Genomic DNA, 114,175 nt, shown 5'->3' on the forward strand with positions numbered 1-114,175 from the left:
GCGCGGGCGCCGGCTTCGTCGAGGAGCTCGATCTCGGTGCCGTCCACCGCCACACGCCCGCCGATCTCGGCCACGCGCTCGTGCAGCAACTCGGGCAGCTTCACCTCGAGGTCGAAGAGCCGGGGCCGCGCCTGGTTGCCGATGCGCAGCATGTCGGCGAAGCCCACGGGCACCAATAGCAGGACACGCTCGCCCTTGCGCTCCAGCAGGGCGTTGGTCGCGACGGTCGTGCCCATCTTCACGGCCTCGACCACCCCCTCGGGCAGGGCCGCGCCCGGCGCCAGGCCGAGCATCTGGCGAATGCCCGCCACGGCTGCGTCCTTGTAGCGCTCCGGATTTTCCGAGAGCAGCTTGGCGGTGGAGACCGAGCCATCGGGATGCCGCGCCACGACGTCCGTGAAGGTGCCGCCGCGGTCGATCCAGAACTGCCAGGTCCCAATGGTCATACAGAAGACTCCTCGCGCCCTTGTCGCTTTGCAGGCCCGGGGCGTGGCGCGCAAGGGGTTCGACGTGTTACCTCGGTCGGGAGACGAGAGGATCGGTATTGGGCTTCTGGGGCAAGATCATCGGCGGCGTCGCGGGCTTCGCGACCGGCGGTCCGGTCGGCGCGGTGATGGGCGCCATGGCCGGCCATGCGGCCGACAATGCCGCGCGCCTGGGCCCCAACGCCGCCAACATGGCCGCGATGCTGGGCTCGCGCGAGCAGCTCTTCGCCATCTCGGTCGTCGTGCTCTCGGCCAAGCTCGCCAAGTGCGACGGCCCGGTGGTGCGCGCCGAGATCGACGCCTTCAAGCGGATGTTCCGCATCCCGCCGCAGAACATGAAGGACGTGGCCGAGCTCTTCGACGAGGCGCGGAAGACCTCCAAGGAGTTCGAGGCCTTCGCCGACCGCCTGGGCGAGGCCTTCGCCGCCGACCGGCACATGCTGGAGGACGTGCTGGGCGCGCTCTTCGAGATCGCCCGCGCCGACGGCCCTCTCACGCGGGGCGAGGTGCGCTTCCTGCAGCGCGTGCAGGTGGGCTTCCGGCTGGAGGCCCAGGAATGGGAGCGCGCCCGCGACGGCCATGCCCGGCCCGGCGCCCGCGCCGGCGACATGCCCGGCGTGGACGCCTATGCGGTGCTCGGCCTGCCGAAGGACGCCACGGACACGCAGGTCCGCGCTGCCTGGCGCAAGCTGATGCGCGAGAACCATCCGGACGCCATGGCCTCCCGCGGGGCGCCGCAGGACCTGATCCAGCGGGCGACCGGCAAGGTGGCCGAGATCAACTCCGCCTGGGACCGCATCAAGCGCGAGCGCAAGCTTTGAGCCGCCACCGGACCGAGCGCGAGCCCCAGCCTTGAGCCTGCGGATCACGGAGCTTCCCTCTCCGAATGTCGGCCCGCGGCCGGAGGGGGCCGTCATCGACACCCTCCTGCTGCACTATACGGGCATGACCTCCGGCGCCGAGGCGATCGCCCGGCTGCGCGACCCCGAGGCCGTGGTCTCCTCCCACTACGTGGTGGAAGAGGACGGCCAGGTCTTCCGCCTGGTGCCCGAGGGCCTGCGGGCCCGGCATGCCGGCATCTCCTTCTGGCGCGGGCGCGAGGCGCTGAACGACGTCTCGGTGGGCATCGAGATCGTCAATCCGGGCCACGAATGGGGCTACCGCCACTTCCCGGCGCTGCAGATGGCCGCCGTCGCGGATCTCTGCCTGGAGATCCTGGGCCGCCATCCCATCCCGGCGCGCAACGTGATCGGCCACAGCGACGTGGCGCCCGACCGCAAGCAGGATCCGGGCGAGCTCTTCGACTGGCAGGGCCTGGCGCGGAACGGCATCGGCCTCTGGCCCGCCCAGGACGGCCCGGCCGAGGGCGATCCGCGCGAACTGCTCGGCCGCATCGGCTACCGCACCGACCTGGAGCTGCCTGTGCTCATCACCGCCTTCCAGCGCCACTGGCGGCCGGAGCGCGTGGACGGCGTGGCGGATGCCGGCACGCTGGCGCGGATGCGGGGCCTGCTCGCCGCCATCGGCTAGCCGCAACACGCCCGCCAGATCATCGCGCCAAGGCCGAATCCGACCGCACAGCGGGCGGCGCCGCTCTCACGCGGCGAAGGCAAGGCGGCGGAGCCGCCGCCCGCCGTCTTAGGGGAAAATGATGCCGGGCGGCCTGTAAGCCGGGTTCTGTCTTGGCCCGAAGACCATGGACGACCATTCCTCTGGGACCCGCGTTGCCGCGGGCCTCGCGCGGCCAACCCGGAGGACGGGGCGGAAATGCCCCTGCTTGCGCTGCCCTCCCTATTCGGCCTTGCTCCCGGTGGGGTTTGCCGTGCCGCCGCCATTGCTGGAAGCGCGGTGGGCTCTTACCCCACCGTTTCACCCTTGCCATGCGCGCCGAGGCGGTCATGGCGGTCTGTTCTCTGTGGCACTTTCCCTAGGCTCTCGCCCGCCGGCCATTGGCCGGCACCGTATTTCCGTGGAGCCCGGACTTTCCTCCAGCCCAACGATCGCTCGCCAGGCCAGCGGCCGTCCAGCCGCCCGACACCGCGCGATACCTGCTCCGGCCATTGGAATGGGTCAAGCGGCATTCTGTGCTATAAATGCCACAGACGCCACCCAACACGCACCCCCCTGAAGGTCAGGTTTTAATTTTCTCGCATAAATCTTTGAAAAAATTACCGAAGACCCTCAAGACCCCACCCAGACCAGAGTCGTTATCCCTTGATCGCCCACGTTCTCCCATCTAAAACCACTTTCAGCCCAGGACAGATGGACACGCTCGGGGGGGCGAGCCGTTTGGAAAGGGCTGGTCGGGCGAGCCGGCAAGGTTCCGGGGGGGACTTTGCCGGCCGCTGCTCCCGCCCAGAGCGGAGCAGCCGGCACTCCCCCTGTGGCGCATTGAGCAGGGGCATCCGACAGAACGATGACCCAATTCCGGGGCAAGTTCATCAACGGGCTGGACAAGAAGGGGCGATGCAGCGTCCCGGCTCTGTTTCGCACCCGTCTTGCCGGAGAGGCCCTCGTCCTGCGCCGTTCCACGCGCCATCCCTGCATCGAGGCCTGGCCCGCTTCCGCCTTCGACGCCGCGCTCGGCTCCAAGAGCCCGCTCGATGAGCCCGACGAAGACGAGGACTTCAAGGCCTATGCGCTCTATTCCGACACCGTCGAAGTCTCGCCCGATCCGGACGGCCGCATGATCCTGGCTGCCGACCTCATCAAGTTCGCGGGCCTGACCGATAGCGTCGCCTTCCTCGGCCGGATGGAATGCATCGAGATCTGGGAGCCGGCGGCCGCCGAGGCCCAGATCGAGAAGGCCCGCCAGGCGCTCGCCGAGAAGGCGCGTGCCCGCGCCGCCGCGGCCTCGAACGGGGCGTCGGTCTGATGACGCATATCCCCGTCCTCCTCGACGAAGTGCTGGAACACCTGGCCCCCCGGTCGGGCGAGGTCCTGCTCGACGGCACCTTCGGCGGTGGCGGCTATGCCCGCGCCATCCTCGAGGCCGCCCCCTGCACCCTCTGGGCCATGGACCGCGACCCCGAGGCGATCGCCCGCGGCGCCGAGCTGGCGGCTGCCCATCCGGGCCGGCTGCACCTCATCGAGGGCCGGTTCGGCGACATGCTCGCCCATCTCTCCGAGGCCGGTGTCGCCGCGCTCGACGGGGTGGTGCTGGATCTCGGCGTCTCCAGCTTCCAGATCGACACGCCCGAGCGCGGCTTCTCCTTCCGATTCGACGGCCCGCTCGACATGCGCATGGGCCGCACGGGCCCGAGCGCCGCCGACCTCGTGAACACCCTGGCCGAGGCCGAACTGGCCGACCTTCTCTGGGAGTTCGGCGAGGAACGGCACTCCCGCCGAGTCGCCCGCTCCATCGTGCGCGAGCGCGCCGAGGCGCCCTTCGAGACGACCCTGCGCCTCGCCGAGGTGATCCGCCGCTCCGTTCCCCGCGATCCCTCGGGCATCCACGGCGCCACCCGCAGCTTCCAGGCCCTGCGCATCCGCGTGAACGACGAGCTCGGCGAGATCGAGCGCGCGCTCGATCAGGCGCTCGGCCTGCTGGCGCCCGGCGGCCGAATCGTTGTCGTATCGTTCCATTCCTTGGAGGATCGGATCGTGAAGCGCGCCTTCCAGCGGGCGGCCGGGCGCACCCCCGGCGCCTCGCGCCACGATCCCGTCGCCCTTCTCGCGCCGCGCGCCGAGACCGATTTCGTCCTGCTCACCCCGCGTTCCGTCCGTCCGGGCACCGCCGAGGCCGCCGCCAATCCCCGTGCCCGATCGGCCCACCTCCGCGCCCTGCTCCGCAAGCCTGAAAGCCGCGCCGCATGATCCATCCGCTGACCATCGTCACCTTCGCGGCCTTCCTCGGCGCCGGCCTCTACGTCTTCCAGACCAAGGAGGAGGTGGCGAAGCTCGACCGTGAGCTGCGCGATGTGACCCGCCAGATCGAGGGCGAAAGGTCGCGGACGCAGACGCTCTCGGCCGAATGGGCGCGACTGAACGACCAGGATCGCCTGCGCAGCATGGTCGCCTCCCACCTGCGCGACATGCAGCCCATGGAGCCCTCGCAGTTCCAGCGCTTCGACGACGCGCAGCGCCGCATGCCGCAGATCGCGGCCTTCGTGCCGGAACCGACGGGCTTCCGCCGCCGGTCGGACGCGCCTTCCGCCCCGGGCGAGGTGCTGGTCTTCACCGCCGCGTCGATGCTGGCCGAGGCCGAGCCGCGCCGGGCCACGCCGGTCCGCGCCGTGGCCGCCGCCCCGGTCGTGGCAGCCCCGGTCGTCGCCGCTGCGACGCCGCCGCCCGCGCCCGCCGCAGCACCCGCGCCCGTGGCTGCCGCCCCTGCTCCTGCACCGGTTGTAGCGGCCGCGCCCGTCGTTCACGCGCCGGCTCCCGTCGCTGCCCCGGCGCCCCGCGCCCTGGCCGCCGCACGCTCCGAGGCCGCCGCGCTGCCGCCCATCGCCGGCCCCGCCAGCGCGCCCTCCCGCCCGGCCGCGGCCGAGGTGGCCGTCGCCGCGCCGCGACCCGCCCTTCCGCCGATCGCCGCGCGCGTCGCCGATGCCGCGCCGGCCCCGCGCCCCGTGACCCGCGCCCGCGCCGAGGCCGCCAGGCCGCCGCAGCTCGCCCAGGCGCCCGTCGCCGCGGCCCCCGCCCCGCTGCGCACCGCGATGCATGTGCAGCCCGCGCCCGCTCCCGCCGCCGGCTCGCTGCTCGGCGGAGGCCTGAGCCTGCCGCCCCCGGTGCCCTTCGCCCGATGAGCGACCTGCGCCCCCCTTCGCCGGACGCGCGGCCCGTCGGGTTTGACGGCCTTCCGCTGCGCGATCCCGCTCCGCCGCCGAGCGCGACCTATCCGCGGGAGAGCGCCTCGCGCGCCCTCGTGCGGGCGAGCGCGACCGAGGCGGCGCAGATGCGGCGGATCCGGGCGCGCCTCACCCTGGCTTCCGTCGGCTTCGGCGTGCTGTTCCTGGCCGTCGCGGCCAAGCTCACCGACGCGACCGTGCTCTCGCCCGCCGCCTCGCGCATCGCCCAGGCGCCGCGCCTGCCGCCGCCGGAGCCGCCCGTTAGCCGCGCCGCCATCACCGACCGCAACGGCGAGATCCTGGCCGTCACCGTGCGCGGCACGGCGCTCTATGCGCGCCCCGGCGAGATCGACAACCCGGCCCAGGTCGCCGACCGGCTGATCCGCATCCTGCCGCATCTCGACCGCGCGCGGCTGATCCCGCGCCTCAGCCCGCCGCGGCAATTCGCCTATATCGACCGCTTCATCACGCCGCGGCAGCAGCAGGCCATCAACGACCTCGGCATCCTCGGCCTCTATTTCGAGACGGCCGAGCGCCGCACCTATCCGCGCGGCCGCGACGCCGCCCATGTGCTGGGCGCCGTGGACGTGGACGGCGAAGGCATCGCCGGCGTCGAGAAGTGGTACGACGAGCGCCTGCGCGTGAGCCCCGCCTCGCTGCGCCTCTCCATCGACATCCGCATCCAGCGCGAGCTGCGCGAGGCGCTGGACTTCGCGATCGAACGCTTCAGCGCCATCGGCGGCTCGGCCATCCTGATGGACGTGAACACGGCCGAGGTGCTGGGCATGGTCAGCCTGCCCGACTTCGCCGCCTCCGACCTCGCGACCGCGCCGGCCGAGCAGCGCTTCAACCGCGCGGTGACGGGCAATTACGAGCCGGGCTCGACCTTCAAGCTCTTCACCGCCGCCATGGCGCTCGATTCCGGCAACGTGACGCTGAGCTCGGGCTATGACGCCACGCGCCCGATCCGCATCGGCCGCTTCCAGATCAACGACTTCCACGGCAAGCACCGCTGGCTGAGCGTGCCCGAGATCATCGCCTACTCGTCGAACCTCGGCAGCGCGCATATGGCCATGGCGCAGGGCATCACCCGCCACCGCGAGTTCCTGGGCCGGCTGGGCCTGACCTCGCGCCTGGGCGTGGAGCTGGCCGAGGCCGCGACGCCGATCGTCCCCTCCGCCCGGCGGTGGCGCGACATCAACACCATGACCATCGGCTTCGGCCAGGGCATCTCCGTCACGCCGCTCCATATCGTCACCGGCGTCTCGGCGCTCGCGAATGGCGGCATCCTGCGGCAGCCGACCGTGCTCGCCGTGCCGCATGGCCAGGAGCGCGAGGGCGTGCGCGTGATCAGCGAGCGCACCTCCGAGAACATGCGGCGCCTCATGCGCATCGCCGTGACCGACGGCTCGGCGCGCTCGGCGGATTCGCCGGGCTATTTCGTGGGCGGCAAGACGGGCACGGCGCAGAAGGTCGGCGATCGCGGCCAGTACCTCGAGAACCGGCGCATCTCCTCCTTCGTCGGGGCCTTCCCGATGAACGCCCCGCGCTACGCGCTGCACATCCTGGTCGACGATCCCAAGGGCCGCGCCGATACCGGCGGCTACGCGACCGCCGGCTATGTGGCCGCCCCGGCCGCGCGCCGCGTGGTCGAGCGCTCGGCGCCCATCCTGGGCCTGGTGCCCGAGACGGAGCGCATCGCGCAGATCCAGCAGAGCATCGCGCTTCAGCTGGGCGGCGGCCGCCCGGGCGCCTCGGCAGCGGCGGCGCGCCAGCCCACGGCCGCACCCCGCGCACCGACGGCGGCGCCGACGCCCGCCCCCGCGCCCCGGCTTCCCGCCGTGATGCCCCGCACGCTGCCCACGGTGGAGCCGCAGCCTGCCCCCCTCCGCCGCACCGATGCCACGGATGGCGTCGCCATGCCGCGGCTGGTCCTGCACGTCCCTTCCACCCAGCCCCCCGAGACAGGCCGTGCAACTCGATGAGCTCCGCGCCCCATGCCCGAGGCTGAGCGGTTCGGGCTCGGCCGAGATCAGCGGTATCACGGCTGACAGCCGGGCCGTCCGGCCCGGCTTCCTCTTCGCCGCGCTGCCGGGCGTGCGCGTCGACGGCACGCGCTTCATCGCCGACGCGGTCAGCGCCGGCGCCGCGGCGGTGCTGGCACCCGAAGGCACCGAGTGGCCGGCCGGCGTGCCGCCGCGCCCCCTGCTCCGCGCCGAGGATCCGCGCCGCGCGCTCGCCCTCATGGCCGCCGCCTTTCATGGCGCGCAGCCGGAGCGGATCGTCGCCGTCACCGGCACCAACGGGAAGACGAGCACCGCGGATTTCCACCGCCAGCTCATGGGCCTGGCCGGCCACCGCGCGGCCTCGCTGGGAACGCTCGGCCTGGTCGCCGAAGGTTTTCCGCCCGGCCCCAGCCTCACCACGCCCGACCCCGTCTCGCTGCACGCCCGGCTCGCGGAGCTGGCGCAGGCGGGCGTGACCGACCTCGCGATGGAAGCGAGCTCGCACGGCCTCGACCAGCGGCGGCTGGACGGGGTGAAGCTTGGTGCGGGCGCCTTTACCAACCTCACGCGCGACCATCTCGACTACCATGGCGACATGGCCGGCTATCGCGCTGCCAAGCTGCGCCTCTTCGACCGGCTGCTGCCCCCGGGCGCGGCGGCGGTGCTCCATGCGGATATGGAGGCCGAGACGCTCGCCACCCTGCGGCAGGTGGTCACCGCGCGCGGACTGCGCGGCATCGAGGTCGGCGAGGCGGGCCGCGACATCCGGCTGATCTCCCAGCGCGCGCTGCCCGGCGGCCAGGTCATGGAGCTGGAGGCCTTCGGCCGGCGCGAGAGCGTGACGCTGGCCCTGCCCGGCCGCTTCCAGGCCGACAATATCCTGGTCGCCCTCGGCCTCGCCACGGCGGTCGGCATCGACGCGCTGCCGCTGCTGCCCGGGCTGTCCGGCGTGCGCGGGCGCATGGAGCTGGCGGCGACGCTGCCGAACGGCGCTGCCGTCTATGTGGACTACGCCCATACGCCCGACGCCCTCACGCGGCTGCTGACGGCGCTGCGGCCGCATGTCGCCCCGGGCGCGCGCCTGCATGTGCTCTTCGGCGCCGGCGGCGACCGCGACCCGGGCAAGCGCCCGCTGATGGGCGCGGCCGCGGCGGCTTCGGCCGACCTCCTCTGGGTGACGGACGACAACCCCCGCAGCGAGGACCCGGCGACCATCCGCGCCGCCGTCATGGCCGCCGCGCCGGGCGCGCGCGATGCGGGCGATCGCGAGGCGGCGATCGCGACGGCCCTTGCGGCCCTGAAGCCGGGCGACGTCCTGGCCGTCGCCGGCAAGGGCCACGAAAGCGGCCAGACCATCGCCGGCGTCACCACGCCTTTCGATGATGCCGAGGTGGTGCGCCGCCTCGCGGGAGTGACGACGTGAAGGCCCTCTGGACCTCGGCCGAGCTGCGTGAGGCAACCGGCGGCACCTGCGACGATGCCCTCGAGGTCTCGGGCGTTTCCATCGACACCCGCAGCGTCGGCGCCGGCGAGCTCTTCGTCGCGCTGCGCGATGCGCGGGACGGGCACGACTTCGTGGGGCAGGCCTTCGCCAAGGGCGCGGCGGCCATGGTGGACCGCGACGTCGATGCCGTCGGCCCCATGCTGCGCGTGGCGGACACGCTGGCCGGCCTCACCGCCCTCGGCGCCGCGGGACGCGCGCGCAGCACCGCCCGGGTCATCGCCGTCACCGGCAGCGTCGGCAAGACGACGACCAAGGAGATGCTGAAGCGCGCCTGCGCGGCCCTTGGCCCGACCCACGCCTCGGCCGCCAGCTACAACAATCAGTGGGGCGTGCCGCTGACCCTGGCCCGCATGCCGCGCGACACGCGCTGGGCGGCCATCGAGATCGGCATGAACCAGCGCGGCGAGATCGCCCCGCTGTCCCGCCTGGCGAAGCCGCATGTAGCGATCGTGACCACGGTCGGCACCGCGCATATCGGCAACCTCGGCAGCGCCGAGGCCATCGCCGACGAGAAGGCGGACATCGCCGCCGGCCTGCTCTCCTGCGGCGTGGCGATCCTGCCGCAGGACAGCCCGCACTTCGCCCGCATGGCCGATGCCGCCGCGGCCCGGGGCGCGCAGGTGGTGGGCTTCGGCGAGGGCCCGGCCTCCACCGCGCGGCTGCTCGCCTATCGGGGCACCGAGACGGGTGGCGAAGCGGAGTTCGACCTCGCCGGCCGCCACGTGATCCTCTCCCTGGGCCAGCCGGGCCAGCACATGGCGATGAACGCGCTGGCCGCACTCGCCGCGATCCAGGCGGCGGGCGGCGATGCCGGCCTCGCGGCCGCGGCCCTGTCGGGCTTCGGCGCCGGGGCGGGGCGGGGCGAGATGCGGCGCATCCCGACGCCCGATGGCGGCAGCGCCCTGCTGCTCGACGAAAGCTACAACGCCTCGGACACCGCCGTGCGGGCGGCGCTGGCCGTGCTCGGCCAGCAGAAGGCCCGGCGCCGGATCGCGGTGCTGGGAGACATGCTGGAGATGGGAGAGTTCGGCCCTGCCCTGCACGAGGCGCTAGCCTCCGATGCGGCGAACGCGGCCGAGCTGGTCTATGCCTGCGGTCCCCTCATGGGGCATCTCTTCGCCGCCCTCCCGGCCTCGCGCCGCGGGGCACACACACAGGACGCCGCTAGTCTCGCACCCATTGTCGCCTCGGCGCTTCGCGATGGCGACGCAGTGCTGGTGAAGGGTTCGCTCGGCATGCGCATGGCCGAGATCGTACGGACGATCTCCGGGGCCGAGAGGAATACTGCATGATACCCCTGCTGCTCGGCCCGTTGGCCGAAGACTTCATTCTGTTCAACCTATCGCGCTACCTCACCTTCCGCGCGGGCGCCGCCTGCATGACCGCGCTGTTCATCGCGCTGTTCTTCGGCAAGTCGGTCATCAACTGGCTCCGCACCTTCCAGCGCGGCGGCCAGCCGATCCGCGAGGATGGGCCGGCGAGCCACCTCCTCACCAAGAAGGGCACGCCCACCATGGGCGGCGTGCTGATCCTGCTCTCGGTGTCGCTCTCGGTGCTGCTCTGGGCCGATCTGCGGAACGGCTTCGTCTGGGCCGTGCTCTTCGTCACGCTGGGCTACGGCATCCTCGGCTTCATGGATGACTGGCTGAAGGTGACCAAGCGCAACACCAAGGGCGTCTCGGGTCGGCAGAAGCTGGTCGCGCAGGGCGCCATCGCGCTGGTCGCGGGCGTCTGGTTCTCCTACCTGCTGCCCGACCCGATCTCGACCCGCCTGGCCGTGCCCTTCTTGAAGGACACGCTAGTGCCGCTCGGCTTCGTCTTCCCGTTCGTCGCGATGTTCGTGATGATGGGCGCGAGCAACGCCGTGAACCTGACCGACGGGCTGGACGGGCTGGCCATCGTGCCGGTCATGATCGCCTCGGCCGTCTTCGCGCTGATCGCCTATCTCGTCGGCAACCGCGTCTTCGCGGACTACCTGCAGCTGCACGGCGTGCCCGGCGCGGGTGAGCTCGCGGTCTTCTGCTCGGCGCTGATCGGCGCCTCGCTGGGCTTCCTCTGGTTCAACGCCCCGCCGGCCGCCGTCTTCATGGGCGATACGGGCAGCCTCGCGCTGGGCGGCGCCCTGGGCGCGACGGCGGTGGCGACGAAGCACGAGATCGTGCTGGCCATCGTCGGCGGCCTCTTCGTCGTCGAGACGCTGTCGGTCATCATCCAGGTCTTCTGGTTCAAGCGGACCGGCCGCCGCGTCTTCCTGATGGCGCCGCTGCACCACCATTTCGAGAAGAAGGGCTGGGCCGAGCCCACCATCGTGATCCGCTTCTGGATCATCGCGATGGTGCTGGCGCTGGTCGGCCTTTCCACCCTGAAGATCCGATGACGCCGCCGGATCGCAACGCGGAGGGCAATGTGGGCCCGTCGTCTCGCCATTGGCCCTTCCTGGGGCAGAGGATCGCCGTCGTGGGTCTCGGCAAGGCCGGGCTGCCGGCGGCGCGACGCCTGCGGGAATGGGGCGCCGAGGTGACGGCCTGGGACGACAAGGCCCCCGCTCGTGCCGAGGCCGAGGCGGCCGGGCTGCGCGTCGCCGATCCGGCCCTCGCTTTCATCCATGACGCGCTGCTGCTCTCCCCAGGCATTCCGCATGTGCTGCCACGCGTCCATCCCGCCGCGGCCGCCGCGCAGGCGGCCGGGCGGCCCATCCTCTCGGATGTCGAGTTTCTTTACAGGGCGGTGCGTGCCTCGGGCAGCAAGGCCCGCTTCGTCGGCATCACCGGCACGAACGGCAAGAGCACGACCACCGCGCTGCTCGCGCACCTCATCGCGCGCGCCGGGATCCCGGTCGAGGTCGGCGGCAATCTGGGCCCGGCCGCGCTCGACATGCCCCTCCTCGGCGACGACGGCATCTATGTGCTGGAGATGTCGTCCTACATGCTGGAACGAATCGAGACGCTTCGATTCAACTGCGCGGCGATGCTGAATCTCAGCGCCGACCATCTCGACCGCCATGGCGACATGGCCGGCTACCGCGCCGCGAAGGCGCGCATCTTCGCCACCCAGCGCGGCGAGGACACAGCCGTGCTCGGCATGGACGATGCCGGGACGGCCGGCCTGCGCGGCGAACTGGCGGCGCGCGTCGTCCCCATCTCCGCGAGCATGCCGCAGCCCGGCGGCTTCTGGGCCACGGGCAGCCTGCTGCGCGACGACAGCGGTCTGATCGCCGACCTCTCCACCTGCCCCACCCTTCCCGGCGAGCACAATGCTCAGAACGCGGCCGCCGCCTGCGCCATGGCGACCGCGCTCGGCCTGCGCCGCAACGACCTGGCCGACGGGCTGCGCTCCTATCCCGGCCTGCCGCACCGGCAGGAGCTGGTGGGCGAGATCCGCGGCATCCGCTTCGTGAACGACAGCAAGGCCACCAACGCCGACAGCACGGCCAAGGCGCTGGCGAGCTACGACCTCGTCGTCTGGATCGCCGGCGGCACCGGCAAGGAAGGCGGCATCGAATCCCTCGCGCCGCTCTTTCCGCGCGTCGCCGAGGCCTTCCTCATCGGCCAGGATGGCGGGATCTTCGCCGCGACCCTGGCTGAGCATGGGGTGGCCCATCGCCGCCTGGAGACGCTGGCCGAGGCGGTTCCCGCCGCCGCCGCCGCTGCCCTCGGGGGCGCCGCGCCGGTGGTGTTGCTCTCGCCCGCTGCCGCTTCCTGGGACCAGTTCACCGGCTTCGACCAGCGCGGGGATCATTTCCGCTCGCTGGTCCAGAGCCTGCCTGAAGGGCAAGACTGATGGCCGTCTCGCGCAGCGACACCTCGACCCTCGGCCGCTGGTGGTGGAGCGTCGACCGCTGGACCCTCGCCGCGCTGCTGTCGCTGGTGGCCATCGGCTACGTCATGATGCTCTCCGCCTCGCCGGCCGTGGCGGAGCGGATCGGTGCCTCCTCGCGCCACATGTTCCTGGCGCGCCAGGTGCTCTACTCCGCGATCGCGGTTGCGGTGATGATCGCCTGCTCGCTCTGCACGCCGCGATGGGTGCTGCGGCTCGCGCTGCTCGGCGCGCTCGGCGCGCTGGTGCTGACCGCGGCGACCCTCGTCATCGGCGTCGAGATCAAGGGCGCCCGGCGCTGGCTGCCCATACCGGGCCTTTCGCTCCAGCCTTCCGAATTCCTCAAGCCCTGCCTCGCGGTCGCCTGCGGGTGGCTGCTGGCCGAGGGCAAGCGATCCCGCCGCTTCCCCGGGCTGATCATCGCCTGCGGCCTGATCGCCATCGTGGCCCTGCTGCTGAAGCAGCAGCCGGATATCGGCATGCTCGCCGTCATCGTGATGGTCTTCCTGGCGCAGGTTTTCGTCTCGGGCATCAACCTGTTCTGGGTGATGGTCGCGGGCCTCGCGGTGCCGATCTTCGGCGTGCTGGCCTATATGTTCCAGCCGCACGTGCGCAGCCGCGTGCAGCGCTTCCTCGACCCCGAGGCGGGCGACAACTTCCAGATCCGCATGTCGCTCGAGGCCTTCGGGAATGGCGGCCTGCTCGGCCGGGGCCCCGGCGAGGGCCGCGTGAAGGACGTGCTGCCCGACGCCCATGCCGACTTCGTCTTCCCCGTCGTGGGCGAGGAGTTCGGCCTCGTCGTCTGCCTGGTGATCCTGGCGATCTTCGCCTTCGTGGTGATCAACGGCCTCGTCCGCCTCCGCAACGAGCGCGACCCCTATGTGACCCTCGCCGCCTCGGGCCTGCTCACGCAGTTCGGCCTGCAGGCCTTCATCAATATGGGCAGCTCGCTCCACCTCATCCCCACTAAGGGCATGACCCTGCCCTTCGTGAGCTACGGCGGCTCCTCCGTCATCGCGCTCGCCCTTGGCATGGGCTTCCTGCTGGCGCTCACCCGGCGGCGGACCGGGCGCACGGAGGAGACCACCCCCTTCACGACCGGCGGCGGACGCCTGCCGGCCATGACATGAGGGCCACCTCCCCACGCCCCATCGCGATCGCGGCCGGCGGCACGGGCGGGCATCTCTTCCCCGCCGAGGCCCTGGCGGCCGAGCTTTCGGCGCGCGGCGAGCGCATCGTGCTCTTCACCGACGCCCGCTCTGCGGCCTTCGATAGCCCGGCCTTCGCCAATGCCGAGCGCTTCGTGCTGCGCGGCGAGGGCGTCGCGGGCCGGAACCTGATGCGCGCGGCGAAGGGGGCGATGAAGCTTGCTTCCGGCACCGTCACCGCGCGCGGGCTGCTGAAGCGCCTGGATGCCGCGGCGGTGGTGGGCTTCGGCGGCTATCCGGCGATCCCGCCGGCCCTGGCCGCGCTGACCCTGGGCAAGGACCGCCCGGCCGTCATCCTGCACGAGCAGAATGCCGTGCTGGGCCGCGCCAACCGAGCCCTCGCGCCCCGCGCCGACCTGCTGGCCCTCGCCTATGCCGAGACGACCAAGGTTCCGCCGAAGGCGAAGACCCAGGTGGTCGGCAACCCCGTCCGCCCGGCGCTCGCCGCCCTGGCCGGCGCCGGCTATCCCTCGCCCGACGGCGCGCTGCGCCTGCTCGTGACCGGCGGCTCGCTCGGCGCGCGCGTCTTCGCCGACCTGGTGCCGCCGGCCATCGCCGGCCTGCCCGAGGCGCTCCGCTCGCGCCTCGTCGTGGCGCAGCAGTGCCGGGTGGAGGATCTGGAGCGGGTCCGCGCCGCCTATGCCGGCACCGGCATCCCGGTCGAGCTCTCGCCCTTCTTCCCGGACATCGCGCGCCGGCTGGCCAATGCCCATCTGGTCATCGCGCGTTCCGGCGCCTCCACCGTCGCCGAGATCGCCTGCGCGGGCCGGCCTTCCCTGCTGCTGCCCCTGCCGTCGGCCATCGACAACCACCAGTTCGCCAATGCCCGGGCGCTGGCCGAGGCGGGCGCCGCGCTGATCCTCCCGCAGGGGAGCACCACCCCCGCCCGGCTGGCCGAATTGCTGGTAGAATTCCTGGGCTCGCCGGAAAGGCTTGCCGAAGCGGCCCGGGCTGCGGCATCCCTGGCTCGTCCTCAGGCGGCGCGGGATCTCGCCGATCTCGTCCTCGCCCTCGCCCACCGGACCCTTTTGCTTCAGGAATCACGCTGATGCGCGCGCTGCCGCTCTCGATCGGGACCATTCATTTCGTCGGCATAGGTGGCATCGGCATGTCCGGCATCGCGGAGGTGCTGCACAATCTGGGCTATGCGGTGCAGGGCAGCGATCTCTCGGAGAGCGCGAATGTCGCCCGGCTGCGCGAGGCCGGGATTCCCGTCCATGTCGGCCATGCCGCGGAAAACCTGGGCGCGGCCCAGGTCGTCGTGGTCAGCACGGCCGTGAAGCGCGACAATCCGGAGGTGCAGGCCGCCCGCGCCCGGCTGCTGCCGGTCGTCCGCCGCGCCGAGATGCTGGCCGAGCTCATGCGCCTCAAATGGGGCATCGCCGTCGGCGGCACCCACGGCAAGACCACGACCACCAGCCTCATCGCCTGCGTGCTCGAGCAGGCGCGGCTCGATCCCACGGTCATCAACGGCGGCATCATCAACGCCTATGGCTCGAACACGCGCATGGGCACCGGCGAGTGGATGGTGGTCGAGGCCGACGAGAGCGACGGCAGCTTCCTCCGCCTTCCCGCGACCGTCGCCGTCGTCACCAACATGGATCCGGAGCACCTCGATCACTGGGGCACCGAGGAGGCCATGAAGGAGGGCTACGCCCAGTTCGTCGGCAATATCCCCTTCTACGGCTTCGCGGTCCTCTGCGCCGACCACCCGAACGTGCAGCAGATGATCCCGAAGCTGGATCGCCGCCTCGTCACCTACGGCTTCTCGCCGCAGGCGGACGTGCGGGCCGAAAAGCTGCTGACCAACCGGATGGGCGCGAGCTTCGAGGTCACGGTGCAGGACCGCACCACGGGCCGCCAGCGCACGCTGCAGCCCTTCCGCCTGCCCATGCTCGGCCAGCACAATGTCCAGAACGCGCTGGCGGCCATCGCCGTCGGCGTCGAGATGGACGTGCCGGAGGATGTGATCCGCGCCGCGCTGGCCGGGTTCAAGGGCGTGAAGCGCCGCTTCACCCGCGTGGGCGAGACGGGCGGCATCACCATCATCGACGATTACGGCCACCACCCGGTGGAGATCGCGGCCGTGCTGAAGGCCGCCCGCCAGGCCGGCGCGCGCGACGTCATCGCCGTCGTGCAGCCGCACCGCTATTCGCGACTGGAGCAGCTCTTCGGCGATTTCTGCGCCTGCATGAACGATGCCGGCACGGTGATCGTGGCCGATGTCTACGCCGCCGGCGAAGCGCCGATCGAGGGCATGGACAAGGACGCGCTGGTGGACGGGCTGCGCGCCCGCGGCCATCGCAGCGTCGTGCCCCTGCCCGAGCCATCCAGCCTGCCCGAGATGATCAACGCCATGGCCAAGCCCGGCGACTACGTGATCTGCCTCGGCGCCGGCAACATCACCGCCTGGGCCCAGGCGCTGCCCGAACAGCTCGCGGCCCTCCAGGCCCAGGGCGGCGGCCAGAACGCGGCGCGCGTGACGCCGCTTCGCCGGGCATGAGCATGCGCGCCGCCACGCCCCATCGGATGCCGGTCCTGCGTGGACGGGTGGAGGCGGGCGCCAGCCTCGCGCCCTTCACCTGGTTCCGCGTGGGCGGCCCGGCGGAGTGGCTCGCGCGCCCGGCCGATACCGAGGACCTGCTCTCCCTTCTGGCGGCGCTCGATCCGGAGACGCCGCTGACGGTGCTGGGCGCGGCCTCCAACCTCATCATCCGTGACGGCGGCCTGCCCGGCGTCACGCTGCGGCTGCCCGCGCGCGGCTTCGGCGGCATCGCCGTCGAGGCCGATGGCATCGTCGCCGGCGCGGCCGCGCTGGACGCGACGGTCGCCGAGCATGCGGCTGCCGCTGGCCTCGCCGGGCTGGAGTTCCTGTCGGGCATCCCCGGCAGCATCGGCGGCGCCCTGGCCATGAATGCCGGCGCCTATGGCCGCGAGATCGTCGATGTCCTGGACTGGGCCGAGGTGGCGACGCCCGACGGCCTCCTCCGCCTCGACGCCGCGGGCCTGCAGCTCGCCTATCGCCACGCCGCGCTGCCGCCGCGCGGGATCGTCACCCGCGCCCGCCTGCGCGCGGCGCCCGGCGAGGCCGCCGCCATCGCGGCCCGCATGGCCGAGATCAAGGCCTCCCGCGAGGCCACCCAGCCCGTCCGGGCGCGGACCGGGGGCAGCACCTTCCGCAACCCGCCGGGCCAGAAGGCCTGGGCGCTGATCGACGCCGCGGGCTGCCGGGGCCTGCGCCTCGGCGGGGCGCAGGTCAGCGAGAAGCACACCAACTTCCTCCTCAACACCGGCGGCGCCACGGCCGCCGATCTCGAATCCCTGGGCGAGCAGGTCCGCGCCCGCGTGCTGGAGCACGCCGGCATCGACCTGCACTGGGAAATCAAGCGCATCGGAGTTCCGGCATGAACGCTTTCACCCCGATCAGCCGCGACCCGAAGGAGACCCATGTCGCGGTCCTGCTCGGCGGCATCTCGGCCGAGCGCGAGGTCAGCCTCACCAGCGGCGGCAAGGTCGTCGAGGCGCTGCGGCAGGTGGGCTACCAGGTGACGGCCATCGATGTCGGCCCGGACCTGACGGCGACCATCTCCGCGCTGCGCACAGCGGCGCCGGACGTCGTCTTCAACGCGCTGCACGGCCGTTTCGGCGAGGATGGCTGCATCCAGGGCGTGCTGGACTGGATGGGCCTGCCCTACACGCATTCGGGCCTGCGCGCCTCGGCGCTGGCGATGGACAAGGTGGCCGCCAAGGCCGTGTTCCGTGCCGCCGGCCTGCCCGTGGCCCCCAGCAAGATCGTCGACATGGACGAGCTGGAGGCCGAGGACCCGCTGCCCCGCCCCTTCGTGGTGAAGCCCATCAACGAGGGCTCCTCCGTCGGCGTCCATATCCTGCGTTCGGGCGACAACCGTCGCGCCGAGATCGCGCGCGGCTGGAAGTTCGGCAAGCAGGCCCTCGTCGAGGAATTCATCCCGGGGCGCGAGATCACGGTGGGCGTCATGGGCACCCAGGCCCTGGCCGTGACGGACATCCTGGCCGATGCCGGCGAGTTCTACGACTACGACTCCAAATACGCGGAGGGCGGCTCGCGCCACGTCATCCCGGCCGAGATCGATGCCACGGTCTATGCCAAGGCCATGGAGGTCGCGGTCGCGGCGCATCAGGCGCTGGGCTGCCGGGGCGCCACGCGCTCTGACTTCCGCTACGACGACACAGCGGGCGAGCCGGGCCGGCTCGTCCTGCTCGAGGTGAACACGCAGCCCGGCCTGACGCCGACCTCGCTCCTGCCGGAGCAGGCCGCGCATCAGGGCATCGGCTTCCCCGCGCTTTGCGCCTGGATGGTGGAGCAGGCGAGCCATGGCCCTTAAATCCTCAAGGGACTCCCGCGGACGCAATGCTGCCTCCAAGCCGCCGAAGCGGCCTTCCGCCACGCGGCTGTGGTTCAAGCGCTGGCGCAACTGGCTGCGTGGCGTGGGCCTCGTCTCGCTGGCCATGGGCGGCGCCGGCGCCCTGGCGATCGGCGTCGTCGCGCTCGATCCCGCCGCGCGGCTGCATGATGCGGCGACGAGCCTGGCCAGCCTCGGCCGCGGCCCCGGCTTCTCGATCCAGGAGATCCGCATCGAGGGCCGCGAATTCTCGCCCCGCGAGGCGCTGCTGACCGCCATCGCCACCACGCCCGGCGAGCCCATCCTCGACTTCGATCCGGCCGCCGCGAAGGAAAGGCTGGAGCGCATCGCCTGGGTGGAGCACGCCCATGTGGAGCGCCGCCTGCCAGGCACGATCCTGATCCGCCTCGTCGAGCGCCGCGCCTTTGCCGTCTGGCAGAAGGACCGCCAGTTCGCTCTGATCGACCGCGAGGGGCGCGTCATGGCCACCGAGCAGCTCCAGGCCTTCGGCCCGCTGCCGCTGGTCGTCGGCGCCGGGGCGGAGCGCGCCGCGGCCGCCATGATCGACCTGCTGCGCAGCGCGCCCGAGATCGCCGACCGCGTCCAGGCCATCGTCCGCGTCTCGGAGCGCCGCTGGAACCTCCGGCTGCAGAACGGCGCCGACGTGATGCTGCCCGAGGGCCATGAGGAGGCGGCCATCACCCGCCTCGCCGAGCTCCAGGCGCGCGACAAGCTGCTGGACCGGCCGCTCGCCGCGCTGGACATGCGCCTGCCCGATCGCCTGGTGGTGCGCCTGCAGCCCCCGGCCGCGCCTTCGGCAACGCCCGCCGCCGCCACCCCTGCCCGGAGCCAGCGTGGATGAACGAGCTCGTTCGCTATTCCCCCCCGCAGACCGACCTGCCGACGCGCGGCATCCGGCTCGGCCGGGCCCGTTCCGGCACCTTCGGGGTGCTGGACATCGGCTCGACCAAGGTCGTCTGCCTGATCGCCCGCATCGAGAGCGACGGCACGCCGCGCGCGCTGGGCTTCGGCTGGCAGAAGTCGCGGGGCGTGAAGGCGGGCTCGATCGTGGACATGGAGGAGGCCGAGCGCAGCATCCGCGCCGCCGTCGCCTCCGCCGAGGAGATGGCCGACACGCGCCTGCAGGGCGTGATCGTCAACCTCTCTTGCGGCCAGCCGGAAAGCCGGACGCACAACATCCTCTGGCAGGTCAATGGCCGCCCCGTCACCGAGGCCGACCTGCGCGGCATCATGTCCGAGGGCGTCCGCCGCACCGAGGCCGAGGGGCGCGAGGCGGTGCATTCCTTCCCGCTCGGCTTCCAGGTCGATGCGACGGGCGGCGTCGACGACCCGCGCAACATGGTCTGCGACACGCTAAGCGCACGCCTGCATGTGCTGGACGCGGCCAGCCACGCCCTCTTCAACCTCGGGCAATGCCTGCACCGCTGCGAGCTCGAGGCCGAGGAGATGGTCTCCTCCCCCTTCGCGGCCGGCCTCGCGACGCTGGTGGATGACGAGCGCGAGCTCGGCGCCGTCGTCGTGGACATGGGCGGCGGGACGACGAGCCTCGCGGCCTTCGCGGACGGCCGGCTGATGCACACGGCGCAGCTGCCGGTCGGCGGCTGGCAGGTCACGAACGACCTGGCCCGGGTGCTCTCCACCCCCATCACCCATGCCGAGCGGCTGAAGACCATGCATGGCAGCGTGCTGGAATCGGCCGAGGACCGCGGCGAAATGCTGCCCGTCCCGCTCGTCGGCGAGGATGACGACCAGATCGCCCGCATCCCGCGCGAGATGATCGTCCGCATCATCCGCCCCCGGCTGGAGGAGAGCTTCGAGCTGCTGCGGGACCGGCTGGAGGGCAGCGGCCTGCCGGCCGAGATGCGCCGCCGCATCGTGCTGACGGGCGGCGCCTCGCAGCTCATCGGCGCCCGCGAACTCGCGCAGCGGGTGCTCGGGCGCGAGACGACGATCCGGCTCGGCCGTCCCCGCCTCGTGCGCGGGCTGCCCGAGACGGCCTCCGGCGCCGGGTTCTCCGGGGCCATCGGACTGCTGGCCTGGGCGGCCGGAGAAGGCCGCCCCTTCATGGATTTCGCCGTCGCCCCCCCCGTCTCGCACGGGGGATGGCTGCGGAAGAGCTTCGCCTGGATTCGCGAGCGCCTCTGACAGCGGAAAGGTTGCGCGGCCGCTTCGGAACTTTCGCGCAGAAGACTGTGGATAACGGGACCGGTTTCGCCCCAGTGGGCAGACTCGAATCGCTTCCGATGCTCTAAGCTGAAGATTGAGGAGACCTCGCCCCATGACCCTGAACCTGACGCTGCCGGTAACCCAGCACACGGATTTCTCGCCGCGCATCGCCGTGATCGGCGTTGGCGGCGGTGGTACCAACGCCGTCAACAACATGATCAACCTCGGCCTCGACGGGGTCGAATTCATCGTCGCGAATACCGATGCCCAGGCGCTGATCAACAGCCGCTCGGAACGCCGCGTTCAGCTCGGTCCGCACCTGACGCAGGGCCTCGGCGCGGGCGCGAAGCCCGAGATCGGCCGCGCGGCCGCCGAGGAGGCCACCGACGAGCTGGCCCGCCACCTCGAGGGCTGCCACATGGTCTTCGTCACCGCCGGCATGGGCGGCGGCACGGGCACGGGCGCGGCGCCGGTCATCGCCCGCATGGCGCGTGAGCGCGGCATCCTGACGGTGGGCGTGGTCACCAAGCCCTTCGACTTCGAAGGCCCGAAGCGCAAGCGCAGCGCCGACCTCGGCCTCGAGGAGCTGCAGCAGTTCGTGGACACGCTGATCGTGATCCCGAACCAGAACCTCTTCCGCCTGGCGAATGAGCGCACGACCTTCGCCGAGGCCTTCAAGATGGCCGACAACGTCCTCTATATGGGCGTGCGCGGCGTGACCGACCTCATGGTCAATCCCGGCATCGTGAACCTCGACTTCGCCGATATCCGCACGATCATGGCGGAGATGGGCAAGGCCATGATGGGCACGGGCGAGGCCGAGGGCGAGGATCGCGCGGTGAAGGCCTCCGAGGCCGCCATCAGCAACCCGCTGCTGGAGGACACCTCCATGCGCGGCGCCAAGGGCGTGCTGATCAACATCACGGGCGGCCTCGACATGACGCTGTTCGAGGTGGACGAGGCCGCGATGCGCATCCGCCGCGAGGTGGACGAGGATGCGAACATCATCTTCGGCTCCTCGATCGACGAGAACATGAACGGCCGGGTGCGCGTCTCCGTGGTCGCGACCGGCATCGACGTCGCCTCGATGAGCGCGGCGGCGACGGCCAATGGCGTCGCCGCGGCCGCGGCCGGCCCCCGCCTCGCGGTGGTGAACCCGCCGATGCCCGCGCCGGCCCCGGCTTCCGCCGCCCGCGGCCCCGCCGGTCCGCTCGGCGCGCCGACCCTGCCCGGTGCTCCCGCCCGCCGCCCCGTCCAGGTCGGTGGTGGTGGTGCCGGCCTGCTGCGGCAGCCCGCCGCGCCGGCCGCGATGGCCGCGCCCGCCGCCCCGGCGCCGGACGCGCAATACGCCTATGCCGAACAGCAGATGCCGCAGCCGGTGATGGTGCAGCCCGCCGTGGCGCAGCCCGCGGCGCCCGTCGCGCCCGCGCCGACGGCGCAGCCGCATCTGCACCAGCCTTCGCTGCCGGATGGTGGCCAGGGCGCCGGCTGGCGTGGCCTCTTCCGGAACGCGACCGGCCTGATGCGCCGCAGCGTCGAGCCCGAGGGTCCCGTGAGCACCGCGCCGCGCGCCGAGCCTTCCGTGGGCCAGCCCGCCGGGCCGGCGCCGACGGCCCGCCCTGCCCAGCCGCAGCCGGACGAGATGGGGCTCGATATCCCCACCTTCCTGCGCCGCCAGAGCAACTGAGCGAATACGGCCGAGGCCCGGGAATCCCGGTGCCTCGACCGACTTCGGACGCCGCCCAGGCGTCCGCCACACGCCCGTCCCTGCCTCCCATGGCATCGGCCCTCCGGACGGATCCCGTGTTTCACGGCCGCCAAATTCCTCACAATTTCGCCATGTTTTCCGTAACTTAAGAGGAAACATCGGGAAACATCGCTTGAGTGGCGCAGCGGCCCAGGCCCTGTCATTTTCCCTGTCATTAACCGGGCGGAGGGGAGCCCCCGGACACACTTTTCGGGGGCTTTCTCTGTATGGATGGTTTCGCACCTTTGACGCTCGGCCGCCGCCGTCGCCTTGCTTCCAGCATCGGCTGCAAGGGCATTGGGCTTCACTCGGGTCGCGACATCTCGCTGGCGCTCCATCCGGGCGCTTCCGGCGCCGGTATCGTCTTCCACCGCAGTGATCTGAACGTCAGCATTCCGGCCCGCTACGACCTGGTCTCGGAAACGCGCCTCTGCACGGGCCTGACCCTGCCCGCGGAGCCGACCGCGCGCGTCGGTACCGTGGAGCACGTGATGGCCGCCCTGGCCGCGGCCGGCGTGGACGACGCGATCGTCGAGTTGGACGGCCCCGAGATCCCCATTCTCGACGGTTCGGCCGATCCCTTCCTGTTCCTGATCGACTGCGCCGGCATCGCCGAGCATCTCGGCACGCGCCGCACGATCGAGGTGCTGAAGACGATTCGCATCGAGGACAATAACGGCGCCTGGGCCGAGCTCGCGCCGAGCACCGAGCTGGCGCTGGATGCCGAACTGACCATCGACTTCGGCGAGACCGCGATCGGCCGCCAGAGCCTTGGCCTGCGCATCTCCTGCGATAGCTTCCGCTCCGAGCTCGCCAATGCCCGCACCTTCACGCTGGCCGAGGAAATCTCGCGCCTGCGCGCGGCCGGCCTGGCCCGCGGAGGCAGCCTGGACAACGCCATCGTCGTCGACGGCACCATGATCGTGAACCCGGGCGGCCTGCGCCGGCCGGACGAGTTCGTGCGCCACAAGCTGCTCGACGTCGTGGGCGATCTCGCCCTCGCCGGCGCGCCGATCGCCGGCCGCTTCACGGGTCATCGCTCCGGTCATGCCATCAACAACCAGCTTCTGCGCAAGCTGATGGCCGACCGTTCCGCCTGGCGTTATGCGGGCGGCCACGCCCTCGCCGACGCCGGTCCGATCAGGCAGCCGGTGGCGGCCTAGCCCCCGCCTTCGGCCGCATGGTATAGAGCGGCCCGACCGGAGCCGAACTTGCCCATGCATCTGCTGATCCGTACTTCCCTGCTCTTCGCCCTGGCGCTGCCCGTGACTGGCTGCGGCATTACGTCCTGGGACGGAACCATGGGCTCTCTCTTCAGCTCGCCCTCGGCGACGAGCGGGCTGGTCGACCGATCGCCCGAGTCGCTCTACGCGGCCGGCATCGAGGCGCTGCAGCAGCGTCGCTTCGCCCAGGCGGTCGAGCTCTTCGACACGCTTGAGCGCGAGCATCCCTATTCGACCTGGGCGACCAACGCGAAGATCATGTCCGCCTATGGCGAGTACATGCGCAACCGCTACACCGAGGCCATCGGCGCGCTCGACCGCTTCATCCAGCTGCATCCGGCGCATCGCGACATCGCCTATGCCTACTATCTGCGCGCGCTCTCCTATTACGAGCAGATCTCGGACAGCCAGCGCGACCAGCGCGGCACCGAGCTGGCGCTGGCGGCGCTGCAGGACGTGGCGAACCGCTTCCCCGATACCGCCTATGCCCGCGATGCCCGCCTGAAGATCGACCTGGCGCGCGACCACCTGGCGGGCAAGGAAATGAACATCGGCCGCTTCTACCAGCGGCAGGGCCTGTTCGGGGCCGCCATCGGCCGCTTCCGCCGCGTGGTCGAGGAATACCAGACGACCAACCACGTGCCCGAGGCGCTGCACCGGCTGACGGAGATCTACCTCCGCCTCGGCCTGCGCGAGGAGGCCGCGCGTTCGGCCTCGGTGCTCGGCCACAACTTCCCGGGCAGCCCCTGGTACCAGGACAGCTACGCGCTACTGACGCCAGGCGCCGAAGCCTCGCGCGACGACCGGCCGGGCCTCTTCCGCCGGGCCTGGGGTACCGTTTTCTAAAGACAGGATTCCGGTCGCGCGGCTACGCGCGACCGGACGAGGATGACCGCGCCACGCCGGGCGATTCCGCCCGGCCAGACATGGTATAGCGAGACAGCATGCTGGCCTCCCTTTCCATCCGTGATGTCGTGCTCATCGAGCGGCTCGACCTGCAATTCGGGCCGGGGCTCTCGGTCCTCACCGGCGAAACGGGCGCGGGAAAATCCATCCTGCTCGATTCGCTGGGCCTTGCCCTCGGTATGCGCGCGGAGGCCGGGCTCGTCCGCTCCGGCCAGGCGCAGGCGAGCGTCGCCGCCATGTTCCAGCCGCCGGACGGGCACCCCGCTTTCACCATTCTCACCGAGCAGGGCATCGAGGCGGAGGACGCGCTGGTGCTGCGCCGCGTGCTGCAGGCCGATGGCCGCTCCCGCGCTTTCGTGAACGACCAGCCGGTGGGCGTCGCGCTGCTCAAGCGGCTGGCCGCGACCCTGGTCGAAGTGCAGGGCCAGCACGACCAGGTCGGCCTGGCCGATCCCGCCACCCATGCCGCCCTGCTCGATTCCTTCGGCGGGCTGGACCGCCCGCGCGGCGTCACCGCGGCGCGCTTCCGCGAATGGCGGACGGCGGAGGCCGCGCTGGCCGAGGCCGAGGCGGCCGTCTCCGCCGCGCTGCGCGACGAGGAATGGCTGCGCCATGCCGTCGAGGAACTCGCCCAGCTCGCCCCCGTCGAGGGCGAGGAGGAGCAGCTGGCGCAGGAGCGGCAGACCCTCCAGCAGGCCGAGCGCCGCAACGAGGCGATTGCCGCCGCCCTCACGGAGCTTCAGCCGCGCGACCGCCGCTCCGCCAATCCCGGCGCGGCCCTGCGCAACGCAGCCCGCGCGCTGGAGCGCCTGCCGCCGCCCAACGAATCCGCGGGCCCGGCCCTCGCAGCCCTCGCCGCCGCGCAGGACGCGCTGGCCGAGGCCGAGCAGCAGCTGGAGCGCCTCTCGTCGGACGCCCTGCCCGATCCGCGCCGGCTGGAAGTGCTGGAGGACCGTCTCTACGGCCTGCGCTCCGCGGCACGGAAGCATGGCGTCGCCGTCGTGGAACTGCCGCAGCACCTGGCCGACCTGCGGGAGCGGCTATCGGCGCTCGATGCCGGTACGGACCGCGTGGCCGCGCTGCAGGCCGCGCGCCGGCAGGCGCGCGACGCCTATGCCGCCGCGGGCGCCGCGCTGACCGAGGCGCGGCGCGCGGCCGCCGGCAAGCTGGAGCGCGCCCTGGCCAAGGAGCTGCCGCCGCTAAAGCTGGACCGCGCGCGCGTGGTGGTCGAGGTCGCGGCGCGCGACGAGGCAGCCTGGGGCGCGGAGGGGATGGACCGGGTGACGATGCTGGTCGCCACCAATCCGGGGCAGACGCCGGGGCAGCTCGTGAAGATCGCCTCGGGCGGCGAGCTCTCGCGGCTCATGCTGGCGCTGAAGGTGGTGCTGGCGCGCGGCTCGCCCGTGCCGACGCTGGTTTTCGACGAGGTGGATGCCGGCATCGGCGGCGCCACCGCGGCCGCTGTTGGCGAGCGCCTGACCCGCGTGGCCGAGCGCCTGCAGGTGCTGGTGGTGACCCATTCGCCGCAGGTGGCCGCCCGCGGCGCGCAGCACCTGCAGGTGGCGAAGTCCGTTCGTGGGGCGGCGGCGCAGACGAGCGTCGTGCCGCTGGATGCCCCCGCCCGCCGCGAGGAGATTGCCCGCATGCTCGCCGGCGAGGTCGTGACCGAGGCCGCCCGTGCGGCGGCCGCCAGCCTGCTCGACGGCGTGGCCTGACCGCACGCTCGCCGGTCGGTCTGCGTCGTGCCTGAGTTGAAACGCCCCAGGACGATTTCCTGGGCGGCACGCGTTTTGTAACGACAACCGGTCCATTCGAGCCAATCATGGCGGACCCAGGCCCGGCAGGCCGCAGCGGGGCTTTACCTGCGCGCCGTTCCGCCGGAGAGAGGGCACGAATTCCGTTTCCATCAGGTGAGGATCGCCTGCGCATGAGCGACCACATCCAAGCCGAGGAAGAGATCGCCCGCCTCATCGCGGCGATCCTCCATCACGACCGGCTGTACTACGAGGCCGATGCCCCCGAGGTCAGCGACGCGGAATACGACGCGCTGATGCGCCGCCTCCGCGCGCTGGAGGCCGAGAATCCGGACCTTCTGCGCCCGGACAGCCCGACCCAGAAGGTCTCAGGGCGCGCGGTCGAGGGCTTCGCCAAGTCCCGCCACCTCGCGCCCATGCTCAGCCTGGACAATGCCTTCGGCGAGGAGGACTTCACCGAATTCGCGGCGCGTATCCGGCGCTTCCTCAGCCTGCCCGAGACCGAGCCTCTGCATTTCATCGCCGAGCCCAAGATCGACGGGCTGAGCGTGAACCTGCTCTACGAGCGCGGCCGCTTCGTGAAGGGCGCCACGCGCGGCGACGGCATCGAGGGCGAGGACATCACGCCCAACCTGCTGACGCTCAAGGACCTGCCCCGCGAGCTGCCGCCCCCCTTCCCCGACCTCATCGAGATCCGCGGCGAGGTCTTTCTCGACCGCGCGGATTTCCTCACCTTCCGCGCCGAGCAGGAGCGCGCCCTGGCCGAGCGCGAGGCCCGCAAGGCCCGGGGGGCGAAGCTCGGCCCCGCCGTCACCATCCCGGTGAACCCGCGCAATGCCGCCGCCGGCTCGTTGCGGCAGCTCGACGCCTCGATCACCGCCTCCCGCCCGCTGAAGCTCTTCGCCTATGCCATGGGCCAGGCGAGCGAGGTGCCCACCGACACGCATGAGCATTGGTTGGACCTGCTGCGGCGCTGGGGCTTTTCGGTGAACCCGCTCTCCACGCCCGTCACCGACGCGGCCGAGTTCCAGCGCAAGATGGCGAGCGAGCGCGCCGCGCTGGCCTATGAGATCGACGGCGTCGTCTACAAGATCGATCGGCTGGACTGGCAGGCGCGGCTCGGCTTCGTCGGCCGGGCGCCGCGCTGGGCCATCGCCTGGAAATTCCCTGCCGAGCAGGCCCGCACGAAGCTGCTGGCCATCGAGATCCAGGTCGGCCGCACGGGCGCGCTGACGCCGCGCGCGGTGATGGAGCCGGTCTTCGTGGGCGGCGTCACCGTCACCCATGCGACGCTGCACAACGAGGACGAGATCGCGCGGAAGGACGTCCGCATCGGCGACACCATCACCCTTCAGCGTGCCGGGGACGTCATCCCCCAGGTGGTCGGCGTGGTGGATGCCGACCGGCCGGATCGCGGCCCCGCCTATCAGTTCCCGACGATCTGCCCTGCCTGCGGCAGCCATGCCGTGCGCGAGAATGACGACGTGGTGCGCCGCTGCACCGGCGGGCTGATCTGCCCGGCCCAGACCGTCGAGCGCCTGAAGCATTTCGCCAGCCGCGGCGCCATGGATATCGAGGGTCTGGGCGAGGAGAACATCATCCAGCTGCACGAGGAGGGGCTGGTCAAAAGCCCCGCCGACCTCTTCCGCCTCAAGGACCACGCCGAGCGGATGCGGCAATGGGAGGGCTGGGGGAAAGGCGCCAAGGGCGAGGCGAAGAAGGTCTCGAACCTGCTGGCCGCCATCGAGAGCCGCCGCCGCGTGCCGCTGGAGCGCTTTCTCTTCGGCCTCGGCATCCGCCGGATCGGTGCGCAGAACGCCAAGCTGCTGGCCCGGCACTATCACAGCATCCAGAACCTCCGCGCCCGCATGCTGGAGGCGCGGATCATCGGCAGCGAGGCGCGCGAGGAGCTGGGCAGCATCCAGGGCGTCGGCCCCTCCATCGCCACCGAGCTCGTGGAGTTCTTCGCCGAGCGGCACAACCTCGAGGCGCTGGACGACCTGCTGCGCTACGTGACGCCCGAGGAGGTTGCCGACCTCGACGCGGGCGATAGCCCCTTCGCCGGCAAGGCGCTGGTCTTCACCGGCACGCTCGAGACGCTGTCCCGCGCCGAGGCCGAGGCGAAGGCCGAGGCGATGGGCGCCAAGGTGACCAAGAGCGTCTCGAAGAAGACCGACTTCGTGGTGGTCGGCGCCGATGCCGGTTCCAAGGCGGCCAAGGCCACGGAGCTCGGCGTGCGCGTGCTCACCGAGGCGGAATTCCGCGAGATGGCGGGCTTCCCTGCAACCTGAGGCGGCGCGCCGCGCTGATCGCCACATGAAGCGCGCCCTTCCCTGCCTCCTCGCCGCCCTCCTGCTCGCGGGCCCCGCGGCGGCCGACGACACCACGCGCGTCGGCCGGGTGAACACCGCCATCACCAATCTGGGCCTCACCCGCAGCCATCAGGTCGTGGTGGAGCGGTTCAACGACCCCGCGATCGCGAATGTCTCCTGCTATGTGAGCCAGGCGCGGACGGGCGGGCTCGCCGGCATGGTGGGGGTCGCGGAGGATCCGACGCGCTTCTCGCTCTCCTGCGCGGCGACCGGGCCGATCACGATCCCGGAGGGTGTGCGCCGCGGCGAGCGGGGCGAGCAGATCTGGGAGGCCTCCTCCAGCCTCTTCTTCAAGGAGACGCGGGTGCAGCGCTTCGTGGACGAGGAGCGGCAGGTCCTGGTCTACCTCGCCTGGAGTTCGCGGCTGGTGGAGGGCTCGCCCTTCAATGCGGTCGCGGCCGTCCCCTACCGGTAACGGGATACGTCCCCATCTCCCGTTCAGCCCCTAGCGGGGCCAAACGCCAGGAGACCGGACATGGATAAGATCAAGCCGCTCTACACCGCGCATGCCTTCGCCACCGGCGGCCGCAACGGCCACACCCAATCCGACGACGGGCAGGTCTCGGTGGACCTTTCCGTCCCCAAGGAGATGGGCGGCCCCGGCAAGGCCGACACCGCCACGCCCGAGCACCTCTTCGCCGCCGGCTATGCCGCCTGCTTCGGCGGCGCGCTCGACTTCATCGGCAAGCAGCACAAGAAGGACGCCTCCAAGGCCAAGGTCTCGGCGGCGGTCTCGATCGGCCCGCGCGAGGGCGGCGGCTTCGGCCTGGCGGTCGAGCTCACCGTCGAGGATCCCTCCCTCCCGCAGGCCGAGCTCGAGGCGCTGGCCAAGGAAGCGCACGAGAAGATCTGCCCCTATAGCCACGCCACGCGGGGCAACGTGGACGTGAAGCTGACCGTCAAGGGTGGCTGAAAGGGGCGTTCGAGGGGGCGCTGCCCCCTCGAACCCCTGCCAGGGCTTTTGGCCCTGGACCCTTACGCTTCCAGCGGGGCGCACTCCGCTTCCATCCAGCCGCGCGCCGCCGCATCCAGCTGGGGCCCGACCTCCTCCAGCACCCGCGCCTGATAGGCGTCGATCCAGCGGATTTCGGCCGGCGTCAGCAGGGCGGGCTCGATCAGCGCGCGGGCATAGGGCGCCAGGGTCAGCGTCTCGAATTCCAGGAAGGGGCGCATCTGGTCGGGCGACGGATCGGCCGGCCGCGCCATCAGCAGATTCTCGATCCGGATGCCGTAATGGCCCGGCAGGTAGTAGCCCGGCTCATCCGAGAGGATCATGCCCGGCCGGATGGGCACGGGCTTCGCGGCCCGGCTGAAGGCCACCGGCCCCTCATGCACCGACAGGAAGCTGCCGACGCCGTGGCCCGTGCCGTGGTCGTAGTCGAGGCCGAGATCCCAGAGCGGGCGGCGCGCGATGGCGTCCAGATGCGGCCCCGCGACGCCCTCCGGAAAGCGCAGCGTGCCGAGGGCGATGTGCCCGCGCAGCACCGCCGTGTACCGCTCCCGCAGGCCTGCAGGCGCCGGCCCGGGGCCGCTCCATAGCGTGCGGGTGATGTCCGTCGTGCCTTCGGGGAACTGGGCGCCGCTGTCGATCAGGTAGCATTCGTCGGCGGCGATCGGCCGGTCGGTGGCCTCGGTCACGCGGTAATGCACGATGGCGCCGTTCTCGCCGGCGCCGGAGATCGCCGGGAAGCTCTCCCCCGTGAAGCCCTTCGCCTCGCGCCGGAAGGCGAGGAGGCGCGCCGCGGCCGACATCTCGGTCTGCCCACCGCGCTGCGCCTCGGTCGCGAACCAGGCCAGGAAGCGGGCCACCGCGACGGCATCGCGCGCATGGGCGATGCGGGCGCCCTGCTGCTCGGTCGCGTTCTTCATGGCGCGCGGCAGGCGGCAAGGATCCTCGCCGGAAACGACGATGGCACCGGCATCGCGCAGGCTCGCCGCGAACCAGGCGGGCGTGGCCTCCGGGTCCAGCCGGACCTTCCGGCCAGCCAGCCCCTTCAGCGCCTCCGGGATGGCCGATCTCGGCTCGACCGCGACGCGATTGCCCAGGAAGGCGCGGGTCTCCGCGCCCACGCGCTCGGGCGCGTTCAGGAACATCCGCACGGAACCGTCGGCGCGAAGCAGCGCAAAGGCCAGGGCCATGGGCGTATAGGCGAGGTCGGCGCCCCGGATATTGAGTAGCCAGGCGACGGAATGGGCATCGGCCAGCACGCAGGCCTCCTCCCCGGCACGGCGGAGCTCGGCCGCCGCCGTTTCGCGCTTCGCTTCCGAGGTCTCGCCGGAGAGCTCCACAGGATGCGGCCGCACCTCTGCCGCCGGGGGCGCCGGCCGGTCGCGCCAGACGGCATCTATGGGATTGGGCGTGAGCGGGACGAACTGAATGCCCCCCATTCGCTGCAATGCAGCATCGCTATGGAGCCATGGGTCATAACCTATGCGCAAATCCCGCGCATTTTCCCGGAGCCATGCAGAAGGAGGCTCGTCGGTGATATGCCGACGCTCGAAGAGGGCGCCGTCCGTCTCCGCCTGCACCTGGGTCGTGTAGCGACCGTCGGTGAAGACCGCCGCCTTGTCGGCCAGCACGATCGCGAGGCCGGCGCTGCCCGTAAAGCCCGTCAGCCAAGCCAGACGCTCGCCGGAGGGCGGAACGTACTCGCCCAGATGCTCGTCCGAGCGGGGCACCAGGAAGCCGTCGAGCCCGGCGGCGGCGAGCACGGCACGAAGGGCGGAGAGGCGGTCGGCATGGTCGGTCATTTGTGTCCTTGATGCGTCGAAAATGCGGTATTTCAGCTTGTGTCATGCGTCAGGCACATGTTTGAGGCTTGGGCTTCGCGCAAGCTTTCCACAGTCTCCGGGCCTACATGTTTCCCCGACGGGGCAGATGGCTGCCCATCAAGGATGGAACCCTAACATGAACTCCCGCATCATCTCAGCCGAAGCCGCGCTGTTGATGCCCGCCCTGCCGCGCGACACCGAGGCCGACGAGATCGCCCGCATGATCGACGAGGCGCGCCGCGCCCGCGACGCCGCGATCGCCGCCCGGGTCACCGGCTTCTTCCACGGCCTGCGCGCCACGCTCCATGACTGGCTGGCCCGCCGCGAGACGATCCACCAGCTCCGTGGCCTCACCGACCGCGAGCTCGCCGATATCGGCCTGTCCCGCGCCGGCATCCTGGCCGCCGCCGCCTCGCTGCCGAGCCCGGCCAACGACGTGGCCAAGCTTCGCCAGGCCGCCTGATCTCCCTCGGGGGTCGACGACTATCTCGACCCCTGGGCCCGGCCAGCCTCCCTCCGGCCGGGCCCCTCCCCTCTTCGCCTCCTGACCCGCGCCACGCGCATGACGGGCCCGGCGTTCGTTGCGCTTGCCGAAACCGGACCGCTCGGGTCTGATTTGTATATGCAAAACAGTGCCGCCGCCGTTCGTCCCGACAGGTCGGTCCTCTGGATCACCATCATCGCGGCGTCGGCGACCGCCAGCCTCGCCATGGGCATCCGCCAGACCTACGGCCTGCTGCTGCTGCCGCTGGCGACCGAGAGCGGCGTGGCGCCCTGGGCCTTCGGCCTCGCGGTCGCGCTGCACAACCTGGTCTGGGGTCTCGCCCAGCCGGTCAGCGGCGCCATGGCCGACCGCTACGGCTCCGGCCGCGTGATGGCCGCGGGCGGCATCTTCTACGTGCTGGGCTGCGGCCTTCCCGCCCTCTTCCCTTCCAATGCGACGGTGCTGATCGGCATCGGCCTGCTCTCGGGCATCGGCGTCGCCAGCGCGGGCACGGGCCTGGCGCTGGCCGCCGTCGGCCGGGTCGCGCCGCCCGAGAAGCGGGGCGAGTACATCGGCATCGCCAGCGCCGGCGGTAGCCTGGGCCAGGCGGCCATGGTGCCGCTGGTCTTCGGCGCCATCGGCTGGATCGGCGCGACGGGCGCGCTGGCCACGCTGGCCGTCTCCGCGCTGCTGATCATCCCGATCGCCCGCAACATCGAGTGGAAGCCGACGCCGCGCGTGGGCCCGCCCTCCGCCGGGCTGCGCGGGCTGCCGGCCCTGGCGCGCTCCGCTTTGGCCGACCGCGACTTCGCCCTGCTCACGGGCGGCTTCTTCGCCTGCGGCTTCCAGTTGGCCTTCCTCACCACCCACCTGCCCTCGCACATCGCGCTCTGCGGCATGCCGGCCTCGATCGGCATGACGGCGCTGATGCTGGTGGGGCTGTTCAACATCCCCGGCTCCTGGTTCTGCGGCTGGCTCTCCTCGCGCATCCGGCCGGAGAACGGGCTGGGCTGGATCTACCTCGCCCGCACCGTCGCGATCGCCATCTTCGCCTATACGACGCCGACCGAGTGGGGGACGATCGTCTTCGCCGCGGTGATGGGCTTCGTCTGGCTGGGCACGGTGCCCCTGACCTCCACCGCCATCGCGCGGCGCTTCGGCGTCGCGAACCTGGGCGCGCTCTACGGCGTCTGCTTCTTCAGCCACCAGATCGGCGGCTTCCTCGGCGCGGGCTCGGGCGCGCTGCTGATGGAGACGGTGGGCAACTACAATGCCTTCTGGCCCGTCATGCTGGTCGTCGGCCTGCTGGCCAGCGCGCTGAACTGGATGACGAAATCGCCGGATCCGCGCACCGCCGTCGCCTGAGGCGAGGCAGGGCTTGCAACGGCGCCCTGCCCCGCCCCAAATGTAGGGCGAACAAGAGCTTCCAGGACAGGCGCCCATGATCGACCCGTTCGGTCGCGACATTTCGTACCTGCGCGTCTCCGTCACGGATCGGTGCGACCTTCGCTGCGTCTATTGCATGGCGGAGGACATGACCTTCCTCCCCAAGGCCGAGGTGCTCAGCCTCGAGGAGCTGGAGCGCCTCTGCGCCTCCTTCATCGACCTCGGGGTCCGCAAGATTCGCCTGACGGGCGGCGAGCCGCTGGTGCGCCGGAACGTGATCTCCCTGGTCCGCAACCTCGGCGCCCGCCTCGGCCACGGGCTGGACGAGCTGACGCTGACCACGAACGGCACCCAGCTCGCCCGCCATGCGGACGACCTCGCCGCCGCCGGCGTCCGCCGCGTCAACGTCTCGCTCGACACGCTGGATGCCGCGACCTTCCGCACCACGACCCGTTGGGGCGATCTCGACAAGGTTCTGGGCGGCATCTTCGCCGCCAAGGCCGCGGGCCTGCACGTGAAGATCAACGCCGTGGCCCTGCGCGGCGTGAACGAGCATGAGTTCGACGGCATGCTGGCCTGGTGCGGCGAGCACGGCTTCGACCTCTGTCTCATCGAGACCATGCCGCTCGGCGAGACCGGCGAGGACCGCACGGACCAGTTCCTGCCGCTCAGCCTGGTGCGCGGACGGCTGAAGCAGCGCTGGACGCTCGCCTCCACCGACTTTGCGACCGGCGGCCCCGCCCGCTATTACGACGTGGCGGAGACGGGCACGCGCCTCGGCTTCATCACGCCCATGACCCATAACTTCTGCGAAAGCTGCAATCGCGTGCGTCTCACCTGCACCGGAAAACTCTACATGTGCCTCGGGCAGGAGGACGACGCCGATCTGCGCGCGCCCCTGCGCGACCCCGAGCTGGGCGATGCGGATCTGCGCGCCGCCATCCTCGAGGCCATCACGCGCAAGCCCAAGGGGCACGACTTCATCATCGACCGCCGCCACCGGGCTCCGGCCGTCGCGCGGCACATGAGCGTCACGGGGGGCTGATGCTGCAGGACCTCGTCACCCGGCTGACCTTGCCGGGACTGCCCGAATGGACCGGCCTCGTGGCGTTGCTGGTCGTCCTGGTGCTCGCGCTGTGCCTTTTGGTGATGCCCTTCTCGGTCTTCGGGCTGAAGGGGCGGCTGGACAATATCGAGGCGCAGCTCGACGACCTCCGCGCGGAGCTGCGCGCGCTGGCGATCCGCCTGCCCGAGGCGCGGCGCCCCGACTGGCGCGGCACGAACGAGCGCGACATTCCGCTGCCCCTGCCCGCCGAGCCCGAACCGGCGCCGCTGCCCGAGCAGCACCCGTCTATCTTCCCGTCCGGTCGGGCGGAGCCGAAGATTTCCTGGCCCAAGCATTGAGCCGCGGCGGGTCGGGGCGGCGGTGGCCCTGAGCAGGCTGACCCTGCTTCGCGCCCCCGTGAGGGGCGGTCTTCGAGGGACAACCTGATCCAGTTCGCTATGTCGGTTCGATCCACGCTCCCGTGAAGGAGGGACAATTGCCGAGATTCCCGACCCCGTGGCCCGCGAGGTTTCGATCCACGCTCCCGTGAAGGAGCGACAACATCCCGCGCCTCACGCGGCTCATTCACGTTCTGGTTTCGATCCACGCTCCCGTGAAGGAGCGACACGTCCCGATCTACGGCTGGATCCGGCAGCTCGCGTTTCGATCCACGCTCCCGTGAAGGAGCGACCGCTGCATCGCGGACGCCATCGAGGAGTTCGCCGTTTCGATCCACGCTCCCGTGAAGGAGCGACGGTGTGGTTCTTCTACCCCGGCCAGGGCCAGGGGGTTTCGATCCACGCTCCCGTGAAGGAGCGACGACCTTTATCTTCGGCGGCGGCGCCCTCATCGATGTTTCGATCCACGCTCCCGTGAAGGAGCGACGCTTCTCGCCCACCGCCCAGGACATGCACCGCCTGTTTCGATCCACGCTCCCGTGAAGGAGCGACATGATCTTTTCGCCAGCCCAGACCAGCAGGGCGACCGTTTCGATCCACGCTCCCGTGAAGGAGCGACCTGCGTTTCCGCTCGGCCTGCCACCAGTCGTTGTTTCGATCCACGCTCCCGTGAAGGAGCGACCTGCGCGCCGCCGCACCCCAGCGTCGGCGCGGACGGTTTCGATCCACGCTCCCGTGAAGGAGCGACCTGTCATAGATCTTCTTCTGGTGCTGGATCGGCTTGTTTCGATCCACGCTCCCGTGAAGGAGCGACAGCTGCGCGGCCGCATCCTCATCCACGCCGGCAAGTTTCGATCCACGCTCCCGTGAAGGAGCGACTCTCGACACGCTGGACGCGGTGGCGGCCAGATGGGTTTCGATCCACGCTCCCGTGAAGGAGCGACCGTCAGCGTCCTCACCAACGGCGCGGGCAACTCCCAGTTTCGATCCACGCTCCCGTGAAGGAGCGACAAGGCGCTGTTGTGGCTGCCGGCCGATCGCAGCGTTTCGATCCACGCTCCCGTGAAGGAGCGACGACGGCTGGCCCAAGCTGCCGGAGCCGCGCGCGTGTTTCGATCCACGCTCCCGTGAAGGAGCGACTGCGCGTCACGCGCCTCAACGAGCGCTTCGCCGAGTTTCGATCCACGCTCCCGTGAAGGAGCGACCGGCCGACGAGATCGAGGCCGCTGAGATCGAGTGGGTTTCGATCCACGCTCCCGTGAAGGAGCGACGATAGCCGCGCTCGCGGAGGGTTTCGCGGAGGCCGTTTCGATCCACGCTCCCGTGAAGGAGCGACCTGTCAGGCGGGAAGAACGACGTGCCCTATGTCGCGTTTCGATCCACGCTCCCGTGAAGGAGCGACCGGCGCGCCGGTCGGCGGCTGGTTGGCCGCATAGGGTTTCGATCCACGCTCCCGTGAAGGAGCGACCCACCCAGTCTCAAGCAAATCTCCCCCCAGCGCTATTCGGCCTTCCCGCGCGAACCTCGCGCCCCAGCCCGCGAACTTCCCGCCTGATCTCGGCCCACAGCCCGGCAAGCCCGGACAAACAACGCCTTACCGCCTCCGCGAACCCTGCCGGCCATCCATGAGTGCTTCACCTTCGCGGAGCCGCCGCGGCGGTCACGATCCGCGCGCCGGCGCCCTCCTGCCCACCCCATCCTCCACGTTCCGGGGCTTTGCCGAAAGCCGCGCCCTGTGCCTTGATGCCGCCATGCGAATCTCGGCCATCCAGATGAACCAGGGCAGCGATAAGGCGGCCAACCTCGATCAGGCGCGGCGCCTGATCGAGGCCGCCCTCGATGCCGACCGCCCGCACCTCGTCACCCTGCCCGAGACCTGGACCAATCTGGGCGGCGGGCGCGAGGCGCGCAGCGCCGCGGCCGAGGTCCTGCCACCGCCCGGCTCCGGCGAAGCCGGCGGGCCGGCCTACGAGATGCTGCGCGACATCGCGCGCTCGGCGAAGATCCATGTCCATGGCGGCTCGATCATCGAGCAGGGGCCGGAAAAGTTCTTCAACACCACCCTCGTCTTCGATCCCTCGGGCGCCGAGGTCGCGCGCTACCGGAAAATCCACCTCTTCGATATCACTGGCCCCGACGGCACCGGCTATCGTGAGAGCGCGCTCTACGGCGGCGGCAGCGAAATCGTCACCTTCCGCGCCGGTGACGTCACCTTCGGCTGCACCATCTGCTACGACATGCGCTTCCCCGAGCAATATCTCGCCCTTCGCCGCGCCGGCGCCGAGGTCATCTTCGTGCCGTCCAACTTCACGCTGATGACCGGCAAGGATCATTGGGAGGTGCTGCTGCGCGCCCGCGCCATCGAGACGCAGTGCTGGATCGTCGCGGCCGCCTCGCACGGCTCCTATGAGGAGCGCGGCGCGATGCGGCAGGTCTACGGCCATTCGCTGATCGCCGATCCCTGGGGCCATGTCGTCGCCAAGGCCAGCGACGGGACCGGCTGGGCCACCGCGCGCATCGACGCCGCCGTGACGGCGCGCGTGCGGCGCGACATGCCGGTGCTCGAACACCGCCGGTTGATGTGAGCCAGCCCCGCATCGCCTTCCTCGCCGCGACGACCGATGTCGCGCAGACGGCCCGCGACCGGCTCATCGCCAGGTACGGCGAGGCCGATCCGAATGCGGCGGAGTTCATCGTGGCGCTCGGCGGCGACGGCGCGATGCTGGAGACGCAGCATCGCTTCCTCGGCCGCAACGCGCAGATCTACGGCATGAACCGCGGCAGCGTCGGCTTCCTGATGAACGAATATCGCGAGGAGGATCTCCCGGCCCGCCTCGCCGCCGCGCAGGCCGCGCTGCTGCATCCGCTGCGCATGCGCGCCCATTCCAATGACGGGCGGACGCATGCGGCGCTGGCCATCAACGAGGTCTCGCTGCTGCGCGAGACGCGGCAGGCGGCGAAGCTGCGCATCGAAATCGACGGCAAGGAGCGCATGCCGGAGCTGATCTGCGACGGCATCCTCATCTCCACCCCGGCCGGCAGTACGGCCTACAATCTCTCCGCCCACGGGCCGATAGTGCCGATCGACGCGAACCTGCTGCCGATGACGCCGATCTCCGCCTTCCGCCCCCGGCGCTGGCGCGGGGCGCTGCTGCCTTCCTCGGCGCGGGTGATCCTGGAGATCCTCGAGGCCGAGAAGCGTCCCGTCTCCGCGACGGCGGACTACACCGAGGTGCGCGATGTGCGCCGGGTGGAGGTGCGGGAGGACCGCAGCATCTCGATGACCATGCTGTTCGACCCGGACCGGAACCTTTCCGAGCGCATCATCTCCGAGCAGTTCACGGTCTGAGCGCGACGGGCCGTCAGGCCTTTTCTGCAATGGCCGGCATAACCACGGCCTGCGGTTGCCGCCGTGGGCGCGCCGTCCCGGCCCCCCGCCCACGCGGCAACGCTCCCGAACGCGGCTCGCCGCCCTGCGGCAGGACGATCGCCGGCGCCTGCACGCCATCGGCCAGCAGGGATTCCACGATGCGCGACGCCGCCTTCCCGTCGCCATAGGGGTTCGTCGCCCGGGCCATGGCACGCCACGCGTCCTCGTCGTCGAGCAGGCGCGTCGCCTCGCGCAGCAGCCGCCGTCCATCCGTGCCCACCAGCTTCGCCGTCCCGGCGGCGATGGCTTCCGGCCGGTCGCTCTCGTTGCGTGTGACCAGGACGGGCCGGCCGAAGCTCGGCGCTTCCTCCTGCACGCCGCCGCTATCGGTGACCACCAGGTGGGATCGTTTCAGCAGCCAGACGAAGCCCGCGTGATCCTGCGGCGACAGCAGGTGCACGTGGGGCAGATGCCCGAGCGCGGCACGCGCCGGCGCCTCCGCCTGCGGATTGAGGTGCAGCGCGAAGACCATCTGCACGTCCGGCCGCGAGGCCAGGGCCGCCATCGCCCGTGCCGCACGGTCCAGCGCGCCGCCGAAATTCTCCCGCCGATGGCCGGTGGCGAGGATGAGGCGCCGCGCTGGATCGAGGAAGGCAAAGCGGGCGGCCAGCGTCGCATCGCCCTCGATCCGCGTCGCCGTCATCAGCAGCGCGTCGGTGCCGGTATTCCCGGTGACCTGGATCGCGCGAGCGGCGATGCCCTCGCGCCGGAGGTTCCGCGCGGCCTGGAGCGTGGGCGCGAAATGCCGCGAGGCCAGCCGCGCCACCATGCTGCGATGCGCTTCCTCCGGCCAGGGCGAGGAAGGGTTTGCGCTCCTCAGCCCGGCCTCCACATGGCCCACGCGCACACCGGCATAAAAGCCGGCCAACGCACCCGCGAAGGCGCTGGCCGTATCACCCTGGACCAGCAGCCAGTCGGGCCGCCGCGCCCGCAGCAGCTCCGTCACGCCTTGGAGCGCGCGGGCCGCGAGGCGGGCCAGCGTCTGGCCCGGGCGCATGAGCGCGAGGTCGTGATCCGCGGCCAATTCGAAGGTGGCCAGCGCCTGGCCCAGCAGCTCCCGATGCTGGCCGGTGGAGACGACGTCGCAGGCAACGCCCCTCGCCCGCAAAGCCAGGATCACGGGGGCCAGCTTGATCGCCTCGGGACGCGTGCCGAGCACGCAGGTGACGCGCATGGGGCAATCCAAACGCGCGCCACGCTTAAATTCAACGAAACTTTTACATAATAATTAAATAAACCGAAAAAGAAATGCGCGGGAATATAAACCCTATTCTAACGGGAATCAGAAACGTCCGTTGAGGCGAAGCAGTACTCGCGTCTCATCCCAATTCGCGGATTTGTCGTAGCGGAAGCCTGCCGCCAGGTTGATGCCGGGTGTCACCTGATAATCAAGATCTGCCCTCAGCCCACCGACGAAGTTCTGCCGGCTCTGGCCGTTATAGGAGGTGATGACCGTAGGGTCCGTCGCCGCACGGGCGACCGCAGCCTGCTGCAGGCCGGGATTGTTGGGGAAGAGCGGTGTCGTCTCCTCCCGCCATACCGCGTAGCCCACCGTGCCGCCGAGCCTGTAACTGAAATCGCCGGATCGGCCGCGATAATCCAGGGGCACATTGAGCGCCGCAAAGGATTGGGGGCTGTAATAACCGCCATGGCCGAGCGTGAAGAACCGTAGGTTCCGGTCATAGGCGAAGTAGACAAGATCCGCGCCGACACGCAGTTCGCCGCCGGGCTGGCTGATGACGGGGTAGGAAAAGCCCGCGCCGCCCTCGACCCGGTTGTTGTTGGCGACATTCTCGCCGTCGAAAACAGAGTAGCCGCCGCCGACATAGGCGAAGCCAGCCCCCAACGGCATCTCCAGCTGGCCACGCCCGCCGGTGCGGACGACCATGCCCCAATTCCGTCCCGTCGTGCGGTCTCGCTGACCGGCCCAGGAGAGCAGGCTGTCCGTCACCGACCGACGCTCGCCGGTCAGACGCAGGCGCATCTGGCCGATCTGCGGCGCGACCTCGAGCCCGCCCAGGATGGTCGTGCTCGGGAAGCCAATGGGCGAGGAGGCGATATCGGCACGGAACACCTCGCCCCGCCGGTAGGCCGCACCCAGCATCACGCCCGAGGCGTTGTTGCGCGGGGTCTGGGTGCTGCCAAAGGCGGCATTGCTGCCGAAACGCTGCTGCGTGGCCGCATCCGGTGCCAGTGCCCCGGTATTGATGGCGACGCCCGTCACCGTCGTGGTCAGGCGCCCGCCCAGCCCCGGCGGCGTGACCTCGACCTCCGCCCCGCCTGTGATCTCCTGCAGCCTGTCCAGCCCCTGACTGCCCGAACGCTGCCGCAGACCGGCCTGAAGGGTCGCGCGGCCGGCGGCGACCTGCTCGAGCGCCGCGATCTCTTGCGCGATCTCGCGCGCCACGCGGTCGGTGGGCTGCGCGGCAGCCGGACCGGCCACACTTTGCAGCGGCACGGTGGCGCCGGGACGGGCGAAGGGGTTCTGCATCCCGGTGGGCGTGCGCGTGGCCATCCCACTCGGGAGACTAGCGACCTGGCCTACCTCGGCCTGACGCTGCGCCTGAGCCGTCGCCAGGGCGCGGCGCGCACGAGTATCCTGGTTGAAGGCGCGCGCGATGCGCGCCTCCATCAACGAGACACGGCTGTCATTCGGGAAGTAGTCTCGCCCCTCGGCCAGCAGTTGCTCGGCGCGGCTGCGTTGGCCCAGCGCGATGGCCGCGCTGACGGCACCCTGCCGCGCTTCGAAATTGCGAGGGTTGCGGGCCAGCACCGCTTCAGCGACGCGCAGCGCCTCCGCGGGCTCGCGCGCCCCCTGGTACAACCGTGCGAGAGCGAGATTCGCGTCGACATTCTCGGGATCGCGTTCCAGGGCCGGACGGAGGCGCTCGAAGGCCTGAGCCTGCTGTCCCTCCTCGTTCAGCCTGTCCGAGGCGCGGACGGCGATGCCCGCGCGCAGGGAGGCCACGTCGCGGCGCTGCTCGGCGGTCAGCGTGCCGGCCTCCGCCTGATCGGCGAGCGCCAGGGCTTCGGCCTCGAAGCCAGCGCCCAACATCGCCCCCGCAATGGCGACGCGTACCCCGGCGCCACTCGCGCGGTTCGCGGCTTCGCCCACCCGGGCGGCCTCGGCAGCGGCGAAGCGTTCATTCGCCTCCCCAAAGGCGCGGATGACCGCCGCTGCCGTCGCGCCCGAAGGATCGGGCCGAGCGGCGATCGTCAGCAGTTGGGTGCGCGCCTCCGCCCGATTGCTGGCCAGGAGGCTGGCCGCACGCGCGACGTCGCGCTGCGTGCGTATGCGTGCCTGCAGCTGCGACATATCGCGGTTGCGGGCCGTCGGCGGAATGCGGTTGAGGTAGGATTCGGCATCGATTGGCCGGCCATCCTCATCGGCGAAGAGCGCCGCGGCAAAGAAGCTATCGGCGCGCGGCGCGCGAGCGACCTGCTCCTCCATAAGGGAACGTCCCTCGCCGCCACGGCCCTGTCGGCGCAGCGCCCTGGCCAGGTCCAGCCGCACCCAGGGATCGTCGGGCTGCGTGGTGAGCGCCTGGCGAAGCAAAGCCTCGCCTACTGCCGGATCCATGGCACGGTTGGCCTCGGCGCGAAGCTGCCTGCCCGCGCCGGAGCCTGCGGAGGGACCGCCAGCGATGTCCGATACACGGTCAGCGCGCGAGGGGGCCTCGGCCAACCGCCCCTGCGCCCGCAGCGATTGGTTCAGCCCGTCACGGGCCGGACCGAAACCGGGACGGCGCGAGAGGGCGGTACGGAACCGCTGCTCGGCCGCCGCAGGCTCGCCCCGGCGCAGCGCGATCTGGCCGAGGAGAACCTCTATGTCCGTGCGATCCTCGACCTGTCGCCGCGCGGCGCTACGGGCGATGGTATCGGCGCCGTCGATATCGTTGCGCCGGAGCGCGGCACGAGCTTCCGCCAGTTCCAGGCCGTAGCTGGCACCGTCCAGCGCACCTTGCCATTGCCCGGCCCGCGCCGGATCGGCCGCGACGGCGCGCTCCAACAGCTGGCGGGCCTCAGCCGCACGTCCTTCACGCAACCGCACGATGCCGAGGCCGCCGAGGGCATCGGCATCCCTGGGATTGGCGGTGAGCGCCGTCTCGAAACGGCGGGCGCCGTCACGCAAGCCCGCGGCGCTGCCGCTCTCGAGAACCGCGAAGCCTTCCTGGCGCAGCTGGGCATTCGGATCGGGCTCGGCCGCAGCTGCGGCGGTACGCGCAGCCTCCAGGCCCCTCCGCAGCTCCGCATCATCGCCGAAGCGCTGCAGATAGGCCTGGATCTGGGTCGCATAGGCCGGGTCAGCGACGCTCCAGATCAGCGCCTGCCGCCAGGCGCGGCGTGCCTCGGCGCCGACCTCGGTGTCATTGGTCAGCGCTTGCAGGCGCGCAATGCCATCGGCCCGTGTGGCCGGCTGGAACGTCTGGTTCTGCGCAAAGGCAAGGCGCGCCCGGGGCGAGGCCGTCGGCCCGTCGGCGAGACGGGCAAGCCCGGCGCGACCGGCGTCGCGGCCTGCTGCCGTTCCCGCCAGGACCGAATAGTATTCCTGCGCGAAGGCTGGTGTCGGGCCCTGGGCCCCGAAAATCTGCCGATAGCGCGCCGCGGCTTCCTCCGCACGCCCCTCTCGCGCCAGGCGCCTCGCTTCCTCGATGGCCACACGGTCCACGGTCGCACCGCGCACCGCGTTCTCGGCTTCCGTACGCTGTTCCTCCGTCGCGCCCGCTGCCCGCAGGCGCGTGGCATAGGTGGCGGCCGCAGGACGGTTGCCGCTGGCGGCCGCGATGCGGGCGGCGACAGCGAGGGCTGCGGCATTGCGCGGCTCCGCGGCCAGCGCACGGTCAATCGACGCCGTGGCCAGGTCGTACCGGTCCTGGGCCAGCCAGCGTTCGGCCTGGCGAATGAGCACGTCGACGGCACGCCCCTGCGGCTCGGCCGGCGCGGATACGGGACGGACCATCGGCGAGGCAGCCACCGCCGGTGCCTCGGTCGCGCCAATTGGCGTCTGGGCGACAGCATGGCCCATGGCTACTCCCCCGAGCAGCAGGGCGGTGGGCACGGCGCGCATCTTCAATTCCCCACCCGGAACAGTTTCACGACGGTGTCCGCCCACGCAACCGTGCAAGCGATCGCCGGCGCATCATCCAGAAGAACGGCAAGCCAATCAGCATTGCTGAGCCCAGGAGCAGCAGCAGCATGCGTTCCGGCCGCTCCGCCAGCCAAAGCTGGGGCCGCAGCCACCAGGGCAACTCGCCGACCGAATAGGGTTGGCCGGTGCTGAAACTCTCGATGCGTCCTCCCGCCAGGATCGCTAGATCCCCTTGGATACGCGGCGCAAGGTCGGGATCGCGCAGGGAGGCGACCAGCTGCGAGACGGCGGCCGGCGTCACGCCCGTCAGCGCCACGATGGAGCGACCCGCCTGCAGCGGGCTCTCGGCACCCATCATCGCCGCCATCCCTTCCCCGCTCTCGCCCAGCGCGACGCTGGCGCGCCCTCGCTCGGCACCGGTCGGACCACCGATCAGGGCGGCACGGACGTCCATGAGGGCATCGGGCAGCGCAAGCGTCAGGCGTTCGTTCTCGATGCGGATCGGCGTGTCGCGCATCAGGGTGCCGAGGGCCGGCTGGCCGCTGAATGTCCCGACCACCAGGAGATCCCGTGCGGCAACGGATTGCAGCCCGGCCGGTGTCACCACCTGGATACCCGTCGAGGCGAGGCCGACGGTGGCCGCCAGCTGCCCCACGACGTCAAGAAAAGCCGTCAGTTCAACCGTGCCTGGACGCTCAGGCAGGACGATCGCCGTTTGCGACAGGTCCGCCATTCGCGTGAAGGGAAAGCCCGACGAGGCGAAGAAACCGAGGTTCGGCATCTTCGCATGACGGTAGGCCCGGCTCAGATCGACGGTGCTGTCGGGGTCGATCGATGCGCGGACATCGGTGGGCACGCCCACGCATTCGTTGCGGCTCAGCGGACGCATGTCGAAGCGGAGCTGCAATTCGTTGCGGCCGAGAATGTTGTAGGGCGGGATGGCCACCCGGCCGTGGCGAACGCCATCCCCGCCGAGGCCCAGATGTCCCGCCACCCATTCCCAGGCAGCGGTTGCGGGCGGAAAGAACTCCGGATCGGCGAGACGGAAGGACCGGAGATAAACCCCGGAAACCGCCACATCGAGGCGAGAGGTGGCCACGTCGAGCACCGGCCCCGGAGGTGCGCGATAGGCAAGCTGGAGCGGAAAGCCCCTCCCGCGCCAGGTCAGCAGGTCGGGCGCGGTGTGCAGCGGCACGCGGATCGGGCCAGCGGCGAAGCCTTGGGCCTGTAGGTCTTCGCGCGAGACCAGCCCTCCCAGCGCGACCGGGCCATCGGTGCGGATCCAACGAGGCGCATCATAGGGCTGGCGGCCGGGGATCGACGGTGCGACCACCCGGGCCACATCGCCCGAGAGCGCGGTACGGGCAGCAACCATCGCCTGTGCCGCAGCCACGGCCTCGGCCTCGGTTCGGCCCGCGAGCACCAGCAGCGTGCCGAAGGCATCCGTCGGATGGGGCAACAGCGCCACCGTCGGCCCTTCGACACGTGGGATCGTGACACCCGGTATGGCATCCGCGCCCACGGCGATCACAATGGCATCGCCGCGCTCGGGAAGGCCGCGGGAGACCGGGAAAGTGGCACCGCGGTAGGAAGCCTGCACGCCGAACCAGGATGCTGCGATGGCGGCGGCCCGCAGGCCAACGGTTCCGAGCTGCTCCGGCAGCACCATGGGCAGCGTGACGATGCCCTGCAGCACCCGACGATCGAAGAGAGGTTCCGGCAGCCGCGCGAGGTCGCGCTGGGGCGGCAGGCGCTCGATGCGCATCTCGACGGTCGAAAGATCGGAGACGTTGGCCCAAAGCAGATTGGAGAGTGGATCGTTGCACTCGGTGGTGTAGCGGCCGGCGAGCCGGAAATTGAGTCGATTGACTTCCGCGAAGAAGAGCGGGTCCAGCGGAAACTCCATGGGCCCGAAATTCTGACGCGCACTGTCCATCTGGATCGTGCCGACATGCTGCTCGTTCAGGGTGACGGCAATCTGGCTCAGATTGGGAATGAGCTGCGGCGAGCCGCCGCCGGCCACCCGCAGCCGAGCCTGGGTCACGACCTCGTCGCCACGCAGGCCGAAGAGGACCCCCTGGAGATCTGAGAGGCCACGCAACTGCATGGGACCTGACAGTCCAAGCTCACGCAAGGTTCGCGTCACGATCCGGGCGCCCGGCGGCAGTTCCTCCGACAATGGGGCCTCGGCCGGCGGCGGAGCCGGAACGGGCGTCGTCGCCTGGCCGGTGGGTAGGCCGTCGTCGAAGCGTTGCGCCGCAGCGGGCGGAGCCACTGCCAGCCAGGCGGCAAGCACCAGACCCGCCACAGGCTGCAGTGGCCGTTGGCGCCGGGGTGCCAGGACATCGGAAGCGCGGGCGGATTGCTTCGGCGCCGTCCGGGCTGCGGCCGGCGTGGCCGCCCGCAGGATGCCGAAGCGATACTTGCGGAACACGGCGTCAGCCGTGGAGAGGACGACGGTGAGCAGCGAACGCAATGGTTTGTCCTTGGGCCAGTGGTCCCAGTAAAGCCAGGCATCGGGCCGGCCGAAAAAGACGCGCACGATGGCAGAGGCCTCCGCGAGACTTTCTCCCAGAAACCGGAGGTAGACCTCCTGTCCGTCCCAGCGGATCACCTCCGCCTTCAGATCCACGACTTCGCCCCCCGTATCGAAAGCGACAGCGATCTGGTCGCCCTCCGCCACGCCCACCGCAGGATCCGTCACGATCATGCGTGCACCGGAGAGCGAGATGTTGGTGCTGCGGGCGGGCAGCCGCTCCCCATTAGGGAGGACCAGGTGGCCCGTCACGTCGGCCTCCACGCGAGCCCGCATGCGCGACTGCTCACGCTCCCGCCCGACCGCCACGCTGGCTGAAAGGGGGATGAGGCACAGGCCAGCCCAAATGGAATTGAGCAGATAGGCGTTGTTCTCGAGCGTCCCGACTTCGGTCGTCAGCGTACCCCAAACGCCGATGGCAAAGCCCGTCGCCAGAAGGACCAACATGATCAGGTTCGGCAGCACCGCGCGGAAATCGAGGTAGCCCGCCTCCAGGATGCCGCCCTTATCGGTCACATTGAACTTGCCCTTCTTGGGGTCGAGCAGGGTGAGCAAGGTCACCGGCAGCAGCGGTACCGCGAGGGAAGCCTCGTAGATCTCGGACCAGAAAGAGTGTCGATGACGACCGTTCAGCCGCGCCGTCGTTCCGACCGCGTGGAACATATGACCGCCGGCATAGGCGATGATGGCCAGCGGCGAGGCAGCGATCACGGTCTGGCCGAAGAACAGGAAGGCCAATGGTGAAATCAGGAAGATCACCCGTGGCAACGCGAAGAGGAAGCCGAAGCCGGCAATGAAATAGCAGAAGCGCTGGGCCCATTTCAGACCGGGCGCGAAGAGCGTGTTCTCCGTGCGCATGATCTGCAGCATCCCGCGGCCCCAGCGCAGGCGCTGGCCGATGTGCAGGGCCAGCCGCTCAGTCGCGAGGCCTGCCGCCAGCGGGAGGCGCAGATAAGCGGTGTGCCAACCCTTCTGCTGCATCTTGAGGGCGCAATGGCAGTCCTCGGTGACGGTCTCATGAGGCACGCCACCGACCTCCTCCAGCGCTTCACGGCGGAGAACCGCGCAGGAGCCACAGAAGAAGGAGGCATTCCAGAGGTCTGAGCCCTGCTGGATCACGCCATAGAAGAGCAACCCTTCATTGGGGACCTGCCGCTGGCGGGCGAGATTCCGTTCGAAAGGATCAGGCGAATAGAAATGGTGGGGCGTCTGGACGAGCGCGAGACGCTTGTCGCGCTCGAGCCAACCAAGGGTAAGCTGAAGGAAGGCGCGGGTGGGCGCGTGGTCGCAATCGAAGATGGCGATGTACTCGCCATCCGTATGGCGCATCGCATGATTCAGGTTGCCGGCCTTGGCGCCCTTATTGTCGGGGCGGGTGATGTAGCCGCAGCCAGCCTGCTCCGCGAAGTCCCGGAATTCCGGGCGTCGGCCATCGTCCAGGATCCAGACGTTCAGCTTGTCGCGCGGGTAATCCATGTTCATCGCCGCCAGCACGGTCGGCTGCACCAGGTCGAGGCTCTCGTTATAGGTGGGGATATAGACATCCACCGTTGGCCACTGGTCAGGGTCGGCAGGCAGGGGCACTGGCTTGCGATTCAGCGGATAGGTGGTCTGGATATAGGAAAGCGTCATCAGCGCGGCGGCGTAGAGCTCCGCCGCGAAGAGCGACATGCCGAGGAGCGTCTGCAGGAAGCCGTCGAATTCCAGGGTCTCGGTCGCACGCCAGAAGAGGTAGCGCGTGCTGACGGACACCGAGATCACGGCCAGGATCAGCCCGACCTTGCGCGACGGATTGCGGTTCAGGATCAGGAAGAGCGCAATCCCACCGAGGGTCAGCCAGACCTGCCCCATCTCCCCCATGGGGGCGGTGACGAAGAAGAAGGCTCCGATGAAACCGAGCAGAATAGCCAGGCTGCGCTTGATCCGTGTCCATCGCGAGGCGGGGCCCGGAAAGGTCTGCAGGATTTCGGAAAAGCGTTCATGGCTCACGGACGCCTCCATTCGAACAGGCCCCGGTAGCCAGGACGCTCCGGTTTGGTGAGCCGGAGCCGCGCGACCAGCGCATCGGCAAGCAGCTGGAAATCCTCGCCAGCCCCCTCCTCGCCATCGAGAAGCATGCTTCGATCGGCGAGTGCTTCGGCAAGGCCCTGATCACGGCAGATCGCGCCGATCAGCCGTTTCCCGAGCGTGGCCTGCGCCATATCGAGAACCGCATCCGAGAGGGGCTCGGCTGCATCCACCTGATTGAGGATCACCACGCCGCGGTCGGCCATGCGGCTGGCCAAGGTTCCGCGTCCGAGAAAGCGGTTGCTCGCAATCTGCGGGATGATCGCGGCGCTTCCGCCGTCGGCCAGGAGGATCAGGACCATCAGGTCCAACATCGAGGTGATGGCGGTCAGACCGGCGTTCGGCCCTGGCGGGCTGTCGATGATCACGATCTGCCCCGGCGTCGCGAGCATGTCGCGCACCGGCTCTGCAAGGAGGGATGGATCCTGCATGAGCGCGACGCTGAGCTCGAGGGCGCGCAGCGGATCCTGCGGGCCAAAGGGCAGCAGCTTCACGCCCGATGGCGTCTCGACCAGGCAGTCCCGCCAATTCGGGCGGGATTCCAGATCACAGAGGAAGCCACCCTCCTCGCGCATAGGCACCCCGAGGTGCATTCGAAGGGCGTTCTGAGGATCGAGGTCGATCGCGATGACCTGATGACCCCGCCTCGCCAGGATCGCCGCCATATGGGCCGAGACGGTGGTCTTTCCTACCCCGCCCTTGGGGGATGCGAAGGCAATCAGCGGCATGGGTAAATCATACGGGATCGACCGGTTTTTGGCGGCCAGTGCGCTCCCGGCGTGGGCGGTCTTGGCTCGCGATGTCGTCGAGGAGAGCGAAGCGGCGCGAGCCTTCCGTGGGCGGCCCTGACGGGGGCGAAGGGCGGGCGTGCCGAGGAGGCGAGGATGAGAGATGAGGCGACACAGGCGGGGCTGTCGACGCCAATTCTTCCAGCAGCCGCATGCCTCGTCTTGGCTTTGACGATGGAAGGGGCGCGGCGGGCGCCGACCAGGTCGGCGGAGAAACGAAGCGAGGCACAGCCTCACGCTCGCCCGAAAGGGAGGACGGCGGAGCGGTCGCTTCTTCAGAAGAATGCGTCAGTCGGGCGTTGTCCACCGCCACGTCGATCGAGACGTCGCCCCGGGAGGTGGGCGTCTCGATATCGGCAATGGCTTGACTGGGAACGCTTTCTTCACCGATTTTCGCGGCGCTCTCGGTCAGCTCGTCGAAAACGGCCGGCGGAAAGGCGATGTAGCGAAAATCACGAAGGCCGCACGCCTTCATGAGATTTGCGATTTCTCGCTCCAATCTGCCCCGTCCCCTTTCGCGTTAAAATGCCCGGTTGATTTTCATCAACCGACAAAAAAACACCAATACATTTATTCCTGTTTTCAGCATGACTTCGGGATTCGCGCTAGTCTTCATCTTTTCGCCTCATGACAGCCAAAGGTCAGACCGTCATCCTGCGCCCCGCTCTGGAATTTGTGAGGCCGCATGCGTTTCGTGATGATCGTGCTCGACGGGCTTCGACCCGATCTGGTGACCCCGGCGCGCATGCCCGCGCTCTCGGCGCTGCTCGCCCGCGGCACGCGCTTCGCCGAGGCGCGCAGCGTCTTCCCGAGCGAGACCCGCGTGGCCACGCCCTCGCTGGTGACGGGATGCCGCCCGGCCTCGCACGGCATGGTGGGCAACACCGTCTTCGACGCGGCCCTGGCACCGGACCGCCTGCTGCGGACCAAGGAACCGGCCGATTTCCTCACCCTTTCCGCCGGGCGGGAATCGCCGCTGCAGCGCCTGACCATCGGCGAGCGCCTGGCCGCTGCGGGCCGCAGCTTCGCCATCGTCTCCGCGGGCACGCCCGGCCAGACCCTGGTGGCGCATCCGGCCGCGCAGCGCCTCGGCCAGTTCCGCTGGAATGCGGCGGATACCGACACGCCCGACGCCAAGGCCGCCGCCGCGCGGGTCGGCCCCACGCCGCCGGCCGCCGTGCCCAATCTCGCGCGGTCGCGCCACGCCTGCCGCGTGCTGACCGAATTCGTGCTGCCGGAGCTGAGGCCGGATGTGGCGCTCTTCTGGTGCCCCGAGCCCGACGTGTCCTTCCATTATCGCGGGCTGGACGCCGCCGAGACGCGGCTGGCCGTGGCCGAGGCCGATGCCTGCGTGGAGAAGATCGTGGCTTGGCGCGACGCGCAGCCCGATGCCGGCGAGATCGGCCTCGTGGTGCTTTCCGACCACGGCCATGTGACCGGGCCGCGGAAGATCTCCGTCGCGAAGCTCATGGCGGAGGCCGGCCTGCCCGCCAGCGACGGCGGCACCGACATCACCGTGGCCCCCGCCGGCGCGCCGGGAATCTGGCTGCGCGACAAGTCCCTCGCGCCGCAGGTGGCGGACTGGCTGGAGCGGCAGGATTGGTTCGGCGCGCTGCTGGCCAATGATCCCTCGATCCTGCCGGGGCGCGTTTCCCCGCTCGCGCTGCTCAATGCCGATCACGCTCGCTCGGCCGACCTCGTCCTTCTCTTCGCCGGCGAGGAAGGGCCCGACCAGTTCGGCCTGCCCGGCATCGCCCCCTTCGACGCGGGCGACGTGCCGGAGGGCGGCGGCATGCATGGCGGGCTGCATCGCCGCGAGCTCGCGACGGTCATGGGCTTCGAGGGCGGTCCCTTCCGCATCGGCGCGACGGTCCAGGCCATGGCGGACCTGACCGACGTGGTGCCGACGCTGCTGCACCTGCTCGGCGTGCCGGTGACCGGCATGGACGGCCGCCCCCTGCGGCCCGCCTGGGACGCGGAGGCGGATGCGCCGGCCGATCCCGTACGGGTCGAGCTGCCCGGCCGCTACCTCCTCGAAGGCGGCCGGCAGGACGGGCGCTTCTACCCGACGGCGCTGATCCGGCGCGACTGAGGGCCAGCCGCGCCGGATACCGGAGCGCTTCTCAGTCGGAGCGCTCCGACTTCTGCTTCGCCGCCGTGCCGCGCAGGAAATCGAGCAGGAGATCCACGGTCACTTCCGGCTGCTCCTGCTGCACCCAATGGCCCGCGCCCGGCACCAGATGGACGCCGCGCAGATCGGCGCAGGCAGTGTTCTGCATCGCCTCGAAATCGCCGGGCTTCTGGTACACGCCCCAGTCGCTGGCGCCGGCGATGTAGCAGGAGGGCACCTCGATCCGCTTGCCGGCGAAGAGCCGCATCTCGGCCGCCACCAGCCCGCTGGTCGTGCAGCGATAGGCCTGCAGCCCGCCCTGGAAGCCGGTGCGGCCGTACTCCTCGGCATAGACGGCCAGCGCCGCCTCGGGCAGCCAGTTATTGGCGGCAATGGCGGCGGCATCGGGCATCTCGGCGGCGACCGTCTCCGCCATGCCGAGGTCCTGCGGCATGATGTAGTAGGTCGGCATCTTCGCGAGCTCGGACGCTTCCCATCCGGCGAGGCGATAGGGCTTGTTCGCCGCCCAATCCGCGCTCTTGTGGTGGTAGTAGGCGCGGATGAAGTTCGCGAGGCCCTGCTTCGCGTGCCACATGTTCTCGTTGGCGTCGCGCGTCGAATAGTACCACTGGTAGTGCTTGCGCGGCGGATCGAGCCGGGCCAGCGCCTCGTTCATCCCGCCCGAGGCCAGGCCCGCTACGGCTTCCGGCCGCGCCTGCTCGCCCTTCGGCCAGGGGCGCGGGCCGCCATAGGGCGCGCTCATCAGCACCACCGAGCGGAAGACGTCCGGCCGCGAAAGCGCGCAATTGCCGGCGACGGGCGAGCCGAAGTCGTGGCCGATCACGCAGGCGGCCTCGTCGTAACCCAGCGCCGCCACGAGCGCCGTGGCGTCGCGCACGTAGTTCAGCGGGCCGAAGCTCTGGATCTCGCCGTCGAAGGCGGCGGTCCAGCCGGTGGTGCGGCCATAGCCGCGCTGGTCGGGGGCGACGACGTGATAGCCCGCCTCCGCCAGCGGCCGCATGACGCGGCGCCAGGAATAGGCGAGCTCGGGGAAGCCGTGCAGCAGCAGCAGCAGCGGCCGTCCGGCCTCGCCCGCCTCCAGCACATGCATGTCGAGGCCGTTGACGTTGCGCAGCATGCGGGCGCGCACCCCCTGCGGCAGATGGGTCGCGTCGATCGGGTCTTGCATCTCGTTCCTCCTGATTCGGGCGGAAGTTAGGGCGTGATCCTTCCGGGCGGAATCACCCCCGCCGCAGATCGCGGCCGATCGCGCTGTCTCCGCCTCCCGATCCGTGTCAGGCTGCGGCGGTCAACAGCCGCCCGGGATTGCATGCGCCTCCTCCTGATCGAGGACGACGAGACCACCGCCGCCTACGTCGCCAAGGGCCTCCGCGAGGAAGGCCATGTCGTGGACCATGCCAATAACGGGCGCGACGGCATGTTCCTCGCGATGAACGAGCCCTTCGACGTGATCGTGACGGACCGCATGCTGCCGGGGCCGGACGGCCTCTCCATCATCCGCGCCATCCGCCTCGCCGGCATCACCACGCCGGTGCTGATGCTCACCGCGCTGGGCGAGGTGGAGAAGCGTGTCGAAGGCCTGGAAGCCGGGGCGGACGACTATCTGGCGAAGCCCTTCGCCTTCGCCGAGCTGCGCGCGCGCATCCGCGCCCTGGCCCGCCGCCCCGCCGGCCCCCCGGCCGAGCAATCGGCGCTGAGCCTCGGCGAGCTGCGCATGGATCTGCTGCAGCGCGTGGCAACCCGCGGCGCGCGCAAGCTCGACCTGCTGCCCACCGAATGGCGGCTGCTGGAATTCCTGATGCGCCATCCGGGCGAGGTCATCACCCGCACCATGCTGCTGGAGAAGGTCTGGGACTTCTCCTTCGATCCCACCACCAACGTCGTCGACGTCCATGTCAGCCGGCTGCGCAAGAAGCTCGACCTGCCCGGCGAGGCACCGATGATCCGCACGGTGCGCGGGGCGGGCTACGCGCTTTCCGCCCCCGGGAATGTCGAGGTGTGAGGCACCTTTCCAGCTTCGCGCTGCGGGTGGCCACCGCCTCGGCGGCGGTGATGCTCGTCCTCTCGCTGCTGAGCTCGGGCTGGGTGTGGTGGCAGGCCGAGACGGCGCTGCGCCGCCAGCTCGACATCACCATCGCCGCCGAGGCCGAGGGCTTCGTCCGCGAATACGAGGATTTCGGCCTGCGCGGGCTGGCGACGGCAGTGGAGAACTACGCCCGCCGCCGCGGCCCGCTCTTCGTCGCCCTGCTGACGCCGGACGGCCGCATCATGGCGGGGCGCATGCCCCAGGCCCCGCCGCCGCTGCGCGGCTTCGCCAATCTCCCCGGCACGGGCGAGCGGCCGAGCCTGCGCGTCCTCGGCGGCACGCTGCCGAGCGGGGCGACGCTGCTCGTCGCGGCGGACCTCACGCCCCTGAACGCGGATGCGACGGCCCTGGCCTGGGCCGCGCCCATCGCGGGCGGCGCGGCGGCGCTGCTGGCGCTGCTGCTGGGCTTCGTGGGCGCGGCACGGATGGAGCGCCGCCTGGCCTCCGCCACCGATGCGGCGCGCGACGTGATGGGCGGCGACCTCACGCGCCGCCTGCCGCTCAGCGGCCGCGGCGACGAATTCGACCGGCTGACCGAGACCTTCAACGCGCTGCTGGGCCGGATCGAGGCGCTGATGATCGCCCAGCGCCAGGTGACGGACGACATCGCGCACGACCTGCGCAGCCCCCTTTCCCGCCTGCGCCAGCTCCTCGAGGGCGCGCTGGCCGGCCCGCGCGAGGCCGAGAACGACGCCGAGGTGCTGGAGCGCGCGCTGGCCGAGCTCGACAGCGTGCTGGCCAGCTTCTCGGCCCTGCTGCGCATCGCCCGCGCGGAAAGCGGCGTGCTGCGGGAAGGATTCTCCCTCGTGGATCTCTCGGCGCTGGTGGAGAGCTGCGCGGAGATCTATGCGCCCGTCGCCGAGGAGGCCGGCAAGACCCTGAAGACGGAGATCGCGCCCGGGATCGCGCTGCAGGGCGACGCGGCGCTGCTGCAGCAGGCGGCCGTGAACCTCATCGAGAACGCTGTGCATCATGGCGGCTCGCAGGTCGTGCTGCGGCTGTGCCCGGGCCCCGTCATCGAGGTGGAGGATGACGGCCCCGGCATCCCGGCCGAGGAGCGCGCGGCGGCAGTCCGCCGCTTCCACCGGCTGGACCGCAGCCGCTCCACGCCAGGCACGGGCCTCGGCCTCGCCCTCGTGGCGGCGGCGGCACGGGCGCATGACGGCGCCCTGACGCTCGAGGACGGCGCCGGAGGAAGGGGCCTCAGGGCCCGATTCGCCCTGACCTCGGACGCCAGCGCCCCGGACGTGGCCGGGCGGGGGCGGCCTTCGCGGATTTGAAGACGCCCTGGAACCGGAGGATGCCATGCTTGTCGAGGTGAACGGCGCTCGTCTTTACGTGGATGTGGAGAATCCAGGGCTGGTCCCCGATGGCGCCGGGATGCGGGAGAAGCCAGTGCTCCTCCTCCTCCATGGCGGGCCGGGCTTCGACCACACCGGGTTCAAGCCGGCCTTCTCCGCCCTCACCGACGTCGCCCAGGTCGTCTACTACGACCATCGCGGCAACGGGCGCAGCAGCGGCTCCGATCCGGCAAGCTGGAACCTCGATCAATGGGGCGAGGATGTGAAGGCGCTCTGCGACGCGCTGGGCGTCGTCAGGCCGATCGTCTGCGGCCTCTCCTTTGGGGGCTACGTGGCGCAGGCCTACGCCACCCGATACCCCGATCATCCGGGCGGGCTGATCCTCATGAGCACGGCCGCGAAGGTCAGCTATCCGGCCATCTTCGAGGCTTTCAGGCGCCGGGGAGGGCCGGAGGCCGAGGCCGTCGCCCGGAGCTACTGGACCCATCCGACCGCGGAGAGCCGCGCCCGCTACTTCGAGCACTGCCTGCCGCTCTACCGCTTCCCGGCGGTGCCGAACGCAGCATTCGGCCGGGCGATCCTCAAGACCGAGGTGGCGCTGCACTTCAACGGCCCCGACCACGAGCAGGGGCGCCTAGACTACCGGGACGCGCTGTCGCGAATCTCCTGTCCAACGCTCGTGATGGCCGGGGAGGAAGATCCGATCATGCCGATTGCGTTCGGCGAGGAGCTCATGCGGTGCCTACCGCCCCATCTCGTCCGCTTTGAGCGGATCGCCCGGTGCGGGCACGTCCTCCATGCCGACGCGCCGGAGCGGGTCTTCTCCACCCTTCGCGACTTCATCGCCGGGTAGGGGCCACGCAGCCGCCATCGATGCGCCTGCCCCCCAGAACTCTGACAAACCTGTCATGATCGGTCCCGGTCGCCTCCAGCGTCGGGGGGCGATGCTCCGTCCATCAACACGGCCGGACCGGCCATCCCCTGATCGGAGACGCCTCATGACCAACACCTCCACCCCCAGCACCCGCCGCCGCCGCGCCGGCTTCGCCGCCGTGCTCATGGCCGGCACCGTCCTCGGCGGCCTGGCCTTCTGGGACGGTTCGGCCGGCGCGCAGAGCGCCCAGCCGATCAACCCCGCCCCCGTCACCCGCCAGGCCGTGGCCCTGCCCGGCTTCGCCGATCTCGTGGACCGCGTCCGCCCCGCCGTCGTGACCATCACCGCGACCGAGCGCGTGGCCAATGCCTCCGGCCGCTCGCCCTTCCCCGAGGGCAGCGAGCAGGACCAGATGTTCCGCCGCTTCTTCGGCCAGCAGGGCGGCGACCAGCAGCAGCAGCGCGGCGGCCGGGCCCTCGGCTCGGGCTTCGTGGTGAAGGCCGACGGCACCATCGTGACCAACAACCACGTGGTCCGCGATGCCGGCACCGTGACCGTGACGCTGGAGGACGGCCGTGAGCTGCCGGCCCGCGTCGTCGGCCGCGACGCCCGCACCGACATCGCCGTGCTGAAGGTCGAGGCCGGCGCTCCCCTGCCCTTCCTCGAGCTCGGTGACAGCGCGCATGCCCGCGTCGGCGACTGGGTGGTGGCCATGGGCAACCCCTTCGGCCTGGGCGGCACGGTGACCACGGGCGTCGTCTCGGCGCGCGGCCGCAACATCGGCCAGGGTCCCTATGACGACTTCCTGCAGATCGACGCCTCGATCAACAGCGGCAACTCGGGCGGCCCGCTCTTCGCGCTGGATGGCTCGGTGATCGGCGTGAACACGGCCATCTTCTCGCCCTCCGGCGGCTCGGTCGGCATCGGCTTCGCCATCCCGTCCAACATGGTTCGCCAGGTGGTGACGCAGATCGAGACCAACGGCCATGTGGAGCGCGGCTTCCTCGGCGCCACGACGCAGAACCTGACGCCGGCCCTGGCCCGCGCCATGCGCCTGCCGCGCCCCGAGGGCGCCCTGGTCGGCGAGATCCAGGCGAACAGCCCCGCCGCCCGCGGCGGCCTGCGCCCCGGCGACGTGGTGACCAAGGTCGGCGAGACGTCGGTCACCAACCCGCGTGACCTGGCCCGCCTCATCGGCGACAGCCGCCCGGGCAGCACCGTGCAGCTGACCGTGCAGCGCGACGGCCAGAGCCGCGATGTCTCCGTGACCCTCGCCACGCTGCAGGACGGCGACGGCAGCAGCGCCCGCGGCGGCAAGCCCGGCCAGCGCGGCGAGCGTGAGGAGCAGCGCGGCGGCCCGGTGGGCGTGGCGCTGGCCCCGATCGATGCGCGGGCCCGGCAGGCGCTCAACCTTCCGGACGGCGCGAGCGGCGCGGTGGTCGCGGGCGTCCGCCCGGACAGCCCGGCCGCCGAGGCCGGCCTGCGCGAAGGCGACGTGATCGTGGGCGTGGGTAGCCGCGACGTGGCGGATGTGAACCAGGTCGCGACCGCGATCCGCGAGGCCGGCCGCGAGCCGGGCGCGGCGGTGGCGTTGCGCATCATCCGCGAAGGCCAGAGCGCCTTCGTGGCCGTGCAGATCCCCGCCCGCGGCTAAAGCGGACGAGCTGCCCGGACCCCTTCCCCCGCTCTCCCAGGGGGTCCGGGACACTGAGCCACGCGGGCCGCCCCCCGGCCTGCGTGGCTTTTTCTGTCGCTCAGCCCAGCAGGGCGCGGCAGTCGAGATCCTCGGCCGCCATGTGGACGCGCTCCAGGTTGTTCCACCAGATGAGCGGCGGAATGCCGAGCGCGTGCTGCCAGACCGGCGTGGTGATCTGCCAGAGCACCGAAAGGCGGTAATCCTCCTGCAGCGCCGCGCGGTCGTAGCCGCGGACGCCGCAGGCCAGCAGTTCCGTATGATAGGTGTCCAGCAGCGGCCCCTCGAACCGCCGCCGCATCTCGGGATACCAGTGGATCGCCATCATATAGGCGAGGTCCACCGTCGCGACGTCCAGCGACCAGCCATCCCAGTCGAAGAGCCGCGCTTCGCCCTGCCCTGCCGTCTTCGGCAGGAAGCAGTTCCAGATATGCGCGTCGCCGTGGATGATCGTCATGTGGCGATGGCTGCGGTAGCGCGCGCCCAGGCGGGGCGCCGCTTCGAACAGCCGGGCATAGAGCTCGCGCCGGCCGGCTGACAGGCCGTCGCCGGCCTGCTCGGCGAAGCGGGCGTATTTCTCCCTCATCTCCTGGAGCCATCCCTCCATGCCGGCGGCGTCCGGCCATGACCCGATATCGACGCCGAGGCGCGGATGGTCCCACCAGGCGGCATGGAAGCGCGCCCGTGCCCGCATGATCGCCTGGCCATCCGCAAGATCGGGCGGCAGCGGCCAGGGTGTCGCGGTGCGGTGGCTGTCGGTCAGGTCCTCGAGCAGGAGGTGCCAGGTGCCGGTCTCCGCCTCCGAGGCGGCGTCGTAGCAGCGCGGCAGGAGGCCCGGCGGCGTGGCGGGCGCCACCTTTTGGTAGAAGGCGACCTCGTGCGAGCCGAACTTCCAGGGCCCTCCGGGGCGCCCGGCCAGGCCCGCCTTCAGGATCAGCGTTTCCGGGAAACCGGCCGCCGCCCCGTCATGGTCCAGGCGCAGCCGGAAGATATGGGAAAGCAGCGTCGGGAAGGACTTCCGGACCGCGACCTCGCGGACGCGCCCCCCGCCCGGCAGGCCGGAACGGTGGAGCGCCTCCGTCAGGAAGGCGGCGTCGATCCCCGGAGGGAGGGCTTCGGTGGTCATGCGCGGCCGCCTTGCTGAAGCGGCCCGCATCTAGCCCGAACCCCCGGGCCGTCACAACGAAAGCGGCGTTACGACCGCGGCGCGCGCGACGTGGCCGGGCGCTTCCGGCCGCCCTCGCCCGCGCGGGGCTTGCCCTGATAGGCAGGGCGCGGCTTGCTCGGATGGGCGGAGCGCGGCCCCGCCGCCCCACGATCGGCCGGGCCCATGGAGGCCGCGGGCTCGATGCGGATATGCGCGTCGTCCTGGCCAGGCTTGGCCGCGGCGATGGCGAAGCGGTCGGCCAGGTAGGGCGCCACCTCGAAGCGAGTCTCGCGGTCGAGGATGCGGATCTGGCCGATCGCCTCGCGGGTCACATGGCCGCGGTGGCAGAGGAAGGGCAGGATCCAGCGCGGGTCGGCCTGGTTGTTGCGGCCGACATTCATGCGGAACCACACGCCCTCGACGGCCTCGCCCGTCTGGTTGGCGCGCGGCGCCCGCGGCGCGGCGTCCCGGTCGGGGCGCGGTCCCTGGGCATAGGACACCGGGCCAGCAAGCTCCTCGGGCGCCGGCAGCGGCGCGCGGAGCAGCTTCGCCAGGGCGGCGGCCAGGGCCTCGGGGTTGCGGCCTTCCAGCAGCTGGCGGCCCAGGGCCAGATCGGCCTCCTCCGGCATCTGGTCCAGCATGGCCATCGCGGATTCGACGATGCGCTCGCCGTCCTTCGCGTGGATCTCCTCGGCGCTGGGCGCGGGCGACCACGCCGCCTGGAGCTTGGCGCCCATCAGCAGGCGCTCGGCGATGCGGCGGCGGTTATGCGGCACGACCAGCGCGCTGATGCCCTTCTTGCCCGCGCGGCCGGTGCGGCCGGAGCGGTGCAGCAGGGTCTCGGGATCGTTCGGCAGGTCGGCATGGATGACCAGCGCGAGGTCCGGCAGATCGAGGCCGCGGGCGGCGACGTCGGTCGCGACGCAGACGCGGGCGCGGCCGTCGCGCAGGCCCTGCATGGCGCGGGTGCGCTCGGCCTGGGACAGCTCGCCGGACAGCGCCACGGCCGAGAAGCCGCGCTCGACGAGGTTGCCGTGCAGGCGGTTCACCGCGGCGCGGGTGCCGCAGAAGACGATGGCCGTGCGCGGATCGAGGAAGCGTAGCGTGTTGACCACGGCGCGCTCCATCTCGCCCGGGGCGATGGAGAGGGCGCGGTATTCGATGTCGCTGTGCTGGCGGCCCTCGCCGGTGGCGGCGATGCGCAGCGCGTCGCGCTGGAAGTTCTTCGCCAGCTGCGCGATGGGGCGCGGCACGGTGGCGGAGAAGAGCAGCGTGCGCCGCTCGACGGGCAGGGCCTCGAGAATGGCCTCGAGGTCCTCGCGGAAGCCGAGGTCGAGCATCTCGTCGGCCTCGTCCAGCACCACGGCGCGCATGGATTGCGGGCGGAGGTTGCCGCGCTCGATATGGTCGCGCAGGCGGCCGGGCGTGCCGACGACGATATGCGCGCCATGCGCCAGCTGCCGGCGCTCGGTCATGGGGTCCATGCCGCCGACGCAGGAGACGACACGGCCGCCGGCGCGGGCATAGAGCCAGGTCAGCTCGACCTGGACCTGAAGAGCAAGCTCGCGCGTGGGCGCGACGACAAGGGCGAGCGGCAGGCCGGCCGGCGGCAGCCGCGCCTCCTCGCCGAGCAGGTCGCCCGACATGGCGAGGCCATAGGCAACGGTCTTGCCGGAGCCGGTCTGGGCGGAAACGAGCAGATCGCGGCCGGCGGTCTCGGCCTCCAGCACCGCGGCCTGGACGGCGGTGGGCTCGGCATAGCCGCGTTCAGCGAGGGCAGCCGCGATGGGCGCGGCGAGCGTGGGAAAGGGCATTTCGGATCCTGATGGGGCGCAAACCCACATCGGGCGTAGCGCGCGCCCGCCCGATGTAGGGGCGGCAAGGCCTCCGGCAAAGCGCGGATCGGACATCGCCGCAATGCATTGCGGCATGGCGGGCGGCCGATCAGCCCTTCGGGGAGAGATGCAGGCGCCGTGTGATGCCGATGCCCTCCAGGAAAACCTCGTCATGGCTGACCACCAGCAGCGCGCCGTCATAGGCGCGCAGGCCGATCTCCACGGTCTCGATCGAATCAAGATCGAGATGATTGGTCGGCTCGTCGAGAACCAGCAGCGACGGCGGCGTCCCACCCAGGGCGCAGGCGAGGCCGGCGCGCAGAACCTGCCCCCCGCTGAGGGCCGCGACGGGCTGCAGGGCGGCGTCGGCGCGGAACATAAACCGCGCGAGGGCCGCCCGGCAGTCGTTTTCCTGCGCCTGCGGATGAAGGCGCAGGAAGTTGTCCCGGATCGACAGCGCAGGATCGAGCAGGCTGACCTGCTGGTCGAGCACGGCCATGTCGGGCGTTGTCCACACGCTGCCGCTCCGGGGGCGCAACTCGCCCGTTAGGAGCCGCAAGAAGGTGGTCTTGCCGCAGCCATTCGGTCCGGTGACGGCAATCCGCTCGGGACCGACCATCATGAGGCTCAGGTCACGAAGAACCGGTCTGGCAGGATCGTAGCCGGTCGTGACGGCTTCGACCGACAAGACCGTTCGGCCCGCGGGCAGGCCGGACGGCGGCAGGACCACGGAAAACGGTTCGAGGACCTCAATGTGGCCGCGCGCCTCCGTCGCAACCTCGGCCGCCTGCTCCCTTCGCCGCTCCGCAAGGCGGGCCTGGGCACCACCTGTGCCCTCGCTTTGGTTCTTCAGCCCCCCGAGCACGATCCGCGGCATGTCGCCCCTTGCGCGCTTACGCTGCCCAGCACCGTCTTTCCGCGCCTTGCGCTCCGCCGTCTCCTGGACGCTGCGCGCAAGCTCCGCCATGCGCTTCTCGGCATCCGACAGGTCACGCCGCGCGGCGGCGAGCTCGCGGGCCTTGCAGGCGCGATAGTGGCTCCAATTCCCGCCGTAGCGGGTGGCGCCAAGCGAAGTCAGCTCGACGGTGCAGTCCATCCGCTCGAGCAGCTCCCGGTCATGGCTCACGACGACCGCGCCGCCACGCCAGCGGGTCATCAGCTCGATCACCGCCTCGCGCCCGCCACGGTCCAGGTTGTTGGTGGGCTCATCCAGGAGGAGGAAGTCGGGCTCCGAGAAAACCAGCGCAGCGAGGCTCACCCGCGTGCGCTGGCCGCCGGAAAGCGCCGTCAGGAGCGTCTGTGGCCCCACGTCGAGCCCAAGGCCGGCCAAGGCGGCCGCGAGGCGCGATTCCAGCGACCAGTCAGCCGTCAGGAGATCCTCATCGGAAGCCCGTCCCTCCTCAGCCCGCCGAAGCTGCGACAGGGCCTCCGTAACGCCGAAGAGGTCCGCGACGGTCTCGCCCGCACGGGCCTGAACCGACTGACGCAGGAAACCGATGCGACCGCTCACCATCACCCCACCCGCAGCGGGGCGGAGGTCGCCGGCCATCAACCGGAGGAGCGTGGTCTTTCCCGTGCCGTTGCGGCCGATCAGACCGGTTCGCTCGGGACCGAAGACGAGGTCGAGATCGGAAAGGAGGGCGTGGCCCTCAGACGTGGACCAGGAAAGTCTGGAAAGTGTGATGACGGCAGGCATGGATATGGATTTCCCCGGCAACAAGGCAGAACGAGATTGCTGTCGGGTGGAAATCCATGGTGACGCGTATCCGGAACCGGGAAAGAGCGGGAGGTAAGATGATCCGCGCCGGATCGCAAGGCCACCTCCCGGTTGGCTACTCCTTCGGAAACATGCCGCCGCCGCCCGGCATCTCCACCACCAGCCGATCTCCGGCCGGAATGACCTGGAAGCCCTTGGCCTTCAGCACCGCGCCCGAGCCCAGCTTCACCACCCCCTTCGCCCCATCCGCCCCGCCATGCCGGCCGCGTGCCGGATAGGTCACGCGCTCGAAGGTCGCGAAGATGCCGAAAGCCTCCCCATGGCGGTGCGCCACCTCCATGATCTGGCCGTCGCCGCCCCGGTACTTGCCCTCGCCCCCCGAGCCGTCGCGCAGATCCTTCCGCCAGACGACCAGCGGCGCCACGGTCTCCGTCACCTCGACCGGCACGTTCTTCACGCCGGAAGGATAGGGCGTGGCGGAGAGGCCATCCTGCGCGGGCCGCGCGCCCGCGCCGCCGGAATGGAACATGGTGGCCATGAAGGGCCGGGCAGTGGCGCCCGTCAGCCCCTGCCCGGCGCCGAGCTTGAGGTTCCAAAGGTTGGAGGTGCCCTCCGCCGGCACCCGGCCGGGCAACGCCTGGTCCAGCGCGCCGAAGACCACGTCGGGCATCATATGGCCCATGGTGCTGCGCGCGTTCACGGCGGCCGGGAAAAGCGCGTTGACGATGCTGCCCTCCGGCGCCGTGACCCTGATGAGGTCGAGCGAGCCGGCATTGTTCGGGATTTCCGGTCCCACGATGCAGCGCACGCCGAAGGCCGTGTAGGCATCAGTATAGCAGAGCGGGCAGTTGATGCCGAAGCCGCTCTGCGGCGAGGTGCCTGCATAGTCCACCGCGATATGGTCCTCGGCGATGGTGAGCGTGGCGTGCAGGTCGATCGGCGCCTCCATGCCGTCGATCCGCATATGGCTTTTCCACGTGCCCTTCGGCAGGACCGCGATCTCCTTGAGCATCGCCTCGCGCGAGCGGGCGATGATGTGCTCGCCCAGCACCTCGAGATCGTCGAGCCCGTTCTCCTCCAGCATGGCGGAGAGGCGGCGCTCGCCCGTCTCGTTGCAGGCCATGAGGGCATAGATGTCGCCCTCCACCTGCACCGGCTCGCGGACATTGGCGCGGATGAGGTCGATCAACCACTGGTCCACCACGCCCTCACGCGCGAGCGGCATGATGGGGATGCGCACGCCCTCGTGGAAAATCTGGCGGCCGTCCGGCGAGAGGCCGATGCCGCCGATATCCACCACATGCACGGTGCAGGAGAACAGCCCGACCATCTTCCCCTTGTGGAAAGCCGGCGAGGTGACGACGACGTCGTAGAGATGCCCCGTGCCCAGCCAGGGATCGTTGGTGACGTAGTGGTCGCCCTCCTTCATCTCGGCGGCCGGGATCTTCGCGAGGAAATGCTTCACGCTGCGCGCCATCGAATTGATGTGGCCGGGCGTGCCGGTCACCGCCTGGGCGAGCATGCGCCCCTCCACGTCGAAGACGCCGGCGGAGATGTCGCCGGCCTCGCGTGCGGAGGTGGAGAAGGCGGTGCGGACCAGCGTCTTGGCCTGCTCCTCCACCACGGAGAGCAGCCGGTTCCACATGACCTGGAGGCGGATGTCGTTCTGGCTCATGGCAGGAGCTCCAGCAGGATCTGCTCGGCGGCGTTGATGCGGGCGGTCCAGCCCGCCGGCACGACGGTGGTGGTCTCGTCCTCGATGATCAGCGCGGGCCCGCGCAGCAGCGCGCCTGGCGCCAGGTCGTCGCGCGCATGCAGGGCGGCCTCCTGCGTGAGGCCCGTCGCGGGGTCCGTCAGCGCGCGCCTCTGCAAGGGCGCAGGCACGTCGGAGGGGGCGGGAACGGCCAGCACGGCCGGATCGCCGACGGGCCGCGCGAGGGAGAGCGCCCAGGTCATCACCTCCGGCTGCAGGCCCGGAATGGCGCGGCCGAAGATGGTGCGATAGGCCGCGACGAAGGCGTCGTGCAGCGCCGTGGCGGCCATGCCGGCCACGAGCGGCACGGCGATCTCATGGCCCTGGCCCCGATAGCGCATGAAGGCCGTGCGGGTCTCGACCAGCCCTTCCCGCGTCGCGGCCTGGAGAACGACCTCCTCTGCCTCAGCGCGCATCTCGCTAAACATCGTCTCCAGCGCCGCCTCGTCGAGCGTGTCGAGGCGGGTGTAGCGCGTGCGCACGACCTCGAAGCCGATGGGCGCCTGCAGGAAGCCATGCGCCGAGCCGACGCCCGCGCCACGCGGCACCAGCACCTTCGCGATACCGAGCTTCTGGGCGAGGCGCGCGGCGTGCAGCGGCGCCGCGCCGCCAAAGGCGATCATGGTGCGGCCGGCAGTGTCCTCGCCATTCTCCACGGCATGCACGCGTGCCGCGCTGGCCATGGTCTCGTCCACGATCTCCGCCACGCCGACCGGCGCGCTCGTGCCCATGGCGGCGAAGGCCTGTTCCGAGGCCGCGGGATGAAGGCGCATCGTGCCGCCCGCGAAGCGCTCCGGATCCAGGCGGCCCAGCAGCAGGTCCGCATCGGTCACCGTGGGCAGCGTGCCGCCCAGCCCGTAGCAGGCGGGGCCGGGCTTGCTGCCCGCGCTGTCGGGGCCGATCTGGATGCGGCCCAGGCTGTCATGCCGCGCGATGGAGCCGCCGCCGGCGCCGATCTCCACCAGCTCGATCACCGGGATGCGGATGGGCAGGCCGCTGCCCTGCACGAAGCGATAGGCACGCGCGACCTCGAAACTGCGCGCCATGTGGAACTTGCCGTGGTCGATCAGCGTCAGCTTCGCGGTCGTGCCGCCCATGTCGAAGGCCAGCACACGATCCAGCGCATTCTGCGCCGCCACATGCCGTGCGAGGATGGCGCCGCCGGCCGGGCCACTCTCCACGAGACGCACGGGGAAGCGCCGCGCGGCACCCACGGTGCAGAGTCCGCCGGAGGACATCATCATCAAGACCGGCGCGTTCAGGCCGAGCCCACGCAGACCTTCCTCGATGCCGGCGAGGTAGCCGTCCATCAGCGGGCGCACATAGGCATTGGCGATGGTGGTGCTGGCGCGGTCGTATTCGCGCACCTCCGGGCAGACCTCGCAGGAGAGCGAGAGCGAGACCTCCGGTAGCATCTCCGCCACGATTTCCGCCGCGCGGCGCTCATGCGCGTCGTTCGTGAAGGAATGCAGGAAGCAGATGGCGATGGCGGTGACGCCGTCCGCCCTGGCCTGCGCGCAGACCTCGCGCAGCGCGGCCTCGTCCAGCTCCAGCAGCACGCCGCCATCGGCCGCAATGCGCTCCGGCACCGTGTAGCGCAGCGCGCGCGGCACGAGCGGCACGGGGCGCTCCATGGTCAGGTCGTATTGCGCGAAGCGGTGCTCGTAGGCGATCTCGATGCTGTCGCGAAATCCCTGCGTCGTGATCAGCGCCGTCCTCGCGCCCTTGCGCTCGATGAGGGCATTGGTGGCAAGCGTCGTGCCGTGCAGGACGAGGCCGATCGCCGCGCCCTCCACCCCGGCCGATCGCAGCAGGATCCGCGTGCCCTCGATCACCGCGCGCTCCGGCGCGTCGGGCGTGGTCAGCAGCTTGTGGGAGAAGGTCCGGCCCGGCGCCTCGAGCACGAGATCGGTGAAGGTGCCGCCGATGTCGACGGCCAGTCGGTGCTGCATCTCAGTCGTTGATCCTGATGTTGCCGGCGCGCACGACACGCCCCCAGACCTCGGTATCGGCGCGCAGGAAGGCCACGTAGTCGGCGCGCGGCAGGGGCGCGGGCGTCAGCCCCGCCTCGTCGAAACGGCGCTTCCAGGCGGGATCGTCGAATACGCGCATCACCTCGGCGTGAATGCGGTCCTGGATCGCCTCGGGCGTGCCGGCCGGCGCCACGAGACCGTACCAGTTCTCGGAGGCATAGCCCGGCACGGCCTCGGCCACCGCGGGCGTGTCGGGCAGCAGAGGCCAGCGCGCGGGCGAGGTCACGGCCATGGCGCGCGCCTGGCCGCCATTGATGAGGGTGAGCGTGGCGGGGTCGCCGTAATAGACGTCCACCACCTTGGCCGCGAGGTCGTTCAGCGCCGGCCCCGTGCCGCGATAGGGCACGTGCTCGATGCGCACGCCGGCCATCTGGTTGAAGAGCTCGCCCGTCAGGTGCTGGCTGGTGCCGGCGCCGCCGCTCGCGTAGCGGAGGTTGCCCTGCCGCGCGAGGGCGAGGAATTCCGGCAGGGTGCGCGCGGGAAGGTCGGTCCGCACGGCCATGATGAAGGGCATCCGCACCAGCCGCGTGATGTTCGCGAGCGCCATGGGATCGTAGGGCAGCTGCCGCAGATGCGGCCCGACGGTGAGCGTGCCCGCGCCGGTGAGCGACAGCGTGTAGCCATCGGGCGCGGCATGGGAGAGCGCCTCCACGCCGATGACGCCGCCGGCGCCGCCGCGATTCTCCACCACCACCGATTGGCCGATGTTGCGGCCCAGCGGCTCGGCCAGCAGCCGCCCCGTGAGGTCCACGCCGCCGCCCGGCGGAAAGGGAACGATCAGCCGGATGGGACGCGAGGGCCAGGCCTGCGCGGAAGCGATGGCGGGCGCCCCCAGAAGGCCCGGGAGCAGCGTGAGGGAAGCGCGTCGCGTGAACGGCATGGCCTGCATTCTCCATCGAGGATCCGCAGGTCAGGATGGTGGAGCAGTGCTCCGGCGCTATCAATGCCCCCGATCCGAGTCAGGGTGTGCGCGGCGAAAACTTCGGACGGCGAGAAGCGCTCGCCGCCGCGATCACCAGCGGCGGTAGTAGGGCCGCCCGTAATAGCCGCCGCCGTAGTAGCCGCGCCCGTAATAGGGACGGCTGCTGCTCGCGATGGCCGCGCCGGCCGCGACGCCGACGATGCCCGCGGCCACGGCCGTGCCCACATTGGCCTGCTGCTGGGCCTGGGCACGCTCCGCCGAGGCGGCGGGCTGGAGATAAGCGGCGGTCTGGCAGGCCTCGACATAGCCCTGCTGGCAGGCAATGTTCGCCTGCATGGCCTGCTGCTCGACGGGCCCCGGGGCGACGGTGCACGCGGTCACGCTTGCGGTCGTGAGGATGGCCAGGATGCGGAACGCGCGGGTCATGATGATCTCCTCTCGACAGCGGCGGCCAGGTGAACCGACCGCCTCCATGAGTAATGCTTGTAATCGCGCCTTGTCGCAGGCCTATCCCGCGGCTCGGTCATTAAAGTCGCATCTGTCGTGCGGGGAGACCGCGTCCGCGCCAAACTGACGGCCACGCCGCGCCCCCGCTTTGCCAGATACGTATCGTCAGAACATCCGGGGAAAGCCATGTCCGACCGAAAGCTCTTCGAACTTTGCGGCACCGATGAGGCGCGCCGCTTCAGCCCCTATTGCTGGCGCGTTCGCCTGGCTTTGGCGCATAAGGGCCTCGACGCCGAAACGGTGCCCTGGCGCTTCACCGAGGGCGAGGCCATCGCCTTCGCGAAATCCGCCACCGTTCCCGTCCTGATCGACGGCGACACCGCGGTCGCGGACAGTTGGGCCATCGCCGAATACCTCGAGCGCACCTATCCCGACCGCCCCGCGCTCTTTCCGGGCCGGCCCTCAGCCCTGCGCTTCATCGCCTCCTGGGCGGACCGGGTGGTGAATGCGGGGCTGGTGAAGCTCATCGTCTCCGACATCCCCTCCCTGCTCGCCGAGGCCGACCGGGACTATTTCGTGTCGAGCCGCGAGAAGCGCTTCGGCATGCCCCTGGCCGAGGTAACCCGCGATCGGGAGGCGCGGCTGCCGGAATTCCGGGCCAGCCTCCAGCCGTTGCGCGCCGTGCTGATGCAGCAGCCCTTCGTCGCCGGCGAGGAGCCGGACTACGCCGACTACATCGTCTTCGGCGGCTTCATGTGGGCCCGCGTGGTGAGCCCGCTGAAGGTGCTGGAGGAAAGCGACCCGCTGCATGCCTGGCGGGAACGCATGCTGGACCTCTTCGGCGGCCTCGCCCGGCGCGTCCCGGCGCGGGAGGGGTCCTGAGGCCCCCGCCACAGATTTCTGTGGCGTTTCCATCCCAAAACGAGAAGGATGGCCCCGCCGTCACAGGCTCCGGAGATGCACGCATGGCGTTCGATCTGGTGACCTTCCATACCGCGCTCAGCTTCATCGCCATCGCCGCCGGGGCGGTGGTGGTGCTGGACCTGCTGCGCTCCGGCCCGACGCCGTTCTGGACCGGCCTGTTCCTCGTCACCTCGATCCTGACGAGCGTCACGGGCTATTTCTTTCCCTTCTCGGGCGTCCTGCCCTCGCACATCGTGGGCGGCGTGGCGCTGCTGATCCTGGCGGTGGTGCTGGCCGCGCGTTACGGGTTCGGCCTCGGCGGCGCCTGGCGGAGGGTCGATGCGATCGGCCTAGTGGCGAGCCTGTACCTGCTGTGCTTCGTGCTGATCGCCCAGGCCTTCGGGAAGATCCCGGCGCTCCACGCCCTGGCGCCGACCCAGTCCGAGCCGGCCTTCGCCATCGCGCAGGCCGTCGCGCTCCTGCTCTTCGTCCTCCTCGGAATCGCCGCGGCGCGAAGTGCCGGCCGCATCCGGAAGGCCGCCTGAGACGTCAGGCCGGCGGCGACGCCGCATCCCGCGGCACGGGCCGCGGCCGCCCGGCCTCGTCCACCGCCACGAAGGTGAACTCCGCCTGCGTCACCTTCACGCGATCGCCCCGCCGGTGCCGCAGCACCCAGGCCTCGACGTCGAAGGTCAGCGAGGTGCGGCCGATGCGCTTGAGGTCGGTATAGACGCAGACCACGTCGCCCACCTTCACCGGCTCGATGAAGACCATCGTGGAGGCGGCCACCGTCACCACGCGACCCCGCGCCACGCCGGTGGCGGCGATCCCGCCGGCGGCGTCCATCTGCGCCATGACCCAGCCGCCGAAGATGTCGCCGGCCGGGTTGGTGTCCGCCGGCATGGCGAGCTGGCGGATCTGCAGGTCGCCGCGCGGCCCGGGCATCTGTTCCATGTCGTTCCCCTGAAGGCTCGTGGAGGGTGGAAGCCCGGTGTCGCGCCGGCGCCGGGCTTCGGCAAGTCCTTCATGACGCGGCGGCGCGACCGTGCCATCGTGCGCCACCTTCACGATTCCCCGGGGATTTTCCTGATGAGTTTTCAAGCCCGCCAATCCCTGGCCGCAGAGGCTGCATCGTGAGCTTCAACGATCTCGCCCTCGCCCTCGCCCAGCCGGGCCAGCCGCAGACGGGCATCCAGGCCCTGGAGGCCGCGGCCCAGGAGCTCATCGGCCACAAGCTCTTCACCCTCCTGGTGCTGGACCATGAGCGCAACCTGAACAGCCGCTGCTATTCGAACCGGCCGGCGGAGTATCCGGCGCTCGGCTACCAGCCGATCGACTGGACGCGCGAATTCTACAAGGTCGTCGTGGAGCGGGGCGAGCCACGCTTCCTGAACAACCGCGCCGACCTCGCACGCACCTTCGGCGATTACGAGGTGCTGGTCGCGATGGGCTGCGAATCCGCCGTGAACATGCCGGTGCGCTGGAACGGCCGCACGCTCGGCTCCGTGAACCTGCTGAACGTGGAGAACTTCTACGGCCCGCAGCACCGCCCGCAGCTGAACACCCTGGCCGCGCTCGCCATCGCGCCTTTCCTGAGCATCCTCGAAAGCGCCGGGCGATGATCCCGGCCCTGCCGCGACGCCGCGCCACCGCGCTGCTCGCGGCCCTGGGCGCACCGGGCCTGGCCCGCGCCCAGGAGGGCCAGGCGCCCTTGCGCGTCATCATCCCCCAGCCGCCCGGGGGCGCCACGGACATCCTGGCGCGCCTGCTCACCGAGCCGCTGGGCCGTGACCTCGGGCGGAGCGTGATCGTCGAGAACCGGCCCGGCGCCAATGGCATCGTCGCGATCAGCGCGCTGCGCCAGTCGCGGCCGGACGGGAACACGGTACTGCTGGGCGGCGTCTCCATCTTCGCCTTCAACCCGAACCTCTTCCCCAACCTGCCCTACGACCCCTGGCGCGACTTCTCCTGGATCGCGCCCATCGCCGACACGCCCTTCGTGATCGTCGCGAGCCGGGCCTCGGGCATCACCACCCTGCCGCAGCTGATCGAGCGCGCCCGCGCCCAGCCCGAGCGCCTGACCTTCGGCAGCGCCGGCATCGGCAATTCCACCCATCTGGGCATGGAGATGGTGGCCGAGCGCGCGGGCATCCGCCTCACCCACGCGCCCTTCCCCGGCTCCGCCCCGGCGCTCAATGCCCTCATGGCGGGCGATATCGACGCCATGTTCAACCCGCTCGGCAACACGCTGCCGGCCATCGAATCCGGGCGCGCCGTGCCGCTGGTGACGCTGGGCCGCGAGCGGTCGCCCGCGCTGCCCCAGGTTCCGACGCTGATCGAGATGGGGCTGCCACCGGTCACCATGCCCGGATGGTACGCCTTCGTGGGGCCGGCCGGCCTCGATCCCGCCGTGGTGGAGCGGCTGAACGCCGCCACGCGCCGCGTGGTCGACAGCCCGGCCGTGACGCAGAAGCTGCGTGAGTCGGTGCTCGAGCCGCTGGCCGCCACCGCCCAGGAGATCCAGGACCGCGCGAGGCGGGAGAGCGCCGAGATCGGCGAGTTCATCCGCCGCCGCGGCATCCGCGTGGAGTAGAATCATGGCCCGCCCCGAACGCCGCCTTCCCGCCCCGCGCGCCATGATCGCGGCGCCGCAGCCCGAGGCCGTCGAGGCCGGCACCGCCATCCTCGCCGCCGGCGGCAACGCGCTCGACGCCGCGCTGGCCTGCGCGCTGACCCAGGGCGTGGTCGACCCGATGATGTGCGGCATCGGCGGGCTCGGTGTGCTGCACATCCTCGACCCGAAGACCGGCGATCACCTCGTCCTCAACGGCCTTTCCACCTGCCCCGCCGCCTGCACCGAGACCATGTGGGCCGAGGCCTTCGAGCGCGAATGCCCGGACGGCTACGGCTATGTGCTGAAAGGGAACGTGAACGAGCTCGGTCACCGCGCGGTGACGACGCCGGGCATCCTGCGCGTCTTCGCCGAGGCGCATCGCCGCTGGGGCAGCAAGCCCTGGGCCGAGCTCTTCGGGCCAGCCATCGAGACCGCGACCGAGGGCTGGCTGGTGCGCCCGCATGTCGCGACCATGTTCGCGCTCGACGAGGCCGCCTATGGCCGCCTGCCCTACCGCACCAAGCTCGGCTTCACCGAGGAGGGTCAGCGCCTCTACCTGCGCCCCGACGGCTCGCCCAAGCGCGTCGGCGACAGCGTGCGCAACCCCGAGCTCGCCGCGACGCTGGCCACCCTGGCCCGCGAGGGCGCCGAGGATTTCTATACCGGCAGCCTCGCGCGGCGGATCGTCGCGGACATGGAGGCGAAGGGCGGGCTGATCACCGCGGCCGACCTCGCGGGCATGGCGCCGGAGATCGGACCGCCGCTGACGGTGGGCTATCGTGGCCGCACGATCGCCGTGCCCGCGCCGCCCGCCGGCGGCATCATGGTGGCCGAGATACTGCGCATCCTGGAGCATTTCGACCTGCCGGCCCTCGGCCACAACAGCGCCGAATACCTGCGCGTGGTGGCGGAGGCGATGAAGGTCGCGGGACGGGACAAGGACCTCCATATCGGCGATCCGCGCTTCGTGCCCCCGCCGCTGCAACGCCTGCTGTCGGACGCCTATGCGGCGGAACGCGCGGCCGCGATCCGCGCCGGCGAGAAGCACCACCTGCCGCGCACCGAGGCGGATTCGAAACACACCACGACCATCTCCTGCGTGGATGCCGACGGCATGGTCGTCTCCATGACGCACACGCTGGGCGTGCCCTCCGGCGTGATCCCGCCGGGGACGGGCTTCATGCTCAACGGGGCGATGAACTGGTGCGACCCGCGCCCCGGCCGCGCCGGCTCCATCGCGCCGGGCAAGCGGCGCTTCTCCTCCATGACGCCGGGCATCGTGCTCGAGGAGGGCAAGGCCGTCGCCACGCTGGGCGCGCCGGGCGGCGCCTGGATCCCGATCGCGGTGGCGCAGGTGCTGCTGAACCTGCTCGACTTCGGCATGGGCATGCAGGAGGCGGTGCAGGCGCCGCGCTTCAGCGCCACCAGCGACGCCATCGACATCGGCAACCGCATCCCCCGCGCCGTTCAGCGCGAGGTCGAGGCCATGGGCTACGAGGTGCGGCGCACCGCGGCCACCTTCCCCTTCGCGGGCGTGCACGGCATCACGATGTGGGACGGCCGCCTGGAGGGCGGCGCCGACCCGCAGCGCGACGGCCTGGCGGCCGGCGTGCCGTAAGCCGCACGGCTCAGTCCTGCGCCACGGCCTCCTTCGGCGCTGGTCGCTGCGCTGCGCCGATGCCGTTCACGATCATGTTACAGAACTGATCGCCCACCTGGGCGGCGGTCAGCGGGCCATCGGGGTCGAACCACCGCGCCATCCAGTTGATGGTGCTGAGCACGAAGCGGCCCGCCAGCCGCACATCGTCCACGCGGATCTCGCCGCGATCGACCCCTGCCTGCAGGATGTCGCGCAGCAGCTGCTCGTACTTGTCGCGCCAGGCGATGCGCTCCTTGCGCGCGCGAACCTTCGGGTCGCTCCAGAAGGCGGTCGAGGAGGCGATCCAGGCCCAGCGGAACTTCTCGAAGAAATTCGCGGATTCGACGAGGAAGACGCGCAGGCGAACCAGCGGCGGGGCCGTTGGGTCGTCGTATTTCTGCACATGCAGGAAGATGGATTTCGTCGTTCCCATCGCCAGCGGGCGCAGGATGGAATCCTTCCCCGGGAAGTAATGGTAGAGCGTGGCCTTGGAGATCCCGCACTCGGCCGCGATGTCGCGCATCGACACGCCGTCAAATCCCCGATGGGCGAAGAGACGACACGCGACCTGAAAGATCTGCACGATCCTGCCCTGAAGCGGATTGCCGGCGTCGTCGAGTTCCAGAATTTCAGCGAGATCGTCCATGCTTCGCGATGACATGCCGCCGAGCCGATCCGCAAGCCTCTCCATGCCGCTTCAGCCGGCCGACAGGCGGGATATTGCAGCGCGGCGTGACAGATCGCCGCCTGGCGGCCAGAAAGGGGCGGCAGCCAGGCGGCAGCCGGCGGACTTCGTCATGGCAGCTTTCTCCCCTGGCCCTCGCCCGCGAGGACGGAGGCCCATCCGCCGATACTGACCGGACGGTCGGTCGGCTTTCGTTGCGAGCATATGGCGCATGGCCGCCCCCCGCAATCGGGCCGTCGCTTCACGATCGGCCGTGCATGAAATCCTCCCGCACGGCGCCCCGCGCGTTAACATGCGGCGCGCCGCTTCACGACCGGGGCGGGCAGGAGGAATGCATGGCGACGGGCAGGATCTACATCGGCATCGGCGGCTGGACCTTCGAGCCCTGGCGCGGCGTCTTCTACCCGCAGGGCCTGGCCCAGAAGCGCGAGCTGGAATACGCCGCCGGCAAGCTCACCTCCATCGAGATCAACGGCACCTATTACGGCTCCCAGAAACCCGCGAGCTTCCGCAAATGGCATGACGAGACGCCCGAGGGCTTCGTCTTCTCCCTCAAGGGCCCACGCTTCACCACCAACCGCCGCGTCCTCGCCGAAGCGGGCGAGTCCGTCGCGCGCTTCCTCGACAGCGGGTTGCTCGAGCTGAAGGGCAAGCTAGGTCCCATCAACTGGCAGATGGCACCGACGAAGGCCTTCGATCCCCAGGATTTCGAGGCCTTCCTCAAGCTCCTCCCGCACCGCCACGAAGGCCATGCGCTCCGCCACGCCGTCGAGGTCCGGCATCCGAGCTTCCAGTCGCCCGACTTCGTCGCGATGATGCGCGAGCACGGCATCGCCATCGTCACGGCCGGCGATTCCGAATTCCCGCAGATTGCCGACGTGACCGCCGACTTCGCCTATGCCCGGATCATGGGCACGGCGGAGGACGAGGCGCTCGGCTACCCCAGGGCCGCGCTGCGGAAATGGGTCGCGCGCGCGAAGGACTGGGCGGCGGGCAAGGCGCCCGGGGACCTCGAGAGCTTCGGAAAGCACAAGCCTGACGGCAAGCCGCGCGACGTCTTCCTCTACGTCATCAGCGGCCACAAGGCGCATAATCCGGCGGCCGCGATGGCGATGCTGGAGGAGCTGGCATGAGCGCCGGCGCCGGCCACGACGAAGGCTGTTTCGCCATCTTGGTATACGGACCGTTCGCCCCTAACCTCCCGGCAAGCAACCCTGCCGAGGAAACACCATGACCGCTCCCGAACGTATGCGCGCGCTGCTCGCGCGGCCGGATTTCGTCACCATGCCCGCCGTGTGGGACGGGATCAGCGCCAAGCTGGCGGCGGAAGCGGGCTTCCAGACGGCCTTCCTCTCCGGCTCCTGCGTGGCGGCCAGCCGGCTCGGCGGCCCCGACCTCGACCTCATCTCCTTCGGCGAGATGTTCGACAGCTTCAACATGGTGCGCGGCGCCGCGCCGGACACGCTGGTCCTGGCCGATGGCGACCACGGCTACGGCAATGCGATGAACGTGCAGCGCACCGTGCGCGCCTATGGCCGCGCCGGCGCCGCCGCCATCCTCATCGAGGACAAGATCACCCCCCGTGCCCTCACGGCCGCCGGCAAGCCCTGCCTGCCGCGCGAGGAAGCGCGCATGAAGGTCCGCGCCGCCATCCAGGCCGCCAAGGAATCCGGCATCCTCGTCATGGCGCGCACCGATTGCCGCCCGACGCAGGGCATCGAGGAGGCGGTGGCCCGCATCGAGATCTTCGTCGAGGAAGGTGCCGACATCCTCTTCCTCGACAGCCCGGCCGATGACGGTGAGTTCCGCCGCGCCGTCGCCGCCGCCAAGGGCCGGCCGTCCTTCGCCGTGCTCTCCCCGGGACCGGGCCGCGCCATTCCGAACCGCGAGCAGGCGATCGATATCGGCCTCAAGATCGGCACCTACCCGACGGCGATGCTCTCGCCCGCCATCGCGGGGCTGAAGGCCGGCCTCGCCGCCCTCGCCGCGGGCGGGGCGGAAGCCGCCTCCGCCCTGCCGGGGCCGGAACTGCGCGACACCCTCGGCTACGGCGACTACGACGTTCAGGCCCAGCCCTTCCACGCGAAGGGCTGAGCCAGGCTTCAGGACCGGAGGCGGAGCCAATCCGCCCCGGGCGAAGCCCAGGGGAGGAAGTAAGCGATGCAGACCAGGCGTCACCTCCTGGGCGCGGGGGCCGGCCTTGCCGGCGCCTCCGCGCTGCCCGTCCGAAACGCCGGGGCCGCCGACTGGCCCGGGCGTCCGGTCACCCTCCTGGTGCCCTGGGCGCCCGGCGGCGGCACGGATGCCGTGGGCCGGGCGCTCGCACGGGGCCTCTCGGCCCGGCTCGGCGTTCCCGTCCCTGTGCTCAACCGCGCGGGAGGCAACGGCACGATCGGCCACATGGCGATCCGCGACGCGGCACCCGACGGCCACACGATCGGCTTCGTCGTGCCCCAGCTCATCACCGCGCCGCTGCTGGGCCCGGTCCCGGTCACCTGGCGGGAGCTGCAGCCCCTCGCCCTCCTCAATGCGGATCCGGCGGCCATCACGGTCGGCGCGGCGAAGCCCTGGCGAACCCTTGCCGAGTTCGTCGAGGAGGCGCGCCGCCAGCCCCGCACGCTGCGGGTCGGCAATAGCGGCCAGGGCGGCGCCTGGCACATGGCCGCGCTGGAGCTCGAGAAGAAGGCCGGGATCGAGCTGATCCACGTGCCCTATGCCAGCGCCGGCCCCGCGCTGCAGGACCTGGTCGGCGGCCATATCGACGCCGTGGCCTTCAGCGCAGCCGAGGCACGGGCCCCGGTCTCGGGCGGCCAAGCCCGGATGATCGCCGTGGCGGCGCCCGAGCGCCTGCGGGCCTATCCCGAGGTGGCGACGGCCCGCGAGCAGGGCTTCGACCTGGACGTCAGCACCTGGCGCGGCCTCGCCACCGCGAAGGGAACGCCGGCGGCGATCCTCGCGCGCCTGGAAGATGCCGTCCGCCAGTCGCTGGAAGACGAGGCCTTCCAGGGCTTCATGACCCAGCAGGGCTTCGGCGTCCGCTTCATGCAGGCCGCGGCCTTCGAGACCTTCCTGGCCGAGCAGGACGCCAAGTACCACGCCTATTTCGGCGGCTGAGCTCCACCCGCCGCGGGCGCGCTCAGTGCGGCCGCTGCATGATCGCCGAGAGCTTGGCGCCCAGGGACGGAAAGGCGGCCTCGGCCCGCGGCAGGGACAGGTTCTCGAGCGCCATGGCGCGCAGATCCGTGGGTGACAGGCCGAATTCCCGCTTGAAAGACCGGCTGAACTGCGACGGATCGTCGAAGCCCACGCTGGCCGCGACGGCGCCGATGGAGGCGGTGTTCGAGATATCGCCCAGCAGCTCGCGGCAGCGGAGCAGCCGCTGGCGCTGGATGTAGCGCCCCACCCCGCCTTCGGATTGCAGCAGGCGGTAGAGCTCCGAGCGCGACACGCCGACGAGCGCGCAGAGCCTGGCGGCGCCCAGGTCGGGCGAGTCCAGATGCTGGCGAATGGCGCGGCGGATCCGGTCGAGGCGCGTCGCGCCGATCAGCCCGGACGCCTCCGCCAGGCGGTCCTTCGAAGGCACGACGCAGGCGCCGACCATGGCGCGCACCGCCGCCGTCACATGCGGCAGGTCACTGGGCTGCGCCTCGGCGAGGCTGCGCATGACGCCCCGCAGGAAATCCCGCAGCAGCCGGCCCAGCCCGGTCTCGAGGCCGAGCCAGCAGGCCGCGTCGAGCTGCCCGGCCAGATCGGCGAAGGTGTCCCGCGGGAGGTAGAACTGCAGCCTCTCATCCGCCGCGCGCTCGCTCGCGAAGGACTGCGCCATGGAGACGAGGAACGGCGTCTGCGCGGGGATGAGCACGGAGGAGGCCGCGGTGCTGATCCCGGTCGGCTGCTGCCCCACGGTGAGCACCCAGTGATCGATCGGATTGCGGTGCACCAGCGTGCTCGTGCGGGTGTTCCGGACGGCGGGCGCCCCGACCTGCGCGACGGCCAGCCCGTCCAGCGGCCAGTAGCGGCTCTCGGACAGGAAGCCCTCGGCCGGATCGTTCGGATTGGTGATCTCGAAGGCCGAGGAGAACCAGCTGCGGCAGGCGTCGAATTGCTGGGCGACGGGGATGTCTCGGTTGGAAATGATCTCGGGGATCATGGGAATACTCTTTGCCTCGGCAGGCGATCCGGAAACCGCCCATCATTCCCAAACTAGGCATCTTTCACCGCAACGACAACGATATTGCCGTGACGGCCAGTTCCGATGGGCCGCCGACGGCACCACCGCCCCTCAATAACGATAAATTATCGTGTATTGACATTATTGTCTTCAATACATAGTGAATTGAGGTTGAATGCCCTGCCGGCCGCCCTGTGGATGCCGTGCCCGTGCCGGCACATCGAAAGGATTGCCCAGATGAGTGCCCATACACTGACCGCCGAAGCCCCACGGCCCGCCCCGCTCGTCGACCCCCTGCGCGTGCTCGACGTCGCGCCCTGGCGGAAAGGGGCGGAACAGGTCGGCGACGTGCGGCTCATCCCCCACAGCCCGGTCCTCGGCGCCCGGGTGGAGGGCTTCCGCGTCGCGCATCTGGCCGATGCCGCGGTGCGCCAGTTCCTCTACGACCAACTGCTGAACCGCGGCTTCCTGGTCTTCGCGCCGGGCAGCTTCGCGGCCGCCGACTTCGTCGAGGTCGTGAAGCTCTTCGGGAGCCCGCAGTATCTAGGCACGCCCCATACGCCGAAGTCGCAGGTGAACCGGGCGATGAACACCATCGATTCCCGCACCAAGAAGACCCGCGCCAACTACATCTGGCACATCGACCAGGCCTTCCAGCCCGAGCCCACGCGCTTCACCGCCCTCTACGGCGAGGTGGTGCCCGAGGCCGGCGGCGACACCATCTTCGCCAATGCCGCCGCGGCCTACGACCTGCTGGACCCGCTGCTGGCGACCTATCTGGAGACCCTGACGGCCATCCAGTCCTTCGACGCGCAGGGCTTCCTCACCTACGCCTACGGCCATGACGCCGAGCTGCTGGCCCGCCAGCGCGCCGCCAACCCGCCGATCGAGACGCCGGTGATCAAGACCCATCCTGAGACGGGCCGGAAGCAGATCTTCGTGAGCGAGCTCTACACCACGCGCATCGTCGGCGTGTCGCCGATCGCGAGCCAGGCCCTGCTCAGCCTGCTCTTCGACGTCATCAAGTCGCCGGAGATCCAGACGCGCTTCCGCTGGGAAGAGGGCGCGGCGGTGATCTGGGACAACCGCCTCGTGCAGCACCGCGGCGTCGGCGACTTCGGCACGCAGCACCGCCTGCTGCACCGCGCCGTCGTCGCCTGACGAGAGCGAGCGGGAGGAAAGCTGCACCGCCTTCCTCCCAAAGCGCCTTCAGGCCTCCACGGGCCGGGACGGATCGGCCGTCCACTCCGACCAGGAGCCCGGGTAGAGCGCCGTTTCCGTTCCCAGCTCCGACAAGGCCGCCAGCAGGAAGGTCGAGGCGACGCCGCCGCCGCAATAGGCCGCGACGGGCCGGCTCAGATCGACGCCGCTCTCGGCCAGGATCGCCCGCAGCCGCTCCGGCGGCAGCAGGGCGCCCTCCGCATCCAGCAGCGCGGAAGCGGGGAGGCTGCGGGCGCCGGGGATGTGCTTCTTGCCCTCGCCGGAGAAATCCAGCCGCGGCCGCGCATCGATCAGCGTGCCCTGCACCACGAAATCCAGGACCTCGCCGGCCTCGAGATGCGGGAGGCCGCCCGCGCGCAGGGTGATGTTCCCCGGCGCGGCCGCGGCCGCCTCGCCCTCTTCCAGGGCGAAACCGGCCCGCTTCCAGGCGGCCAGCCCGCCCTCCAGGATACGGACATTCGGCAGCCCGGCCCAGCGCAGGACCCACCAGGCGCGGCCGGCCGGGCCGCCCGTGGTGTCGTCATAAACCACGACCTCGCTCTCCGCCGTGAGGCCCCAGGCGCGCGCGGCCTCCTGCAGGCGTTCCAGATCCGGCAGGGGATTGGCCCCGCGCCCCTTGAGGCTCGTATCGGCGAGCTGCTCGGGCAGGCTCACGAAATGCGCGCCGGGGAGATGACCCTGCAGGTAGCGCGCCGGCTGCGCGCCCCGACCCGGATCGAAGCGGATGTCGAGCAGGACGGGGCGGGCCCCACCCCGCAAGGCCTCGGCGAGGGCGGCGGCGGTGATGAAGTTGCGGCGGGGCGGTGCGGACATGGCTTGATCCTGTTGGGAGACCATCGGTCTCGCTCGATGAGGAGACCTTTCTACACATCACAAGGATTGAAAAACCAGTTGCACTGTTAATTTTTGTTGTTATTCCTATTCACCATGACCTTCCGCCTCCAGGCCCAGAACGCCGAGAGCCTGACGCCGCCGCACCGGCCGGTGCAGGCGCGATGTCGGGCGCTTGCCGCCTAGCGCCGCGCGCCCTCCCCGCGGGGCAACGAGTGCCCGGAACCGCCCATACCCTATCCCTTCGTGATCCCTTCGTGCGCTGCCCGCCGGCCGTGCGCCCCCTGAACCACGCCTCCAGGAGTTCGCCATGAACAGACGCTCCCTGCTTGCCGCCCTTCCCGCCGCCGCCATCCTGCCCGGCTTGCGCTCCGCCCACGCACAGGACCTCAACCGCCTCAAGGTCGGCGTGCGCGGTGGCGTGGACGAGCAGATCTTCGAGGTCGTCACCCGTGTCGCCGCGCGCGACGGGCTGACGATCGACGCCATCGTCATCACCGGCACGGTCAGCCCGAACCGGGCGCTGGCTGACGGCGAGCTGCACGCCAACTCCTTCCAGCACATCCCCTTCCTGAACGCCGAGAACCGGGCGCGCGGCTACCGGATCGTCCCGATCGGGGACACCTACATCTCCCCGGTCGCGATCTATTCCAGGAAGCACCGCTCCCTCGAGGCGCTGCCGCAGGCCGCGCGCATCGGCATCCCCGAGGACGTCTCCAACCAGACCCGCGCGCTGATCCTGCTCTCCGCCAAGGGGCTGATCACGCTGCGCAGCGGCATCGACATCTTCAAGGACACGGTCACCCTCGCGGACGTCGCCTCCAATCCGCGGCAGTTCCGCCTGATCGAGGTGCCGGGGCTGGTGCTGGCGCGCTCCATCGTGGAGTTCGACGCCGGCATCATCACCAACAACTGGGCCTCGCAGGTGAACCTCCTCGCCACGCGCGACGGCATCGCCATCGAGGCCCGGGAGAACAACCCCTACGTCAACATCATCGCGGTCCGTGAGCAGGACCGGAACGCGCCCTGGGGCCCGCGCCTCGTGCGCGCCTACCAGTCCGAGGATGTCCGCCGCTTCATCGCCGAGCAGTTTCAGGGCTCGGTGCTGCCGGCCTTCTGACCCGCATGAGCCAGGACATCCTGACCGCCCCGCCGTCGGAGGCGCCCGCGGCGCCGCTGCCGGAGGCGACCGCCCCGCTGCCGCCCTCGGTGGTCTTCGAACGGGTGGGCAAGCGCTTCTCCGACGCCCCGGACGCGGCGCCGGCGCTGGCGGAGGTCGACCTCGCGATCGGCACGGGGGAGATCTTCGGCATCATCGGGCGGTCCGGGGCCGGCAAGTCCACGCTGATCCGCACCATCAACCGGCTGGAGCGCCCGAGCTCCGGCCGCGTGCTGGTAGCCGGCACGGATGTCGGCACACTGGACAATGACGGGCTGATCGCGCTGCGCCGGCGCACCGGCATGATCTTCCAGCACTTCAACCTGCTCTCCGCCAAGACGGTCTTCGGCAATGTCGCCCTGCCGCTGCGCGTGGCCGGCCTGCCGCGCCGCGTGATCGAGGAGCGGGTGCGCAACCTGCTCGATCTCGTCGGCCTGGCCGACAAGCGCGACGCCTATCCCGCCCAGCTCTCGGGCGGGCAGAAGCAGCGCGTCGGCATCGCGCGCGCCATGGTGCACGAGCCCGAGATCCTGCTCTGCGACGAGGCGACCTCCGCCCTCGATCCCGAGACGACGCAGTCCATCCTGACGCTGCTGCGCGACATCAACCGCCGGCTCGGCCTGACCATCGTGCTGATCACGCATGAGATGGCCGTGATCCGGGAGATCTGCGATCGCGTGGCCGTGCTCGAGCGCGGGCGCGTGGTGGAGGAAGGGCCGGTCTGGCGCGTCTTCGGCGCGCCGTCCCATCCCGCGACCGCGGCGCTGCTGCGGCCGCTGGTGCACGACCTGCCGGCCGAGCTTCACGCCCGGCTGCAGGCCACGCCGCCGCCCGGTCCGCACGAGACCCTCCTCGGCCTGCGCTATGCGGGCGACAGGCGGGGCGATCCGCCGCTCGCCGCCCTCGCCGCCACCCTCGGCCCCACGCTACGGCTGCTGCATGGCGGCGTGGACCGCATCCAGGACCATCCGCAGGGCCTGCTCATCGTGGCCGTGGAGCTGTCTCCCACGGAACTGCCGCAACGCCTGGCCCGCGCCGGCGCGCTGGCCGACCGCATCGAGGTTCTGGGCCATGTCCCCCTTACTAATTGAGCGCTGCCTGCGGGCCCTGGCCGATACGCTGACGATGGTGGGCGTCTCCTGCCTCATCGTCTTCGCGGCGGGGCTGGTGCTGGGGGTGACGCTGGTCACGACGGAGCGCGGCGGGCTCTTCCCGCTGCCGGCGTTCAACCGCCTGCTGGGCCTGGTCATCAACGGCTTCCGCGCAGTGCCCTTCATCATCCTGCTGGTGGTGCTGCTGCCCTTCACCCGCTTCGTGGTGGGCACCACGATCGGCGTCTGGGGCGCGGTCGTGCCGCTTTCCATCAGCCTGATCCCCTTCTTCGCCCGCATCACCGAGGTCAGCCTGCGCGAGGTCGATCACGGGCTGGTCGAGGCCGCACAGGCGATGGGCTGCCGGCGCCGCCACCTCATCTGGCACGTGCTGCTGCCGGAGGCGCTGCCGGGGCTGATCGGCGGGGCGACCATCGCCACCGTCGCCCTGATCGGCGCCTCCGCCATGGCCGGCGCGGTGGGCGCCGGCGGCCTGGGCGACCTCGCCATCCGCTATGGCTACGAGCGCTACGAGACCACCGTGATGGCCTATGTGATCGTCATCCTGATCCTGCTGGTCAGTGCCGTGCAGCTGGCGGGCGACCATCTGGCGCGCGTCTTCAACCGCCGGCGCTGAGCGCCGGTCCGGCGGAAGCCGGGCCTTCCTCTCCAATCCCGTCGCGGCCGGCGCCCATCGGGGCGCCGGCCCTGTCGCATGCGCTCTGCCACGCGCCGTTGTTCATTATACGATATAACCGTAATCTTCCCTCCAACATGAGGAGGGAACCCGCCAGATGACCGTCGTCCCGATGCTGCAGGAGCGCATCCCCACCCCGGACGCCATCGCGCTCGTCCTCAAGGAGGCGGGGATCGAGATGGTCTTCGGCATCTCCGGCGGCCATACCGGCACCGTCTTCGGTGCCCTCTCCCGGCAGCAAAACGCGATCCGCACCGTGCTCGTCCGTGAGGAATCCCTGGCGGGAGTCATGGCCGAGGTCTACGGCCGCCTCACCCGCAAGCCGGGCGTCGTGCTGGGTCAGGGGCCCTGGGTGCTGGGCAATGGGCTGATCGGCACGATCGAGGCCTATTTCTCCAGCTCGCCCATGCTGCTGCTGACCGATTTCAGCGACACGCCCGCCTATTCGCTGCACGGCCCCTACCAGTCCGGCACCGGCGACTATGGCAGCTGGGACGCCCGCCGCAGCTTCGGCGGCGTGACCAAGCAGGTCTTCTCCGCGCTCGATCCCGGCATGGCGGTGCAGGCGACGCAGCTGGCCGTGAAGCATGCCATGGCCGGGCAGCCGGGGCCGGTGGCGGTGCTGCTGAGCCTCGCGGCCCTGGCCGGACATGTCGGGCCGGAGACGCAGCCGCGCCTCTACCCCACCTCCCACTACCTCCCGCCCCCGCCCAGCCTGGCCGAGGCCGCGCGCGTGGCCGCCGCCGCGGAGGCCATCCGCGCGGCGGAGCGCCCCATCATCGTCGCGGGCAACGGGGTGCGCATCGCCCAGGCCTATCCCCAGCTGCGCCGCCTGGCCGAGCGGCTGGGCGCGCCCGTCGTCACCACGCCCTCCGGCAAGGGCGTGCTGGAGGAGGTGCATCCCCTGGCCCTCGGCGTCTTCGGAACCTTCGGCACCGCCGCGGCCAATGCCGCCGTGGCCGAGGCCGACCTCGTGATCGTCGCCGGCTCCAAGCTCACCGCCTCCGACACCGCGCGGGAGAACACCGCGCTCCTCGATCCCACGCGCCAGACCTTCATCCAGATCGACGTGGAGCCGAAGAACGCCGCCTGGACCTACCCGGCCGAGCACCAGCTCCTGGGCGATGCGGGCGCCGTGATGACGCAGCTCCTCGACCACCTGCCCGAGGACCGCCGCGCCGCCGGCGAGGCCCGGGTGGCGGCGCACCGGCGCGCGCACGGCTATTTCGACTTCCCGGAATACAACGCGCCCGACGCCCCCGTCCTGCCGCAGCGGATCATCGGCGAGCTGCACCGGCACCTGCCGGAGGACGTCATGATCTGCTGCGATGCCGGCGAGAACCGCATCTTCATGATGCATCTCTACCAGACGCGCCGGCCGGGCCACTTCGTCATGGCCGCGGGCGCCGGCCCCATGGGCTTCGCCATCCCCGCCGCCATGGCGACCAAGCTGATCCATCCCGAGCGCCCGGTCGTGGCCGTCTGCGGCGATGGCGGCTTCTCCATGACGATGAACGGCCTGCTGACGGCGCTGGAGAACGACATCCCCATCACGGTGGTCGTCTTCAACAACAGCGCGCTCGGCTGGTCGCTGCATTCGCGCGGGCCCTTCGCCGCCGAGTTCAACGACTTCGACTACGCGGCCATCGCGACCGCCATGGGCTGCCAGGGCCACCGCGTGAACCGGCCGGAGGAGCTGGCGTCCGCCCTCCAATCGGCCCTGTCCGCGCGGGTGCCGACGGTGATCGACGTGCGGACCTCGCTGGCCTCCTCCTACATCGACATGACGTCTCCGCTTGCGAAGGGATGAGCTCCGATGCCATCTGCCCCGTCATTCATGAATCGGGGCACAACGGCGTCCATGGCCGTCACTGAGGGAAAAGCGGAGACGGGCGGCGCGCTCGATCCGATCGGGCGGCAGAGCCTCAGCGCCATCGCCTATGAGAAGCTGCGCAAGGCCCTGATGACGGGCGAGCTCCATCCGGGGCTGCGGCTGAACGGCCGCGCCCTGGCGACACGGCTGGGCACCAGCCTCACCCCCGTCCGCGAGGCGCTGCTGCAGCTCGTGGCCGAGGGCGCGCTGGAGATGCAGGCCGGCCGCTCCATCTCGGTGCCCATGCTCTCCCGCGCCGCCTATCTGGAGCTGCGGGACCTGCGCATGACCGTGGAGGGCATGGGGGCCGAGCGCGCGGCGGCGGCGATCACGCCCGGCGGAATCGCGAAGCTGGCCCAGACCCACGAGAAGCTGGCCGCGGCCAAGCTCCGGAAGGACCTGGCCTCCTCCCTGAAGTGGAACGAGGCTTTCCACATTGGCCTGGCCACCGCGGCCGAGATGCCGCGCCTGCTGAAGATCGTGGAGGGGCTGTGGTCGCAGAGCGGCCCCTTCCTCAACTACCTCTTCGGCGAGCAGGGCGTGACGGTCGCCGACCCGCATCCGCACCTTCTGGTGCTGGAGGCGCTGCGCCGCCGGGACGGCGCGGCGGCCGCGGCCGCCATCCGCCAGGACATCCTCGAGGGCGGAACGAACCTCCTCGCGCATCTCGAGAACTGAGGCCGCCCGAACCGAGGCAGCCCTGGGGCCTCCGCGGAAGCGGAAGCCCCCTCGCCGTCAGGAACCGCCGTCCTGCACCACCGCCGGCCGCTTGCGGAAGACGAGGCCGCTCAGCAGCACCGCCGCCGAGACGATCAGGAAGCCCAGCGCGATCGGATGATGGACCACCTGCGTGAGGTCCCCGTCCGAGATCAGCAGCGCCTGGCGCAGCGAGCGCTCGAGCGTGGGGCCGAGCACATAGGCCAGCACCAGCGGGCCGAGATCGAAGCCGCCCCGCCGCAGCAGGAATCCCACGATCCCGAAGGCGGCCGCCAGCAGCACGTCGAAGTGGTTCAGCCCGGTGCTCCAGGTGCCGATCACGCAGACGAGCAGGATGGCCGTCGCCATGAAGCGCCGCGGCACCTCCAGCGCGCGCACGAAGAAGCCCACGAAGGGCAGGTTCAGCACGAGCAGGATGAAGTTGCCGAGATACATGGAGGCGATGACGCCCCAGTAGAGCTCCGGCTGCCGCTCCAGGATCATCGGGCCGGGCTGCACGCCATGCACCAGCAGCGCGCCGAGCAGCAGCGCCGTCACGGCATTGGACGGGATGCCCAGCGTCAGCAGCGGGATGAAGGCGCCCGCCGTGCCGCTGTTGTTGGCGCTCTCCGGGCCGGCGACGCCCTCGATGGCGCCCTTGCCGAACTCCTCCGGATACTTCGTCAGCCGCTTCTCGACCGCGTAGGACAGGAAGGAGGCCAGCACCGCTCCGCCGCCCGGCAGCAGCCCGACGAAGAAGCCGAGCACCGAGCCGCGGGCGATGGGCATGGCGCTGCGCTTCCACTCCGTCCGGTTCGGCATGAAGCCGAGCAGCGTGGAGGGCGGGCGCAGGATCTCGGGCTTCTTGTCGCCCGAGAGGGCGAGGAACAGCAGCTCCGACAGGCCGAAGAGGCCGAGCGCCAGCGGCGCGATATTCACCCCGTCCACCAGCGCGGGAATGCCGAAGGTGAAGCGCGAGGTGCCGGTGATGGGATCCAGGCCGACCGAGCCGAGGAAAAGCCCGACCAGCGCCATCAGCGCCGCCTTGGCCACGCCCGAGGCGGCGAAGAAGGCGATGAGCGAAAGCCCCGCCAGCATCAGCGCCGCATATTCCCAGGGGCCGAAGGCGATGACGAGCTCCGCCAGCGGCGGCGAAAGCAGCATCACGCCCAGCACGCCGAAGGTGCCCGCGATGAAGCTGCCGATGGCCGCGATGCCCAGCGCCGCGCCCGCCCGGCCCTTCCGGGCCATGGCATAGCCGTCGATGCAGGTCACGACCGAGGAGGCCTCGCCCGGGATGCGCATCAGCACGGAGGTGATCGTGCCGCCATAGGCCACGCCGTAATAGATGCCGGCCAGCAGGATGATGGCCCCCGTCGGGTCCAGCTTGAGGCTGATCGGCAGGAGCAGCGCGATGGTCGTCGCCGGGCCGAGGCCCGGCAGCACGCCCACCAGCGTGCCGAGAACCGCGCCGATCAGGCAGAGGCTCAGGTTCTGGAAGGTCATCAGGACGCCAAAGCCCTGGAGAAGCCCGTCCATCATGGGGAAACTCTCCTCAGCCCAGGCGCAGCAGGCCGAACGAAGCGATCAGCCGCTCCGCCGCGCCTTCGGGGAAAGGCACGCCAAGGGCCGTGCCGAAGAGCAGCGTCACACCCGCCACCAGCGCCACCGACCAGAGGAGCGACTCCCTCATCGGCCGGTTCTCGCCGAAGCGCAGCACCAGCAGCGTGGCGGCGAAGCCCGTGACGATGAAGCCGAGATAGGGCAGCGCGATCGCCACGCCGAGCATCGCCGCGCCGTAGGCGAGGAAGCAGCGGGAGCGCAGCGGCGACGCCTCGCCGCCCTCCAGCTCCCCGTCGCCGGGCGCGGCCATGACGCCGATGGCCGCGATCGCGATCAGCACGGCCAGGATCTGCGGCACCAGGCCGGGGCCCGGCCCCTCGAAGGGCGACCAGGTCTGCAGGCGCGATGCCTCCCACCCCGCGAGGCCGGCGAAGATCAGGGCCGCGATGCCGACGCCGCGCGCATAGCCCCGCATCAGCGCCGCGCCAGCCCGGCTTCGCGAAGCTGCTCGCCGTAGCGGACGAAGCCCTCGCGGATGGCGCGCTCGAACTCCGGCGCGGTCTGGATGGCCGGGACCATGCCGAAGCGGCCCAGGGCCTCTTCCACCGCCGGCATGGCGGCGGCGCGCTGGATCGCATCGCCCAGCACCGCGAGCCGCTCGGCCGGGACGCCCCGCGGCGCCACGAAGCCGAGAAGGCTTTCGATGGTCACGTCGAAGCCCGCCTCGCGCAGGGTCGGCACGTCCGGGAACTCCTTCCAGCGGGCGGGGCTGGCAGAGGCGAGCATGCGCATGCGGCCGGACTGGATGGCCGGGATCATCTCCGGCGGCGTCTGCGACGTCGCCTCCACATGCCCGCCGATCGCCGCCGTCACTGCCTCGGCGCCCGACTGGAAGGGCACGAAGCCGAAGCGCGTGCCGTATTTCCGGTTGAGATCGAAGAGGCCGAGATTGTTCGGCGGCCCGGTCGCGCTGAAGGTGATGCGGCGCGCCTTGGCCGCGTTGACCAGGTCCTGGATGGAGCCGTAGGGGCTGTCGGCCCGCACGCCGATCCCATAGAGGAACCGCGCCGTGCCCGGCAGATAGGCGAAGCTGTCGAGCGTGTAGCCCACCTCGAACATGTGCGGCGCGATGGCGAGGCCGGACATGGCGGCGCTGCCGATGGTGTGGCCGTCGGGCCGCGCCTGCGAGACCTGGGTCGGCGCCGCCGTCCCCTGCCCGCCCGTGCGGTTCACGATCTGCATCGGCACGCCCAGGATCTTCTCCGCCTCGGCGCAGATCGCGCGGACGGAGACGTCGGTGGAGCCGCCGGCGCCGAAGGGCACCAGCACGGTGACCTCGCGGTCCGGCCAGCGGGCCTGGGCCAGGGCCGGCACCGCCAGCAGGGAGGAGCCGAGGATCAGGCCGCGGCGCTTCATCGCGATCTCCATCTCAGCGCCTCGCCAGGCCGGCGGCGCGCAGATGCGGGCCGAATTCCGCGAAGGCCGTGCGCTGCATGCGCTCGAAATCCGCGGCCGCGACGGGCGCGGGGATCATGCCGAAGCGGTGCAGCGTGTCGGCCACCGCCGGCGCCTGCGCCGCCTGGAGGAAGGCGCGGGACAGCAGCTCCACGCGCTCCGACGGAATGTCCTTCGGCCCGACCAGGCCGAGCACGCTGTCCACCGCGAGGTCGATGCCCTGCTCGCGCAGGGTGCCGACATCGGGGAACTCCTTCCACCGCACGTCACTGGCCGAAGCGAGCAGCCGCAGGCGGCCGGATTGCAGCGCGGGCAGCATCTCGGGCGGGTTCTGGACCACGAAGTCCACATGCTTGCCGATGGCGGCCGTGACCGCTTCCGCGCCGCCCGGGAAGGGCACGAAGCCGAAGCGCGTGCGCAGCCGGGCATTCAGCTCGAACATGCCGATATTCTGCGGCGCGCCGGCAGCGGCGAAGGTCAGGCGGCGCTGCTTTCCGGCATCGATCAGCTCGGCCATCGTGCGGAACGGGCTGTCGGCCGGGACGGCGATTCCATAGAGGTAGCGCGCATAGCCCGGCAGGTAGCTGAAGCTGTCGAGCGTGTAGGACAGATCCAGCACATGCGGCATGATCGCGAGTGCCGCCATGCCGGCGGTCGCGAGCGTATAGCCGTCCGGCCGCGAGGTCGCGGCCTGGGCCGGGGCGCTGGTCCCCTGCCCGCCCGTGCGGTTCACGATCTGCACGGGGACGTTGAGGATCTTCTCCGCCTCCGCCGCCACCGCGCGGGTGCAGACATCGGTGGAGCCGCCCGCGCCATAGGCGACGAGGACGGTGATCTCGCGCTCCGGCCAGGCCGCGCGCGCGAGGGAGGGCAGCATCAGCGTGCCGCCCGTGGCCAAGAGGGCCTGCCTTCTGTTCATTCTTGTTCCTCCCTTGCCGGCTGCCTCAGGGCATGAAGCTGCCGCCGCCCACATCGATGGTGGTTCCGTTGAGATAGCTGGCCGCATCCGAGGCCAGGAAGGTCGCGACCTCCGCCACGTCCAGCGGCGTGCCGACGCGGCCCACCGGGACATTGACCAGGAAGGCCTCGTTCGCGCCCTGCGCCGCGCCCATGGACATCGGCGTCTCGATGCGTCCGGGCGCGATGCTGTTGACCGTGATGCCATGGGGGCCGAGCTCGCCCGCCAGGCTGCGCGCGAAGCCCATGAGGCCGGTCTTCGAGGCGGCGTAATGGGCGCCCGCGATCATGCTCTTGGTGCGCGAGGCCTGGCTCGTGATCATGATCACGCGGCCCCAGCCGCGGGCGCGCAGCGGTGCGATGCAGGCCTGGCTGACCAGGAAGGCGCCGGTCAGGTTCACCTCGAGCACCCGGCGCCATTCGGCGGCGGGCATTTCCGAGACGGGGCGGCGCTTGCCCTCGTGCTTGGGCGAGATGCCGGCATTGTTGACGACGACGCCGAGCCGCGCCCAGTCCGCGCCGATCCGCTCCGGCAGCCGCGCGACCTCGGCCTCGTCCGCCACGTCGAGCCGCAGGGCGCGGGCGTCGTGGCCGGCCTCCCTGAGCGCCTTCGCCGTCTCCTCCACCTCGCCGATCACGTCGGTGAGGATGACGGGATGCCCGGCCTCGGCCAGGCGCTTCGCGATGCCCGCGCCGATGCCGCGCGCGGCGCCCGTGACGAGGGCGATGCGTTCCGCGTTGCTCATGGCTGCAGCATCACCTTGCTGGCGGCGCGCTGCCGCGAAAGCTCGAAGCCCTCCACGCCGCGCTCCAGCGGCAGCCGATGCGTGATCATCGGCCGGAAGCCCTCCGGATCACGCGACAGGAGGCGCAGCACGCGGTCCCAGGTGGCACGCGAGCCGCCATGCGAGGCGCGGAGCTGGTGGCGCATCCGCACGAATTCCGTGAGCGGGATGGTCAGCGGCGCGGCGTGAATGCCGACGGCGACGATGACGCCGCTCTTGCGGAGGACCGTCAGCCCCTCGTTGATCGAGGTCGGGAAGCCCGTGGCCTCCAGCACCACGTCGACGGGCTGGCCGCCGGTGAGCGCCATTACCTGTTCGGAAAGCGGCCCCTCGGCCACGTCCACGATGTCGTGGAAGCCGAGCGCGCGCAGCACGTCGAAGCGCGGCGCGTCGCCGCGTCCCGCCACGATCACGCGGGAGGCACCGGCCGCCCGCGCCATGATGGCGAGTCCCTGGCCGATCGTGCCCGGCCCCAGGACCAGCACGGTGTCGCCAAGACCGATCTCGGCCGTGACCACCGCCTCGCAGGCCACGACCAGCGGCTCGGCCAGCGCGCCGACCTCGGTGTCCACATTGTCGGGCAGCGCGATGCAATTGGCCGCAGGCAGGCGGACATGCCGCGCGAAGCCGCCATCCACCGTCAGGCCGACGGTCTCGCGCTGCGTGCAGTTGCGCGGATCGCCCTTCCGGCAGGAGGGGCAGGCGCCGCAGGTGATGCCCGGCATGGCAGCGACGCGGTCGCCGACCTTCCAGGGCGTGCCCGGCCCCGCCGCGGCGACATGGCCCGCGAATTCGTGGCCCATGGTCAGCGGCAGGCGCTTCGTCATGAACTGGTAGCCGTCCGTCCACTCATAGGCGTGCACGTCGCTGCCGCAGATGCCGACATTCTCGACGCGCACCACCACCTCGCCCGGCCCGGGCGCAGGCGGCTCGGCGGGATCGTCCAGCAGCAGCCCGAATTCGGGCGCGGTCTTGCGGAGGGCCTTCATCCTAGTAGGGCTCCTCGAAATGGCCGGCATAGTAGTTGATCGGCGGCCGCGCCTCGGGGTCGGACAGCACGTCGATCAGCATGGGGCGCCGTGCCGAGAAAGCCTCGTCCAGAGCGGGCCCGACCTCGGCCGCCTCGGTCACCCTGAGGTTCGCGACGCCGCAGGCGCGGGCGACCAGCGTGTGGTCGACATCGGTGAAGTCGACCGCGTCGGTGTGTTCCTTGAACTTCACCAGCTCGGCATGCTTCTGGTAGCCGAGGATGCTGTTGTTCAGCACGATCACCGTGACCGGCAGCTCCATGCGGCGCAGCATCTCGAGCTCCGACCAGGAATGGCCGAAGCCGCCGTCGCCCACGAGGCAGACCACGCGGCGATCGGGCGCCGCTACCTGCGCCCCGATGGCGAGCGGCAGGCCCCAGCCCAGCCCCGCAATGCCGCGCGGCGTCAGGAAGCGCTGCCCGGCGCGCTTCGCCGTGAGGTACTGGCCGACCCACATCGAGGAATAGCTCGCATCCGCGACGACGATGGCCTCGCCGTCGATACGCCGGTCGAGCTCCGCCATGATGCGCTCCGGCCGCACCAGCCTGCCCTCGCGCGTGAAGACATCCTGGATGCGCGTCTTCCAGTCGGCGACGGCGGCGGCGATCGTCGCCTCGATCGCCGGGCGGGCGGCGCGACGCTTGCCGAGATCGCGCTTCTCCAGCGCGGCGCCGAGCGCCTCCAGCGTCAGCCGCGCATCGCCGGTGAGGCGCAGCGCCTCGTAGTTGCGCCCGATCTCCTGCGGGTCGGGATCGATATGAATGAAGCGCGTGCCCGGCTTGAACATCGTCCAGTTGTCGGTGCCATTGGCATTGGTGCGCGTGCCGACCAGCAGCACGACATCCGCGCCCTCGACCATGGCGCGCAGCCTGTGCGTGCGCGCGCCCGGCGACATCACGTAGCCGATGATGCCGAGGGTGAGCGGATGGCCCTCATCCGCCGCGCCCTTGCCCATGACGGTCGTGCCGACCGGCAGGCCCGCCTTCTCCTGCAGCGCCGCCAGCGCGGCGCTGGCATCGGAGGAATGGATGCCGCCGCCGGCCAGGATCAGCGGCCGCTCCGCGCCGGCCAGCATCTCGGCCGCCTTCTCGACGAGATCGGCGGCGGGCACGTAGCGGTCGAGCGGGTAGATACCGAGCGACGCCTGGCGCGGGCTGGGCTTGGCCGCATTCTCGGTCAGCAGGTCGGCGGGGGCGAGCAGCACGGCGGGGCCCGGGCGGCCCGAGGTCGCGGCCGCGAAGGCCATGTCCACGTAGTCCTCGAGCCGGTCGGCGCGCTCGATGCGGCGGACCCACTTGGATACGGGATCGAAGAGGCGGAGGTGGTCGAGCTCCTGGAAGGCGTTGCGGTCCATCTGGTCGCGGTTCACTTCCTGGACCAGCGCCACCACCGGGATCGACGCCTTGTAGGCCTCGGCCAGCGGCGCCACGAGCAGGGCGGCGGCCGGGCCGTTCTGGGCCGTGACCACGCCGACGCGCCCGCTGATGCGCGCATAGCCGTCGGCCATGATGCCGCCCATGTTCTCGGTCCGGTACACCGCCTGGCGGATGCCCGCCGCGGGCGTGGCCAGGTGGAAGGCCGAGGGAAGGCTCTGGCCGAAGGTGACCGTCACGCCATGGCGCGCGAAGGCCTCGGCGAGGCGCATGGCGACCGTCGCGTTATGGACGACGGCCTGCGGGGTCGCGGCGTCGGGCATAGCCCATTCCTCCTGAAATATTAGTTATTTGTTGTGCGATATATCGCACCCATGCACGGAACCATGTCAACCCGAGCCCCTCGCGCCCCGCAGCCCAATTGGGAACTCAGCGCCATGCCGCGGGACGGGGGAACAATGCGTCTGCCCCGCGCCCCCGTGTATCCGAAGGGCCCCGCCACCCGCCCCTTCGCAAGGAAGAGCATGGACAAGCTGTCCCCCATCATTGTCCGTCTCGGCGACCCGTCGCAGCTCTTCGAGGCCGCGGGTCCGTCGCCCTTCGGGGAGGCCGGCCCCAGCCCGGATGCCGAGCGCTTTTTCCTGCGCGAGGCGAAGGCGCGAAAGGGGCAGGCGCGCCTTGGGATCGTGCTGGAGCTCCCTCCGGGCCAGACCCCGCCCGGCCTGGCCGAACGCCTGCGCTCCGCCTTCACTGCCGCCGCCGGGGCCGAGCGCCTCGCGATCCAGGACCTCTTCCGCACGGGCCGCCGCGTGCTGGCGATCGGGCTGAGCGTGCTGGCGGGCTGCCTGCTGCTGGCCGCGCAGAGCGAGGATCTGCTCGGCCACGGCATCTCCGCCAATCTCCTGCGGGAGAGCGCGGTCATCTTCGGCTGGGTCGCGATCTGGCGGCCGGCCGAGATCTTCCTCTACGACTGGCTGCCCCTGCGGTCGCGGCTGGCGGCGCTGCGCCGGCTGGCGGACGCCGAGATCGAGTGCCGGGCCGCCCCCGCCGGCTGATCCGCGCCTTCCCGCCGGCCTGATACCGGCGCCCTTCCATGAGAAATCCGGCCGGACCGGCCCCGCCGCCGACAGGCGCCACGCGCCACGCGCCACGCGCCACGCGCCACGCGGGGCTGGACGCCGACGCGCGGCCGCGCCGCAATCATTCGTCATAATGTGAAATGTTCAAAGGCGGCGCGATCGATATGTATCGCGCCGACAGGAGGTTTCACGTGCTTCGCCCGCTCGCTTCATCCCCGCGCCCGTCCCGCCCCGGCCCCGCCGGAGCCCGATGACGATGGCCCCGCGCCCCGGCGGCGACGCGCCGAAGCCGATCCTGCGCGACATGCTGGAAACCGAGCCGCATGTGCTGATCGTCGAGGATGACGGCGAGGTCCGGCAGCTGCTGGCCCGGCATCTGCGCGAGAACGGCTTCGCCGCGAGCACGGCCCGCGACGGGCGGGAGATGCGCGAGGTCCTGCGCGCCGGCGGCGCGCCGGTCGACCTCGTGCTGCTGGACGTCATGCTGCCGGGGGCCTCGGGCATGGATCTGCTGAAGGAGATCCGCGCCACCTCCCCGATCCCGGTCGTCATGCTGACGGCGCGCGGCGAGGAGACGGACCGCGTGCTGGGCCTGGAGCTCGGCGCGGACGACTACATCACCAAGCCCTTCGGCCGTCGGGAGCTCGTCGCGCGCCTGCGCGCCGTGCTGCGCCGCGCGGGCGGCCCGGCCGAGGCCCCCGCGCCCCCCGCCTCGCCCCTGCTGACCTTCGCCGGCTGGACGCTCCATGTCGGGCGGCGGGAGCTGACCTCGCCGGAAGGCGCGCTGGTCGATCTCTCCGGCTCGGAATTCGACCTGCTCATGGCCTTCCTCGCGCATCCCCAGCGCGTGCTGGGCCGCGACCAGCTCCTGGAGGTCGGGCGGCGGCGCATCGGCGATGCCTTCGACCGCAGCGTGGACGTCCAGGTCAGCCGTCTGCGCCGGAAGATCGAGCCGGTGGAAGGGGCCGCCCCCCTCATCAAGACGGTGCGCGGCTCCGGCTACGTCTTCGTCGCCGAGGTCGGCCGGGCATGAGGCGCCTGAGGGCCTGGTTCTGGCCGGACGGGCTGGCGGGACGCACCACGCTCGTCCTGCTGACGGGGCTCCTGGCGCTGCACCTCGGCAGCGTCTGGATCCACGAGGCCTCGCTGCGCGGCAGTCACCAGGATGCCCGCGAAAGGGCCATCGCGGAGGGGCTTTCGCAGGCCCGCCGCGCCCTCTCCCTCCTGCCCCCGGTCGAGCGGGACCGCGCGGCCCATGCGCTGTCGAGCCCCGCCCTCGAACTGCACTGGCGCGAAGGTATCCCGCCCCGGGGCAATGCGGAGGACAGGGAATCCCTCAACCTCGTCCGGCAATGGCTGGTGCGCATCGCGCCCGACCTGCACGACATCGTGATCGGCTGGGGCGATGCGGCGGAGCATCACCTCCTCGTCGGCGCGCTGCCGCTCGGCAATGGGGGCTCCATCTCCTTCGCCGCGCCGGTCTTCCGGACGAGCCATTCGGCGGTCTTCGACCCGGGCGGCGTGCTGGCGCTGGCGACCATCGCCGTCGTAATCGGCCTGGCCTCCATCTTCCTGGTGCGCGGCTTGACCAAGCCGCTGCGCGAGCTGTCCAAGGCGGCCGACCGCGTGGGGCGGGATGTCGCCTCCATCCGCATCGCGGAGGAAGGCCCGGCAGAGATCCGTCAGGCCGCGCGCGCCTTCAACGGCATGCAGGACCGTATCCGGCGCCTGCTGGACGAGCGCACCCAGGCGCTCGCCGCCGTCTCGCACGATCTGCGCACGCCCATCACGCGCCTGCGCCTGCTCGCCGGCTTCCTGGACGACACCCAGGCCCGGGACCGCATCGACGCCAGCCTCGACGAGATGGCGGCCATGGTGGAGACCACGCTCGACTACCTGCGTGAGGGCCAGGAGCTGGAGGAGCCCCGGCCCACCGACCTGGTGGCCGTCCTCAGGACCATCTGCGACGACGCCTCCGACGCCGGCGGTGACGTGACCTTCGAGGGGCCGGAGAAGCTCGTCGCCAGCCTGCGGCTGGTCGCGATGCGCCGCGCGCTGGCCAATCTGGTGGGCAACGCCGTCACCTATGGCGGGAATGCGCGCGTCACCCTCTGCCAGCACGCCGCGGACCTCATCATCGAGATCGCCGATGACGGGCCGGGCATTCCCGAAGCCGCGTTGGAACAGGTCTTCGAGCCCTTCCGGCGGCTCGAGGAAAGCCGCAACCGCGCCACCGGCGGCGTCGGCCTCGGCCTCACCATCGCCCGGCGCGCCGCGGAGGCGGAGGGCGGAAGCCTGCGCCTCGTAAACCGCCCCGGCGGCGGCCTCTCCGCCCTGGTCACGCTGCCGGCCCGCCGCGCCGCCGAGCCCCCCGCCCTGCCCTCCCGCGCAGCGGCCGCCTCGTCATGAGCGACCGTTCCGCCGCCGGGCTGCCACACCTCTCCTCCGGCAGCCCGGCCCCCCTGACACGACCAAGCCCGATACGAAGGATCGCCCGCATGCAACGCAGAAACCTCCTGGCCGCCGCCACGGGCCTCGCGACCCTCGCTTTGCCCTTCGCCGGCCAGGCCCAGAATGCCGCGGGCGGCCACCGGCACGTCCATTCCGGCGCCGAGGTGCGCATCGGCGCCTTCGAGGCCGAGCTCGTGGTGCGCGGCAGCGAGGCGACGCTGACCATCGTGGATGCCAACGAGCAGCCGGTGGACGCCGCCCGCTTCCGCGCCACCGCCGTCGCGCTGGGCCGCGGCAATGAGCGGCGGAACATGGAATTCCGTCCGGCAGGCGCGAACCGCCTGACCTCGGCCGTCGATTTCCCCTTCGACGGCAAGTTCCGCGCGACCGTCACGCTGCATGGCCCGGACGGGTTGATCGGCACGGGGCGCTACAACGTGGACGCCTCCCGCTAGGGGCCGCCACTTCACCACCGTTGGGCGGGGCGCCGGGCGCCCCCTGCCCCGTCATCCGGTCCGGATGGCGGTGAACGGCGCGCGCCCGAATCCCAGCCAAGGCTGCGAGCTCATGTTGCTGCGATCCTATCTCCTCTGCGGTCTCGCCACGGTCGCCCTCCTTCCCGTCTCCGCCGCGGCGCAGACCTCGCCCCGGCGCCCCGCCGCCGCGCGCGAGGCCGCCGCGCCGGCGGAGGCCTTCGTCATCCGCTCGCCGCAGCAGGCGGTGGATCTGGCGCTCGCCCGCGCGCCGGTCCTGCGCAGCGCGGCGGCCGGCATCCGCGGCGCGCAGGGCGATCGGCTCCAGGCCGGGCTTCGGCCAAACCCCGAATTCTCCTTCTCCGCAGAGAATTTCGGCGGGACGCGCGCCTATGGCGGCATCCGCTCGCTCGAGACCACCTACGGCCTGTCCCAGCGGCTCGAGGTGGGCGGGCAGCGCCAGGCCCGGATCGCCGCCGCGAACGACGCCCTGTCCCTGACCGGCCTCGACGCCCAGGCCGTCCGCCTCGACCTCGTCCGCGAAGTCCTGCGCGCCCTGGCGATGGCGGTGGCCGCGGCGCGCAACATCGAGATCGGGCGGGAGCGAATGCGCCTCTCGCAGGAGGTTGTCCGCGCGACCCAGGCGCGCGTGGATGCCGGCCGCGAGCCCTTCGTCCAGCAGCGCCGCGCCGAGGTCGCGCAGGAGACGGCCGCCGTGGCCCTGGAGCGCGCGCAACGCGACGCGGAGGTGGCGGCCCAGGCGCTCGCTACCCTGCTCGCGGCCGGGCGCGTGGACGTGGCGGCCGCCCGCGCCGACTGGTTCGACGACCTTGGCCCGCAGCCCGCCGCCGCGCGCCAGGTTCCGGCCGCGCCGGCGCAGCAGCTGGACCGCGCCCGCCTCGACGCCCTCATTGCCCAGCGCCGGTCGGAGCTGGAGGTCCAGCGCCGTACCGCCGTCCCCGACGTCAGCGTGAATGCCGGCGTGCGGCGGTACCGGGAGGCGGGCGGCGATACCTCCTTCGTCCTCGGCCTCAGCGTGCCGCTGCCGGTCTTCGACCGGAACCAGGGCAACATCATGCGCGCGGGCGCCGACCTGGCCCGCGCCGAGGCGGAGGCCGAGCGCGGCCGCCTCTATCTCGACTCCTCCATGGTCGAGGCCGAGCGCCGGCTGGACCAGGCCTGGCGCGCCGCGAATTCGCTGCGCCGCACCGTCCTGCCGGCCGCGATCGAGGCCGCCGGCTTTGCGCGCAGCGGATATGCCGACGGAAAATTCTCGCTTCTCGAGGTCCTGGACGCGCAGCGCGTCCTGTCCGACGTGCGCGAGCAGCTGAACGCCGCGCGGCTCGAAGTACAGCAGGTCCGCGCCGATATCGGCCGGCTCCGCGGCCAGGCCGAAATCCCCGACACCAGCACCGCCCCCAGGGGAACGCGCAGACCATGAAGCCCATTTTCACCCTGCTGGTCGGCGCCGGGATCGCGCTGGGCATCGTCGTCGCGGAGCCCGGGCTTCCTGGCGCCCTTCGCACCGCCATCGGCCTCGGCGCATCCACCGGCGCGCCGCCCGCGCGGGACAGCCACGGCCATGCCCATGGCGAGGAGGAAGGCCCCGAAGGCACCGTCCGGATGACGGAGGAGCAGATCCGCACCTCCCGCATCGAGGTCGTGGAGGCCGCGCCCGGCACCCTCGTCCGCCGGGTCTCGCTGCCGGGCACGGTGGCCGCCAGCGCCGACCGCCTCGCGCGGGTTCCCGCGCGCGTGGCCGGCATCGTGACGACGCTCGGCAAGCGCCTGGGCGATCAGGTGGAGGCTGGGGAGCTGCTGGCCGTGATCGAGAGCAGCGAGATCGCCACCGCCAAGGGCGACTACCTCGCGGCCCTCCGCACGACGGAGCTCGCGCGCATGACCTTCGAGCGGGAGCAGCGCCTCTGGCATCGCCGCGTCTCGGCCGAGCAGGATTTCCTGAAGGCGCGCACGGACTGGCAGGAGGCGCAGATCCGGCTGGACCTCGCGCGGCAGAAGCTCGCCGCGCTGGGCCTTTCCCAGGCCGAGCTGGAGCAGCTGCCCCAGCAGCCGATCGAGGCCCTGCGCCGGCGGGAGGTCCGCGCGCCGATCGCGGGTCGCATCATCGGCCGCACCGCCATCCTGGGCGCGGCCGTCACGCCGGAGGCCGAGATCTACACCGTCGCGGACCTGTCGGTCGTCTGGGTGGAGATTGCCGTGCCGACCACGGACATCGCCTTCGCCGCCGAGGGCGCGATGGTGCGGCTGCGCGGCGAGGCCGGGCCGCTCGGCGAAGGCCGCGTCGTCTTCCTGAGCCCGGTGCTCGATGCCGAGACGCGCTCCGCCCGGGCCGTGGTCGAGGTGCCGAACCCCCAGGGCGCCTTCCGGCCGGGCGCCTATGTCACCGCCGATCTCGCCACCGCGGAACAGGCGGTGGAGGTGATGGTGCCGCGCAGCGCCATCCAGCAGATCGGCGGCGAGGATGTGATCTTCGTGCGCACCGCCGACGGCTTCGAGAAGCGCGAGGTCGTGCTGGGCCAGGGCGACCAGGATCATGTCGAGATCGTCTTCGGCCTCGATCCCGGCGAGCGCTTCGCCGCCGGCAATACGTTCATCCTGAAGGCCGAGCTCGGTAAAGCCGAAGCCGAGCATTCGCACTGAGGGCGCCGGAACCATGATCGCTGGCATCCTCAATTTCTCCGTCCGGCAGCGATGGCTGGTCGTGCTCATCACGGCCGCCATCGCGGGCTTCGGCCTGCGGTCGCTGCTGCTGCTGCCGATCGACGCCGTGCCCGACATCACGAACAACCAGGTGCAGATCAACACCCTGGCCCCCGCGCTATCGCCCTATGAGGTCGAGAAGCAGGTGACCTTCCCGGTGGAGACCGCGCTGGCCGGCATACGCGGCCTGGAATCGACGCGCTCCCTCTCGCGCAACGGCTTCTCGCAGGTCACGGCGATCTTTCGGGACAATGTGGACATCTACTACGCGCGGCAACAGGTGCTGGAGCGCCTTTCCGACGCGCGGGAGCTGCTGCCCCCCGGCGCCGAGCCCAGAATGGGCCCCATCTCGACCGGCCTCGGCGAGATCTACATGTGGACCGTGGGCTTCGCGCCCCGCCAGGACGGCGACATCGTCAGGGACGGCCGGCCCGGCTGGCAGGCCGATGGCAGCTACGTCTCCGCCGAGGGCCAGCGCCTGACCACGGAGCTGGAAAGGACGGCCTATCTGCGGACGCTGCAGGACTGGGTCATCCGCCCGCAGCTCCGCAACGTGCCCGGCGTGGCCGGCGTCGATTCCATCGGCGGTCTGGTCAAGCAGTTCCACGTCCAGCCCGACCCCGCGCGCCTCATCGGCCTCGGCCTGTCGCTGACCGATGTGGCGGAGGCGCTGGAGCGGAACAACTCCAGCCGCGGTGCCGGCTATATCGAGCGCGGCGGCGAAGGCTACGTCGTGCGCTCCGGCGGGCGTCTCGAAACGCTGGAGGACATCCGCAACGTCGTGATCGCGACGCGCGAGGGCGTGCCCGTCCGCATCCGCGACATCGCCGAGGTGCTGGTGGGGCGCGAGCTGCGCACCGGCAGCGCGAGCATCGGCGGCCAGGAGGCCGTGGTGGGCACGGCGCTCATGCTGATCGGCGCCAATAGCCGCACCGTCTCCACGGCGGTCGATGCGCGGATCGGCGAGATCGCCGCCACCCTGCCGCCGGGCATCGAGCTGCGGACGGTGCTCAACCGCACCGAGCTCGTGAACGCGACCGTCCGCACCGTGGCGAAGAACCTCGCCGAGGGCGCGATGCTGGTCATCGTGGTGCTGTTCCTGCTGCTCGGAAACCTGCGCGCCGCGGTCGTCACCGCCCTCGTGATCCCGGTGACCATGCTGATCACCGCGACCGGCATGCTCGAAGGCCATATCAGCGCCAATCTGATGAGCCTCGGCGCGCTGGACTTCGGCCTCATCGTCGATGGCGCCGTCATCATCGCCGAGAACAGCCTGCGGCATCTCGCGGAGAAGCAGCAGGCGCTCGGCCGGCAGCTGAAGCTCGGCGAACGTCTGGAAACCGTCGCGGCCTCGGCGCGCGAGATGATCCGGCCCACGGTCTTCGGCCAGGCGATCATCATCCTGGTCTACGTGCCGCTGCTCACCTTCACCGGCGTCGAGGGCAAGATGTTCGCGCCCATGGCGCTGACGGTGATCATCGCGCTGGCCGTGGCCTTCGTGCTCTCGCTGACCTTCGTGCCCGCCATGATCGCGCTGGTCGTGACCGGCAAGGTGAAGGAGGAGGACAACTGGATCGTCCGCGGCCTGAAGCGCGCCTATCGCCCCGCGCTCGACCTCGCGTTGCGGCGGCCGATGTTGGTGGTCGGCGCCTCCGCGCTGCTGTTCCTCGGCTCCCTCAGCCTGGGCTCGCGGCTGGGCTCGGAGTTCATCCCGCAGCTGGACGAGGGCAATATCGCCATGCACGCGCTGCGCATCCCCTCGACCTCACTGACGCAGTCGCAGGCGATGCAGCTGCAGGTGGAGCAGGCCGTCTCGCGCTTCCCGGAAGTGTCCGTCATCTTCTCGAAGACGGGCACGGCCGAGGTCGCGGCCGACCCCATGCCGGTGAACGTCTCCGACGCCTTCGTCATCCTGCGGCCACGCGCCCAATGGCCCGATCCCTCCCTGTCGAAGGAGGAGCTGGTCCGTCGCATCCAGGAGGCGGTGCAGCGCGTCCCAGGTAACAACTACGAGTTCACGCAGCCCATCCAGATGCGCTTCAACGAGCTGCTGGCCGGGACGCGCGGCGACCTCGCGGTCAAGGTCTTCGGCGAGGAGTTCGGACCGATGACGGCCTCGGCCAACCAGATCGCCACGCTCCTGCGCGGCATCCGCGGCGCGGAGGACGTGCGGGTGGAGCAGACGGCGGGACTTCCCTTCCTCGAGATCAACGTGAACCGCGAGGAGATCGCGCGCCGCGGCCTCGGCATGAATGCGGTGCACGACGTCATCGGCACGGCGATCGGCGGGCGCGAGGCCGGCTTCGTCTTCGAGGGCGACCGCCGCTTCGCGATCATCGTCCGCGTGCCGGAGACCATCCGCAACGACCTCGAGGCGCTGCGCAACCTGCCGGTGGCGCTGCCCGCCAATCGCGCGGGCGTGACCGGCGCCTCCGTCCCGCTGCGGAGCCTGGCCACCTTCCGCCTGACGGAAGGCCCCAACCAGGTGAGCCGCGAGAACGGAAGGCGCCGCATGGTCGTGACCGCGAATGTCCGCGGGCGCGATATCGCCTCCGTCGTGGCCGAGGCGCAGGCCGCGGTTGCCCGGGAGGTCCGCCTGCCGGCGGGCTACTTCATCACCTGGGGCGGCCAGTTCGAGAATCTCGAGGCCGCGCGCCAGCGCCTGCTGGTGGTGGTGCCGGGCTGCTTTTTCCTGATCTTCCTGCTGCTCTACACGGCGCTCGGCTCGCCGCGGGACGCCATGCTGGTCTTCACCGCGGTCCCCCTCGCGCTGACGGGCGGCATCGCCATGCTCTGGCTGCGCGGCATGCCGCTTTCCGTCTCGGCGGCGGTGGGTTTCATCGCGCTGTCGGGCGTGGCGGTGCTGAACGGCCTCGTCATGGTCAACCACATCAAGCAGCTGATCGAGGAAGGCATGGAGGTCGAGCAGGCGGTACGGCGGGGCGCCATGGATCGGCTCCGTCCCGTGGCCATGACTGCCCTCGTGGCCTCGCTCGGCTTCGTACCCATGGCCATCGCGACGGGGGCCGGCGCCGAGGTGCAGAAACCCATCGCGACGGTGGTCATCGGCGGCCTCATCACGGCGACGCTGCTGACGCTGATGGTGCTTCCCGCGCTCTATGCGCGCTTCGGAAGCCGGAAGCTCCGCGACGAGGAGATGGGCGAGGAGGCGGTGACGCGCGCCTAGGCACCGGATCGGCTTCCGGGCGGATGACGCCCGCCGCAACGCCCGGGAGCCACGCTGCCATGTTGACGAATTGAGAATGAGTCGCAATAACACGCGCGATCGCTGGCCCCCGGGCCCGCCGATCGGCCGGTGGGGCCAGGGCTTGGTTGCAGGGATGGCGCGTGATTTCGAGCCTCGTTCAGAGCCTGCATCGCTCCGAGGAGAGCAGGCTTCGCCGCTTCTTCGAGCGCCGCCTGCGCCACCAGGCCGATGCCGCCGACGCCACGCAGGAGACCTTTCTGCGCCTGCTGATGCTGCCGCCGCACACGACCATCGAAAGCCCGCGCGCCTATCTGTTCCGCACGGCGCGCAGCGTCCTGCACCGCCTCGCCTCCAAGGCAGCCCTCGCGCCGCCCACTGAACCGCTGCAGGACGCGGCCGAGCAGGCCTGCGCCCAGCCCGGCCCCGAGCGCATCGCCGCCGATCGCGAGCAGCTGGCCCTGCTGATCGCCGCCATCCGCGAATTGCCCCCGCGCTGCCGCACCGTCTTCCTGCTGAGCCGCGCCGACGGCCTGTCGAACGGCGAGATCGCGCTCCGGCTCCGCATTTCGCGCAACATGGTGGAGAAGCACATCATGCGCGCCCTGCTCCATTGCCGCGACGTCCAGCGGCGCCTGGCCGAGCCCCGATGACGGCAGCGATCGACGCGAACAGGCCTGCGTGAGACGATAGGCCGTGGCCAGAGAGGACATCGACAACGAGGCCGCGCGCTGGGTCGCGCGCATGACCTCCAGCGACGCCACGGCCGAGGACCGCGAGGCGCTGCGCCGCTGGCTGGCCGCCGACCCGGCCCACGCCACCGCCTATGCGGAGTTCCGCGCCCTCTGGGGCGATCTGGCCCCCGTCTCCCAGGCCGTCCGCACGCGCCGGCGCCGGGTATTGGCCACCGGCGCGGGGCTCGGCATCCTCGTGCTCGGCACGGGCCTCCTGTCCGGCAACCGCCTGTCCGGCCCCTCTGCCGATTACAGCACCGCCGTGGGCGAGATCCGGCATGCGACGCTGCCGGACGGCTCGGAACTCACGCTGAACACCGACAGCGCCGTGGCGCTGCGCTTCTCGGAACAGGAGCGCCGGGTCGCCCTGCTGCGCGGCGAGGCCTTCTTCGCCGTCGTTCGCGACACCGCCCGGCCCTTCATCGTCGAGGAGGCCGCGCTGCAGGCCCAGGTGCTGGGCACCCGCTTCTCCGTCGCGCGGCCCACCCGCGACAGCGGCGCCTCGGTCACGGTCGTCGAAGGGCGCGTCGAGGTCTCCGGCAGCGGTGACCGGGTCGTGCTGGGGCCGGGCGAGAGCGCGAGCCTGGCCGCCGAGGGCCGCCTCGCCGTGCGGCGCCTGCCGGCCGAGGAGGCGCTCGCCTGGCGCGACGGCAACCTCGTCTTCTCCAACCGGCCGCTCGGCGAGGTGCTCCGCACGCTGGAGCAGTACCGCCAGGGGCGCATCCTGCAATTCGGCCGGGGCCTCGAGGAACTGCGGGTGAGCGGCGTCTTCTCCATCCGCGACACCGACCAGGCGCTGGCCGCCATGGCCGGCACCCTGCCGATTTCCGTCACGCGGCTGACGCGATTGCTCGTCGTCGTGCGCACGCTGGACTGATCCCCCAAGTTTTTTTCGTCACCGACGTCAGGAGGTCACCGCCTCCCCGCCTCTTCCTTCTCGCACGCAGACGGTTGCGCAGAAGTGGAGTTGACGGAATGAGGCTGGGACGTGGGAAGAGCGGGGCTCGCTGGGCGGGCGCGATGGGGCTTGCCGCCTCCGGCATGGTCTGGGCGGCCTGCGCTGCGCCGGCCCTGGCGCAGAGCTCTTCCGGTCCCTCCGCCTCCGAGCAGTCCGGCGGCGAGGCCTCCGTCACCGTCGCCATTCCCGCCGGCCCGCTGGAAGGCGCGCTGCTGGCCTTCGGGCGGCAGACCCCCTACCGCCTGATCTATCGCAGCGAGCTGGTGGCCGGGCGCAGCACCGCCGGCGTCCAGGGCAGCATGACCGGCCGCGAGGCGCTGCAGCGGCTGCTCGCCGGCACCCGGCTGAGCTGGCGCCCGACCGGCGCCGGTGCCATCACCCTGGTGGAGGAGCCCGATGCGGGCGCATCGCTCCAGCTGCCCGAGGTGCAGGTGGATGCGTCCACGCTGCGCGGCTGGAGCCCGGTCCGCGGCTATGTCGCGGGCATCAGCGCCGCCGGCACCCGCACCGACACGCCGATCATCGAGACGCCGCAGACCATCAACGTCATCACCGCCGACGAGATCCGCGAGCGCGCGCCACGCACCCTCGCCGAGACGCTGCGCTACACGCCCGGCGTCGTCACCGACGTGCAGCCCGGCACCACCTATTTCGACCGCATCCGCGTGCGCGGCTTCAACAGCGTCTCGAACTTCTACCTGGACGGCATGCAGCTCACGCCCTCGGGCACGGCGGGCGTCGGCCAGGTGGATCCCTATCTGCTGGAGCGGGTGGAGGTGCTGAAGGGCCCGGCCTCCGTGATGTATGGCCAGAACGGGCCGGGCGGCATCATCAACATGGTCAGCCGCCGCCCGCAGGCCGTCGCACATGGGGAGATTGGCTTTGGCATCGGCAACCGCAACTACTATCGCGGCGAGATGGACGTGGGCGGCCCGCTCGATGCGCAGGGTCGCGTCCTCTACCGCCTGACGACGGTCGGCCGCACCACCGACACGGACATCGACCACACCAGGACCCAGCGCTACGCCATCGCGCCCGCGCTCACCTGGCGGCCCGGCGAGAACACCACCCTCACCCTGCTCGGCGCCTATCAGCGCGATCCGGACGGCAGCTCGGGCGCCTATCACCCGGCGGTCGGCACGGTGCTGCCGAACGTGAACGGCCGCATCCCGCGCAACCTCTTCACCAGCGAACCCGGCTGGAACCGCTACGACCGCGAGCAGGTGCAGCTCGGCTACCAGCTGGAGCACCGCTTCAGCCCGGCGCTCGAATTCCGGCAATCGGCCCGCTACATCCACGTGGACGTCGACTACCGCACGGTGCGGCTCGGCGCGCTGCAGCCGAACCAGCGCATCGCCGCCCGCACGGCGGAGGAGAGCTGGGCGAAGACCAGCGGCTTCAACATCGACAACTCGCTGATCTACCGCTTCAACGCGGGCCCGGTGCGCAACACCGTGGTGGCCGGCGTGGACTACCGCAATTTCCGATCCCAGAACTACTCGGCCTCCGGCACCAGCGCCGCGCTGAACCTGAACCTCTTCGCGCCCGTCTATGGCGCCACGATCCCGCGCCTGGCCACGCGCACCAACAACACCGGCATGCTCGAGCAGTACGGCGCCTACGGCCAGGTACAGAGCTCCTACGGCAACTGGCGCCTGCTGCTCGGCCTGCGGCAGGACTGGAGCACATCCCACAGCCTGAACCACCTCGCCCGCACCGACACGCGCGAGCGTGATTCCGCGCTGACGGTGCGCACGGGCCTCGTCTACCTCTTCGACAACGGCCTCGCGCCCTATGTCAGCTACGCGACCTCCTTCGAGCCGACGGCGGGCAACGACTTCTTCGGCGCCCGCCTGAAGCCCAGCAAGGGCGAGCAGTGGGAGGTGGGGCTGCGCTACCAGCCGCCCGGCTACAACAGCATGGTCTCGCTCTCGGCCTATCAGCTCACGCGGCAGAACGTCACCACGGCGGACAACGCGCATACCTGCGCCGCCGCGCCCGGGCTGGCCAATTGCGGCAATTACAGCGTGCAGACCGGCGAGGTCCGCGTGCGCGGCATCGAGGCGGACATCCGGCTCAGCCTGACGGAAGGGCTCGGCGCCATCCTCGCCTATACCTACATGAACGCCGAGGTCACCCGCAGCAACGACGGCTTCACGGGGAAGCGGCCCACCAACACGCCGAACCAGATGCTGTCCGGCTGGCTCAGCTACCGCTTCGGCCAAGGGCCGCTGCGCGGCCTGATGCTGGGCGGCGGGGCGCGGTTCATGGGCCCCATGTACGCCAATGACGCGAACACGACGCGCATCCCGGGCTACTCGCTCTTCGACGCCTCGGCGAGCTACGACCTTAGCCGGTTCGGCCGCCAGCTCGAGGGCGTGTCGGTGCAGTTGACCGCCACCAACCTCGCCGACAACCGCGCCGTGGGCGGCTGCTGGAGCGCCAGCTACTGCGACTACGTGCCCGGCCGGACCGTGATCGGCGCCCTGCGCTACAGCTTCTGATGGGCAACGCACCCATCGCACTGGAGGGGCGGGCGCTCGACATCGCCTATGCCGGGCGGCGCGTGATCGAGGGGCTGAGTGTGGCGGTGCCCGCGGGCGGCATCACCGCCCTGATCGGCCCCAACGGGTCGGGCAAGTCCACGCTGCTGCGCGTGCTGGCCCGACTGATGCGGCCGGAGGGCGGCGAGGTGCTGCTGGATGGCCAGGCGATCCATCGCCTGCCCACCCGCCAGGTCGCGCGGCGCATCGGCCTGCTGCCGCAGGGACCGCTGGCGCCGGACGGGCTGAGCGTGCGCGACCTCGTCGGCTACGGCCGCTTCCCGCATCAGGGCCTGCTCGGCGGCGTCTCCGCCGAGGACCGGGAGGCCATCGATCGCGCCATCGCGCTGACCGGCCTGCGGGAATTGCAGGAGACGGCGGTGGACCGCCTCTCCGGCGGCCAGCGGCAGCGCGCCTGGATCGCCATGGCGATCGCGCAGCGCACGGAAACCCTGCTGCTCGACGAGCCCACCACCTTCCTCGACCTCGCCCATCAGATGGAGGTCATGAACCTCCTGGAGCGGCTCAACCGCGAGGAAGGCCGCAGCATCGTGATGGTGCTGCACGACATCAACCAGGCCGCGCGCCATGCCGGCCACATGGTGGCCCTGCGGGACGGCCGCATCCTGATGGAGGGCGCGCCCGAAGCGGTGGTGACCGCCGGGATGCTGCGCGCCGTCTTCGGTATCGAGGCCGAGATCATGACGGACCCCGCCACCGGCCGGCCCTGGTGCCTGCCCCGCCGCCCTATCGGAAGGGACGAAGAATGACCCGCCTCACCCGCCGCCTGCTGCTGGGCGCGTTGCCGGGCGGCGCCGGTCTCGCCGCGGCGCGCCCCGTCGAGCATGCCCTCGGCGTGACGGAAGTGCCGGGCACGCCGCGCCGCGTGGCCACGCTGGACAACCGGCACACCGAGAACCTGCTGGCGCTCGGCCTGCCGCCCGTGGGGGCCGCGGGGCTGCGGCGCTACCGGCAGATCATGGCGGGGGTGGAGCCCGCGCCAGGGCCCGAGGTCACCGACCTGGGCCAGGCGGACACGCCCAATATCGAGCTGCTGCTGGCGCTGGCGCCCGAGCTGATCATCGGCAATGCGCGCTCCGTGCAGCGCCATCACGCCGCGCTCTCCTCCATCGCGCCCGTGCTGGCCTACGACCCCTATCCGCCCGGCGGCGCCAATCTCTACGACGCCATGCTGGTGCATTTCCGCGCCATCGCCGAGGTGCTCGGCCGCCAGGCGGAGGCCGAGGCCTTCCTGGCGGCGCTGGACGCCGGCTATGCCGCGGGGCGCGCCCGGCTGGCGGCAGCGGGCTTCGCCGGGCGGCGGGTGGTGCTGGGCAACGTCAATGCCGGGATCACCGGCGCGGATGTGATGCTGTTCAATGCCAATGCCCTGCCGGCGGAAATTCTCCGCCGCCTCGGCTTCGACTACGCCTATGACGAGCCGCGCCATGCCGGGCGCGGCTTCAACGTGACGACGGCCGAGGCCCTGCCCGCCCTGCAGGAAGCCGATTTCCTCTACCTGCCCTTCAACGAGACCGGCGTGCGCAACCTGATGGCCACGCCCATCTGGCGTAACCTGGCCTTCGTGCGCGAGGGCCGCGCCCGCGCCATCCCCTATCGCGAGATGTATGGCAGCGTGCTGACTGCGCAGGTCTTCGCCCGGCAGGTGGTGGCGGAACTGGCGCCGTGAATGCCCGCGCCGTGGAGGCCGGTGCCATGGAGGCCAACGCCGATCGGGGCGGGCCGGCCATGCTGCTGACCGGGATGCTCGTCCTTGCCCTGCTGGCGGCCACCAATGTCGCGCATGGCGAGACCAACCTTTCCCTCGCGCAGGTGCTCTCCGCGCTGACGCGCGATGCCGACCCGCTGCTGCGCGACATGGTGCGGGACTTTCGGCTGCCGCGCGCCGTGGTGGGCCTGCTGGGCGGCGCCGCGCTCGGCGTCTCGGGGGCGCTGCTGCAGAGCGTGCTGCGCAACCCGATGGTCTCGCCGGGCATCCTCGGCATCAGCGCGGGCAGCCATCTCTTCATCGTGCTCGCCACGGTCTTCGCGCCCTGGCTGCTGAACCTCGCGCCGCTGCCCCTCACCCTGGCCGGGGGATGGATGGCCGTCGCGATGGTGTGGCTGCTGGCCGGGGGGCGCCGGGCCTCGCCGCTGCGCATCGTGCTGGCCGGGCTGATCGTGTCCATGACGCTCGGCGGCATCACCAGTGCCGTCCTGGTGATGAACGAGACCGAAGCGCGCTTCCTGCTCGCCTGGAGCGGCGGAATGCTGCGGCAGAACGGCTGGGCCGGCGCCTCCTTCGCCTGGCCCTGGATCCTGGGCTGCCTTGCGCTGGTCATGCTCACGGCGCGCCAGCTCGACCTCTCCATGCTGGGCGAGGAGACGGCACGCGCGCTCGGCCAGCGCACGCGGCTGGTGGTGCTGGCCTGCCTGGGCGCCGTGCTGGTGCTGACCGGGGTGGTGGTGGCGGTCGCCGGGCCCATCGGCTTCGTCGGGCTGGTGGCGCCGCATCTCGTGAAGCTGGCGGGCATCCGTCGGCACGCCATGCTGCTGCCGGCCAGTGCCATCTGGGGCGCGGCGCTGCTGCTGGGCGCGGACACCCTGACACATGTCTTCGGCTCGCTGACGCGCACCCCGCCGGTCGGCGCCATCACGGCCGCGATCGGCGCGCCCTGGCTGCTCTGGCTGGTGCTGCGCGGGCGCCGGCACGGGGCAGGCTTTGCGCCCATGACGCCCTTTGGCGTGCGCCCACGCCCGCTGCTGCCCTGGCCGTTGACGGCGGGGCTGCTCGGGCTCGGCGTGCTGGGAACCCTGCTGCTCGGGCTGACGGTGGTGGGCGGGCTGCCCCTGTCGCCCGGGACCGTGCTGGCTGCCCTGGCTGGCGAGGGCAGCGCCGTCGCCCAGCGCATCGTCCTGGAGTTCCGGCTGCCACGCATCCTCGCCGCGCTGCTGGCGGGGGCGTGCTTCGCGGTGGCCGGCGCGCTGATCCAGGACGCGCTGCGCAACCCGCTGGCCGATGCCTCCGTGATCGGCGTGAATGCCGGGGCCAGCGCCGGCGTGCTGCTGCTCCTGGCCGCCTGGCCGCTGGCGGCGGGCCCGGTGGTATCGGCCGCGGCGCTGGCGGGTGGCCTCGCCGCCGCGGCGGCGATCTTCGGCCTCGCCTGGCGGCGGCGGCTGATGCCCGCGATCCTGATCCTGACCGGCATCGCGGTGGGCGCCATCTGCGGCGCCATCGTGCAGATCCTCGTGCTGGACGGCCGCTTCACGGGCTCGCCGCTCGTCTGGCTCATCGGCGGGCTGCATGCGCGCGGCTGGCCGGCCGTCCAGGTGCTGGCCCCCGCGCTGGCCCTGCTGCTGCCCCTCGGCCTCCTCCTCGCGCGACGGGTGGAGGTGCTGGCCTTCGACGACCTCACGGCCGGCAGCCTCGGCCTCGATGTCGGGCGTACGAGGCTGGGCGCGGGGCTGGTCGGCGTGGCGCTCGCCGCCATTGCCGTCTCCCAGACCGGGCCCATCGGCTATGTCGGCCTCGTCGCGCCGCATGCGGCGCGGCTGCTGACCGGCCACCGGATGCGGCCGCTGCTGCTGCTGGCCGGGCTGATCGGCGCGATCCTGCTCGGCCTCGCGGACATTGCCGCCCGGCTGGTGGTCCGCCCGGCCGAGGTCCCGGCCGGCGCCGTCGTGGCGCTGATCGGCGCCCCCTACCTCCTCTACCTCATCCACCGGAGCGACCGGTCATGACCCGTTCCCTGCACTTCCATTCCTGCATCGACTGGCTGGACGCTGCCTGGCGGGTGCCCGCCGAAACGCCCGCGCGGCTCTTCGACCTGCAGCAGGTGGCCGACCGCGCGCGCCTGGCCGAGCGCGGCCTGATGGACGCCATGTTCATCGCGGATTTCTACACCTACCGCCCGCGCGTGAACCTCGAGCCGCTGACGCTGCTTTCCGCGCTGGCCGCTTGCACCACGCGCATCGGCCTCGTGGCCTCGGTCTCCACCACCTACAACGAGCCCTACGACCTGGCGCGGATGTTCGCCTCGCTCGACCATCTGAGCGGCGGGCGCGCGGGCTGGAACATGGTGACCACCGCAGTCGGCACCGTCTCGGCCAATTACAGCCGGGAGGAGCATCTGGAGCACGACAGCCGCTACGCTCGCGCCCAGGAATTCGTCGAGGTGGTGACCGCGCTCTGGGACAGCTGGGAGGATGCGCCCGGCGGCGGCGAGGCCCGGCCGATCGGCCATGAGGGCGATTGGTTCAGCGTGCGGGGGCCGCTCAACGTGCCGCGCCCGCCGCAGGGCCATCCCGTGCGCTGCCAGGCCGGCGCCTCCGATGCAGGGAGGGACTTTGCCGCGCGCTGGGCGGAAGTCATCTTCACGGCGCAGCCACTGCTGCCGGTCGCGCAGGAATTCTACGCCGACCTGAAGGCGCGCCTGCCGGCCCATGGCCGTGCGGAGGCGGACATGGTGATCCTGCCCGGCCTCCTGCCTTTGCTCGCCGAAACCGCAGCCGAGGCGAAGGACATGGCGGCCGCCCGTCAGGCGGCGCAACCGGCCGAGGCGCGACGGATGGAGGAGCTGCTGGGCTTCGCCCTCTCCGCCCTGCCGATGGACGAGCCCATCCCGCTCGAGGTCCTGCCGGCGCGCAGCCGAGTGAACGGCATGCGCGGGCGGTCGGAGCTTTATCTCTCGCTGATCCGGAAGCACCGGCTGACCCCGCGCCAGGTCCTGAACCAGGACGCGCATCTGGGCTTCGCCGGCGATCCGCTCCAGACCGCCGACCTCATCACCAAGTGGTTCCTGAATCGCGGCTGCGACGGCTTCACCCTGATGTGGCCGACCCTCCGCGCCAACGAGCTCTTCGTCGAGAAGGTGATCCCGCTGCTGCAGGAACGCGGCCTGTACCGCACCGCCTATGAGGGCACGACGCTGCGCGACCACTATGGCTTCCGGCCGCCGCCCGGCCGCCTCGACGTCAGGGGGGCGGCATGACCATGCGGCAGATGCACCTGAACTGCATGCTGGGCGGCATCGGCCTCGGCGCCTGGCGTCCCGGCGAGGCCGATCCCTGGACCCCGCGCGACCTCGGCGCGCTGACCGCCATGGCGCGGACGGCAGAGCGCGGGCTGATGGACGCGCTGTTCTTCGGCGATCTCAACAGCACGGCCGGCGCCGGCAGGGCCGGCCTGCTGGGGCTGGAGCCCTTCACCACCTGCTCCGCCCTCGCCGCGGTGACGGAGCGGATCGGGCTGATCGTCTCGGCCTCCACCACCTATGCGCAGCCCTACAACGTGGCGCGGCGCCTGGCCTCGCTCGACCATATCAGCCAGGGGCGCGCGGGCTGGAACATCGTGACGACGCTGGTGGAAGCCGTGGCGGAGAATTACGGCCGCGAGCCGCATCCGGGCATCGAGGCGCGCTACGCCCGGGCCGAGGAATTCACCGGTGTCGCGAAGGCGCTGTGGGACAGCTGGGACGAGGAGGCGGTCTTCGTGGATGCGGAAGGCCGAACCCGCGTGGATGGCGCAAAGGTGCGTCCCATCGCGCATCGCGGCGAGCATTTCGCGGTGCGCGGGCCACTCGACCTCTCGCGCCCGCCGCAGGGGCGGCCCGTGCTGGCGCAGGCGGGCTCCTCCGGTCCCGGCAAGGCCTTCGCGGCCCGCCATGCCGAGGTGATCTTCACCGCCCAGCCCACCCTGCCCCGCGCCCAGGCCTTCCGTACGGAGATGCGCGCGCGGGCGGCCGCCGCCGGCCGGAATCCGGACAGGCTTCGCGTCCTGCCCGGCTTCGCGCCGGTGCTGGCGCCAAGCGAGGCCGAGGCGCGCGACCTGGCCGCGGCGCTACGCGGGCGAGAAGGCCGGCGCGCCAGGCTGGACCGCATCTCCGGCCTGCTGGGCCTGGACCTCGCCACGCTGCCGCCCGACGCCCCCATTCCGCCCGCGCTGCTGCCCGATATCTCGGATCCCGCGACGCATAGCCGCACGGCGCTCTTCGTGGAGATGATCCGCGAGGAGGGGTTGAGCCCCGACGGCCTGCTGGCGCGCGGGGCGCATCTGTCCTTCGTCGGCACGCCGGAGGGCGCGGCGGAGCTGATGGAGCGCTGGATCCGGGCGGGGGCAGCGGATGGCTTCACGCTGATGTGGTCGCACATGCCGGGTGGGCTCGACCTCTTCGTGGAGGAGGTCATCCCGCGGTTGCAGGGGCGCGGTGTGTACCGCACCGCCTATCCTGGCCGCACGCTGCGGGAAACGCTGGGGCTGGAAAGGGAGAGATAGAGGCGCGCGCGGGCACGGCGGGTAGGCGGCGATTGATCTGGCGGACGGATTTCGTGAAGCGCCCTGCCCCGTGTCCTTCCCGAAATATTAGGGCCGCCAAATTGAATTTTCGGAAATATTGATTACGCCAGAAGCAACCTAAAGCGCCATCAATGGAGAAGGCGAGTACGGCTTCCGCCCCCCATGCGTGACTTTACGACCCAGCAGCAATCAGAGCCCCTGATCCGAAATGGCGCCCTGCGCCTCTCGACCACGGCTCTCATAGAAAAGCTCCACCACACATCGTGCGGTGGAGCGATTTCGGTCCCTTTGGGCTGGTTGCCAGGGCGCCCGCAGGCGCCCTTTCGATCAGCCTCGTGCCGGCGGAACGTAGACCGGGGCCGGAGCGGGCGGGGCCACCTGGACCGGCGCCGGCGGAGGCGGGGGCGGTTCCTGCGCACAGGCCGCGAGGAGCGCCACGGGCGCCACCACAGCCATCAATGCCGCATTGCGGAACAGCTTTTGGCGGGTGACCATCTTGGAAACCGCTGACATCTGCTTCTCCTTATTTGAATGACTTGTGGACAGCACTGGATTGAACGGCAATTTTCGGCAAAGAGTCAAACCTTCAATTGCATGGATCCGAAAAGGTCGAGAAGTGACATCAGTCCGTGTGCCCGGTCACAAATTGGAAACTGATCAGCAGCGGCTGTCGTCTTCTGAGCCGACCTCGCTGTCCCGACGCACGACAATCGTCAGCACCGCGATGGCCCTCGCGGCGGCCTGCGGACTTGCCGCATGCAGTACCGTTCCAGAACTCGAAACCACCGCGTTGCCGGTGCTTCCCCGCGCGCCCAAACCAAGCCGCCTGCGCCATGGGCCGTCCGAGCCGGCCCTCGCCGATGAGCGGCTGAACACGGACCTGCTGCGGCGCTTCTACGCGCGGCACGGCTTCGCGCCCGTCTGGACGAGCCGGCCGGCTGAGGCAGAGGCGCTGGTGAACATCGTCCTGCGCGCCGGCGAGCATGGCCTCGACCCCGAGCTGTTCCAGGCCGAACAGCTGCAGCGGCGCGCGACATTGCCGCCGCCCGATCGCGACGTCCTGCTCTCGGCCGCCTTCCTGTCCTATGCGGAGGCGCTGGCCCAGGGCGCCGTGCCGGCCGATCAACGCCGGGATGGCGAGGCCCTCTCGCCCGAGCCGGTCGACGTGGTCGCGGCGCTCGATGCGGCCATGGACAGCGTGGATCCGGCAGCGGCGATCACGGCGCTGGCGCCCGCGACGCCGGCCTATAGGGAGCTGCGTCAGGCCCTGCAGCTGTATCGCGCGGGCGAGCTGGCCAGGGGCGCGGCCGCGGCGGGCCGCCTGCGCCGGATCGAGGTCAATCTCGAGCGCCAGCGCTGGCTGCCGCGGCAACTGCCGGCCGACCGCGTCTGGGTCAATGTCGCCGACCAGCAGTTGGAGCTCTACCTTGCCGATCGGCCTGTCTTCTCCACGCGGATCGTGGTGGGCCAGGACGCCCTGCGCAATCAGAGCCCGGAATTCCGCACCGCGATCGAGGCGGGATTCCTCAATCCGCCCTGGGTCATCCCGAGAGACATCGTCACCGCCGAGATCCTGCCGCGGCTCCTCCGCGATCCGGACTATCTGGAGCGCAACAACATGCTTCTGCGCCCGAATGGCGAGGTGGAGCAGGCGCCGGGCCCGGAAGCCGGCCTCGGGCAGATCATGTTCGACATGCCCAACCGCTTCGACGTCTATCTGCACGACACCCCGGACAGATCCGTTTTCGAGCGCGACAACCGCCGCATCAGCCATGGCTGCATCCGGGTGCAGAATCCGCTGGAGCTCGCCGCGCTGCTGATGCGCCGGCCGATCGACTCCCTCCACCGCGAGATCGCGACGGGCAGCACGACCCGGGCCAATCTGCCGACGCCGGTGGCGGTCTTCGTGACCTATCAGACCGTCTTCCTGGACAGCGACGGCACGCTGCAGTTCCGCCCGGATTTCTACAACCGGGACCTCGGGATCTGGCGGCAGCTCCGCGCACGCCCCCAGGGCAGCCCCCCTCGCCTGCAGGCGGAGATGCGCCCGACTTCGTCCGCGCCCGTGCCGTTGTAAGTCGATAGAAGAAGCTTCTTCGGGCCTGTCGTCTCCAACGCCCCGGATGGACACGGCGCGCCGGGAGGCACTAGCGTCCCTTATCGGGCCGCCTGGGCGTGTCCGGCGAAACAGCCTTCCTGGAAACGATCATGGCGCTTCAACGCATGGTGCTCGAAATCGGCATGGGCACCGATATTCGCGGCACGGATTATACCAAGGCCGCCGTCCGCGCGTTGCGTGACGCGCTCTGGCACAACACCCTGATGATCGGCGACGCCGTCGGCCAGCCCACCGATGCGATGCAGGTCGAGGTCCTGATCGGCGTGCCGAAGCCCGATCAGGTCAACAAGGCGGAGGTCCTGGCGATCCTGCCGCATGGCACCGGCACCGTGACCGTCGTCGAAGGCGGGCTCGAGATTCCGAACGACGAGGGCACCAACACCACCGTCATCGCCAATTGCTGCGCCATCGTGCGTCTCGACATCTAAGGAACGCTGACCATGGCCCTGAAGCGCATCATCCTGGAGATGGGCAGCGGCAACGACCTGCATGGCGGGGACTACACCAAGGCGGCGCTGCGCGCGGTGCAGGACGCGCTGCATCAC

At 71.0% G+C, this 114,175-nt stretch carries 93 protein-coding genes, 1 other RNA gene and 1 CRISPR repeat array (2 of these 95 running past the window's edge); of the genes, 67 read left to right on the plus strand and 27 right to left on the minus strand.

Features of this window, described 5'->3' with window-relative positions; translation table 11 throughout:
- Nucleotides 1-446, minus strand: partial view of a hydantoinase B/oxoprolinase family protein gene (locus KHU32_RS21555; protein WP_213672239.1) — the 5' portion only. The gene continues 3,202 nt to the left of window position 1, outside the view; only the first 446 of its 3,648 coding nucleotides appear in the window; its start codon is at nucleotides 444-446; the stop codon falls past the left edge of the window.
- 98 nt (nucleotides 447-544) lie between these two features.
- On the opposite strand from KHU32_RS21555, the gene KHU32_RS21560 reads away from it, so the two are divergent.
- The gene (locus KHU32_RS21560; RefSeq protein WP_213672240.1) at nucleotides 545-1,306 is read left to right on the plus strand and encodes a TerB family tellurite resistance protein; all 762 of its coding nucleotides are present in this window, start codon (nucleotides 545-547) and stop codon (nucleotides 1,304-1,306) included.
- Between the two features lie 31 nt (nucleotides 1,307-1,337).
- Nucleotides 1,338-2,015, plus strand: coding sequence for an N-acetylmuramoyl-L-alanine amidase (locus KHU32_RS21565; RefSeq protein WP_456315953.1), 678 nt, complete (start codon nucleotides 1,338-1,340; stop codon nucleotides 2,013-2,015).
- A 120-nt stretch (nucleotides 2,016-2,135) separates the two neighbouring features.
- Here KHU32_RS21565 and rnpB read toward each other — a convergent pair.
- Nucleotides 2,136-2,520: RNase P RNA component class A (gene rnpB / locus KHU32_RS21570), an RNA gene on the minus strand.
- Nucleotides 2,521-2,901: 381 nt separating this feature from the next.
- Between rnpB and KHU32_RS21575 the strand changes: the two genes are divergently transcribed.
- From KHU32_RS21575 to KHU32_RS21680, 22 genes are all read left to right on the plus strand, one after another.
- Nucleotides 2,902-3,360, plus strand: coding sequence for a division/cell wall cluster transcriptional repressor MraZ (locus KHU32_RS21575; RefSeq protein ID WP_213672241.1), 459 nt, complete (start codon nucleotides 2,902-2,904; stop codon nucleotides 3,358-3,360).
- The gene (gene rsmH / locus KHU32_RS21580; protein ID WP_213672242.1) at nucleotides 3,360-4,301 is read left to right on the plus strand and encodes a 16S rRNA (cytosine(1402)-N(4))-methyltransferase RsmH; all 942 of its coding nucleotides are present in this window, start codon (nucleotides 3,360-3,362) and stop codon (nucleotides 4,299-4,301) included. Before KHU32_RS21575 ends, rsmH begins: the two co-directional genes overlap by 1 nt.
- Nucleotides 4,298-5,230: a cell division protein FtsL gene (ftsL, locus tag KHU32_RS21585; protein WP_213672243.1), complete on the plus strand. Its 933-nt coding sequence runs from the start codon at nucleotides 4,298-4,300 to the stop codon at nucleotides 5,228-5,230. The genes rsmH and ftsL overlap by 4 nt, the downstream gene beginning before the upstream one ends.
- On the plus strand, nucleotides 5,227-7,257 hold the full coding sequence (locus tag KHU32_RS21590; protein ID WP_213672244.1) for a peptidoglycan D,D-transpeptidase FtsI family protein: 2,031 nt from the start codon (nucleotides 5,227-5,229) through the stop codon (nucleotides 7,255-7,257). Before ftsL ends, KHU32_RS21590 begins: the two co-directional genes overlap by 4 nt.
- Entirely contained in the window at nucleotides 7,244-8,701 is a 1,458-nt protein-coding gene (locus tag KHU32_RS21595) for a UDP-N-acetylmuramoyl-L-alanyl-D-glutamate--2,6-diaminopimelate ligase (RefSeq protein WP_347265582.1), read from the plus strand. Before KHU32_RS21590 ends, KHU32_RS21595 begins: the two co-directional genes overlap by 14 nt.
- A complete protein-coding gene (locus tag KHU32_RS21600; RefSeq protein WP_213672246.1) occupies nucleotides 8,698-10,074 on the plus strand; it encodes a UDP-N-acetylmuramoyl-tripeptide--D-alanyl-D-alanine ligase in 1,377 nt (458 codons plus the stop codon). Before KHU32_RS21595 ends, KHU32_RS21600 begins: the two co-directional genes overlap by 4 nt.
- On the plus strand, nucleotides 10,071-11,159 hold the full coding sequence (gene mraY, locus KHU32_RS21605; RefSeq protein WP_213672247.1) for a phospho-N-acetylmuramoyl-pentapeptide-transferase: 1,089 nt from the start codon (nucleotides 10,071-10,073) through the stop codon (nucleotides 11,157-11,159). Before KHU32_RS21600 ends, mraY begins: the two co-directional genes overlap by 4 nt.
- The gene (gene murD, locus KHU32_RS21610; protein ID WP_213672248.1) at nucleotides 11,156-12,562 is read left to right on the plus strand and encodes a UDP-N-acetylmuramoyl-L-alanine--D-glutamate ligase; all 1,407 of its coding nucleotides are present in this window, start codon (nucleotides 11,156-11,158) and stop codon (nucleotides 12,560-12,562) included. The genes mraY and murD overlap by 4 nt, the downstream gene beginning before the upstream one ends.
- Entirely contained in the window at nucleotides 12,559-13,728 is a 1,170-nt protein-coding gene (locus tag KHU32_RS21615) for an FtsW/RodA/SpoVE family cell cycle protein (protein ID WP_213672356.1), read from the plus strand. The genes murD and KHU32_RS21615 overlap by 4 nt, the downstream gene beginning before the upstream one ends.
- Complete coding sequence (gene murG, locus KHU32_RS21620; protein ID WP_213672249.1) at nucleotides 13,725-14,855, plus strand: undecaprenyldiphospho-muramoylpentapeptide beta-N-acetylglucosaminyltransferase; 1,131 nt, start codon at nucleotides 13,725-13,727, stop codon at nucleotides 14,853-14,855. The genes KHU32_RS21615 and murG overlap by 4 nt, the downstream gene beginning before the upstream one ends.
- The gene (murC, locus tag KHU32_RS21625) at nucleotides 14,855-16,309 is read left to right on the plus strand and encodes a UDP-N-acetylmuramate--L-alanine ligase (RefSeq protein ID WP_213672250.1); all 1,455 of its coding nucleotides are present in this window, start codon (nucleotides 14,855-14,857) and stop codon (nucleotides 16,307-16,309) included. Before murG ends, murC begins: the two co-directional genes overlap by 1 nt.
- A complete protein-coding gene (gene murB / locus KHU32_RS21630; RefSeq protein WP_408887865.1) occupies nucleotides 16,306-17,214 on the plus strand; it encodes a UDP-N-acetylmuramate dehydrogenase in 909 nt (302 codons plus the stop codon). The genes murC and murB overlap by 4 nt, the downstream gene beginning before the upstream one ends.
- Nucleotides 17,211-18,170: a D-alanine--D-alanine ligase gene (locus KHU32_RS21635; RefSeq protein ID WP_213672251.1), complete on the plus strand. Its 960-nt coding sequence runs from the start codon at nucleotides 17,211-17,213 to the stop codon at nucleotides 18,168-18,170. The genes murB and KHU32_RS21635 overlap by 4 nt, the downstream gene beginning before the upstream one ends.
- On the plus strand, nucleotides 18,160-19,050 hold the full coding sequence (locus KHU32_RS21640; protein WP_213672252.1) for a cell division protein FtsQ/DivIB: 891 nt from the start codon (nucleotides 18,160-18,162) through the stop codon (nucleotides 19,048-19,050). The genes KHU32_RS21635 and KHU32_RS21640 overlap by 11 nt, the downstream gene beginning before the upstream one ends.
- Nucleotides 19,047-20,354: a cell division protein FtsA gene (ftsA, locus tag KHU32_RS21645; protein WP_213672253.1), complete on the plus strand. Its 1,308-nt coding sequence runs from the start codon at nucleotides 19,047-19,049 to the stop codon at nucleotides 20,352-20,354. Before KHU32_RS21640 ends, ftsA begins: the two co-directional genes overlap by 4 nt.
- 133 nt (nucleotides 20,355-20,487) lie before the next feature.
- Nucleotides 20,488-22,062, plus strand: coding sequence for a cell division protein FtsZ (ftsZ, locus tag KHU32_RS21650; protein WP_213672254.1), 1,575 nt, complete (start codon nucleotides 20,488-20,490; stop codon nucleotides 22,060-22,062).
- 305 nt (nucleotides 22,063-22,367) lie between these two features.
- Entirely contained in the window at nucleotides 22,368-23,285 is a 918-nt protein-coding gene (lpxC, locus tag KHU32_RS21655) for a UDP-3-O-acyl-N-acetylglucosamine deacetylase (protein WP_347265583.1), read from the plus strand.
- 54 nt (nucleotides 23,286-23,339) lie between these two features.
- Nucleotides 23,340-24,191, plus strand: a complete 852-nt coding sequence (locus tag KHU32_RS21660) for an outer membrane protein assembly factor BamD (protein ID WP_213672256.1) — start codon at nucleotides 23,340-23,342, stop codon at nucleotides 24,189-24,191.
- A gap of 98 nt (nucleotides 24,192-24,289) precedes the next feature.
- Nucleotides 24,290-25,966, plus strand: a complete 1,677-nt coding sequence (gene recN, locus KHU32_RS21665) for a DNA repair protein RecN (RefSeq protein WP_213672257.1) — start codon at nucleotides 24,290-24,292, stop codon at nucleotides 25,964-25,966.
- 212 nt (nucleotides 25,967-26,178) lie between these two features.
- Nucleotides 26,179-28,296, plus strand: a complete 2,118-nt coding sequence (gene ligA, locus KHU32_RS21670) for an NAD-dependent DNA ligase LigA (RefSeq protein ID WP_213672258.1) — start codon at nucleotides 26,179-26,181, stop codon at nucleotides 28,294-28,296.
- Nucleotides 28,297-28,321: 25 nt separating this feature from the next.
- On the plus strand, nucleotides 28,322-28,792 hold the full coding sequence (locus tag KHU32_RS21675) for a CreA family protein (protein WP_213672259.1): 471 nt from the start codon (nucleotides 28,322-28,324) through the stop codon (nucleotides 28,790-28,792).
- Between the two features lie 60 nt (nucleotides 28,793-28,852).
- Nucleotides 28,853-29,290 carry an organic hydroperoxide resistance protein gene (locus KHU32_RS21680; protein WP_213672260.1) on the plus strand — a complete coding sequence of 146 codons (438 nt, stop codon included), beginning with the start codon at nucleotides 28,853-28,855 and terminating at the stop codon, nucleotides 29,288-29,290.
- Nucleotides 29,291-29,352: 62 nt separating this feature from the next.
- Here KHU32_RS21680 and KHU32_RS21685 read toward each other — a convergent pair whose 3' ends face one another.
- Complete coding sequence (locus KHU32_RS21685) at nucleotides 29,353-31,128, minus strand: aminopeptidase P family protein (protein WP_213672261.1); 1,776 nt, start codon at nucleotides 31,126-31,128, stop codon at nucleotides 29,353-29,355.
- A gap of 157 nt (nucleotides 31,129-31,285) precedes the next feature.
- Here KHU32_RS21685 and KHU32_RS21690 point away from each other — a divergent pair, with 157 nt between their 5' ends.
- From KHU32_RS21690 to KHU32_RS21715, 6 genes are all read left to right on the plus strand, one after another.
- Nucleotides 31,286-31,612, plus strand: a complete 327-nt coding sequence (locus KHU32_RS21690; protein WP_213672262.1) for a DUF1127 domain-containing protein — start codon at nucleotides 31,286-31,288, stop codon at nucleotides 31,610-31,612.
- A gap of 159 nt (nucleotides 31,613-31,771) precedes the next feature.
- Entirely contained in the window at nucleotides 31,772-32,998 is a 1,227-nt protein-coding gene (locus KHU32_RS21695) for an MFS transporter (RefSeq protein ID WP_213672263.1), read from the plus strand.
- A 76-nt stretch (nucleotides 32,999-33,074) separates the two neighbouring features.
- Complete coding sequence (moaA, locus tag KHU32_RS21700) at nucleotides 33,075-34,064, plus strand: GTP 3',8-cyclase MoaA (protein ID WP_213672264.1); 990 nt, start codon at nucleotides 33,075-33,077, stop codon at nucleotides 34,062-34,064.
- A complete protein-coding gene (locus KHU32_RS21705; RefSeq protein ID WP_213672265.1) occupies nucleotides 34,064-34,423 on the plus strand; it encodes a hypothetical protein in 360 nt (119 codons plus the stop codon). Before moaA ends, KHU32_RS21705 begins: the two co-directional genes overlap by 1 nt.
- A 104-nt stretch (nucleotides 34,424-34,527) precedes the next feature.
- A CRISPR array of direct repeats spans nucleotides 34,528-35,930; the repeat unit is 31 nt; unit sequence GTTTCGATCCACGCTCCCGTGAAGGAGCGAC.
- Between the two features lie 283 nt (nucleotides 35,931-36,213).
- Complete coding sequence (locus tag KHU32_RS21710; RefSeq protein ID WP_213672266.1) at nucleotides 36,214-37,047, plus strand: carbon-nitrogen hydrolase family protein; 834 nt, start codon at nucleotides 36,214-36,216, stop codon at nucleotides 37,045-37,047.
- Nucleotides 37,044-37,811: an NAD kinase gene (locus KHU32_RS21715; RefSeq protein WP_213672267.1), complete on the plus strand. Its 768-nt coding sequence runs from the start codon at nucleotides 37,044-37,046 to the stop codon at nucleotides 37,809-37,811. The genes KHU32_RS21710 and KHU32_RS21715 overlap by 4 nt, the downstream gene beginning before the upstream one ends.
- Before the next feature lie 13 nt (nucleotides 37,812-37,824).
- Here the strand turns inward: KHU32_RS21715 and wecB are convergent, their stop codons facing one another.
- The 5 genes from wecB to KHU32_RS21740 all read right to left on the minus strand — a co-directional run bounded on the left by wecB (nucleotide 37,825) and on the right by KHU32_RS21740 (nucleotide 48,871).
- Complete coding sequence (wecB, locus tag KHU32_RS21720) at nucleotides 37,825-39,066, minus strand: non-hydrolyzing UDP-N-acetylglucosamine 2-epimerase (protein WP_213672268.1); 1,242 nt, start codon at nucleotides 39,064-39,066, stop codon at nucleotides 37,825-37,827.
- Nucleotides 39,067-39,174: 108 nt separating this feature from the next.
- Complete coding sequence (locus KHU32_RS21725) at nucleotides 39,175-42,960, minus strand: cellulose biosynthesis protein BcsC (protein ID WP_213672269.1); 3,786 nt, start codon at nucleotides 42,958-42,960, stop codon at nucleotides 39,175-39,177.
- 25 nt (nucleotides 42,961-42,985) lie between these two features.
- Nucleotides 42,986-47,506 carry a UDP-forming cellulose synthase catalytic subunit gene (bcsA, locus tag KHU32_RS21730; protein ID WP_213672270.1) on the minus strand — a complete coding sequence of 1,507 codons (4,521 nt, stop codon included), beginning with the start codon at nucleotides 47,504-47,506 and terminating at the stop codon, nucleotides 42,986-42,988.
- Nucleotides 47,503-48,312: a cellulose synthase operon protein YhjQ/BcsQ gene (locus KHU32_RS21735; protein ID WP_213672271.1), complete on the minus strand. Its 810-nt coding sequence runs from the start codon at nucleotides 48,310-48,312 to the stop codon at nucleotides 47,503-47,505. Before KHU32_RS21735 ends, bcsA begins: the two co-directional genes overlap by 4 nt.
- Before the next feature lie 7 nt (nucleotides 48,313-48,319).
- Nucleotides 48,320-48,871, minus strand: coding sequence for a hypothetical protein (locus KHU32_RS21740; protein ID WP_213672272.1), 552 nt, complete (start codon nucleotides 48,869-48,871; stop codon nucleotides 48,320-48,322).
- Between the two features lie 186 nt (nucleotides 48,872-49,057).
- Between KHU32_RS21740 and KHU32_RS21745 the strand changes: the two genes are divergently transcribed.
- Nucleotides 49,058-50,464, plus strand: coding sequence for an alkaline phosphatase family protein (locus KHU32_RS21745; RefSeq protein WP_213672273.1), 1,407 nt, complete (start codon nucleotides 49,058-49,060; stop codon nucleotides 50,462-50,464).
- Between the two features lie 31 nt (nucleotides 50,465-50,495).
- Here the strand turns inward: KHU32_RS21745 and KHU32_RS21750 are convergent, their stop codons facing one another.
- Nucleotides 50,496-51,671, minus strand: coding sequence for an alpha/beta hydrolase (locus KHU32_RS21750; RefSeq protein WP_213672274.1), 1,176 nt, complete (start codon nucleotides 51,669-51,671; stop codon nucleotides 50,496-50,498).
- A 141-nt stretch (nucleotides 51,672-51,812) separates the two neighbouring features.
- Here KHU32_RS21750 and KHU32_RS21755 point away from each other — a divergent pair, with 141 nt between their 5' ends.
- The 4 genes from KHU32_RS21755 to KHU32_RS21770 all read left to right on the plus strand — a co-directional run bounded on the left by KHU32_RS21755 (nucleotide 51,813) and on the right by KHU32_RS21770 (nucleotide 56,418).
- The gene (locus KHU32_RS21755) at nucleotides 51,813-52,505 is read left to right on the plus strand and encodes a winged helix-turn-helix domain-containing protein (protein ID WP_213672275.1); all 693 of its coding nucleotides are present in this window, start codon (nucleotides 51,813-51,815) and stop codon (nucleotides 52,503-52,505) included.
- Entirely contained in the window at nucleotides 52,502-53,869 is a 1,368-nt protein-coding gene (locus tag KHU32_RS23505) for a sensor histidine kinase (protein WP_213672276.1), read from the plus strand. The genes KHU32_RS21755 and KHU32_RS23505 overlap by 4 nt, the downstream gene beginning before the upstream one ends.
- A 25-nt stretch (nucleotides 53,870-53,894) precedes the next feature.
- On the plus strand, nucleotides 53,895-54,743 hold the full coding sequence (locus tag KHU32_RS21765; protein ID WP_213672277.1) for an alpha/beta fold hydrolase: 849 nt from the start codon (nucleotides 53,895-53,897) through the stop codon (nucleotides 54,741-54,743).
- A gap of 145 nt (nucleotides 54,744-54,888) precedes the next feature.
- On the plus strand, nucleotides 54,889-56,418 hold the full coding sequence (locus tag KHU32_RS21770) for a Do family serine endopeptidase (RefSeq protein WP_213672278.1): 1,530 nt from the start codon (nucleotides 54,889-54,891) through the stop codon (nucleotides 56,416-56,418).
- 100 nt (nucleotides 56,419-56,518) lie between these two features.
- On the opposite strand, the gene KHU32_RS21775 is transcribed toward KHU32_RS21770, so the two are convergent.
- The 7 genes from KHU32_RS21775 to KHU32_RS21805 form a co-directional block, all read right to left on the minus strand.
- Nucleotides 56,519-57,583, minus strand: coding sequence for a protein kinase family protein (locus tag KHU32_RS21775; RefSeq protein ID WP_213672279.1), 1,065 nt, complete (start codon nucleotides 57,581-57,583; stop codon nucleotides 56,519-56,521).
- Between the two features lie 68 nt (nucleotides 57,584-57,651).
- Nucleotides 57,652-59,418: a DEAD/DEAH box helicase gene (locus KHU32_RS21780; protein WP_213672280.1), complete on the minus strand. Its 1,767-nt coding sequence runs from the start codon at nucleotides 59,416-59,418 to the stop codon at nucleotides 57,652-57,654.
- 130 nt (nucleotides 59,419-59,548) lie between these two features.
- A complete protein-coding gene (locus tag KHU32_RS21785) occupies nucleotides 59,549-61,135 on the minus strand; it encodes an ABC-F family ATP-binding cassette domain-containing protein (protein WP_213672281.1) in 1,587 nt (528 codons plus the stop codon).
- A 136-nt stretch (nucleotides 61,136-61,271) separates the two neighbouring features.
- Entirely contained in the window at nucleotides 61,272-62,831 is a 1,560-nt protein-coding gene (locus tag KHU32_RS21790; RefSeq protein WP_213672282.1) for a hydantoinase B/oxoprolinase family protein, read from the minus strand.
- The gene (locus KHU32_RS21795) at nucleotides 62,828-64,861 is read right to left on the minus strand and encodes a hydantoinase/oxoprolinase family protein (RefSeq protein WP_213672283.1); all 2,034 of its coding nucleotides are present in this window, start codon (nucleotides 64,859-64,861) and stop codon (nucleotides 62,828-62,830) included. Before KHU32_RS21795 ends, KHU32_RS21790 begins: the two co-directional genes overlap by 4 nt.
- Before the next feature lies 1 nt (nucleotide 64,862).
- Nucleotides 64,863-65,822 carry a Bug family tripartite tricarboxylate transporter substrate binding protein gene (locus KHU32_RS21800; RefSeq protein WP_213672284.1) on the minus strand — a complete coding sequence of 320 codons (960 nt, stop codon included), beginning with the start codon at nucleotides 65,820-65,822 and terminating at the stop codon, nucleotides 64,863-64,865.
- 132 nt (nucleotides 65,823-65,954) lie between these two features.
- Complete coding sequence (locus KHU32_RS21805) at nucleotides 65,955-66,290, minus strand: hypothetical protein (protein WP_213672285.1); 336 nt, start codon at nucleotides 66,288-66,290, stop codon at nucleotides 65,955-65,957.
- 207 nt (nucleotides 66,291-66,497) lie between these two features.
- On the opposite strand from KHU32_RS21805, the gene KHU32_RS21810 reads away from it, so the two are divergent.
- Together KHU32_RS21810 and KHU32_RS21815 are read left to right on the plus strand one after the other, a co-directional pair.
- On the plus strand, nucleotides 66,498-67,193 hold the full coding sequence (locus tag KHU32_RS21810; protein WP_213672286.1) for a glutathione S-transferase family protein: 696 nt from the start codon (nucleotides 66,498-66,500) through the stop codon (nucleotides 67,191-67,193).
- Between the two features lie 83 nt (nucleotides 67,194-67,276).
- A complete protein-coding gene (locus tag KHU32_RS21815; protein WP_213672287.1) occupies nucleotides 67,277-67,759 on the plus strand; it encodes a hypothetical protein in 483 nt (160 codons plus the stop codon).
- 4 nt (nucleotides 67,760-67,763) lie between these two features.
- Here the strand turns inward: KHU32_RS21815 and KHU32_RS21820 are convergent, their stop codons facing one another.
- Nucleotides 67,764-68,168: an acyl-CoA thioesterase gene (locus KHU32_RS21820; protein ID WP_213672288.1), complete on the minus strand. Its 405-nt coding sequence runs from the start codon at nucleotides 68,166-68,168 to the stop codon at nucleotides 67,764-67,766.
- Between the two features lie 179 nt (nucleotides 68,169-68,347).
- Between KHU32_RS21820 and KHU32_RS21825 the strand changes: the two genes are divergently transcribed.
- Genes KHU32_RS21825 through KHU32_RS21835 form a run of 3 tightly spaced genes read left to right on the plus strand, consistent with a single transcriptional unit; the run spans nucleotide 68,348 to nucleotide 71,446 of the window.
- On the plus strand, nucleotides 68,348-68,836 hold the full coding sequence (locus tag KHU32_RS21825; RefSeq protein ID WP_213672289.1) for a GAF domain-containing protein: 489 nt from the start codon (nucleotides 68,348-68,350) through the stop codon (nucleotides 68,834-68,836).
- Nucleotides 68,833-69,807, plus strand: coding sequence for a Bug family tripartite tricarboxylate transporter substrate binding protein (locus KHU32_RS21830; protein WP_213672290.1), 975 nt, complete (start codon nucleotides 68,833-68,835; stop codon nucleotides 69,805-69,807). The genes KHU32_RS21825 and KHU32_RS21830 overlap by 4 nt, the downstream gene beginning before the upstream one ends.
- A gap of 4 nt (nucleotides 69,808-69,811) precedes the next feature.
- The gene (locus KHU32_RS21835; RefSeq protein WP_213672291.1) at nucleotides 69,812-71,446 is read left to right on the plus strand and encodes a gamma-glutamyltransferase family protein; all 1,635 of its coding nucleotides are present in this window, start codon (nucleotides 69,812-69,814) and stop codon (nucleotides 71,444-71,446) included.
- 10 nt (nucleotides 71,447-71,456) lie between these two features.
- Here the strand turns inward: KHU32_RS21835 and KHU32_RS21840 are convergent, their stop codons facing one another.
- Complete coding sequence (locus KHU32_RS21840) at nucleotides 71,457-72,128, minus strand: TetR/AcrR family transcriptional regulator (RefSeq protein WP_213672292.1); 672 nt, start codon at nucleotides 72,126-72,128, stop codon at nucleotides 71,457-71,459.
- 359 nt (nucleotides 72,129-72,487) lie between these two features.
- Between KHU32_RS21840 and KHU32_RS21845 the strand changes: the two genes are divergently transcribed.
- The 3 genes from KHU32_RS21845 to KHU32_RS21855 all read left to right on the plus strand — a co-directional run bounded on the left by KHU32_RS21845 (nucleotide 72,488) and on the right by KHU32_RS21855 (nucleotide 75,266).
- Nucleotides 72,488-73,285, plus strand: a complete 798-nt coding sequence (locus KHU32_RS21845; protein ID WP_213672293.1) for a DUF72 domain-containing protein — start codon at nucleotides 72,488-72,490, stop codon at nucleotides 73,283-73,285.
- Between the two features lie 97 nt (nucleotides 73,286-73,382).
- Nucleotides 73,383-74,246, plus strand: a complete 864-nt coding sequence (locus KHU32_RS21850; protein ID WP_213672294.1) for an isocitrate lyase/PEP mutase family protein — start codon at nucleotides 73,383-73,385, stop codon at nucleotides 74,244-74,246.
- Nucleotides 74,247-74,312: 66 nt separating this feature from the next.
- Entirely contained in the window at nucleotides 74,313-75,266 is a 954-nt protein-coding gene (locus KHU32_RS21855; RefSeq protein WP_213672295.1) for a tripartite tricarboxylate transporter substrate binding protein, read from the plus strand.
- A gap of 22 nt (nucleotides 75,267-75,288) precedes the next feature.
- On the opposite strand, the gene KHU32_RS21860 is transcribed toward KHU32_RS21855, so the two are convergent.
- A complete protein-coding gene (locus KHU32_RS21860; protein WP_213672296.1) occupies nucleotides 75,289-76,302 on the minus strand; it encodes a helix-turn-helix domain-containing protein in 1,014 nt (337 codons plus the stop codon).
- A gap of 258 nt (nucleotides 76,303-76,560) precedes the next feature.
- Between KHU32_RS21860 and KHU32_RS21865 the strand changes: the two genes are divergently transcribed.
- Nucleotides 76,561-77,484, plus strand: a complete 924-nt coding sequence (locus KHU32_RS21865; RefSeq protein WP_213672297.1) for a TauD/TfdA dioxygenase family protein — start codon at nucleotides 76,561-76,563, stop codon at nucleotides 77,482-77,484.
- A gap of 48 nt (nucleotides 77,485-77,532) precedes the next feature.
- Here KHU32_RS21865 and KHU32_RS21870 read toward each other — a convergent pair whose 3' ends face one another.
- Complete coding sequence (locus KHU32_RS21870; protein WP_213672298.1) at nucleotides 77,533-78,357, minus strand: sulfurtransferase; 825 nt, start codon at nucleotides 78,355-78,357, stop codon at nucleotides 77,533-77,535.
- A gap of 328 nt (nucleotides 78,358-78,685) precedes the next feature.
- Between KHU32_RS21870 and KHU32_RS21875 the strand changes: the two genes are divergently transcribed.
- From KHU32_RS21875 to KHU32_RS21895, 5 genes are all read left to right on the plus strand, one after another.
- The gene (locus KHU32_RS21875; protein ID WP_213672299.1) at nucleotides 78,686-79,495 is read left to right on the plus strand and encodes a MetQ/NlpA family ABC transporter substrate-binding protein; all 810 of its coding nucleotides are present in this window, start codon (nucleotides 78,686-78,688) and stop codon (nucleotides 79,493-79,495) included.
- Between the two features lie 5 nt (nucleotides 79,496-79,500).
- Nucleotides 79,501-80,625: a methionine ABC transporter ATP-binding protein gene (locus KHU32_RS23370; RefSeq protein ID WP_213672300.1), complete on the plus strand. Its 1,125-nt coding sequence runs from the start codon at nucleotides 79,501-79,503 to the stop codon at nucleotides 80,623-80,625.
- Nucleotides 80,606-81,262: a methionine ABC transporter permease gene (locus tag KHU32_RS21885; protein ID WP_213672301.1), complete on the plus strand. Its 657-nt coding sequence runs from the start codon at nucleotides 80,606-80,608 to the stop codon at nucleotides 81,260-81,262. The genes KHU32_RS23370 and KHU32_RS21885 overlap by 20 nt, the downstream gene beginning before the upstream one ends.
- 157 nt (nucleotides 81,263-81,419) lie before the next feature.
- Nucleotides 81,420-83,132 carry a thiamine pyrophosphate-binding protein gene (locus tag KHU32_RS21890; RefSeq protein WP_213672302.1) on the plus strand — a complete coding sequence of 571 codons (1,713 nt, stop codon included), beginning with the start codon at nucleotides 81,420-81,422 and terminating at the stop codon, nucleotides 83,130-83,132.
- A gap of 51 nt (nucleotides 83,133-83,183) precedes the next feature.
- The gene (locus KHU32_RS21895) at nucleotides 83,184-83,873 is read left to right on the plus strand and encodes a GntR family transcriptional regulator (protein WP_213672303.1); all 690 of its coding nucleotides are present in this window, start codon (nucleotides 83,184-83,186) and stop codon (nucleotides 83,871-83,873) included.
- Between the two features lie 57 nt (nucleotides 83,874-83,930).
- Here KHU32_RS21895 and KHU32_RS21900 read toward each other — a convergent pair whose 3' ends face one another.
- Genes KHU32_RS21900 through KHU32_RS21930 form a run of 7 tightly spaced genes read right to left on the minus strand, consistent with a single transcriptional unit; the run spans nucleotide 83,931 to nucleotide 91,375 of the window.
- The gene (locus KHU32_RS21900; protein ID WP_213672304.1) at nucleotides 83,931-85,433 is read right to left on the minus strand and encodes a tripartite tricarboxylate transporter permease; all 1,503 of its coding nucleotides are present in this window, start codon (nucleotides 85,431-85,433) and stop codon (nucleotides 83,931-83,933) included.
- 13 nt (nucleotides 85,434-85,446) lie between these two features.
- Nucleotides 85,447-85,929 (minus strand): tripartite tricarboxylate transporter TctB family protein, encoded by a 483-nt coding sequence (locus KHU32_RS21905; protein ID WP_213672305.1) that lies wholly within the window; start codon nucleotides 85,927-85,929, stop codon nucleotides 85,447-85,449.
- Complete coding sequence (locus KHU32_RS21910; RefSeq protein WP_213672306.1) at nucleotides 85,929-86,870, minus strand: Bug family tripartite tricarboxylate transporter substrate binding protein; 942 nt, start codon at nucleotides 86,868-86,870, stop codon at nucleotides 85,929-85,931. Before KHU32_RS21910 ends, KHU32_RS21905 begins: the two co-directional genes overlap by 1 nt.
- Nucleotides 86,871-86,883: 13 nt before the next feature.
- Complete coding sequence (locus tag KHU32_RS21915) at nucleotides 86,884-87,828, minus strand: Bug family tripartite tricarboxylate transporter substrate binding protein (RefSeq protein WP_213672307.1); 945 nt, start codon at nucleotides 87,826-87,828, stop codon at nucleotides 86,884-86,886.
- Between the two features lie 25 nt (nucleotides 87,829-87,853).
- Entirely contained in the window at nucleotides 87,854-88,612 is a 759-nt protein-coding gene (locus KHU32_RS21920) for an SDR family oxidoreductase (RefSeq protein WP_213672308.1), read from the minus strand.
- Entirely contained in the window at nucleotides 88,609-89,640 is a 1,032-nt protein-coding gene (locus tag KHU32_RS21925; protein WP_213672309.1) for a zinc-dependent alcohol dehydrogenase, read from the minus strand. The genes KHU32_RS21920 and KHU32_RS21925 overlap by 4 nt, the downstream gene beginning before the upstream one ends.
- A 1-nt stretch (nucleotide 89,641) precedes the next feature.
- Complete coding sequence (locus KHU32_RS21930; RefSeq protein WP_213672310.1) at nucleotides 89,642-91,375, minus strand: acetolactate synthase catalytic subunit; 1,734 nt, start codon at nucleotides 91,373-91,375, stop codon at nucleotides 89,642-89,644.
- A gap of 201 nt (nucleotides 91,376-91,576) precedes the next feature.
- Here KHU32_RS21930 and KHU32_RS21935 point away from each other — a divergent pair, with 201 nt between their 5' ends.
- The 18 genes from KHU32_RS21935 to KHU32_RS22020 all read left to right on the plus strand — a co-directional run.
- On the plus strand, nucleotides 91,577-92,107 hold the full coding sequence (locus KHU32_RS21935; RefSeq protein WP_213672311.1) for a hypothetical protein: 531 nt from the start codon (nucleotides 91,577-91,579) through the stop codon (nucleotides 92,105-92,107).
- Nucleotides 92,108-92,435: 328 nt separating this feature from the next.
- The gene (locus tag KHU32_RS21940) at nucleotides 92,436-93,164 is read left to right on the plus strand and encodes a response regulator (protein ID WP_456315956.1); all 729 of its coding nucleotides are present in this window, start codon (nucleotides 92,436-92,438) and stop codon (nucleotides 93,162-93,164) included.
- Nucleotides 93,161-94,540, plus strand: coding sequence for an ATP-binding protein (locus KHU32_RS21945; protein ID WP_213672312.1), 1,380 nt, complete (start codon nucleotides 93,161-93,163; stop codon nucleotides 94,538-94,540). Before KHU32_RS21940 ends, KHU32_RS21945 begins: the two co-directional genes overlap by 4 nt.
- 89 nt (nucleotides 94,541-94,629) lie before the next feature.
- The gene (locus KHU32_RS21950) at nucleotides 94,630-95,037 is read left to right on the plus strand and encodes a hypothetical protein (RefSeq protein ID WP_213672313.1); all 408 of its coding nucleotides are present in this window, start codon (nucleotides 94,630-94,632) and stop codon (nucleotides 95,035-95,037) included.
- Nucleotides 95,038-95,149: 112 nt separating this feature from the next.
- Nucleotides 95,150-96,496 (plus strand): TolC family protein, encoded by a 1,347-nt coding sequence (locus tag KHU32_RS21955; protein WP_213672314.1) that lies wholly within the window; start codon nucleotides 95,150-95,152, stop codon nucleotides 96,494-96,496.
- On the plus strand, nucleotides 96,493-97,716 hold the full coding sequence (locus tag KHU32_RS21960; protein WP_213672315.1) for an efflux RND transporter periplasmic adaptor subunit: 1,224 nt from the start codon (nucleotides 96,493-96,495) through the stop codon (nucleotides 97,714-97,716). The genes KHU32_RS21955 and KHU32_RS21960 overlap by 4 nt, the downstream gene beginning before the upstream one ends.
- A 13-nt stretch (nucleotides 97,717-97,729) precedes the next feature.
- Entirely contained in the window at nucleotides 97,730-100,963 is a 3,234-nt protein-coding gene (locus KHU32_RS21965; RefSeq protein WP_213672316.1) for an efflux RND transporter permease subunit, read from the plus strand.
- Nucleotides 100,964-101,124: 161 nt separating this feature from the next.
- Nucleotides 101,125-101,634: an RNA polymerase sigma factor gene (locus tag KHU32_RS21970; RefSeq protein ID WP_213672317.1), complete on the plus strand. Its 510-nt coding sequence runs from the start codon at nucleotides 101,125-101,127 to the stop codon at nucleotides 101,632-101,634.
- 43 nt (nucleotides 101,635-101,677) lie between these two features.
- The gene (locus KHU32_RS21975; RefSeq protein ID WP_213672318.1) at nucleotides 101,678-102,592 is read left to right on the plus strand and encodes a FecR family protein; all 915 of its coding nucleotides are present in this window, start codon (nucleotides 101,678-101,680) and stop codon (nucleotides 102,590-102,592) included.
- 98 nt (nucleotides 102,593-102,690) lie between these two features.
- Entirely contained in the window at nucleotides 102,691-105,177 is a 2,487-nt protein-coding gene (locus KHU32_RS21980; protein ID WP_213672319.1) for a TonB-dependent siderophore receptor, read from the plus strand.
- Nucleotides 105,177-105,986, plus strand: a complete 810-nt coding sequence (locus tag KHU32_RS21985) for an ABC transporter ATP-binding protein (RefSeq protein WP_213672320.1) — start codon at nucleotides 105,177-105,179, stop codon at nucleotides 105,984-105,986. The genes KHU32_RS21980 and KHU32_RS21985 overlap by 1 nt, the downstream gene beginning before the upstream one ends.
- Entirely contained in the window at nucleotides 105,983-106,906 is a 924-nt protein-coding gene (locus tag KHU32_RS21990) for an ABC transporter substrate-binding protein (RefSeq protein ID WP_213672321.1), read from the plus strand. Before KHU32_RS21985 ends, KHU32_RS21990 begins: the two co-directional genes overlap by 4 nt.
- Complete coding sequence (locus KHU32_RS21995) at nucleotides 106,903-108,957, plus strand: iron ABC transporter permease (protein ID WP_213672322.1); 2,055 nt, start codon at nucleotides 106,903-106,905, stop codon at nucleotides 108,955-108,957. Before KHU32_RS21990 ends, KHU32_RS21995 begins: the two co-directional genes overlap by 4 nt.
- Complete coding sequence (locus tag KHU32_RS22000) at nucleotides 108,954-110,207, plus strand: NtaA/DmoA family FMN-dependent monooxygenase (RefSeq protein WP_213672323.1); 1,254 nt, start codon at nucleotides 108,954-108,956, stop codon at nucleotides 110,205-110,207. Before KHU32_RS21995 ends, KHU32_RS22000 begins: the two co-directional genes overlap by 4 nt.
- The gene (locus KHU32_RS22005) at nucleotides 110,204-111,490 is read left to right on the plus strand and encodes an NtaA/DmoA family FMN-dependent monooxygenase (protein ID WP_213672324.1); all 1,287 of its coding nucleotides are present in this window, start codon (nucleotides 110,204-110,206) and stop codon (nucleotides 111,488-111,490) included. The genes KHU32_RS22000 and KHU32_RS22005 overlap by 4 nt, the downstream gene beginning before the upstream one ends.
- Before the next feature lie 817 nt (nucleotides 111,491-112,307).
- Nucleotides 112,308-113,588 carry a L,D-transpeptidase scaffold domain-containing protein gene (locus KHU32_RS22010; RefSeq protein WP_347265588.1) on the plus strand — a complete coding sequence of 427 codons (1,281 nt, stop codon included), beginning with the start codon at nucleotides 112,308-112,310 and terminating at the stop codon, nucleotides 113,586-113,588.
- 131 nt (nucleotides 113,589-113,719) lie between these two features.
- A complete protein-coding gene (locus KHU32_RS22015; protein ID WP_213672326.1) occupies nucleotides 113,720-114,058 on the plus strand; it encodes a Lin0512 family protein in 339 nt (112 codons plus the stop codon).
- Nucleotides 114,059-114,070: 12 nt separating this feature from the next.
- Nucleotides 114,071-114,175 carry the start of a Lin0512 family protein gene (locus tag KHU32_RS22020; protein ID WP_213672327.1) on the plus strand. 237 nt of this gene lie beyond the right edge of the window, so the window shows 105 of its 342 coding nt (coding positions 1-105); the start codon lies at nucleotides 114,071-114,073; its stop codon lies beyond the right edge, outside the window.

Source organism: Roseococcus pinisoli (assembly GCF_018413645.1).
Lineage (GTDB): Bacteria > Pseudomonadota > Alphaproteobacteria > Acetobacterales > Acetobacteraceae > Roseococcus > Roseococcus pinisoli.

What these genes read in the sequence shown, in the direction of transcription:
- murG (WP_213672249.1), top strand. Translation starts at nt 13,725, where the DNA reads ATGAGGGCCACCTCCCCACGCCCCATCGCGATCGCGGCCGGCGGCACG.
- ftsL (WP_213672243.1), top strand. Translation starts at nt 4,298, where the DNA reads ATGATCCATCCGCTGACCATCGTCACCTTCGCGGCCTTCCTCGGCGCC.
- KHU32_RS21590 (WP_213672244.1), top strand. Translation starts at nt 5,227, where the DNA reads ATGAGCGACCTGCGCCCCCCTTCGCCGGACGCGCGGCCCGTCGGGTTT.
- KHU32_RS21840 (WP_213672292.1), bottom strand. Translation starts at nt 72,128, where the DNA reads ATGTCATCGCGAAGCATGGACGATCTCGCTGAAATTCTGGAACTCGAC.
- KHU32_RS21815 (WP_213672287.1), top strand. Translation starts at nt 67,277, where the DNA reads ATGGCGTTCGATCTGGTGACCTTCCATACCGCGCTCAGCTTCATCGCC.
- KHU32_RS22015 (WP_213672326.1), top strand. Translation starts at nt 113,720, where the DNA reads ATGGCGCTTCAACGCATGGTGCTCGAAATCGGCATGGGCACCGATATT.
- KHU32_RS21690 (WP_213672262.1), top strand. Translation starts at nt 31,286, where the DNA reads ATGAACTCCCGCATCATCTCAGCCGAAGCCGCGCTGTTGATGCCCGCC.
- KHU32_RS23370 (WP_213672300.1), top strand. Translation starts at nt 79,501, where the DNA reads ATGAGCCAGGACATCCTGACCGCCCCGCCGTCGGAGGCGCCCGCGGCG.
- KHU32_RS21575 (WP_213672241.1), top strand. Translation starts at nt 2,902, where the DNA reads ATGACCCAATTCCGGGGCAAGTTCATCAACGGGCTGGACAAGAAGGGG.
- KHU32_RS21895 (WP_213672303.1), top strand. Translation starts at nt 83,184, where the DNA reads ATGGCCGTCACTGAGGGAAAAGCGGAGACGGGCGGCGCGCTCGATCCG.
- KHU32_RS21925 (WP_213672309.1), bottom strand. Translation starts at nt 89,640, where the DNA reads ATGAAGGCCCTCCGCAAGACCGCGCCCGAATTCGGGCTGCTGCTGGAC.
- KHU32_RS21635 (WP_213672251.1), top strand. Translation starts at nt 17,211, where the DNA reads ATGAACGCTTTCACCCCGATCAGCCGCGACCCGAAGGAGACCCATGTC.
- KHU32_RS21820 (WP_213672288.1), bottom strand. Translation starts at nt 68,168, where the DNA reads ATGGAACAGATGCCCGGGCCGCGCGGCGACCTGCAGATCCGCCAGCTC.
- KHU32_RS21920 (WP_213672308.1), bottom strand. Translation starts at nt 88,612, where the DNA reads ATGAGCAACGCGGAACGCATCGCCCTCGTCACGGGCGCCGCGCGCGGC.
- KHU32_RS21785 (WP_213672281.1), bottom strand. Translation starts at nt 61,135, where the DNA reads ATGCCTGCCGTCATCACACTTTCCAGACTTTCCTGGTCCACGTCTGAG.
- ligA (WP_213672258.1), top strand. Translation starts at nt 26,179, where the DNA reads ATGAGCGACCACATCCAAGCCGAGGAAGAGATCGCCCGCCTCATCGCG.
- KHU32_RS21765 (WP_213672277.1), top strand. Translation starts at nt 53,895, where the DNA reads ATGCTTGTCGAGGTGAACGGCGCTCGTCTTTACGTGGATGTGGAGAAT.
- KHU32_RS21915 (WP_213672307.1), bottom strand. Translation starts at nt 87,828, where the DNA reads ATGAACAGAAGGCAGGCCCTCTTGGCCACGGGCGGCACGCTGATGCTG.
- KHU32_RS21870 (WP_213672298.1), bottom strand. Translation starts at nt 78,357, where the DNA reads ATGTCCGCACCGCCCCGCCGCAACTTCATCACCGCCGCCGCCCTCGCC.
- KHU32_RS22000 (WP_213672323.1), top strand. Translation starts at nt 108,954, where the DNA reads ATGACCCGTTCCCTGCACTTCCATTCCTGCATCGACTGGCTGGACGCT.
- KHU32_RS21900 (WP_213672304.1), bottom strand. Translation starts at nt 85,433, where the DNA reads ATGATGGACGGGCTTCTCCAGGGCTTTGGCGTCCTGATGACCTTCCAG.
- KHU32_RS22005 (WP_213672324.1), top strand. Translation starts at nt 110,204, where the DNA reads ATGACCATGCGGCAGATGCACCTGAACTGCATGCTGGGCGGCATCGGC.
- KHU32_RS21930 (WP_213672310.1), bottom strand. Translation starts at nt 91,375, where the DNA reads ATGCCCGACGCCGCGACCCCGCAGGCCGTCGTCCATAACGCGACGGTC.
- KHU32_RS21980 (WP_213672319.1), top strand. Translation starts at nt 102,691, where the DNA reads ATGAGGCTGGGACGTGGGAAGAGCGGGGCTCGCTGGGCGGGCGCGATG.
- KHU32_RS21780 (WP_213672280.1), bottom strand. Translation starts at nt 59,418, where the DNA reads ATGCCCTTTCCCACGCTCGCCGCGCCCATCGCGGCTGCCCTCGCTGAA.
- KHU32_RS21755 (WP_213672275.1), top strand. Translation starts at nt 51,813, where the DNA reads ATGCGCCTCCTCCTGATCGAGGACGACGAGACCACCGCCGCCTACGTC.
- recN (WP_213672257.1), top strand. Translation starts at nt 24,290, where the DNA reads ATGCTGGCCTCCCTTTCCATCCGTGATGTCGTGCTCATCGAGCGGCTC.
- rsmH (WP_213672242.1), top strand. Translation starts at nt 3,360, where the DNA reads ATGACGCATATCCCCGTCCTCCTCGACGAAGTGCTGGAACACCTGGCC.
- KHU32_RS21790 (WP_213672282.1), bottom strand. Translation starts at nt 62,831, where the DNA reads ATGAGCCAGAACGACATCCGCCTCCAGGTCATGTGGAACCGGCTGCTC.
- KHU32_RS21685 (WP_213672261.1), bottom strand. Translation starts at nt 31,128, where the DNA reads ATGACCGACCATGCCGACCGCCTCTCCGCCCTTCGTGCCGTGCTCGCC.
- KHU32_RS21735 (WP_213672271.1), bottom strand. Translation starts at nt 48,312, where the DNA reads ATGCCGCTGATTGCCTTCGCATCCCCCAAGGGCGGGGTAGGAAAGACC.
- KHU32_RS21865 (WP_213672297.1), top strand. Translation starts at nt 76,561, where the DNA reads ATGAGTGCCCATACACTGACCGCCGAAGCCCCACGGCCCGCCCCGCTC.
- KHU32_RS21660 (WP_213672256.1), top strand. Translation starts at nt 23,340, where the DNA reads ATGCATCTGCTGATCCGTACTTCCCTGCTCTTCGCCCTGGCGCTGCCC.
- KHU32_RS21860 (WP_213672296.1), bottom strand. Translation starts at nt 76,302, where the DNA reads ATGATCCCCGAGATCATTTCCAACCGAGACATCCCCGTCGCCCAGCAA.
- KHU32_RS21905 (WP_213672305.1), bottom strand. Translation starts at nt 85,929, where the DNA reads ATGCGGGGCTATGCGCGCGGCGTCGGCATCGCGGCCCTGATCTTCGCC.
- KHU32_RS21845 (WP_213672293.1), top strand. Translation starts at nt 72,488, where the DNA reads ATGGCGACGGGCAGGATCTACATCGGCATCGGCGGCTGGACCTTCGAG.
- KHU32_RS21885 (WP_213672301.1), top strand. Translation starts at nt 80,606, where the DNA reads ATGTCCCCCTTACTAATTGAGCGCTGCCTGCGGGCCCTGGCCGATACG.
- KHU32_RS21945 (WP_213672312.1), top strand. Translation starts at nt 93,161, where the DNA reads ATGAGGCGCCTGAGGGCCTGGTTCTGGCCGGACGGGCTGGCGGGACGC.
- KHU32_RS21810 (WP_213672286.1), top strand. Translation starts at nt 66,498, where the DNA reads ATGTCCGACCGAAAGCTCTTCGAACTTTGCGGCACCGATGAGGCGCGC.
- KHU32_RS21935 (WP_213672311.1), top strand. Translation starts at nt 91,577, where the DNA reads ATGGACAAGCTGTCCCCCATCATTGTCCGTCTCGGCGACCCGTCGCAG.
- ftsA (WP_213672253.1), top strand. Translation starts at nt 19,047, where the DNA reads ATGAACGAGCTCGTTCGCTATTCCCCCCCGCAGACCGACCTGCCGACG.
- KHU32_RS21890 (WP_213672302.1), top strand. Translation starts at nt 81,420, where the DNA reads ATGACCGTCGTCCCGATGCTGCAGGAGCGCATCCCCACCCCGGACGCC.
- KHU32_RS21855 (WP_213672295.1), top strand. Translation starts at nt 74,313, where the DNA reads ATGCAGACCAGGCGTCACCTCCTGGGCGCGGGGGCCGGCCTTGCCGGC.
- murB (WP_408887865.1), top strand. Translation starts at nt 16,306, where the DNA reads ATGAGCATGCGCGCCGCCACGCCCCATCGGATGCCGGTCCTGCGTGGA.
- KHU32_RS21850 (WP_213672294.1), top strand. Translation starts at nt 73,383, where the DNA reads ATGACCGCTCCCGAACGTATGCGCGCGCTGCTCGCGCGGCCGGATTTC.
- KHU32_RS21990 (WP_213672321.1), top strand. Translation starts at nt 105,983, where the DNA reads ATGACCCGCCTCACCCGCCGCCTGCTGCTGGGCGCGTTGCCGGGCGGC.
- KHU32_RS21770 (WP_213672278.1), top strand. Translation starts at nt 54,889, where the DNA reads ATGACCAACACCTCCACCCCCAGCACCCGCCGCCGCCGCGCCGGCTTC.
- KHU32_RS21745 (WP_213672273.1), top strand. Translation starts at nt 49,058, where the DNA reads ATGCGTTTCGTGATGATCGTGCTCGACGGGCTTCGACCCGATCTGGTG.
- KHU32_RS21800 (WP_213672284.1), bottom strand. Translation starts at nt 65,822, where the DNA reads ATGCCGTTCACGCGACGCGCTTCCCTCACGCTGCTCCCGGGCCTTCTG.
- KHU32_RS21940 (WP_456315956.1), top strand. Translation starts at nt 92,436, where the DNA reads ATGCTGGAAACCGAGCCGCATGTGCTGATCGTCGAGGATGACGGCGAG.
- KHU32_RS21950 (WP_213672313.1), top strand. Translation starts at nt 94,630, where the DNA reads ATGCAACGCAGAAACCTCCTGGCCGCCGCCACGGGCCTCGCGACCCTC.
- KHU32_RS21680 (WP_213672260.1), top strand. Translation starts at nt 28,853, where the DNA reads ATGGATAAGATCAAGCCGCTCTACACCGCGCATGCCTTCGCCACCGGC.
- KHU32_RS21675 (WP_213672259.1), top strand. Translation starts at nt 28,322, where the DNA reads ATGAAGCGCGCCCTTCCCTGCCTCCTCGCCGCCCTCCTGCTCGCGGGC.
- KHU32_RS21705 (WP_213672265.1), top strand. Translation starts at nt 34,064, where the DNA reads ATGCTGCAGGACCTCGTCACCCGGCTGACCTTGCCGGGACTGCCCGAA.
- KHU32_RS21830 (WP_213672290.1), top strand. Translation starts at nt 68,833, where the DNA reads ATGATCCCGGCCCTGCCGCGACGCCGCGCCACCGCGCTGCTCGCGGCC.
- KHU32_RS21985 (WP_213672320.1), top strand. Translation starts at nt 105,177, where the DNA reads ATGGGCAACGCACCCATCGCACTGGAGGGGCGGGCGCTCGACATCGCC.
- KHU32_RS21775 (WP_213672279.1), bottom strand. Translation starts at nt 57,583, where the DNA reads ATGACCACCGAAGCCCTCCCTCCGGGGATCGACGCCGCCTTCCTGACG.
- moaA (WP_213672264.1), top strand. Translation starts at nt 33,075, where the DNA reads ATGATCGACCCGTTCGGTCGCGACATTTCGTACCTGCGCGTCTCCGTC.
- KHU32_RS21965 (WP_213672316.1), top strand. Translation starts at nt 97,730, where the DNA reads ATGATCGCTGGCATCCTCAATTTCTCCGTCCGGCAGCGATGGCTGGTC.
- KHU32_RS21960 (WP_213672315.1), top strand. Translation starts at nt 96,493, where the DNA reads ATGAAGCCCATTTTCACCCTGCTGGTCGGCGCCGGGATCGCGCTGGGC.
- KHU32_RS21725 (WP_213672269.1), bottom strand. Translation starts at nt 42,960, where the DNA reads ATGCGCGCCGTGCCCACCGCCCTGCTGCTCGGGGGAGTAGCCATGGGC.
- murC (WP_213672250.1), top strand. Translation starts at nt 14,855, where the DNA reads ATGCGCGCGCTGCCGCTCTCGATCGGGACCATTCATTTCGTCGGCATA.
- KHU32_RS21640 (WP_213672252.1), top strand. Translation starts at nt 18,160, where the DNA reads ATGGCCCTTAAATCCTCAAGGGACTCCCGCGGACGCAATGCTGCCTCC.
- ftsZ (WP_213672254.1), top strand. Translation starts at nt 20,488, where the DNA reads ATGACCCTGAACCTGACGCTGCCGGTAACCCAGCACACGGATTTCTCG.
- KHU32_RS21805 (WP_213672285.1), bottom strand. Translation starts at nt 66,290, where the DNA reads ATGACCCGCGCGTTCCGCATCCTGGCCATCCTCACGACCGCAAGCGTG.
- KHU32_RS21795 (WP_213672283.1), bottom strand. Translation starts at nt 64,861, where the DNA reads ATGCAGCACCGACTGGCCGTCGACATCGGCGGCACCTTCACCGATCTC.
- wecB (WP_213672268.1), bottom strand. Translation starts at nt 39,066, where the DNA reads ATGCGCGTCACCTGCGTGCTCGGCACGCGTCCCGAGGCGATCAAGCTG.
- KHU32_RS21750 (WP_213672274.1), bottom strand. Translation starts at nt 51,671, where the DNA reads ATGCAAGACCCGATCGACGCGACCCATCTGCCGCAGGGGGTGCGCGCC.
- KHU32_RS21710 (WP_213672266.1), top strand. Translation starts at nt 36,214, where the DNA reads ATGCGAATCTCGGCCATCCAGATGAACCAGGGCAGCGATAAGGCGGCC.
- KHU32_RS21955 (WP_213672314.1), top strand. Translation starts at nt 95,150, where the DNA reads ATGTTGCTGCGATCCTATCTCCTCTGCGGTCTCGCCACGGTCGCCCTC.
- mraY (WP_213672247.1), top strand. Translation starts at nt 10,071, where the DNA reads ATGATACCCCTGCTGCTCGGCCCGTTGGCCGAAGACTTCATTCTGTTC.
- murD (WP_213672248.1), top strand. Translation starts at nt 11,156, where the DNA reads ATGACGCCGCCGGATCGCAACGCGGAGGGCAATGTGGGCCCGTCGTCT.
- KHU32_RS21910 (WP_213672306.1), bottom strand. Translation starts at nt 86,870, where the DNA reads ATGAAGCGCCGCGGCCTGATCCTCGGCTCCTCCCTGCTGGCGGTGCCG.
- KHU32_RS21875 (WP_213672299.1), top strand. Translation starts at nt 78,686, where the DNA reads ATGAACAGACGCTCCCTGCTTGCCGCCCTTCCCGCCGCCGCCATCCTG.
- KHU32_RS21835 (WP_213672291.1), top strand. Translation starts at nt 69,812, where the DNA reads ATGGCCCGCCCCGAACGCCGCCTTCCCGCCCCGCGCGCCATGATCGCG.
- KHU32_RS21695 (WP_213672263.1), top strand. Translation starts at nt 31,772, where the DNA reads ATGCAAAACAGTGCCGCCGCCGTTCGTCCCGACAGGTCGGTCCTCTGG.